Source organism: Vibrio sp. SCSIO 43097 (assembly GCF_023650755.1).
Taxonomy (GTDB): domain Bacteria; phylum Pseudomonadota; class Gammaproteobacteria; order Enterobacterales; family Vibrionaceae; genus Vibrio; species Vibrio alginolyticus.
Genome location: NZ_CP071840.1, coordinates 2076174 through 2191516, shown reverse-complemented (window position 1 = coordinate 2191516; position 115343 = coordinate 2076174). Strand labels below are relative to the sequence as shown.

Genomic DNA, 115343 nt, shown 5'->3' with positions numbered 1-115343 from the left:
GTTTCATCTCAGATCCGATTCAACCTTTAATGTGGATGGGTGTTTACCTGTTCCTTAACGTCATGATTGTGATGAAAGGGATCTCGGGTGGTATTGAGAAAGCTGGTAAGGTTCTGATGCCGCTTCTGTTCTTAATCCTAATCGTTGTTTCTGTTAAAGGCTTGATGCTGCCAGGTGCAATGGCTGGTCTTGAGTTCTTATTCATGCCGGACTTTTCTAAAGTCGACAGCAATGTGGTTCTTGCTGCTCTAGGGCAAGCGTTCTTCTCACTTAGCTTAGGTATGGGTTGTATGATGACGTACGGTTCTTACCTGAAGAAGAAAGAGAACCTAGTTCAAACAACCGGTATGGTTACAGCGATGGATACTGGTGTCGCGATTCTTGCTGGTGTTGCTATGTTCCCAGCAATGTTTGCCTTTGGTATGGAGCCTGCGGCAGGCCCTGGTCTTGTATTCGTTGTCGTTCCTCAGTTATTTGCTGAAATGGGCGGTGTGATTGGGTTGCTATTCGCGTTGCTATTTTTCATCGGTTTGACGGTGGCGGCATTAACTTCTTCAGTATCATTATTGGAAGTTGTCGTGTCTTACCTAATCGACGAGAAAGGCATGAAGCGCTCTAACGCAGTTCTGTCTGCAAGCGCAGTTATGGCGGCATTATGTATTTTTGCGTCACTATCGTTAGGTGGAATGGGACCAACGCTGTTTGGTACCGGTGCCTTTGATATTTTCGACTTGCTAACGGACAAAATCTTCCTAGCGGTTGGTGGTATGTTGGTTTGTATCTTTGCTGGATGGCGCCTAAGCCGTGCTGAGCTAGAAAAAGAGATCACTAATGACGGCGAAGTATCCTTCCCGCTATTTGGATTGTGGTACAACCTAGTTAAATACCTGATTCCTGTTGCGATTGCTATTGTTGCCTTCATGGGGATTAAGTCTGGCTTTGATAGTGGCAAAGGTGAAATCATGCTGCTGGGTATCGCAATCATTGGCCTTGCTGGCATTTTCTCTAAGAAGCTTTAGCAAAGACCTTGGGGCAAGCCTCGATAGCTTTGTCCGGTAACTTATGTATACTGCTGGCTCCAAACGTGGAGCCAGTTTTTTATGTTCGATATTCTACATACCCATCCCGATTTTCTGATCATCAATAAGCATCCCAACGTCTCTGTTCATAAAGACGATGGCGACACAATGCTGCTGCAAGAAGTGGCTAAGCAGAGTGGTGATGAGCAGCTTTATCTTATCCATCGCTTGGATAAAATGACATCGGGTATTCTGCTCCTCGGACGCAACGCCAAAGCGGCTAGTGCGTTATCGCAAGCTTTTGCTGACCGCCAAGTGGAAAAGTTCTATCTGGCGATTGGCTCTAAAAAGCCGAAAAAGAAACAAGGTTTGGTCGTTGGTGATATGGAGCGTTCGCGCCGTTCATCATGGAAGCTGGTCAACAGCAAAAATAACCCAGCCGTCACCCAGTTTTTCTCTCTTGCGGCAGAGCCCGGAGAGCGCCTATTTTTATGTAAGCCACACACTGGTAAAACGCATCAAATCCGCGTGGCATTAAAATCGGTTGGCTCAGGTATTGTTGGCGACCCGATTTACAATGCAGGCAATGAGGCTGATCGCGGTTATCTGCATGCATTTTCACTTTGCTTCCAATACCGAGATGAGCAATATCGCTTTGTTTGCGACCCACGAGAATACCAAGTGCTGGGTAACAAATGGCTCAGTGAAATAGTCTCTCAGGGTTTGGATACTTGGCTTTCCCCTTGGGAACTGAACTGGCCTACGATCAAATAACCGTCACAAAGAAAACTAATAAGAGAACTCGATGCAAGCATCACAACTTCCGCTGTTCTTTCAGCATCTAGAAACCGAGCTCGCGCAAGCTCCTAACGAAATTCGTCGACTGTTTCATGGTCGTGGCCGTCGTTTTGAGGGCCTAGAGCAAATCACCTGTGATTGGTTACAAGGTCAGGTGATTATCAACTTGTTTAAAGAAGTCGACGACGCGTTTCTCGCTGAGCTGAAAAACGGCCTCAATGCGTTGGCACAATCACCACTGTGGGCAGACAAGCAAGGTCGCACTATGGTTCTTCAGCACCGTTATGCCGATGGTGCGCCTTCAGAAGTGCTTGTCGGTGAATTAGACGCTCGCCCTGTCGTTGAAGAAAGCGGTTTGAAATACCAATTGGATATAGGCCGCAATCAAAACTTCGGTCTGTTTTTGGACATGCGCTACGGTCGTGATTGGGTACGGGAAAATGCGAAGCATAAAAACGTGCTTAACTTGTTTGCTTACACCTGTGGCTTTTCTGTCGCTGCCATTGCGGGTGGCGCAGATAAAGTGGTTAACGTCGACATGGCAAAAGCGTCGCTGTCTAAAGGTCGTGAGAACCACAAGCTAAATGGTCATAACATCAACCAGGTAAGCTTTATGGGGCACGATATCTTTAAATCGTGGGGTAAAATTAAAAAATCTGGTCAGTATGACTTGATTATCATCGATCCGCCTTCATTCCAGAAAGGCAGCTTTGCGCTGACTAAAGATTACAAAAAGATTCTACGTCGGTTGCCAGATTTGTTGGCAGAAGGCGGTCAAGTGATGGCATGTGTGAACTCGCCATCTGTGACAAGCGACTTCTTGATTGAAAGCATGAAAGAAGAAGCGCCAGAGTTGACATTCCGTGAGCGTCTGGATAACCCACCAGAGTTTATGGACGTAGACAGCGAAGCAGCATTGAAAGTGTTGTTATTTAGCTAAAAGACTTTTGTTGCAACAGAAGTAACATCAAAAAAAGCGCCGCGAAACAACAAGACAGACGTATCGCGGCGCTTTTTTGTATTTGGAAAACTAACCAATCTGCACTTCAAGATCCGCTTCGATGGTTGATGAACAGGCGAGCACATAGCCTTGTTCAATTTCTTCTGGCGTCAATGTTTCTAGGCTGGTGGAAGAGACGTTGCCTTTACGAACCTTGCATTTACACGAGCCACAAATCCCGCTTCGACAAGCGACGATTAATGGTAAACCTGCGCCTTCGAGCACATCGGCCAGTACCTGACCTTTTTGCGCATCGATGCTTTGAGCAAAATCAGGAACAGAAACGTTAACCGTCTCATCGGAGACCGATGATTCTGCGCCAGTCGCTGGCGTAAAACTCTCTTGGTAGAAGTTCGTCATGTCAAAACCAAGATCATTCAAATAGCCGTGAACATCTTGCATAAACTGGCTTGGACCACACAGGTAAACGGTGCGTTGCTTGAAATCAGGAACAAGCTCTTTAATCCAGTCGGCATTCAAACGACCTTGTGGGTGTGACGTTCCTTCGCGGTTTTTCAGCAACAGCTTTAAATGGAAGTTGGGATATACGGCGTCTAACGTTTCTAGCTGATCGTAGTAAATCGTCTCTTCTGGGCTGCGTGCGATATGAAGAAATGCGATGTCCACATCGTTGTCGTTTTCATCTTGATTACTCAGCCAGTGTTTTGCCATCGAAAATACGGGCGTGACGCCGCAACCTGCACTGATAAGCAAGGCTTTTGTTTCGCCATCACGTAACACGGGTGGATGGTCGATGCAGTTAAATTCGCCTGCTGGTGGTAATGCTTGAACGGTATCACCTAGCAGCAGCGAGTCAACGATGTAGTTCGATACTTTACCGCCAGATACTCGTTTGATGGTGAGTTGAAGGTGATCGTCTTCATTGATCGAGCTGATTGAATAGGCGCGAAACTCCATTTTTCCATCAATTTCCACGCCTAAGTTAATAAACTGGCCAGGCTTAAACTGAAACAGAAGTGACTCGGTTAGTTCAGACAATTTGATGCTGACGGTGTCGTGTGTTTCGAAGTATTTGTCGATGCAACGGAGTGTGACGGGTTGGTTACCTTGCCATTCAAAAAACATAACAATCTCTTTGGTTGTGGCTATTTTGGTTCGAAATAGATAGCGCCTCCGCGTAAGGAGGCGCGTAACAAGCAAGTTTATTAAGCTGCTAGGATGGCTTTTAGATCATCCTGAACATTGCCAATACTGCGCATATCGAACTTCTCTTGGATGATGGCGATTAGGTTTGGCGTTAGGAATGCTGGTGCAGTAGGGCCTGTGTAAATGCCTTTCACGCCCAATGCAAATAGCGTTAGCAAGATAACGATCGCTTTTTGCTCGAACCAAGAAAGCACAAGCGTGAGTGGCAGTTCATTGATGTCACAGTCAAACTCTTTCGCCAGTGCAAGTGCAAGCTGGATTGCAGAGTAAGCATCGTTACATTGGCCGACATCCAATAGGCGAGGGATGCCGTTGATATCGCCAAACGTATTCTTGTTGAAGCGGAACTTACCACACGCCAAGGTCAGGATTAGCGTGTCTTCTGGCGCTTCAGCCGTGAAATCGGTGTAGTAGCTACGTTCCGCTTTATCGCCATCACAACCGCCGACTAGGAAGAAGTGTTTGATGTTGCCTTGTTTCACTTGGTCGATAACCGCAGGGGCGGCGTTCATCAGTGCATTGCGACCAAAACCAACCGTGATGTGGTGTTCGATTTCATCGTGTTGGAAACCGTCTTGCGCTAGAGCACATTCAATCACTTGGCTAAAATCATCGCCTTCGATGTGAGCCACACCAGGCCAGCCAACAATACTACGAGTGAATAAACGGTCTGCGTATTGACCCACATTTGGATTCAACAAGCAGTTTGACGTCATTACGATTGCGCCAGGGAAGTTTGCGAATTCTTTCTGTTGGTTTTGCCATGCGCTGCCGTAGTTGCCGACAAGATGAGGATATTTCTTCAGCTCAGGGTAGCCGTGTGCAGGCAGCATTTCACCGTTGGTATAAACGTTAATGCCTTTGCCTTCAGTCTGTTGCAGGATTTTTTCTAGGTCATGCAAATCATGGCCAGAAACAAGAATACATTTGCCTTTTACTGGCTTGACGTTCACCGAGGTTGGTTCTGGATGGCCGAAGGTCATTGTTTCACCTTGGTCGAGCATTTCCATCACTTTGTAGTTCATCAGGCCAATGCGCATTGAGCAATCAAGTAGTTCACCAAGATCTTCAGGGTCTGTACCCAACCACGCCATGATTTCATGGTATTCGGCATAGATATCGTTGTTGGTTTGCTCAAGAACACGTGCGTGCTCCATGTATGCTGCGGCACCCTTAAGGCCGTATAGGCAAAGTAAGCGTAGGCCAATAACATCTTCATGTACTTGGTCCTTACCACGGTTAACCGCGACTTGAGGAGCAAAAGCTAAGATTGCTTCTGCGCTATTTGGTAGCTCAAAGTGAGCAACAACAGGGATGTCAGCAACTTCGGTATCGGCGAGTGTTGCAGCAGACATTACTTGCTCTTTTAGCAATGCTTTGTACGTTGCCGCTTGAGAAGTTAGCTCTAGGACACGTTCAGGGTCAAAGTTTACGTTCGTCAATGTAGAGAAAAATGCCTTTGGTGCCCATTGGTTGATTTCATCGTTAATGATGTTGAATTCAAGTGCTTTTGATGCCCAAAAAGAAACCCCTTGCAGTGTGTAAACCAACACGTCTTGAAGGTCAGATACTTCAGAAGTTTTACCACACATACCTTGTGCAAAAGAACAACCTTTAACAGCAGGGGTTTGAATTGTCTGTTCACATTGAATACAGAACATATTGGGTTCTCCAGTGATTGTTTTAATAGTCGTGATGTTGACCACTAGAGAGCAGAATGTGTGCCAATTATTATCTCGTTGATTTGTATTGAATTTTATCAGATTTAGGAGAGTGGTTGATGTAATTAAGACAACGCAGTTGATGTCTTAATCACATCGACTTCTTGTGGTCGGTTATTTATTGATCCCCAGCTTTTTACCCATCCGATATAAGTTCCCGCGATCCATTTGTAAAAACTCCGCTGCTTTTGCCCAAACGCCACCAGTTTGGCTCAAAGCATGTTCAATTAAATCACGTTGATAGCTTTCTATTAGCTCTCGCATTGGTTGGCTTTCTTTGGGTAAATAATGCGATGTGTTTTTTACATCACCGAGAGCCAATGAGGTGTCGAAATGGTTAAGCATGATCGTGCTTGCGCCTTGTTGAATGGCGTGCAAAGCCGCGCGAGTTAAAGTATGTTCGAGCTCGCGCACGTTTCCGTACCAAGGTGAAGATTCCAATTGAGTCAACACTTTAGGATGAACGTGCAGATTGGGTGCATTGAATTGTTGGCGTACTTTTTCCAACAAATATCCTGCTAAAACGGGAATATCCCCGTCACGGGCACGCAGTGGGGGGACTTGGATTGGGAACACGTTCAAACGGTGGAAAAGGTCTGCTCGAAACGTGCCAGATTCGACCTCTTTTTCTAATTGTCGATTGGTCGCGGCGATGATGCGCACATTGACCATCAAATGCTGATCGCTACCTACACGTTGCAGCTCGCCTTGCTGAATTACGCGCAGCAATTTTGCTTGCAAAATCAAAGGCAGTTCGCCCACTTCATCAAGGAAAATCGTTCCACCGTCTGCCAGTTCAAACTTACCGGCACGGTGGCTATTAGCACCTGTAAATGCGCCTTTGACATGGCCAAACAGTTCACTCTCAGCCAGACCTTCTGGTAAAGCCGCACAGTTGACGTAAATCATCGGCTTATCGCTACGATGAGATTGCGCGTGTACCGAGTGCGCGACCAGTTCTTTACCAGTACCGGTCTCTCCTGTGATAAGTACTGCGTAATCTGATTGAGCAACAGTCGCAATGTTGTTTCGTAACTGGTTGATCTGTGGACTCAAACCCACCATTTCGCCATGTTGAGAACGGGCTTGCTGGATAAGGGTTTGAGTGACGCTTTTTTGCTTCTGGTTTTGCGCTTTGAGCGCTTTTAACTGAGCAATGTTACGCAATGTCGCAGCGGTCAAAGCCGCAAAGGTTTCGATAGCTACAGGATCGATGCCATCAAACGCGCCCACCGTTAGTGCATCCATCGTTAGTGCGCCAACAAGTTGGCCTTCGACATACAAGCTAAAGCCCATGCAATCGTGAACATCAATGCATTGGTCTTCAGTTAATAGTGTGCCGTCGAAAGGATCCGGCAGTGAACAATCGGCATCGAAACGCACCGGTTCACGGCTATGAATAATGGCATCTAAGCGAGGGTGCGCCTTGGGGAAATAGCGACGACCTAAGACCGAGCTGGATAAGCCTTTTACCGCGACAGGAGTTAGAAACCCATCCTCATCGAAGATAAACAGGCAGCTCGCATCACATGGGAATACTTGTGCGACCCCATCAATGAGATTTTGATATTGCTGCTCGTGAGAGCGATTTGAGCTGAGGTTTAGCGCGATATTAAGGAGTACGTGGTCAACAGTCGGAGTCATAACAAGCCCAAAGTTATCTGGAATGGGCTCATGCTAGCAACTTGATGTCATTTGAACATCGAAAGGTGTGGGAGATTGATGTTCCATTGACGACGATCAAGTTTGATACGAAAAGAAACGCGCAAGTTAACAAGCCAGTGATGTAAGCTTGCGCGGGTTAGGTGTTTGAATTAAAGCAGGCCAAAGGTTTGGTTCGTCCGAATTAACGAGGAACGACTCTAGCGTCATTACCAGAAACATTGATTTGGACCGCTTGGCCTGGTTGGAAAATCATGTTTGGATTTGCTTCTTGAACAATAGAGATAATCTTTCCGTCCTCTAAACGAATGGTCAGATTCACGCCATTTCTTTTCGCGGTTGCTTCAGCCGCTTTGCTGCCTGCATAGCCACCCAATAGACCACCACCAATGGCAGCGATATCCGAGCCAGAACCGCCCCCAACTTTTGAGCCTAAGATCCCGCCCACGGCAGCACCAGCGATGGTGCCAATGGCATTGGATTGGGTAGAGGCATCAATGGTTACGGGTTCTACTTTTTCTACTGTGCCGTAGTAAACCTGCTGAACTTTGCGAGTGTCGGATGAGCCGTATGCATCTCCGTACGGGTTAGGTGAGCTACAGCCGCCAAGCACGAGCACACAAGTAATGGTGAGCAACATGCCTAAATTGATCTGTTTTTTCATATAGCCTCCGAATGGTTTCTTCATTCAAAGAGTATATACCCCAATTTAACCTGCGTTTTGGTGCTTTATAAAACAGTGGCTTAGCGGCCTGTCCCTTAAGGAAACGCGATTGTCTAAGCAGTATTAATGATCGTTAAGCGTATGAAACCCTGAATAAATACGTGTAAAAGTAGTAAACCAGCATGCCGCGCCAAAGATATACGCGATGACGGCAAAGTGTTGCGGTAGCAAACAAAATAAAACCAAGCAGCCAATGGTTTCTGTACCTTCGGTTAAGCCGCTCATGTAGTAAAGCGATTTGTTTTTATATACCGGATTATCGATGCCTTGTTTTCCTGCCATGATGGCAAAAGCCAAAAAGCTACTACCAGTGCCGATGAAGGAAAAAATCAAAAATGCGCCTGCAACGGCATTGTGTTCTGGGTTGGCAAGCACAAAGCCAAAAGGAATCAACGAATAGAACAAAAAATCTAAGCTGATATCAAGAAAGCCACCCGCATCGGTAATGCCTTGAATCCTTGCCAGTGCACCGTCTAACCCATCACAGATTCTGTTCAGCAAAATAAACAGCAACGCCAACAAGTACTGTTCGGCGATCAAAGCAGGCAGGGCAAAACAGCCAAGCACAAAACCAAATATTGTCGTCTGATTTGCGGTGATGCCACATTTATCGATATATGTCGCACTGAGTGCCAGCGGTTTGCGGATGAGCTTTATACTCAGGCTATCAAGCATGATTTGTCTCCCACGGCCAGTTTAGGCAGCGGCTGCCATCAGGAATATCATCTTCATCGTGCGTTACCATCAAAGTAGGAATGTTCGCTTGCTGCAATTGTTCGACCACCCAATTGCGAAATTGTACACGCAGGTCTTTATCCAACTTGCTATAGGGCTCATCAAGTAGCGCAACTTTCGGCTTTGCTAGCAGCATACGAGTCAATGAAATACGGGCGCGTTGCCCTCCCGAAATTTGGTCAGGAAAGGACTCTGCTAGTTTGGTCAATGAAATGTTCTTCAGCGCTTGCATAGCGTGAGCTTTACGCTCTTCACCTTTGATTGAGTTTGGTAGCGCGAAGGCAAGGTTCTCCCACACCGTTAAATGAGGGAAGAGCAAATCTTCTTGGAATAGAATACCGACCTGACGCTTATGGGCAGGGAGGGCATCCAACTTTTCGTTATCAAGCGTAATGGATCCAGAGTAGTTGAACTCGGCGGATAGGTGCCCGGCAATGGCATCCAACAAAGTGGATTTACCACAACCACTTGGTCCCATCAGAGTAACAATTTCACCTTTCTCTACGGTCATGTTGAACGCTGAAAAAAGCGCGTCACCATTGGTTTTACGGATGGCGAGGTTTTCGAGACAAAGACTCATTCAGTAGTAAACCTTTTATAGACAAGCGGCGATACTTCCTGTGCAAGTGGCTAAGCAGTATCGCAAAAGAGAAGAACAAGAATGGCAGCAGAGCTTGCCAAATGGCGTAAATAGCGGTGACACGTCGGTCAAAACCACTGGATAGCGCAACGGCTTCGGTTGTGATGGTGCTAATGCGCCCAGCCCCTAGCACCAATGTCGGTAGGTATTGCGCCAGGCTGACACTAATACCGACAGCCCACGCGAATGCAATTGCAGGCAGGAGGATTGGTAGTTTCACTTTTAACCAAGCTTGCATCGGTGATTTACCCAAGCTGAGTGCGACGCGAGTTAAGCTGTTATCGAAGCTGCGCCACGGCCCGTCTAGCGAGAGGTAAATAAATGGGAATGCGAAGAACACATGCGCCCAACATACCCAAAAGAAATACGCATTACTGTTTAAGTACAGCGTCACTACTTGCATACCGAATAGCACGGATAGCTGAGGAATCAGCATTGGGATGGCGATGATGTAACCGGGCACCTGCCAGCGATAACGGAGACGATACTCATGTGCTATTAAAGCAAGAACTAGCGCGACAGTCGCGCTGATTAGGGCGATTGACATACTTTGTTCTAGAGTCCCTAGAATACTGTGCCATTCGTATTCCCAAAAACGCAGGCTGTAACGGCTTGGGAGCAAATCTGGAAAGCGCCAACGTTGGGCAAAGCTCCACAGCACCATGAGTGGAATCATTAGAAGTGCAAGTAGCGCGACCAGTGAAAATAGGGTTTTACCGGGTAAACGAAACCCGTTTCGACCAGAGTACTGCCAGCGTTTGAAGCCTTTGGTAATACACCATTCCATTAAGCGTGCAAATCCAATCAAAAGGCTTGCGATCGCAAACAGTATTACTGCGCCAGCGGCCGCTCTTGGTAGGAGCGATAAATCTGGATCGTTAAACCATTGCCATACCAAAACCGCAAACGTCGGCGGGTTGGTGGGGCCGATAATCAGGGCGACATCGACAACGGACAAACTGTAAGCCAATACCGCCAGCATTGGAAAGCGCAGTTTTGCTATCCACTGTGGGAACACGCATTTCCACCACGCTTGCGCCGAACTGTAGCCCATCGAATGACTGACTTTTTCAATCTTATCGACTTTCAATTGCTGAAGAATTGGAATACTCATCAACAATAAAAACGGCACTTCTTTAATCGCAAGCATGATGATCAAACCGAGTGCGTGCGGATCTTTAATCAGCAATGCTAAGTCATTCACCGTTTGTGCATTCGGGTCGTAACCAAACAGTTGGTTGAGAACCCTAACGCCCATACCAGTTGGGGCAAACAAGAACGCAAAGCCAATCGCAAACGCTACGTGCGGCATGGCAAGAAGTGGCGAGAGGCTTACTTCAATTTTTCGCCAAAACTTGCTACCCCAAGAGGCTTGCAAAATCGCAAATGTGATCAAGCAAGCCAAGTAGCTACTGAAAATGGCAGAGTAGAAAGTAAGCCCGATGGATGTCCAAACACCCTCCCAATCAAAAACAGCGTTAAAGCCATCTAAAGAAAAGTGGTGCAAGCCGATAGGAGGCACATAACCGAGCGCAGAGACAACCACTCCAAGTAGTCCCGGAATGGTAGGCAAAATACAAACTGCGATAATGACTAAATACAGCGCTCTTAACATGGATTCTTACTAATTCCCGTAGCGTTTCAACCATTCTTTTTCTAACGCCGCTTGCCAACTTGGATGTGGCTCAGTGATAGATTTGAATTGTTGAGTGTTTTTGGCCGAACCAGTTAGGTATTGGTTGCTTAGTACCGAAGGGTCGCCCCAGATGTTTAGGTTACCTTTGCGAGACTGTGCTTCAGGGCTCAATAAAAAGTTTATCGCAACTTGTGCACCAGCACTGGCATTTGCGTTCCAAGGAATCGCTAAAAAGTGGATATTTGAGAGTGCTCCTGCGTCCATTGCGTACGCTTTGGTGCTCTCTGCAAGATTACCGCTCGACTGCGCAGAGAAAACCGCGTTCGGGTTAAAGGTAATCGCCAGGTCAGTCTGACCATCATCTAGTAGCTGAAGGGTTTCTGCTGTACCACCTGGAAACTGCTTACCACCGCGCCAAGCGACTTTATGGAACTCATCTAGATAAGACCACAGCGGTTGAGTGACTTGCTCAAACGTGTTATCGGTAACTGGTTGTTGCAGCTCAGGGGCGTTGTTAGACAGTTCAATGAGTAATGCTTTGATAAAGCTTGTGCCATGAAACTCTGGTGGTCGAGGGTAAGTCAGGCGATTCGGGAACGCTTTTGCATAGCTCAGCATTTCTGCGAATGATTTTGGAGGGTTATGGAGGGTTTGCTCGTCATGGATAAACACTAATTGTCCTACTCCCCAAGGTGCTTCTAGACCTTCTGTTGGCTCGGAGAAGTCCACATCAATTGGTAGAGATTTATCCACATATTGCCAGCTTGGCAAACCTTCGACAAAAGGACCAAATAGCAATTGGTTATCCTTCATTGATTTGAAGTTTTCGCCATTGATCCAAACCATATCAACACTACCACCGCTGTTTTTGCCTGCTGCTTTTTCTGCGATAAGTCGAGTAGTGGTCTCAGAAATATCAGTTACTTTAACGTGGTTTAGCGTCACGTTATAACGTGATTTTAGCTCTCTACTCGCCCACTGTATGTAGCGATTAATTTCTTGGCTCCCGCCCCAAGCATGAAAGTAGACGGATTGCCCGTCGGCTTGCTGTTCGATTTTTTGCCATTCGCTATTCACTGATGAATCGGCAAAAGAAGGTGTCGCAAAAGTCGTGGCTAAAATGCCAATGCTGCTGAGTAGCTTTTTCATATCTATTCCGTGTTATGTCTTTTGGTGCTTGCTTTCGTTTCTATTGATGTTTTCGCAAGTCGTTCCGCTCTGTTACAAGGATAGTAATTCATCTCTCTCTATTATCAATGCCAATCCCAAACGGAATCACTCATTGATTCAAAGAATTACTCTCAATGTGAAGCAAAACGAAGAAAGGACAAATTTGGTGTCATTTTAGGAGCGGACCGTTTGTTTGAGGATATTCTTTCAAGTAATTGAAAATTATTGTCCCCAGAGATATGAATAGGTTGTTTTACAGAGCAAAATTGATGTCTAAAGCATGGAATTGAGGGCGAAAAGAGAAAGAAAGTTGGCCATTTAAATGACTTTAGCATGCATGACTAACGATTCATCGATATAAAAAAGCAGCCGTCTGGCTGCTTTCAAAATACTATTTGGTTTACTTAGCTGGGATTAGTTTACCCAGTCACGTAGTGTAAACGTCAATTCGTGATCGGCACTTTTCAGAACAAGACCATCTTTAGTTAGCGTGATATCGCTCCAGTTAGATAGTGTTTGTGTCATTGCGTTTTCGATCTTCATTTGATCTTCCATACACATCTTCATGGTCATGCCCATTTTTTCGATGCGTAGTTGGTTGTTTTTCAGCTCGGCTTGACCGAAGAAGTTGTTACAACCTGCGTTGCCGTTTGCGGTTAGATTTTCACCGATTTCTAGGCGAGCAGCTTTTTGGTGTTCGTCTAGAACGATATTTTTGCCATCAACTTGAACAAGTTCCCAGTTGTGGTGCTGCAAATCTTGAGCCGTTATTTCTTTCACATCATCACCGTTGCTAGCACAAGCAGTCATAAGAACAGGGAGAGAGATTGCTGTAACTAACGTTTTTAGGCTAAGCTTCATTTTATAGACTCCGTTTTTATAAACGCGGTAAGTATAAGTAATAAAACACTGTTTTTGTCAGCATAAGGTTATGGTTTCGTATGTTTTTGACATAACGAAGTATATAGCAGATTTTGTTGCTGACTAATCTTCTCATTATTTAAACTAGGCCAATACGCCCTAATATGGAAAGAGCGGTTTTAGTATGGAGCAACTGGAGTTTTTTACTGTCCCAAGCCCTTGTGTTGGAGTATGTACCTCCGATGAAAAAGGGTATTGCAAGGGGTGTATGAGAAAGAGAGAGGAAAGGTTTAATTGGCTTAACTTAACCCCCGCTCAGCAGTTGCACGTTATTAAGTTGTGTCGTCAAAGGTACAGAAGAAAGATGTTGGCGGGGAAGACGAAGCCAGAACAGCTTCAAGATGAGTCATCGCCTCAACAAGACTTATTCTAGAACTCTTGTTCAGTCTGTGGTGTTACGCCTTCGCTTTCGGTTCTGCTTAGGCTTTGACATATTCCCGGTCCTGCAAGGTGTCCTTTAAGAACCGGGAATCTCTTATCCATTTTCCCTATAAAGCGGTAATTGGCGTTATTTCATCGACCAACGGTCGCTAACCCAGCCTCCCGCTTGTTCGTCGAAGTGATTTCCTGAAAATCGATGATTGAATTCAACATCTAATTTACTTGTTGGGCGTTCATCCATGAGTTGATGAATGTATCTCGCCATAGGATCCGTACAAGCTTCACGCTCTCTACGGGTAACTACTTCTTTGATCATTTGGAGTCTGTAGCTATTGCTGGCTCGTTTCATTTTTGACCTCCAGAACTCGATGGCAGCAGTTTGAACACATTGACGTCCAGATCGCTGCTCATTAGTGTGCGCGTGGAGGCACATCACCATCGTTTGAAGTCCAAAGACAAATTGTTTGAGAGCAGTGTTTGTAACGCCATTCACATCTTTCTCAGAATCATTGACTGTGCGATTAAAAATGTTTCGCGAAATTTAGCCGATGAACCTGCATATTTAAAAGACCTTATCAAACATAGAAGCCCAACACAGGGGCGTCAATAACACAAATGAACAATTTTTGAACATATTGTGAAGGTGGCGAGTTTTCAGTAATTTATCGAAAATAAAAAACCGAAGCACAAAGCTTCGGTTTTGAGGAAAGCCCTGACGAAATTGCTTGTAAAAGCTCTTAGTGCCAGGGGTAAGGTGTTGAGTATTAGCTACCAGATGCAGGACAGCCTTTTACTGGTTGGCCATTACTGAAGTACTTGATGTTCTCTAAGTTCTTGTTGTAGTTATCCGCAGAGATTTGTGGGTTGTTTACGAAGAACTCGCGCAAAACGTATGCATCGGTTAGCTGTGTAGATTGAACATCGATGATTGGATAGTTATCGCCACCAGCAGCACTGAAGCTGATTACAGAGAATGTGTACGTTGCGTCTAGATCGAAGCCTTTATTGTTAATATCGGTAATGGTTACTGAGCCAGCATCACAATTTACATCTAAAGTGATGTTATCTAGTTGAGCGTAAGCACCAGAGCCTGCAGATTTCGTCGCAACCACATCTAAGTATTCTTTAACTTCTTTACCTGTCATAGTTGCTTTAGTCACGAAGTTACCAAATGGCTGAACCGTTAGTACGTCACGGTAAGTGATATCACCATCTTGGATTGAATCACGCACGCCGCCAGAGTTCATCACACCAAAGTCAGCATTTACCGTTTTGTAAGTACGGTATGCCTCGCCGAGTAGGTGACCTAGGTTAGTTTGTTGAGAGCGAACTACGTTACGATCACCTTCTAACTTACCCGTCGTATTAGAAATCTTCTCATCTAATAACTCTTGACCTTGTTGTTGGTATGGCAGTAGTAACGCTTTTACCGTTGCATCTTGTTGAATTCGTTCACCGATAACTTCATCGTTTTCGTCTAGAAGGTTTACAGGAATCAGTGCGTAATTCGCTAAGTGAAGCTTGCCGTCGTAGTATTCGAAGTCTGCACGACCCACATATTTACCCCACTCATGCGCTTGCATAATCCAAGTGCCTTTTTGTTGGTCTGGGGCACAATCATCCCCAGGTTTGAAATCAGCATACTCATTGGTACCTGGTTCCATACATACAGGGTTTTGTGAGTGACCACCGATGATAGCGTTTAGCTGTCCTTCTTCAAGAGAGCGAGCGAGTTTAACGTCACCTGGTGCTTCACTACCGTTTTTGCCATCTTCGTAGTGACCCATGTGCGTCGTTGCAAATACTAGGTCTACCTTTTCGTTCTCTTCGATTTCCTTCAGTACCTTTTTGATTTCTACTTGAGGGTCTTCGAAGTGGATGTTTGATACGTTGTCTGGATTGACTAGCTTCGCAGTGTCTTGCGTTGTTAGACCAATAACAGCGATCTTAAGGCCGTTGATAGTAAATACTTTGTAAGGGTCGAAGTAACGCTCGTTTGTATCTTTTTTATAGATATTCGCAGCCAGCATAGGGAAGTCAGCTAGCTCGGCTTGCATATCGAGAATATCTAGTGAGTTATCAAATTCGTGGTTACCGACAGCCATTGCATCGTAACCAAGTAGGTTCATCCCTACGAAGTCTGGAACCGCATCTTGCATGTCTGATTCTGGTACGCCGGTATTAATATCACCGCCAGATAGCAGAATGGTTTCACCGCCTTTTGCTTCGACTTCTGCGCGGATAGATTCGATTAAAGTGTGACGCGCAGCCATGCCGTATTCGCCGTCGCTGTTATGCCAAAAGCGACCATGGTTATCGTTAGTGTGGAGAACGGTGAACTTAGTACAAGAATCTGCAGTCTCGCAGGTTACTGGAGAATTGTCGCTGTCTGAGCCGCATCCTGCTAGCGCAGCGCCTACTGCCACTACCAAAAGAGATTTGGAAAACTTCATAAGGGATCCTTTCTTTGTGATTTTGTTATTGTTACGGCGTGAAATATACGGAATTAATGTGAAACTTTAGTGATCTATCTCTTATTTATACTTCTATCGGAGAAATGAATTAATAAGCCTGCAAACTACGTCTATAAATAAACAGAATTGGTATTTAGTATTTATTTTATATAGCTAGCTCTATTTTTTGTGAGGTAGTTAATTGAATGTGTGTTGTTTGTGTGAATCAATGCGCATTTTTGCGAAGTATTACGCTGATTTTGGTGATTATTTTGCCAAGTTTATGTTTTTCCTAATAGGTATGACACAAATCGTTATAAATTTTCGCTCTGATGATGAGGGGTGGCGGTTTGTATGCATAATGAACAGCACAGAGCTTAAACTCATTTGATCATGGCTTTATTCTGCCAAACTCTATCAAAAATTGTATTTATCTCTTTACTATAATTGCGGTCGTTTAGAAACCTTATGCTTTAAGCATCGTTTATTTATCCTCATCCGATACCTTATCGTGCTTATTCCGCATTTGACACTCGAATGTTTAAACAAATAGATTCAACCTAATGAGTCAAAATGAAAAGTAAATAATGGATCGTTCTTCTTCGAATATTATGATGTGAACTATCATTTAATTAATGAAAATGAAATGGATTAATGTAAAGCGTTGCGACTGTAGCTGTTATCTTTGAGCTTTGGTTTAAAGGGTAGGGTTAAAAGAATTTGTAAGTGGTGAACGCTAATAAAGGATGCTTATGAGATACACAGTAAGGGACGCACTCAAAAAGGAAGCAGCCCAAATCGCCAAGATACACGTTGACTCTTGGCAGGTGGCGTATAAAGGATTAATGCCAAAGAGCTACATAGAGCAGTTTACGATTGAGCGTCGAGAAAGGATGTGGGCACGAGTGATGACGGAGCAACTGGCCCAATTGATCGTAGTTGAGAGGCAAGGAGAAATTGTTGGCTTTTTAAGTTACGAGTTACCTAACCACACCAGCGAAGATAAAACGGCATTAGTGACATGTTGCTACGTTACGCCGCTACATTATGGGCAAGGAGCAGGAAGTGCACTGTTAGATGAGTTAGAGACACGTTTGCTCTCTACGTCAGTTATGCAGATCAGTTTGAAAGCACTGGATACTAATCAACAGGGGCTTAACTTTTACAAGAAGTGTGGTTTTGTGCGTACTGGAGAGGAAGAGTCGGAAGTGATTGAGAGTATGACGCTGACCGATCTCACTTTAGTGAAGTATATTGCCCGTTCATAAATCAAATGCTATATGCCAAATATAGTAAAACCCCGGAGGTGGTAAGACTCCGGGGTTTTGAAATTTTGTAGATGTCTCGGTTGGTAAGTCCGATTATCTTTTATGCAAAAGGTTTGGATTTAATCCGATTAATTCCTTGGTAGGGAATTAGATACGGATGAAGTCCATGTGTTCAACTTTTGGCTTGAACGCGTGACGTTGAACGTCTTGTGGCTTAACTTTAACTTCTTTGCCATCGATAACTAGAACGATGCCTTCGTAGAATTCAGGCTTGTCCATTTGGTTTACGATGTCGTCGTGGTTAAGAACGATAGCTACTGCTGCTTCTTCACCGCCGTATACAACTGCAGGGAATTTGCCAGCGTGACGTAGGCGGCGGCTCGCACCTTTACCTAGTTCAGTACGTACTACTGCTTCGAATTTCATAGTATTTACTCTCAAATTAGTAAAAATCAAATGTTCACAATCAACAATGCGACCTTGTTGTTCGTGGTAAAGCTTGAAACAGGAACTGTTCAAGCGAGCGCGGATACTATCATTCCACTTATAAATGGGCAACCCAAATCGTATCCAAATCAACAAAAAGGTATGATTTAGCGGGGTGGAAGGCTATCCCTTTTAACGCTTTGCTTGGATTTTGTTCACATCGACTTCATTTTCATCGGTTTACTGATCATGGTCCGAAAAACAAAGTTTATGTGTTATATGCTTTATGTTCGGCTGAGATGTAAGACTAAAGATGCTTTTAATCCACCTAAAGCGCTTGTATCCAATGTTAATTGACCTCGGTAACTGTGTGCCATTTCACTGACTATGTTTAGACCAAGACCTGAGCCAGGGGTTGTTTCATCCAATCTAACTCCTCTCTTGATTACTTGACTCAGTTTCTCTTTAGGGATGCCTGGCCCATCATCTTCAATAATGATGTGTATATTTTCCTTATCCTGAGAGGAGTGCACACGAATCATGCTGTTGGCCCACTTATAGCCATTTTCTAGCAAGTTACCTAGCATTTCATCGAGATCGGTCTGCTCTACTGCTACATTCAGCTCTGAATCAAGTTCATTAATTAAGGTAATGCTTCGGCTCGCATACACTTTATCAAACGCCATTGAGATAGCATCCACACGATCTGCTGGGTTCGACTTCACTGATAATATGTTCATCGATCCGGCCATACGGGCACGACCCAAATGGTAATCGATATGGTCTTGTATTTGATTGATTGGAGCTCGGAGACGGGATTGTGCCTCAGGTTCTAACGTCTGAACTTCATTTTTTAGAACAGAAAGTGGCGTTTTAAGTGCATGAGATAGGTTACCTGCATGATTGCGAGCTCTCTCTAGTAATTCTTGGTAATGGAACAGCAGAGCGTTGAGGTCGAAGATTAGAGGAGAAATCTCTTTTGGGTAGGTTTCTTCTAGACTCTTTTTATTACCAGACTTCAGCTCGGCTAATTCTTTTTGTAGCTTTGTAAGCGGACTCAATGACCAAGCAATTTGCAGTAAAATGACGGTAAGTACGCCCGCGAATAATAAACCCAAAATAAGCCAAAGTTGGCCGATTAACGTTTGAAGGGTATTTTTAATGGGCTCTTCGTCAATACCAATAATAATGTGAATAGGACCATCGTAATCAGGAAGATACAGCGCTTTTTCTAGCGTAATTAGTTTTTCGCCTCTTGCTCCATACGCATCTTTATCCAAACCTTTGTATTCGATTTTTTTGTCCCACAACGAACGAGAACGTTCGAGGCTTGCCTCTGTAGAGGCACTCCAATACAAACCACTGTAAGGTCGGTTAAATCGAGGGTCTGATAGCTGAGCTGCGAGTGAAAGATGTCCGGTGTTATCGACTTCTAACTGTGCTGCGACTTCATCCATAAAAATGCTGAGCTGTGAGCGAGTGTCATCAACCATATAGTTGTAGACCTGCGTCGGTATCGTCACACCAGCGGCGAGGATCATTGCCGTTAACCAAACGATCGCCGCTAAAACGAGGCGACTTTTGATACTCAGTCGTTTTATTGCGTTCAACGGTAGCCTGTTTCTATTCGGCATTTAATTGGTATCCCAACCCTCGGACAGTTTTGATGATCTTTGGTGCGATTTTTTTGCGAATTCGGCCGATAAAAACTTCGATTGTGTTGGAGTCACGATCAAAGTCTTGTTTGTAAATGTGCTCGACGAGTTCGGTTCGAGAAATCACTTTTTCCGGGTTATGCATAAAGTAAGCGACCACTTTATACTCTAGCGCCGTCAAGCTTACCGCTTGCCCTCGCCACATGACTTTAGAAGTGCGTGTATCCAAGCTCAAGTCGCCAATTTGCATCACAGGAGAGGCATTACCAGAGGCTCTTCGCAGCTGTGCACGAATACGAGCGATAAGCTCAACCATTTCAAATGGTTTAGTTAGGTAATCGTCTGCACCTGCGTTTAAGCCTTCAACTCGCTGCGTTAGGGTGTCGCGAGCGCTTAGAATCACGACAGGAGTATTAATGTTTTCATCTCGGATGCCTTTTAGGACGGTAAGACCATCCAGTTTTGGCAAGCCGAGGTCAAGAACAATGGCGTCCCATTCTTCCGAAGTCGCGCGATACAGAGCGTCTATGCCATCTTGGGACAATTCTGGTACCCAGCCGGTACTTTCTAATGTTTCGATGATTTGCTCGCCTAAACGAGGATCATCTTCAACAACAAGTATTTTCATATTGATGATTCTTATTATGTTTGGATTTTTATCGAAGTAAGCTACGCATCGTGTCTGGATTACGCATTAGACAAGTTTAGTTGTTTTGCGGCTTTAACGCTTTGTTAAAGCTGCGACCTTTGATCTCAAGCATTTCCAGCGTGGCGGCGTCGTACTCAACTTTCAGGACGCTATTGTTGTACAGAATTTTCAATTCATACACCCAAGCATCATCATCTTCTTCAAGCTCGACCTTGATGATGCGGCCGTATAAGTCGTTTTCTACTGCGGCGTAAAGTTCCGAAAATGGTCGTATATATCCTTGTTGAAACCGCGCGGTAGACCTCATCTTGATCTTCATCGAATTCGATGCGTGTTCCTGGCTTTTCGACATCTTGCACGATGGCGTGGCCATTTTGTGATGTGTACTCGTTGCCATGCTTGGCAAAACTTGGTGCACACATGAATGTCGTGATAAGGCCGAAAAGTAACGCAGAATGTAGAGAAGTCGTTGCTTTATACATAGTCAAACCTTTTCTGGAGCGTTAGCCGCAGTATATCGGAGATAGATGAACAGAGAGTGAATCAGCTAATTAAGTTTTGCCATGTGTTGTCGATGTTATTTCAACTCATCTTCAAAAATTTTATCTCGCAGCTTCCAAAAGCGACCAGATTTTCTAGCAATAACAAACTGAGGCAAACGGAAACGATGTTGATTAGCGACAACGCGTGTCGGTGAAGCCTCTTCAAAAGGGCGATGCTTGTCTGCTAAGTGGGGGCGTACGAACTGATCTTTAAACGTTTGTTTTTGTTTTTTGGTACTCAATGTCCAAAACTCATGAACTAACGCATTGCCTTCGCCTTGGTATGGTTCACCAGAATACGTCACCTTTAGCTGAGATTTACCATCACTGGACTTAAATACAGATAGGTCCATTTCTGTGCATTCAAAGATTAATGCATCTTTGAGATTAAGGGCTTCTTTTAGCTTTTTATCTGGGTCTACGAGCGTCGCATCACACTCATGACAAATTCGTGCAGCGATATCGTTGTCCGCACCACATTCACCGCAGTATTTGGCACGAAAACGGTAGCCACAGTGTTCACGTTCGCCTGTGTCTTCATCTTCAAAGTAACCTTGGCAACGTCTGCCAAAATGTTCAACCAAGAAACCGTTACTATCCAACTTAACCCCAGAAGTTGTTATTGAATCCGCAAGCCGGGCAAGGAATCGTGATAATTTCACTGTCAGAGTCTGGTTTGGGATCACCGACTTCAGGTTGGTATAAATCGTAGCTGTTGCTTGCGTAATCAAGCAACTAAACATTCTGATTTTCCGTCTGATAAGCGTAATCCTCGTCCTACTATCTGTTGGTACAGACTGACTGACTCTGTTGGTCGCAAAATCGCGATTAAATCGACATGCGGCGCATCAAACCCGGTTGTCAGTACCGAAACATTGACTAAGTATTTTATTTGACGATTCTTGAACGCTTGGATGATCGCATCGCGCTCCGGCGTAGGTGTATCACCAATGACGATTTCAGTTTCGCCTTCTGGCAATAAAACTGTGTATCTCCTGTGCGTGTCGAACAGTTGCAGCGAAGATCATGACACCTTGACGCTCTTTCGCATATTGCATGATTTGCTCAACAATTTGTGGAGTCGCACGTTTGGCTTTATCGATCACCATGTCCATTTCTGCTTCTTTGTAGCGTCCGGTGTTAGCGGGCTTCAGCTGAGAGAAGTCGTAAGACAAAACGGGCGCATCCATCATGCGGGCTGGAGTGAGGAAGTTTTCGTCGAGCAAGTAACGGATCGGCAGTTCGAAAATACAATCGCGGAAGAATCGAGGCTCTTCGGTTCGCACTTGACCTCGGGTGTGATACTGATAAATCCAGCCCATTCCTAAACGATAGGGCGTTGCAGTTAGTCCTAGCACCTTAATGCCAGGGTTCAGTTCTCGTAAGTGAGTAATAACTTTTTGGTAGCTGCTGTTTTTGTCATCTGGCACACGATGGCACTCATCAATAACGAGCAGAGAAAACTGGTTTTTGAACGAATCTAAGTTACGTACGACCGATTGAACCGAAGCAAACACGACTTGCTGGTCAGTTTCTTTTCGTCCCAATCCTGCTGAGAAGATGGAACCTTTTAAACCATAACCTTCATACTTTGCGTGGTTTTGCTCGACCAGTTCTTTTACGTGGGCGAGGACTAACACTCGTCCTTTCGCAAGGCGAGCAAGTTCTGCGATCACCAAGCTTTTTCCTGCACCGGTTGGCAGCACGATCACTGCTGGTGTCGAGTGTTTACGAAAGTAATGAATAACGGCTTTTAACGAGTCGGCTTGATAAGGACGAAGTGTGTACATGAAAATATGTGAAATTGCTCAACTATTCGAACGAGGAACGCTATAATACCTGACTTTTATACCCAAGTGACCTTTAAACCAAGATTTAGAGATCACTTGGGTATAATTCAATGAGGTATTCATGCGTTTAGATAAATATTTGTGTTGACGCTCTGGGTGCAACACGCAAACAGGCAACAAAGATCATCAAAAGTGGAGACATCACTGTTGACGGTGAGGTTCAAAAAAGTGGTGCATTTAAAGTACCTAAAGGTGCGGAAGTGATGTGGGAAGACCGTGTTATTGGTGCTCCTGGTCCTCGTTACATTATGTTGTATAAGCCTGCTGACTTTGTTTGTTCACATGAAGATGGCTACAACCAAACTGCATTCGCATTGCTTGATGAGCCTAAAATTGAAAACCTTCACTTTGCGGGCCGATTAGATGTCGACACAACTGGTTTAGTGTTGATTACGGATGATGGTAAGTGGTCTCACCGTATTACCTCACCTAAGCATAAGTGTGAGAAAACGTACCGTGTTTGGCTCGTCGATGCTATTCAGCCTGATTATGCGGAAAAGCTCGAACAAGGCATCATTTTGCGCAATGAATCAGAAGCAACATTGCCTGCTCGTTTGGAAATCGTGAACGAGGCCGAGAATGAAGTATTGTTAACTATCGTGGAAGGTAAGTATCACCAAGTGAAACGTATGTTCGCGGCGTTAGGAAATAAAGTTGAGTACTTACATCGTGAGCGTATTGGTTCTATCGAACTTGATGAGGCACTAGAACCAGGTGATTATCGCTACCTCACGCAAGAAGAAATTGATTCTATTTGGAATTAATTGTCGGCATGGGAAATTCTTTAGTTCCTAATAGGAACTAGTCTTTTGGTAGGAATTGGCTCAAAATAAATTTTCCTACCAAAATTAGTGCCTAGACAATTCCGGTGTGCTTACTCATCTCAGTGATACGCCTTTGCATTTAGCTGAGGCATGCATACTCTTATTGCAAAGCCTTCGGCTACGGTGAATGGAATGATGGTGTCAACGCCATCATTTTTACTGCATTGTGTTTGTTTCCCATAAACACATTTCGCTTTCACATGCTTTTCTATGTCGAGTTCGTCAAGGTCACACCTTGGTACATATTTGCCCTTATGATTCTCGAACGTTGGATAGAACAGGTTTTTGGCTTCTACATTCAGCGATATGAGAACTGTCCGTTATTTTCACTTTGTTCTGCAAGTATTGACGGTAGGGCTCCAACAAGAGGTAAAAGAATGACAGAAAAAGCTCAAAGTGCTCCGCAATCCCAAATCAGTTTTCTATTGTTTCTGGTACTAGGAGCGATTGGTGCTTTGACGCCTTTGGCGATCGATATGTATTTGCCTGCGATGCCGACAATTGCGAAAGATTTGGGGGTCGCGCCTGGCGCGGTTCAGATTACGTTGACGGCTTATACCGCGGGTTTTGCGATCGGCCAGTTAATTCACGGGCCGCTCGCCGATAGCTTTGGTCGCAGACCTGTGTTGATTTTAGGCGTACTTTTCTTCGGCTTGGCTGCCGTTGTGAGTGCGACAACAAATGGCATTGATGCGCTGACCTATGTACGTACGGCACAAGGTTTTGCTGGCGCGGCAGCGGCGGTCATTATCCAAGCCGTCGTGCGTGACATGTTTGACCGTGAAGACTTTGCACGCGCAATGTCCTTCGTTACTCTGGTCATTACTATTGCGCCGTTGGTGGCACCGATGATCGGTGGCCATCTCGCGATTTGGTTTGGTTGGCGTTCCATTTTTTGGGTACTAGCTATTTTCGCTGTAGTTGTGATTTTTCTCGTACTTTGGAAAATCCCTGAAACGTTACAGCCTGAAAATCGTCAGCCTCTTCGTTTCCGCACGACGCTGAGAAACTACGCCAGATTATGCTCCAATCCTGAAGCGATCGGTTTGATGCTCTCAGGTGCGTTTTCATTTTCCGGAATGTTTGCATTTTTGACGGCGGGTTCGTTTGTTTATATTGATTTATATGGTGTTCGACCAGACCACTTTGGTTACCTATTTGGTTTGAACATTGTGGCGATGATCATCATGACCAGTATTAATGGTCGCTTGGTGAAGAAAGTTGGTTCCCATGCCATGCTTCGTTTTGGGTTGTTCGTGCAACTTTTGGCGGGGATTGGTTTATTCGTAAGTTGGTTAATGGACTTCGGATTATGGGGCATTGTACCTTTTGTTGTGCTGTTTATCGGTACATTGTCGACGATAGGTAGTAACGCGATGGCGCTGCTTTTAAGTGGTTACCCATCAATGGCGGGTACGGCGTCGTCTCTAGCGGGGACATTAAGATTCGGTATCGGTTCATTGGTTGGTGCGCTGGTGGCATCACTGCCCGGGAATGTTGCTTGGCCGATGATCATCGTAATGTTTGCTTGTTCTGTGCTTTCAGCACTGTTTTATTGGACTTTAGGAAGAAAGGCGTAATGTCGAATTACACCAAAGAAATTCAAAACTTGGTTAACTCAGCACTTGAAGAGTTAGATCAAGAGCATCGCTCAGGTAAGTTAGCCAATGCCCCTGTTGCGAATAACCATTATTTAGTGCGTTGGGTAACAAAGGCGCTAAAATCACAACGTTTCGGACGTACGGTAGGCGATGACTTAACGCGTTGGCAAAAAGCAGGTCGCTCAAAGGGGAACGATGCTGGTTTGTTGTTTATCTTCAAGCGTATTTCTGCTTTTTATGCGCAATTCTTCCCTGAAGGTGAAGACTCCAAAGTGTTCAAAGATTCAGATATTGAGTCTTTTCTTGATTTGATGGAGCAAGCAGGCTGGGAAGTCTCGACGTCTGAGCAACTGATTGGGTGCGGCAAAGTACAAATCTTCACTGAAGGTCAAAACTCTTTAGCGTTATGTGCAGACCAATGCGAAAGCTGTTTTGATGGCGAGTTGCTCGTAAAGCCAATGAGTTGGTTTGTACGTGGCAATCATGCTGAGTTTGTTGAGAAAGCAGCGCAAGCGGGCTTTATGGTACATAAGGTAACAGACTACAAATCGATGGTGAAATACCATGGCGAGTACCTTATTTTTCCAGCAAACGAAGGCAACCAGTTAGCCGAAATTCCACTCTCGTTCAAAGCTGACTAAAGTGACATTTTGAGTGTTTAGAAGCCCCTGTTATTGGGGCTTTTTGTTTTCTAAACGGTTTGCTTCTTTCGCGATGGCTTTGACCATGCCTTTAAATATGAAAAGATGGGCTGGCATCATTGCAAACCAATAAAGCAGCCCAAGAAACCCTTGCGGGTGCCACCAGGCGGTAATATCCAGCTCTCGTTCGTCACCGAGATCTTTGATGGTAATTTCTAAACGCCCAAGGCCTGGGCCTTTCATACCAAAAAACAGTGAAAGAAACTGATTATTATCGCAGCGAATCACTTTCCAAGAGTCAATAAAATCACCGACTTTAAGCTCTGGTCCAGGAGGAGAAACGCGAATCGGTTTTCCGCCACCAAAAAAGATATCGAGCCATTCACGTGTACGCCACAAGATGTTGGCAAAGTAATAGCCTTTTTCGCGACTCCCGATCTTTTGCGCCACTTTCCATAATGCCGCAGCGGAGGCATGAGTTTTAATGCTCGCTCCAGCTTGTTTTGGGTAATAGCCATATCCTGGTTGCCATCGACGAAGCGCTGCGGGTTCAAACCCCCAGACATTACTGCGTACAAATGTGCCTTCATCTTGAATGGTATCAGTTACCGCTTGCTCGTAGCTGATCAGCGTTTGAGGAAATCGTTCTTCAATCGCTTTGGAGTCTGCAATGTAGTCGTGCTCTAAGCCCGCAAGTAATGCTTTACCGATACTAGTTGGCACTGAGGTAACTAAACCTAGCCAGTACGATGCCATTTTCGGAGTAAGTAGCGGGGTCGACCACAGCCGATACGGCTTGTTCGTGATTCGGCAAATGACTTTGAACTGTTCGCGGTAGCTAAGTGTATCTGGCCCACCAACTTCATAAATGTGACTTTCTTCTGGAGAGGGGGCTTCTGCTAACTTCAATAAATAGTGGTTGAGATTGGGCAAGGCAATAGGGTTCGCTTTTGAGTCGACCCATTTAGGCGCGATCAAAATAGGTAAGTTGTAGACAAAGTCACGCATGATTTCGAAAGCGGCAGAGCCGGGACCGATGATAACGCCAGCACGCAATTCAGTTACTGGAACACCAGACTGTCGAATTATTTTTCCCGTGGCTTTACGAGCGGCTAAATGGCGAGAGTTTCCGGTTTGAGGTTGAATGGCACTCAAATATACAACATGCTCGACGTAGCTTTGTTCCAACGCATATTTGAAGTTCAAAGCAAGGTTTAGTTCGTACTCAACAAAGTCATCACCTTGAGCCATCCCGTGCACGAGAAAAAATACTAAATCAAAATCGTTCACTACAGCCTTCGTGGTCTCTGCGTCAGCCAAGTCGAGATACCTTAACGTTAAATTAGGATGAGGCTGAGTTCTTGACTCTAAATAATCAATATGTCGCGCCGCTGCTGTGACGGCGTAACCTTTATCTAAAAGTAACGGAAGAAGTTGAGAGCCAATGTAACCCGAGGCGCCTAGTACCAACACCTTTTTCATTATCTGTCCTTTTATCGTTGGTGGAATAAACACCACAGAGTATAATCATGAGACACTTTCCCCATTCTATCAATAAGTTGTCGTTGGAGCGCTTGTGACTTTTCTTTCTCAACTCTCAATACACGCAGATAAAGCATTCTTACGTCGTTTATTTGCAATCGCGTTACCAATTACACTGCAAAGCATGATGTTTTCAAGCCGAAGCCTCGTCGATGTTCTTATGCTTGGTCAACTTGGTGAAGCAGAAATTGCCGCAGTTGGAGTTGCTGCGCGCGCGACTTTCGTCACCACCATTATGTTAGTTGGGGTGACAACGGGTGGTGCATTGTTAACCGCTCAATATTGGGGGGCTGGCGATAAAGTTGGGGTGCGTCGCAGTACCGCTTTAACATGGATGATCGCAATGATGTTTGCTGCGATTGCTGTTGCTTTGTTTGTTGTTTTTCCACAACTCATCATGAGCTTGACTACCGATTCACAAGAAGTGATTGAGCTAGGGGCCAGCTATCTCATTATTTCGTCGGTTAGCATGTTTGCTGTTGCATGTGTGGCCAGTATGTCGGTGGGCCTAAGGGCGATGCACCAACCAGGCCTAAGCACTTTTTTTAGTGGTATAGGCATTTTATCTAATGTGTTTCTTAACTGGGTTTTAATTTTTGGTCAATTAGGCTTTCCTGCTCTGGGTATTACGGGAGCAGCGATCGCAACGGTAATCAGTGGCGCGATCGAAGTAGGTTGCTTGTTTGGTTATCTATGGTTGAAAAAGCACATAATCGCATTTGGTTGGGATGATATACGCGCAGGATTGGTCTTAGATAAAATTACGCATTTCTTGAGCCTCTCTTTGCCCACCACATTTAACTTCTTGGCGTGGGCTGGTGGGCTGTTTGCTTATCACGCCATCATGGGGCAAGCAGGTGTACAAGGTTTGGCGGCACTTTCCGTAATGACACCTGTTGAGTCGATCGCATTGGCGATGATGATTGGTTTATCGAATGCGGCTGCAGTTCTAGTCGGGAACCAGCTCGGCGCTCGTAATTTTGAACCCGTTTATTATCAAGCATGGGCTACGGTCATTTTGAATGTGCTTATCGCATTTGTGGTCGCCGTCTTGTTGATAGTGTCAAATCAATGGATCCTTAATGCGTTTAGTGCACTGACAACGGACACTCGCGAGCTAGCTGAACAGTTTATGGTGATTCTAGCGTTGGGTGTCGTGCTACGCTCGGTGCCGATGATGGCTATTGTTGGTGTATTACGTGCGGGCGGTGATGTTAAGTTTTGTTTGTATCAAGACATCTTGGCGCAGTGGGTGATCGGGATTCCACTCGCAGCATTTGCAGCGATTTATCTCAATTGGGACCCACAATGGGTTTACTTACTCTTTTTGACAGAAGAAGTTGTGAAGTGGGTGATTTGCTTGCCAAGAATGGTTAGCCGAAAATGGATGAAAAACCTGATTGGCCAGTAAGGAGGAACAGAGTTTATTTTGGCTGCAAAAATCTGCTCAAAACGTCAACAAAATTAGCAACAGAAAGTGAATCGAGTTGCATTTGTACTTCCATAGTGTGATCAAGCATTCAAAATACTTTCTACTAACAGGATTTTAGTGTAGATTCTGATCCCAATTTTTAAACACCATCCGAGCGGCATAATCAATGTTAAAACTGTCAGACCTATGTAAAGGCTATGTAGACGGGGGAGAGTTTCACCCTGTATTACAAGGGGCAGAATTAACATTGCAGCAAGGCGACCAAGTTGCTCTGATGGGAGAAAGTGGTTCGGGTAAAAGTACTCTGCTGAATTTAATCGCCGGATTAGATACTGCCGACTCTGGTGAAGTGCAGTTTCCAAATTTTGCTATGCATGAAGCACCGGAGCATTTAAGAACCCTTTATCGCCGTAACAATATTGGGAATATCTTCCAACAATTCAACCTGCTTCCTACACTTAATATTGCCGACAATATTCGTTTTTGTCGTCAGTTAAAAGGTCTGCCGGAAGATAAAGAGTTGTGGCGTCAAATTCTTTCTGCTTTGGACTTAATGCCATTGCTAGGACGTTATCCGGAAGAGGCGTCTGGTGGTCAGCAACAACGTGCGGCGATTGCTCGTGCACTCTATATGGAGCCAAAAATCCTGCTTGCTGATGAGCCAACTGGTAGCCTAGACGAGCGAAACGCAGAAGCAGTAATGCGCTTACTAACGAGCCTCGCTCGCCAACTGGAGTGTACTTTGCTGTTAGTGACGCACAGTGAAAAAGTGGCCGCCCATATGGAAGGAAAGATTCGACTTCAAGGAGGGCAGCTACATGTTATGGCCCGTAGTTAAGGCACTACTCGGTCATTACCGTCGTTACCCTCTACAAATTATTCTTGTCTGGCTGGGATTAACTTTAGGCGTGTCCCTCCTTGTTGGTGTTACTTCTATCAACCAGCATGCAAAACAAAGTTATGCCACTGGTGAAAAGCTTTTCTCCAATCCTTTGCCGTACCGAATCCGAACGAAGCACTCTGCCAATAAAATTCCTCAAGGTTTCTATATTCAGTTACGTCGAGCTGGGTTTAACCAATGTGCACCGTTTGACGTGCTTCATCTAGATGCCAAGACCGATATGAGCCTGATGTTGGTGGGGATTGATCCTGTCGCGATGATCCCACTACAACAAGGAAAATCGCTAGGTGAGATGCCTGTTTTATCTCTAATGAAGCCTCCTTATCCTATTCTCGTTAGTCAAGATTTAGCCGCTTACATGAGTTGGCAGGATGGGGACTTCATTGAGATGAATGACGGAAGCCGTCTTGGGCCTATTCAAGTAGATAAGGACAAGATGCTTTCGGGTACTCGGTTGGTTACTGATATATCGTTGTTGCGTATGCTCAAGCGGAGCTCAGGTTTGTCTGCGATTTCTTGTGGCGAAATGCCAGAGGAAAAGCTGATAGCACTGAAAAACATGTTGCCAAACGGAATGACGCTTGTTAGGAATACGCGTACTGAGCTTGAGTCGCTAACTAACGCATTCCATATGAATCTCACCGCGATGGGAATGCTCTCGTTTTTGGTTGGGTTGTTTATTTTTTATCAAGCGATGTCTCTGTCTTTCATCCAGCGACAACGTTTGGTAGGTATTTTGAGACAGACTGGTGTTAACGGAACACAGTTAGCGCAAGCCTTATTGCTAGAGTTGTCTTTGCTCGTCTTTATTGCGTGGGCGTGTGGTAACTTTTTTGGCTTGATCTTAGCAAATGAACTTATCCCAGCAGTGTCTTCGAGCCTGAGTGATTTGTATGATGCCAACGTAGGCTTAACCATAGGATGGTCATGGCAATCTAGCTTATACAGTCTAATCATGGCAGCGATGGGTGCGTTGATATCGTGTCTGTGGCCATTAATCCGTTTGTTGAAGTCACAACCAATCCGCCTTTCTTCTCGACTGTCGCTAATGCGATTTGCTGGAAGAGAGTTCTCTTGGCAGGCGCTTGCGGCATGTGCGTTTTGTGTCGCTGCAATAGCGGTATATCAGGCGCCGAAAACACAAGAAACCGGCTTTGCTATTATTGCGCTGATGTTGGTTAGTGTGGCGTTGTTTATGCCATTTATTATGTGGCATATGTTCCAAAGTTTTTCTTATACCATGCGATGGGTTCGTGTCCGTTGGTTTTTTGCTGATGCAGCAGCGAGCATGAGCTATCGCGGTGTGGCTACGATGGCGTTTATGTTAGCGCTGGCGGCAAACATTGGTGTAGAAACGATGGTCGGAAGCTTTCGAGATACAACCGATAAGTGGCTAAATCAGCGATTAGCGGCTGATGTGTACATCTATCCGACCAACAATTCAGCCGCTAGGATGAGCGCATGGCTCCAGAATCAGCCAGAGGTGAACTCGGTTTGGTGGCGCTGGGAAAAAGATATGCCGACCGAGCATGGTGCTCTGCAAGTTGTGAGTACGGGCTCTTCTGAAGGTGAGTTAGACTCACTTACCGTCAAGTTAGGTGTCCCAAATTACTGGTATCAACTGCACGCTACCAAGAGCTTAATGGTCAGTGAGTCGATGGCCTTGAAGCTGGATATCCGCCCTGGCGATTTCATTAACTTGCAAGAACCGCTTGGTGGTGACTGGCAAGTCGTAGGCGTTTACTACGATTATGGAAACCCATATAACCAGGTGATGATGTCGCACCGGAATTGGCTGTATGCATTTGCAGGTACGGGTAATGTTGGTCTTGGCGTAGTATTAAAAGATAACGTCAATGGAGAAGGGCTGAAAAATCGCTTAGAGAATGTATTCCGTCTCCCGCAAGATCGTGTGTTTGATAACGGTAATATTTATAGCCAAGCAATGAGAGTGTTTGATCATACCTTTGCGATAGCAGGAACCTTGGGCAATATCACGCTGATTATTGCAGTGTTTGGTTTATTCTTTGCGACGTTGGCAGGAGAACTTTCACGGCAGCGGCATTTTTCCTTATTAAGGTGCATGGGTGTGTCCGGAAAAGAACTTGTCGTATTAGGTGGTTTGCAGCTATTCGTCTTCGGAGCCATTTCTGCGATTATTGCAGTGCCGCTCGGCTTGGCGCTCGCACATTTGATCGTTGATATTATCATTAAGCAATCATTTGGCTGGTCTCTAGAGCTTCAAACGATTCCATGGGAGTATGCTCAAACCATTGCTTGGGCGATGCTTGCCATCATGGTTGCTGGCGCATTGCCAGTTATTAGAATGATCAAAAGTACACCGATGAAGTCATTAAGGGACGCGTTGTAATGAAAAAAATGGGCTCTAAAAAACGCTTGTTGGTTTCAACGCTCATTGTTGTTACGTTCGCTTTTCTGACTGGGGCTGCTTTTTACTCAACTTTTTGGTTAGAGGCGACAGCAACACGAGAAAGCGAACTTGATTCTATCTTAACGCGTGAAAATCAAACGATTTTCGAGCCTGTACTACCTAATGAGCATGTCTCTTTACCCTCAGACTTTCGCTTTCATCCCGAGTATCAGCATGAATGGTGGCACTACTTTGCGAAGCTAAAAGATGAGCAAGGCAAGATCTACAATGTTCAATGGAGCTATTTCAGGGTTGCGACGGACGAGCGAGAAACCAGCGGTTGGCAGAACCCTCAATTGTACATTTCACATGTTGTCGTCAGTCATGGCTCGCATGTATGGAAAGAGCAACGGGTAGCTAGAGGTGGGATAGGCCAAGCTGGTATGATCAATCGTCCTTTCAGGTTATGGATTGATAATTGGACTTGGCGATCACTCGGTGCGACGCCTTTCCCGGGCAACTTGAATGTGAATACTGATACGTTTTGGACTTGAGCTCAATACCATGACAAGCGGCCCCTTTGTGGTGAATGGAGACAAAGGCTTCCAAGTTAAACATGCGTTGCAATCTGTTGCTTCTTTTAGCTTCAGTGCTCCATTTTTAAAAGTAAAAGGCAGCTTAAGCTTAAATGGTAAGCGATTCTCAGTGACGGGTTCTGCATGGGCGCAAAAAGAATGGGGCAGCGGCTTAATTGGTGAGGGGCAACAAGGCTGGGATTGGTTTGTTTTCAATTTAGATGATGGTCGAGCATTAACTGTTAGCCGTTATCGTCACCATGGGCAAACACCGCACGTATTTGGCACGTTGTCGACACGCTCAGGTAAAGTCATCAACCTCTCAGACGATGATATCAGTATTAAACCAATGCAAGTGACCAGTTTATCCAATGGAAGAAGGTTACCTTTGCAGTGGATTATCAATATTCCGAAGCATCAAATTAATTTGACTACCCGCATTATCAAGTCAGATATGTGGCTACCCTTTGTAATACCTTACTGGGAAGGGCCTACTTTAGCTTCCGGCTCCAATGAGGCTTGGGGCTTTATGCAGCTGACAGGCTATTGAGTTGTGAAGAAAACCACCCCCTACGGGTGGTTTTTTGGTGCGCGAAGCTTCCTAGCTTTTTCTCAAAAGTACGGGGTTATCATGATGGTACAAGCCGTGTTATGCTGATTTTCTCATCATCTTGATAAATATTTGGTGCGACAAGTACAAATACGATCTCCGATCAAAATTGAGTGTCATGTTGGAAAATACGATGTATAGTAAACTTAACATCGAAAAAACCGAAGTTTATACTCTGAAGAAGCGATTATTCTAAAGTTTTCGACAGCTATACACTCTTATCACTCTTTGTTAATCGTTTATTAAGATAATAAATATAAGGACGAAACCATGAACGATGTCATTCGTGACTTTTTCAAAATGGAATCAGCAGGTGGTATTCTTCTCGTAATTGCAGCGGCAATTGCGATGACCATTGCTAACTCACCGCTGGGCGAAACTTATCAATCTGTACTGCATACTTATGTATTCGGTATGTCAGTTTCTCACTGGATTAATGACGGCCTAATGGCTGTTTTCTTCTTACTTATTGGCCTTGAAGTGAAGCGAGAGCTACTTGAAGGAGCGCTAAAATCAAAAGAAACCGCAATTTTCCCTGCGATTGCAGCGGTTGGTGGTATGTTAGCCCCTGCTCTTATTTACGTTGCGTTTAATGCTAACGACCCAGAGGCGGTTTCTGGCTGGGCCATTCCAGCTGCGACGGATATTGCATTTGCTCTAGGTATCATGGCGCTACTAGGTAAGCGTGTACCAGTAAGCCTTAAAGTATTTTTGTTAGCTCTCGCTATCATCGACGATTTAGGCGTGGTTGTTATTATTGCACTGTTTTACACAGGTGATCTTTCTAGCATGGCGCTGCTTGTTGGCTTCATCATGACTGGTGTCCTGTTCATGTTGAATGCGAAGGAAGTGACGAAACTGACGCCATACATGATAGTCGGGCGCGATCTTATGGTTTGCGGTACTTAAATCTGGTGTTCACGCAACACTTGCAGGCGTAGTGATCGGCTTTGCTATTCCTCTTAAGGGTAAACAGGGCGAACATTCCCCACTTAAGCACATGGAGCATGCACTTCATCCATACGTGGCATTTGGTATCTTACCTCTATTCGCATTTGCAAATGCGGGGATTTCGCTAGAAGGCGTATCGATGTCAGGCCTAACTTCAATGCTGCCATTAGGTATTGCTTTGGGGCTACTGGTTGGTAAGCCTCTAGGTATCTTCACCTTTAGTTGGGCAGCTGTGAAAATGGGTGTAGCTAAGCTACCGGAAGGCATTAACTTCAAGCATATCTTTGCGGTATCTGTGTTGTGTGGTATCGGTTTTACAATGTCTATATTCATTTCCTCTTTAGCGTTTGGAAATGTAAGCCCTGAGTTTGATACCTATGCTCGACTAGGTATCTTAATGGGCTCGACGACAGCCGCGTTACTTGGCTACGCGTTACTGCACTTTTCTTTGCCTAAGAAAGCGCAAGCGTAAGATACACACTGTTTAGTAAAGCCTCCCATTCGGGAGGCTTTTTTATGTCTGCAGATCGGCACATCAACCACTTCAGGCTGGTTACTTTTGTGACCAGCTAAGGTCTAGCTTATGGAGTTGGGGCAAAATCATCGAAAGAGGCGCTTGGCAAATCTATAGGCGAAAAAAAGCCCAGCCGAAAATTTGACTGGGCGGATACAAACATAGGAGTTAATAAGAAAAAAGCAGCAACGTAACAATTAGATGGAAACAAGTTTGACGGCCAGTGAAACTTCAAATGCCCTAACTGTTACGTATATTCAGACCGAGCCTTTTCCAAACAGTTCCATTTTTTTTCAAAAAATTTCTACTTAATGCTTTCTAGCTTCTTACACACCCGAAAGTAATAGAAAAATCGAGATGGATTACCAACTTGGTGAAGTGACTAACTTCGGTGTTTCTCATTTTATATCCCCTAGAACCGAAGATGTATTTCATACTCTCGTCGCTTACTCCGAGCCGTCAAGGCTATTGTTAGCGTTTCAATTGCGATGGTCTGAGAAATTTGATCGTTTTCTTCTGACAAGCTTCACTGGAGTATTCGATTGAATTTCAAAAGATTAGATCACACCTTTTACTGTCTGGTCAGACCAATTGGTTAAAGTGTGATGTTAATCATTTGTTAATCTTAAGTTTCGGGAGTATATTTTCAAACAGTTGTTTAATACGAGTGATTAAAATGGCCCCGAGAACATCAACAAAAGAAAAAAATACTCGATGTCGCAGAAGGACTCTTTGCTGAACATGGCTTTAATGATACTTCGCTAAGAACGATAACAGGTAAAGCTAACGTTAACTTAGCATCGGTAAACTATCACTTTGGCGATAAAAAAACGCTGGTTAGAGCGGTTTTAGATAGGTATTTAGAAGCACTAATGCCGAGCATTAAGACTTCATTAATTGAGTTAAACACGCGCGATAGCTACAACATGGACGATGTCTTTGAGTCATTGCGATTACCTTTACGTACATTAAACGATGTACGCCCAAATGGTACTGCCGCTATTTATGTTGTTAATTGGCCGCGGTTATACAGACGTTCAAGGTCATCTACGCTGGTTCATTACCACCAGATACGAAGAGGTACTGAACCTTTTCACTTTCTCGATAATGAAGGCGAACCCGGAACTATGTGAAGAACAGTTGTTTTGGCGACTGCACTTCACGTTAGGAACCTGTGTATTTACGATGGCTTCAAGCCAAGCTCTTTCGGAGCTGGCAGAAAGTAAGTTTGAAAAGGAAGTCGATGTGAAATCTGTCGTAGATTTACTGATTCCATATTTGTCAGCAGGAATGTCAGCAAAGCAGTTGGCATAAGACAAATAAGAAAGTTAAACCAATAATAAGATTATACCCCGAGCGGTTACGTGAACAAAAGGATCTGAACTATGAGCTCTCTACGAAGAAAATGGATTAGTGACCCGGCTTTTAAAGTGTTCAAAAAAGTATTGCCACCTCTGTCTAGCACCGAGAAAGAGGCGATGGAAGCGGGTAGTGTATGGTGGGATGCCGAACTATTCTCAGGCAAGCCAAACTTCACAACATTGCATCATTATCCAACGCCTACACTGACGGCAGAAGAGCAGTCATTTATGGATAATGAGCTTGAAACCCTGCTAGAAATGCTTGATGACCAGAAGATTGTCAAAGAAGACAGGGATTTACCGCCTGAAGTATGGGAGTACCTACGTAAAGAGCGATTTTTCTCTTTGATCATCTCGAAAGCATATGGTGGTCGTGAATTTTCCGCTTTGGCGAACTCAACCATTGTTTCTCGTATTGCGACTCGAAGTATCAGTACCGCGGTATCGGTAATGGTACCGAACTCTCTTGGCCCTGGTGAGCTGCTATCGCACTATGGTACGCAAGAGCAAAAAGATTACTGGTTGCCTCGTTTAGCTGATGGTACAGACATCCCTTGTTTCGCCCTAACTGGCCCTGAAGCGGGTTCTGATGCAGGTGGCATACCTGATCAAGGCGTGGTTTGTTACGGCACCCATGAAGGCAAAGAAGTGCTTGGCGTGCGAGTTAGTTGGAATAAACGCTACATCACGCTTGCGCCAGTTGCGACAGTGCTCGGGTTAGCATTTAAACTGCAGGATCCTGAAGGGCTACTTGGAGACAAGAAAGAGGTTGGCATTACATGTGCGTTGATTCCCGCTGACCATGAAGGTGTCGAGATAGGCGAGCGCCATGATCCTCTGGGGTCTGCGTTCATGAATGGCCCAACTCGTGGTGAAGATGTCTTCATCCCTATGGACTGGTTGATCGGTGGCGCTGATTACGCAGGTAAAGGTTGGCGTATGCTGGTTGAGTGTCTTTCTGCTGGTCGTGGTATCTCTCTTCCAGCGCTTGGCACAGCGATTGGTCACCTTACTACACGTACAACAGGTGCTTATGCTTACGTGCGTAAACAGTTTGGAATGTCGATCGGTAAGTTTGAAGGTGTTGCAGAAGCAATGGGGCGCATTGGTGGTCTTACTTACCTACTAGAAGCGACGCGTACGCTAACGACGACTTCTCTCGATATGAAAGAAAAACCTGGGATTGTAACCGCGATTGCCAAGTACCACATGACGGAAATCGCGCGTACCATTCTAAATGATTCGTTTGATATCCATGCGGGTCGTGCGATTCAAGATGGCCCAATGAACTATCTTGCTAAACATTACCTTGGTATCCCGGTTGCTATCACCGTTGAAGGCGCGAATATTCTGACTCGTAACCTGATGATTTTTGGTCAAGGTGCGACTCGATGTCACCCATATGTTCTAAAAGAAATGGAAGCAGCGGCGAATCCAGATTCTGAACAAGGTGCGAAAGAATTTGACAACTTACTCTTTAAACACATCAAGCACGCGCTCGGTAATACATTCGGTGCATTTGGTGCAGCACTAACTGGTTCTCGATTTGTTAACGCGCACATGAGTGGCCCAACGCAGCAATACTACAAAGACATTACTCGTCTCAGTCGTGCACTTGCAGTAAGTGCAGACTTTGCGATGTTAACCTTAGGTGGAGACTTGAAGCGTAAAGAAATGATCTCCGCACGTTTGGGTGATGGATTAAGCTATCTATACATGGCATCTGCTGCCTTGAAAAAAGTATGAAGATGAAGGCCGTCAACAAGGCGATCTAGACTTCGTTCATTACGCTGTTCAACACTGTTTGTATAACGCTTCTAAGTCATTAAATGAGGCTTACACCAACTTCCCTGTGAAATACGTTGGCGGTGTGCTTAAGGGGCTATTGTTCCCGCTTGGTAATCATTTCAATAAGCCAAGTGATGAGCTGTGTGTGAATTTGGCTGAAGCGATGATGACGCCAGGCGCGCAACGTGATCGCCTCACGCATCTGTGCTACATCGGAAAATCAGAGGAGAGGATGACAGCGTAGGCTTAATGGAGAATGCATTCCTTGCAATGTACGACATTAAACCTTTGGAGCGTAAACTTATGAAGGCTGCGAAGGATGGTAAAGTGGCTCGTAAAGGTCTGCTACATGATCGTTTGCAGCAAGCATTTGAAGCAGGCGTGTTAACTGAACAAGAAATTGATCAAATCATGGCTGCAGATAAATTGCGCTACAAGGCGATTCAAGTTGACCACTTTAGTCATGACTTTTCTGAAGTGCGAACTCATAGCCCAAAAAAGTCGCAGTTGAATCCGGCGGCATAATAGACAACTAATGTTAAGAAAAGCACCTCAATGAGGTGCTTTTTTGTATTCTTGGGGAGTGGATGGTGGGATAGTGCTCCAACCACTTGCCTTTTAAGAGCATTTTTACAGAAAATTAGATGCGCGAAATCCCAACGAAACTTTTATCCTAACAAGGTTTTTTAAAGGAAGTTGAATATGATCATCAAACCTAGAATTCGTGGATTTATCTGTACTACAACGCACCCTGTTGGTTGTGAAGCTAACGTAAAAGAACAAATTGCGTACACCAAAGCGCAAGGTCCAATCAAAAACGCACCTAAGCGTGTTCTTGTTGTTGGTGCATCAAGTGGCTACGGTCTATCTTCTCGTATCGCTGCGGCATTTGGTGGCGGTGCATCAACTATCGGTGTTTTCTTCGAAAAAGAAGGTACTGAGAAGAAGCCAGGTACAGCAGGTTTTTACAATGCCGCTGCTTTTGAAAAGCTAGCGCGTGAAGAAGGTCTGTACGCAAAAAGCTTAAACGGCGACGCTTTCTCAAATGAAGCGAAACAGAAAACTATCGAGCTGCTGATCAAAGAAGACTTAGGTCAAATCGATATGGTGGTTTACTCACTGGCATCTCCAGTACGTAAAATGCCAGAAACTGGTGAATTAGTTCGTTCATCTCTTAAACCTATCGGTGAAACTTACACATCAACGGCTGTTGATACCAACAAAGATGTGATCATCGAAGCTAGCGTTGAGCCTGCAACAGAAGAAGAAATCAAAGACACTGTCACTGTAATGGGCGGTGAAGATTGGGAACTTTGGATCAATGCGTTGTCTGATGCTGGTGTTCTTGCTGAAGGTTGTAAGACCGTCGCGTACAGCTACATTGGTACTGAGCTAACTTGGCCAATTTATTGGGATGGTGCACTAGGTAAAGCAAAAATGGACCTAGACCGTGCAGCGAAAGCGCTAAACGACAAGTTAGCAGCAACAGGTGGTAGTGCCAATGTTGCGGTACTTAAATCTGTTGTAACTCAGGCGAGTTCTGCAATTCCTGTTATGCCACTGTACATCGCAATGGTATTCAAGAAAATGCGCGAAGAAGGTGTACACGAAGGCTGTATGGAACAAATCTACCGTATGTTCAGCCAACGTCTATACAAAGAAGACGGTAGCGCGGCAGAAGTTGATGAGATGAACCGCCTACGTCTGGATGACTGGGAACTTCGTGACGACATTCAGCAGCACTGTCGTGAGCTATGGCCTCAAATTACGACTGAGAACCTAAAAGAGCTGACTGACTACGTTGAGTACAAAGAAGAGTTCTTGAAACTATTTGGTTTCGGCGTTGAAGGCGTAGATTACGAAGCGGATGTGAATCCAGCAGTTGAAGCAGACTTCATTCAAATCTAATCGAATCACAGACTAGATAACCAATAAACAAAAGGCGCTCATTGAGCGCCTTTTTGTATTTCATAGTCAAAGTGAGTATTAACTTAGTATTATCAGAATCGTACCAGCTAGCGTCATTAAAATATTCGCAATCGCATAGGTACCCGCATAACCAAGGGCAGGGATGGTGGACTTAGCGTAGTCGTTAACGACATCCATAGCTGGAGCGCAAGTACGGGCGCCAATAATGGCACCGAAGAGCAGAGCACGGTTCATCTTGAGTACGTGTGCGCCAACTAAGTAAGCCAGAACTACAGGCACAACACTGACAATAAATGCCAAACCAATGACTTTTGGTCCTACTTGCGTTAGGTGCTCGAACATCTTTCCACCTGCACTTAGACCAATTCCCACCATAAAGAACATTAACCCTAGATCTTTGACCATATTCAGCGCCCCTTGTGGGACATAACCGAAAGTAGGGTGATTTGCTCGTAAGAAACCAAGCGTAATACCGGACAACAGAAGACCCACCGCATTACCCAAACTGAAAGACACCTGACCGAACGTCATTGTGATGAGGCCAAACAGAATACCCAAAATAAAGAAGCTACAAAAAGCGAGCAAATCGGCCATTTGACTGTGGATCGAGATGAAACCGATTTTTTCCGCCAGTCCATGTACTCGGCTTTTCTCGCCGCTCACTTGAAGGACGTCCCCTTTAGCGAGCACAATGTCTAAGTCCATAGGCATTTCAATCTGAGCGCGAACTACGCGGTTTAAGAAACAGCCAAACTCAGACAAATTCAAATCCGATAAACGTTTACCAGCGATAGCGTCACTTTTTACGACGATTTCTTCTTCAACGATGCGTAAATCAAGCAAGTTACGGTCGAATACTTCTTTACCATTACGGAAGCTAGGGTCTAATCGAGCATGGCTGTCAGGGAAGCCAACCAGTGCAATTTCATCTCCCTCTTGCAAGATAGCATCACCATCTGGGTGGGCGAGAATACCATTGCGACGGATTCGTTCAATGTAACAGCCAGTTTGACGATAAATACCCAGTTCTCGCAAGTTTTTACCATCAGTCCAGTCAATTAGCTCTGGGCCCACTCGGTAAGCTCGAATAATGGGTAAATACACTTTTCTCTGGCTTGAATTTCCAAGGCCACGCTCTTGTGCGATTTGCTGCGCGGAGTCAGAAAGGTTTTGTTTTTGCAGTTTTGGCAACAATTTAGCAAACATGATCATGCTAATTAAGCCGACCAGATAAGCCATCGCGTAGCCTACGGATAGATTTTCTAATACCAGAGAAAATTCCATATTCCGCGGTATAGTCGCAAGGCCAGAGTTAAGAGCATCTTGTGCACCAACCAGTACTGGCGTTGCGGTCAATGCGCCTGCCATCATACCGGCGGATAAGCCAAAATCGAGGCCGAAATAGTGACTCAAACCATACGTTAAGCTGACCGCAGACACGAGAACAGTCATGCTTAAAATAAAATAATGCTTACCATCTCTGAAGAATATACCAAAAAAGTTTGGTCCAGCTTCAATGCCAACGCAGTAGATAAACAGCATAAAGCCAATGGTTAAAGCTTCTGCATTAAATGAGAAACCAAGGTGGCCCATTACCAAAGAGGTAATAAGAACGCCAATAGAGTTGCCTAATTGTAATTTGCCAAATCGAATTTTTCCGATGGCAAGGCCAATGGCTAATACGACGAAGATTAGAAGGATAGGGTTTTGCTCAAGAAGGTATACGACGTCTATGTTCACTGTGTGGCTCGGTAGAGTGTGTGCCAAAAAAGATTAAGAACTGTGAATTGTAACTAAATATAGCAAAAAGATAAGTGAATTTTTTTAGGTTTTACCATTAGTTGACTTAACGTAATAACCAGCTGAAAAATAATAAAAAAGCCGCATGAAGCGGCTTTTTTGAAAACAGTCTTTATTACTCGTCAAATAGACCTAGGTGCTCTTTCGCGTATGCTTCGAATTCGTCGCAGCCACCGATGTGCTCTTGGTCGATAAAGATCTGGGGAACGGTTTCAACTGGTTTACCAACTGTTTTCTCAAGATCTGCTTTAGAAATACCCTCAGCGTGAATATCAACGTAACGGTAGTTGAAGTCATCACGTTTTGCTTTTAGCGTTTCTGCGTGCTCTTTTGCACGAACACAGAAAGGACATGCAGGGCGACCAAAGATAACAACGAACATAATCTTATTTCTCCTAAATCTATTCTTTTTTGAAAGCGTACAAAACATAGCGGCTGAGTGCGCTTTCTTTTGTTGGAGTAACTATGCCCGATCCAGATACGGAAATAAAGCGGCAATTACCTCTTGGTTCTATAGGTGAAATCTATCGAATAAAAACTAAACGCGCGTGCTTATTTTACGGCTCTGAAGTATGTGAAGTGACGCATAAAAAACATACATTCTAAAGGGTTAATGATGGCAAGGTGGAATTGGTCAATTTTTTTTGTTTAAAAAAATAGCAATCTATTTTGGCTATACGCAAATAACTTCAACTCTTACATAAGTGTTAAATCAGAGGGCGAGAGGTTATTTGGGTATATTCTTTTGGGAGGGTGTGTATGTTTCAGTTTATGACTGCAACAAGGATTATATTTGGTGAAGGTGCACTTCAATCTTCATTGTCCGTTATTAACCAATTTGGCTACAGTGTTTTGCTGGTTACTGGGCAGGATACCCAACGAGCCGCCCCCATTATCCAATATCTTAAAGCTCAAAATATGCGTTACCAGCACGTAGCTATCGTTGGTGAACCATACATCACGATGGTAGAAGAGACCGCAGTGCTCGGTAGAAAATTCCAACCTGATATGGTGGTTGCGATAGGTGGTGGCAGCGTCATCGATATGGGCAAAGCCTTAGCTGCCATTATTCCCAATCAAGGCAATGTTTACGATTACGTAGAAGTGGTAGGAAGAAGCGTCCCTTTAAAAGCAAAGCCTCTTCATTTTATTGCAATTCCTACGACAGCAAGCACTGGTTCAGAAGTGACCAGAAATGCTGTGCTGAAATCTGGACAAGATAAAGTGAAAGTGAGTCTTCGAAGCCCTGATATGCTCGCAGACGTTGCCATTGTAGACCCGACACTTACTTACGGGACCGACCAATACACATCTGGACGTGGCGCAATGGATGCGTTCACTCATTTAATGGAAGCGTATGTGTGTGGTGAGCCAAACCCTCTTACTGATATGGTCTGCGAAGAGGGGCTACGCCGTTTAAGCCGTTCAGTGATTGCCGCTTGTAAGCAAGATAATCATAAGGCGCGCTCTGATTTATCGTTCGCTGCATTGCTTGGTGGTATGGCGATTACTAATGCCAAATTAGGTGCTGCTCATGGGTTAGCATCGGCGTTAGGAGGCAAGTTAGACGCCCCCCATAGCGTTATTACGGCTCGCCTAGCTCCGCACGTGATGCAGGAGAACATTAACGCTGCTAAACTCGCGGGTAGGAATGATGTGATAAGTCGTTATCGTAAGCTGGCCCAATTAGTCACTGAGCGAGTAAATGCTAACGAACACGATGGAATTCTTTGGGTAAATATGGTGCTAGATAAGTTAGCGTTACCGCTACTGGCTCAATTTGGAGTATGCCAAACCTCTTTTGAGCAAGTGGCGAATGATGCGCTTAAATCAATGGCAATCAAAGGGAATCCTTTACCTCTTAATCAGGAACGTTTGATACACATATTGCAGCAAGTCTGTGATTGTAGTGGAGAGTGTGTAGCAGAGAGTGCACAACATGTCAGTTCTGTTGAAGTACTGGAATCAAGAACGGACTTATCGAGTGTCAACGACTTAGGGTGATTGCTCCCTTAGCGGCATTAAAACAAAAGGGGAGCCTTGAGCTCCCCTAGATAAAGTATTGACTAAGCTTTAGTGCTTAGTACTGGCTTAGTTTGTCATAGCGACTGTCTTTCAACGCATCTTTTACGCGTTTTAGGTTCTCACGGAAACCTGTACCACGGCGAAGAGTGAAGCCAGTTGCTAGCACATCAATCACTGTCATTTGTACAACCCGGCTTGCCATTGGCATGTAAACGTCGGTATCTTCTGGAATATCGAGCGTGATGGCCAGCGAGCTTGCCTTTTCTAGAGGAGAATCCTTCGCTGTAATCGCAATAACCGTTGCGCCATTTTCACGAGCAAGGTTCGCTATTTCTACCTGACTCTTTGTTCGACCGGTATGAGAAATAAGAACCACAACATCATTATCACTGCAGTTGATACAACTCATGCGCTGCATAACAATATCTTCAAAACAAGTAATTGGAATATTAAAGCGAATAAACTTGTTTTGTGCGTCTCGGGCAACAGAAGATGATGCACCAAGGCCAAAGAATGAAATGCGCTTCGCTTGCGTTAGCAAATCGACCGCACGGTTCACTTGCATTGGATCTAGGCTATTTTTCGCGACATCTAAACAGGCCATCGTCGATTCGAAAATCTTATGGGTGTACGCGTCTGGGCCATCGTCTTCTTCCACATTACGGTTAACGTAAGGGGTGCCGTTTGCTAGGCTCTGTGCCAAGTGAAGCTTAAAATCTGGAAAGCCCTTGGTGTCCAGACGACGACAGAAGCGGTTTACAGTGGGCTCACTAACGTCAGCCATTTTAGCCAGCGTTGCAATGCTTGAATGAATTGCAGTTTGTGGAGACGCCATAATTACTTCCGCAACTTTGCGCTCTGACTTACTGAAATTCTCCAGGTTTTTTTGAATTTTTTCTAATGTATTCATAGTGTTCACGAGGGTATAGAGAACAACTCGCTGGCTCTGCTAACGAAAGGAAACACGAAGATTCCGGAGTAGAGTGGGGCGTTAACGAAAACAACCAGCGCCATAGAATCAGTATAAACCTGATCTTCAATCAGTCTAAACCAATAACGGGTACTATTTAGTGAGAATTTGACAGGCCTCAAACAAAATGTTGTAAAAACTACAGAATTGGATGTGTAAACGAAGTTTTGTTGCGCTAGTCGCACGATAATGATGTTTGAGTTACATCAAAACGAAAAAAAATTTCAAATTGATGTAACTCGATCTGGCTGTTAAGACGATTGAATATCAACAACCAGCTGTTGAATTCTTTTCATCAAATTTGGTGCTTGCTTGGCGATTTCGCGTTGTTCATCAAGCACTGAGCTCAAAATTTCTTTTGTGGTCAGTGGATTTGCCAAAACCACTCGAAACACTATCGTATTCATGCGTTGCCATTGGTCTGGGTTCAGTCTTGTACGTGAAACGAACGATTTGCCCGTTTCGCGCTGACGCTTTTGAATAAACTGTGTTAACTCATTGATCAGCTCATTCAGTTGTTCTTTTTGTGAGCCTTCTGCTTGTGCTAATGCTTCACGGATGAATGGCGGCAAATAACGGTATGTGAGCAGACAAAGCTCTGGTTCAGAAACTAACTCGAAATCATCTTGCTGTTTGATTAAATCCGCAAAGTATCGAGCTTTTTCAATGCTTTGGTCAATCAGAAGCTCGTAACCTGGGCGACTTATGATGTGCATTGCGGCGTAGACCAACATCGCCATGCCCGAACGTGAGCCTTCTAGTGTATGGCTGCCTAGGTCTTTTGAACCTTTGCGCAATATATATTGAGCGTGATGCTCTATGGATTTCATTGCGTCAGGGTCTTTGAACAGAACCATACCAGCGCCCATCGGGATATAGAGCTGCTTGTGTGCATCAATAGTTACTGAGTCTGCCATTTCCACACCTTTAAGAAGATGACGGTGATGGTTAGACATCAGTGTTGCGCCACCCCATGCGGCATCCACATGGAAGTGACAGCTGTGAGCTTGGCAGACTTCAGCGATTTCAGGCAATGGATCAACATTACCTGTCTCTGTTGTGCCAGCCACACCAATAACAGCAATAGGCTTGATGTTTTGTTTTTCGAGCTCAACAATTTTCGCTTTCAGGTCGTTGACAATAATACGGTTGTTGGCATCGGTTTTAACCGCAACCAAGCCCTCTTGGCCTAGCCCTAATACATCGGCTGCTTTCTTAAGGGAGTAGTGACCACGCTCAGACACTAGCACCGCTAAGCCATCATAGCCATAGTGCTTCATGGCTTTAAAAAGGCCTTCCTTTTCAACGCCTTTAAATGAGCCATTGGCTCTTAACGCTTTGTTACGTGCTACCCAAAGCGCAGTGATATTGGCAATGGTGCCGCCGGAACAAAATGCGCCTAATGAGTGGTTTGCACTGTGCATCCACTGATTGTAAAACGTATCATTCTGACCATATATCAAGCGATGCAGCATACCCAAAACTTGACGCTCAAGTGGCGTAAAGGCTTTGGAAGTCTCTATTTTTACCAGGTTTTGGTTTAAGGCGATCATGATCTTTGACAGTGGCATCAAGAAATAAGGCAGTGCCGATGTCATATGACCAATGAAGCTTGGTGAAGATGTGTGAACTGAGTGCGACACCAAAGTGTCGAGTAAGTGCTCTGTATGATCTGACACGAACTCTGGCTGCTCAGGAATCTGAGCAGAAGAAAAGTCTTTTTCGATTTCGCGTAAAGGCTTTTCTTCTGCCACGATGTGTTCACGAAGAAATTGATTTAGATTTCGCGAGAGGCTCTCGTCAATTTTAGTTAACGTTGAGTCCGGACCTTCTGGGACAGTGAAGATCTTTAGCAAGCTCTCAAAGCTAACATCAGCGGTTTTTTGTTCCTTAACCATAGCAAAGAATCTTTGTAGTTATTTTGGTAATGCGAGCGGCACAATCTAAACTAAAACGGGCGCAAAGTCCCGTTTTAATTGTTGAAACCCAAGTTGTAGAAATGAAAATTTTAGGTGAAGGTTACGATATTCACATTAAAAAATTCTAGATTGAGTACGTTAAAACATTCTAGTGTTTTTGAATGCTAATCAACGACTAATGCGAGCAACCTTAGTCACATTTCTGCTTTTCAATCTTTTCTATTGACTGATTGTACTTATTAAGTGCGGTATCAATTTGTTGGGGATGACTAAGCAGATCAGCGAATGCTGAACGAAGCTCGTAGTTTTTGGGGTGGTTAGTTGATTGACGGTCGCTAAATGTCTGTTTTGCAACTTCACCTAACTTATCGCTTCGGGTCGCTAACTGCTTAACGTCATGTTGCTCTAGTTTTAACCATGCTTCGATTGGCTGTTCCGTCGCAACGCGGCTAGGGTCGTTCTCTAGAAAGTAGTGAACCGCTTCGCGGTTTAATTCAAAGTGATGTTTACGTCCATCCAAGAACCATTGACTCACTTCTTTCAGATCTGGATATTGGGTAACCGTCAAATCAACAAGATCTTGATACCACTGTAGTGAGGCATCGACGTAGCCATCGTATTTGCTAGCAAGACATTGTTGATCTGCGGCAAGCGTAAAAGTTGAGCTTGTAGCGAGGAGCGCTGCAACGACAAAGCGTTTCATTCTTCTTCCTTCTGGTTGTTATCCCTTTATTAACGCAATGCACATCAGTTGATGTTTCTCCCTTCTTTCTATTTGGTCGTGACAAATCGTTGGGCTGAATGACGAAAAGAAAGAGGGGTCTTGCCAAAAAATATTGACCACTTTGACGTTAACTGGGTATTTAAATTTTTGCCGTATTGTAATGGATGTTAAAGCGAAAACCTGAGATCTAGCTAGCAAGTGATACAAAGAAAAGCATCATAACTGGTACCAATAAACTCAAAATAAAGCCGCTAACGATAGCAACAGGAACACAACGCACACCACCGGTAGTTTGAATAACGGGTAGGGTGAAGTCCATTGCTGTTGCACCGGCATAACCAATTGCGGTGCACGGATAGCTACGAATAAAGAGAGGAATGGCAACCAGTGCGACTAACTCTCTCATCAATTCAATCAAGAACGACGCGCCACCAAATACCGGACCAAAAGCGTCACCCATTAAAATACCTGCGAGTGAATACCAGCCAAAACCTGAAGCCATTGCGAGTGCTTGATAAAGAGGAAGATCCAAAAGCACCGCTGCAAGAACGCCACCAAGCATACATGTTGCGATGACAACAGCCGCAATGGCCATTCCTTGTTTATTTAATAGGATTTGACGCAGAGTAAGTCCACTATTGCGCAGCTGAATACCAATAAAAAATAGAAGTAGAAAGAGTATCCATTCGCTTGCTGTATCTACCCAACTCAAATCAATGGGTAACAGCAGGCCAACCACTAACCCTCCGCCAACGACCACGATAAGCTTAACTGACTCTAAAGCCATCGAAGATAACGGTAGCTTCTTTTGATTCTGATTGGTCTGGAGTGGAATAATTTTATCAATAATAGGCAGAGCCAACAGGTTGCAGGCACTTAGACACAAAAAAAACGTACTCGCATAGAGGAGAATACTTTGTAAGTTGCTGCTTAAATTATCGAGCGCCGCCAAACTAAGACCCATCAACGACAAAATGACGTAAATAAGGTAGGACGTTGACTGATTGATCTTCTCCAATAACGAAGATCGAGATATAGGAATTAGATACCCCACCACAAGCGGAGCGAAAATAAATAGCATCCCTGAAAACATAAAGCTCAATGATTCCTTTTTGAGATAACATCAACACGCATAAATCAAATTATCTATCGGTTGAAATTAAAGACATTTCACCACACACAGCTCAGCCTTGAGCGAATCGTTTTATCACGGATAAGGTATTATCAGAAAGCGATAAATTACAAACCGCTAGCATTGAGTACAGCACGGATTTGATCATTGAAGTCAGTATCACTCATGTTACTAAGTTCATACAAGACTTCTGCACCAGTTAAGTTGAATTCAACTTCATGTTCGTCAATGCGTTCATCGTGATTGCGGAACATCAATAAATGATGCGCAATTCTAGCGATGTCGAGATAACTCACTTCTGGTCGCGTTAACTCGTATTTTTCATTTGAGGATACTTCTCTGAAGTCGTTGTCAAACCCCCAACGCTCAAGTACCAGTTTACTTGTGGCAGAACAACGTGTTTGGAAGATCTGCAATGCAATATCTGGGTCTAAGTAATTACCCCTATCTAAGTACAAGTGGTACTCATTAATTAGGCAAAATAACCCTATATCGGCTAATAGACCGACCAATAACGCCTTTTCTTGCTCTAGATGACCATAAGTGCCTGGCTCGTGGCTACGAAACGATTGAACCAACATCACCATGACGGCACCGAGCTCACGAGATATCGCCGCACTCTTCACCAAGATGGCATTGCATTCTTTAGTGAGATTAACTGAGTGTTTAAGTTGCTCGATCGCTTGTGCGGTAACAATATCACGTACACGAAGTATTCCGAGACGAGATACCGCTGTAGTTAAGTCGTTGCAGGTGATATTTCTGCGATTGAAAATCACAGAGTTAGCGACTCGTAAAACGACCGCTGCTAATCCGGGATCTTCCAATAAACAGTTAGCAACATCGGCAATCGTGGTGTGTTCTTCGACACATAACTGCTGAATTTTAAGCACGACATCAGGAATAGGAGGTAACGAAATCTTACCCGTGGAGATGGACTGTTCTACCAGCTGAGCAAACTCGGATTCCAGTGCGTTGATAAGCTTATCTTTATTATTTGGCAGCCAAAAAAATGATAAATGTTCCATTGTGACGCTGTACTTGAGATCTTTCGTACAGTGTACCCTTACAGCGTATTCTTTATCAATTAAATGCGTATTATGTGCCCGTAATTGCCAGCGAGATCATAATGATGGCGCGTTTTAGGCATGCTATGCGTCAAAAAAATATCACCACACGAACAATAAGTGTGAAACTAATCACGTATGCAGAATTTATACTTTTTTATATGTGACCTATGTCCTAACTTATTTTTCAACGTTAAGTATGATTAAGCAAGTTGGTGAGCACAACTCACAAAAATATCGCCAACAAATCGACATTTATAATTCGCTATAAGCTGCTGTTTATCTGGTGACATCGCTAATCGGGGTAATTTATTCAGATTAAAGAGGTCAATGGACATGACAGACCAAGCTTTTTTTAAATATGTACGCACCTTCAGTGAGTACCAAAAACGTTCTATGTTCGGTGGTATTGGTTTATTCACCGATGATGCTATGTTTGCGCTTGTCAGCAATGATTGCTGCTACTTACGTGGTGGTAATGGGCTAGATGAAGTGTTTACTCAACTGAGCTGTGAGAAGTATAAGCACGTCAAAAAACAGACGACGGCAACCGTAAATTATTATGATGTAACCGATTTATTCGAATCCGGATATGTAGGGCTTGATGAACTGGTACAGAAATCAATTGAATACTCAATTAAGGAACGGAAATATCAAAAGTCCTCTGCCAGTAGACGCTTAAGAGACTTACCCAACATGCAACTAACCCTTGAACGTATGGTCAAGAAAGCCGGTGTTGATGACGTAGAAACCTTTTTAGAACTTGGACCTGTAAAAGTCTTCAACAAAGTTAAAACGGCTTACGGTAATGATGTTGATGTAAAGCTACTGTGGAAATTTGCTGGTGCAACTGATGGCGTACATTGGAAACTGATCCAAGAGCCGCGTAAAAAACAGTTATTGGCACTGTGTGACTAAGCGAAGCTGATCGCACAATGATTGACTCGTTTCGATGGAGTTAGCGGGTCGTAAAGGCAAGTGTGAAAAGCGGAAAAAGGACGTTGAAGTTTTTTACCACTTCATTGAGTTAGTCATTAAATTAGACAAAAAAACCGAGGCAGAGACCTCGGTTTTTGTTTTTTTAATTTGCTCTTTTCTTACAGCACAAATCTTAAAACTTAAAACGCGTAGTGAACATTACCTGATCACCGTAAAAATCGTTGATACGTGCTTCAGCACCCAAAGAGAAAAGCTCTGTTGAGTGGAATCGAGCGTAGGCAGAGCCAGTCCAATCGTCATCGTTATCGATAGAAACGTAGCCGACTTTGCCGCCTACTTCTAATTGAGGGCCCAACCATTGACGAACACCTAAGTTAAGCTCCATACCAACATCTGTGCTGCTCTCATTCGAAGGTTGCACAACGCGCATTAGCATTTCACCAGTAAGATCTGCCCAGTTGTTTAGCGGAGAATGGAAGCCAAAGCCTGCAGCTGAGTCAAAATCACTTTCAAACTCAGAGTCAATACGAGCAATCACATGCGCGTTCGGGTGAATTGATTTGCTGAATCCAGCACCAAATGTCACAGGACTTGCGCCAATACGTGCTTCGAAATAGTCGTAGCTAAAGTTGCTCATAGTTGCTGGCGCATTGCGATCGTTTGCAGCTAGGGCATGGCTTGATGCCACTAGTAAGGCAGCGGCTAATAGTGTTTTACGCATAACTAACGATAAACCTTGTTCATTATTTCCATGGATTCAAGCAACCACTTGAACCGTAATCTGATTTGTCCGACATCATAATAAAAAGGAAGGTCGACGACCAACAAAAATGTGTCGATGTTTTGTCAATTAACTTAATAGTTCCTTGGTTTAAGCAAAAACTACGCCATATACGTAGTGTCCGAGAATTTCACTCGGACAAGTAACGATGTTTTTCTAACCTCGTTCGACTATGCGAGGTTAGGTGGTGCAATGAGCATCGTTGAGTTCAAGTTAGAACCAAACACTTTATTACTCGCCAAAGCTTGCTCTTCTTTCTGCCATGGCGTTGAGGATTGCCTCAGAATCAAGGGTTTGAGTCCAGGATAGCAGGTTATCATCATTCTCAATCACAAACGCGGTAAGCTGAGACACGATTGCCTTTCTCAATGCTTCGCCTTTCCAAGGTTTGGCAATGTAATAATCGAGACTCGCGTTATTTACGGCTTCTACGGTGTCTTCCAAACCGGCTTGTCCTGTGAGTAAAACTTTGCGCGCTGCTTTTGTGTCACCATTTTGACTGAGTTCGATTAAGAAGCTGATCCCAGTTTGTTCCGGCATAATGTGGTCACATAAAATGAGCGCAAGCTGAACTTCTTCTTCCGCCATTTCCTCGATCACTTGCCTTGCTTCAGTGACTGATTCCGCTCCCTCGACAATAAAATGTTCCTCAAAGGGAGCGAGATCCTGGAGCACGCTATCCAAGACTTCTCGTTCGTCATCGACACATAAAATTAAATACTTGGTCATATTTCATCTCCTTTTTCGATGACTGGTAACCAGACTGTCATTCGTGTGAACTTGTCGAGCTCTGATTCGACGTCAATCCATCCCTTATGTGCTGTCACGATTTGCTGGCAGATGGACAGCCCAATGCCTAAGCCAAAATTACCTTCTTTTTTTGTGGTGAAGTTCAGCTCGAAAATGGCGTCTCTTTGCGACTCAGGAATACCATATCCATTATCTTCAAATGAGATAACGGCATAATGTGTATGCTCTTTTTCTACAAGGCGTGTTTGTATGTTTAACACACCTTTCTCAGGAAATGCGTCAATGGCGTTAGAGACCAAGTTCGTCCACACCTGTTGGAGTGCGATCGGTTGACAAAGGATGGAAGGCAAGTTTGCATAGTCGGTTGAAACTTGGTGCATTTTTAATTTGTTCTCGAAAATCACCAAGGTGTCTTCAATACCCTCATGAATATCGGCATAGTGCAGGGTTTCATCATTTGACCGAGCATATCCTTTCAGGCTTTTTACCATATCAGCAATTCGTGCTGCACAGACATTAATTGAGCGAAGTGTGGAACCTGCTTTGTGGTATTGCTCAAGTGTATTGAGGGCATGATAAGACGCTTGCTGCGTTCTCGTTAGTTGGGTAAGTAGCTCGTGATCGGATTCTAAACCAAGGCTCACCACTTTCTTAGCTAATGCTCTGTCTGGAAGTGTATGGCTAAGCGCTTTTACGCGTGATCTGAGCTCGGCGGTTGAAGCGGGTTTTGAGGTTTGCGCTTTGCTCAGTAATTCAATGCCTTTGCTTTGTATATCGGAACTGGGCGCATCGTTAAGTAATCGTTCTAGCGTATGCGTTAAATTCTCTACGCCCCTTAATATCGCGGCTACTGGATTGTTTAGTTCGTGTGCCACTCCCGCAACCAATTGACCAAGCATCGCCATTTTTTCTCTTTCAATGAGCTGCTGGTGGGCTGATTCTAAAGATTCGAGCGTTTTTTGAAGTTGCAGTTTGGTGTTGATGCTTCTTTGCAATCGGCGGTTGAAGTGGCGTAAGAGCAAGTTTGTAAAAAGAGGCAGTAAGTTTGAGTCGCTTTGCATCACTTTATTGAATACGTTGCGATCGAGTTTGATAACTTCTGTTTTGGTTAGTGTCAGAGCTGTCGAGAAAGAACATTCCCCAGTAACAAACGACATGCCTCCGACAATATTCCCTTTGTTATGGCGTACAACCTCTCGCTGCATGCCTTGCTCATCGCGCTTGTACAGAGCCACTTCACCTTCGGTGATAAACCACAAAAAGCAATTTGGCTCGCCTTCCACGGTTAATAAGTGTTCAGGTGAGTATGTACGGCACGCTCTTGTTTCGTCATTATCTTTAAAAAATTGCTGGAGAGCGGAGATCACTTGCTCGGCTAACTCGGCATCAGACATCGAGTGGTAGTCGTGTAAGAATCCGGCTTGATAATGGCTCATCTGGTTATTGATGTGCGCTCGCAACAAGCTGTGATGATCCAATATCTGACTGTAACTTAGCAGGTCTTCTTTGCCATTTCGCAAGATAAATTGGGTCAGCTCTTTTTGCACTGTGTTAAATAAGACGTGATCTGGCAAAGGTTTAGTGAGGCAGTGGTCGAGCCTGCCCTCATTAACGGCAGTGAGAATTGCCTCTATATCAGACGAGCAGCTAATAAGAATTTTTCTTGCTTGCTCGGTATGTGGCATCCGGTCTAAACCAATAAGAAAATCCACGCCGTTAAAATGAGCGTGATGGCTCGCTATAACTAAAGCAACAGTCTGTTCTCTTTCTTCTAGATACTCTAAAGCGCTTTGAGCCTCTTCTATCGATTCGACAGAAAAAATATCAAACTTACTTGAGAAGGCAGACAGCTCCAATCGAAACTGTTCAGCACTGATTGGGTTGTTGTCGAGACACAACACAGCATAACGATTCACAGATGTTTTAGCTCCGGTTAAAACTTCGCCACGCAAACTTTAACAATAAAAGGACATGATGAGTGGGAGCCAAGTATGATTCCTGATTAATGGACTAGAATAAGCATCAATAGTCTGATTTGTCTCAATGTTTTCTCCGCAGGTGGTTTGGGGTAGACTGACCGAAAATATCTAATAAGTGACGTTATGCAAAATCTTAAAAAAATCGGCGCCATTGGTGGTGCTATCTCATTAGCACTGTGTTGGCCATTGGCTGTCGGACAAATTGGTCAGTCCATCATTGAAGATGGTATTACCAATATGAATGATGAAATGATTAAAGGCGAAGTGGTCGAGTATCAGCGTGGCTATTTGTCTTCAGTCGTGCTGACTCGTTATTCAGTTGTTGATCCTGAGCTTAAAACGCAGTTAGAGCGTGATGGTATGCCAACGACGTTTGACGTAACCAGTGATGTTAGCCACGGTCTAACAAGCCTAACAGCAGATTCAAAATTGGTGGACAATGACTTTTTGCCTCTCACGATGCATAGCCAGACTCAACTAAATGGCAATACAGCATTTATCCTCGACCTAAACAGTTGGCATTATCGTAACGAAGCGCAAGGCGTTTCTGTTTCTACAAGCCCTGCAAAAGTAACAGGTGATGTTACGGTATTGGGTGATCTCAATTACCAAGTTTCCGTTCCTTCTGTTCAAGTGGATTTTGAAAACGGTGAAGAGCTTCATCTGAATGCATTGACAGGGCAAGGTAAAGGAAAGCAAGCAAAAGGCTACTGGTTAGGCGAGCAATCTTTCTCTCTAGAGAAGCTAGATGTGGTTGATGCGAACTTAACGCCTGTCTTTTTGATTGAAAATGCGAGCTACCGTGGTAACACTACGATGAGTGAGTCTGGTGATAAGCTGAACAGTCAATTAAACCTAGATGCTAAGAAACTACGTTTAACTGATGGGACGGATGTCGATAACTTTAAGTTGGATTTCTCAATTGCAGATGTGGATAGCCAGTCTTTTGATCAAATTATGTCTATCTATCAAAGCTCTCCTATGTTAGATGAGCAGGAAATTGCGAATTTATTGCCGCATTTCGATACGCTGTTTAGCAAAGGTTTTGATTTATCCGTGAACGAGCTTTCACTCGCGTTCGGTGACGGCAAGTTCCACAATGAGTGGCAACTATCCATCCCTGAAGGTACTGAGCATATTACTCAAGATCCAATGAAGTTGGTAACGGCCACTACTGGTGAACTTAGCACTTACTTCTCTGATGAATTAGTAACGCATTACCCATTTATTCAAGAAGGGATTGATGAGCTCCTTATTATGGAGTTGATCGAAAAAGTAGAGGGCGGTTATCAATTAAAAGCAGAAATTGGTGAAGGCAAATTGAAGTTCGAAAATGGGCATGAGTTCCCATTGGTGGCTCTACTTATGCCTGCTTTGATGCAACAACAGTAATTCGTGTTGTTGCGAATTTGTTCCAATTCAACGCTTAGTCTTTAAAAAGAGGTCGTAAGACCTCTTTTCTTGTTTTTATCACTGCGAAAACGTGATATTAATTTCGTAATATTTACATAGCAGGAGCAATGAGCATCATGGAACAAAATACGGACAACGTATTTAACTTCAGTGCAGGGCCAGCAGGTCTGCCTAAAGCAGTTATGCAGCAAGCACAAAAGGAACTAATCGATTGGCAAGGTCTTGGCACTTCGGTCATGGAAATCAGCCACCGAAGCAAAGAGTTCATCAAAGTTGCAGAAGAAGCCGAGCAGGATTTACGTGATCTTCTGAATATTCCGGACAACTATAAAGTGCTGTTCTGCCAAGGTGGTGCTCGTGCTCAGTTTGCTGCTGTTCCTCTAAACTTACTTGGTGATGCCGATACGGCAACTTACATCGATGGTGGTTATTGGGCTGAAAGCGCGGTAGCTGAAGCGAAAAAATACTGCGAACCAGACGTGTTTGATGCAAAAACAGAAATCAACGGGAAAGTCGCGGTTCTACCTGCAAGTGAATGGAAAATTGCTCCAGAAGCGGCTTACGTTCACTTCTGTCCAAATGAGACCATTGATGGTATTGAGATTAACGATCTTCCTATCACCGACAAACCGATTGTTGCTGACATGTCTTCGACAATTCTTTCTCGTGAGATCGATGTGTCTAAATACGGTGTGATTTACGCGGGCGCTCAGAAAAATATTGGTCCTTCCGGCATTGCTATTGCTATCGTGCGCGATGATTTATTAGGTATGGCGAAGCAGGTTCTACCAAGTATCTTGGATTACACTGTTTTGGCAGAAAAAGAATCAATGTTCAACACGCCACCAACCTTTGCATGGTACCTGTCTGGTCTTGTTTTCAAATGGCTGAAGGGACAGGGCGGAGTAAAAGCGATTGAGCAAGTGAACCGCGCTAAAGCCGCGCTACTGTATGATTACATCGATCAGTCTGATTTCTACCGTAATGGCGTGCACTCAGCGAACCGTTCTTTGATGAACGTTCCATTTCAACTTGCTAAGCCTGAACTGGATGCAACCTTCCTTGAGTTAGCAGACTCTAAAGGGCTGAAAGCGCTAAAAGGTCACCGAGCAGTTGGTGGTATGCGAGCATCCATTTATAACGCAATGCCGCTAGAAGGCGTTCAAGCGTTAGTAGACTTCATGCAAGAGTTTGAGAAAAACTACGCGTAAGCTCAAACTGATAGTTGTTCTCCAAAGCGTCGCTATTGCGGCGCTTTTGTTTATCTCAACTCACATCATTCCAGGAAGGTAAAATGACCAAGGCAAATATTGAAGCGCTGACTAAGCAGTTCCCACTCTTGGCTGCACTTATTGATCTTGAAGAGGTTTGTTGGTTCAACCCCCATATCACTTCCTTGGAGGAAGGCTTATCTCATGTCGGGTTAGATGAAAAAGATATTCAAGCGGCGAGTGAACGGCTAACACGATTTGCGCCTTATTTGATGAAAGCGTTTCCCGAAACGGAAACGTCGCGTGGCGTTATTGAGTCCGCAGTGGTGGATATTCCCAATATGAAAGTGCGTTTGGAGCAGCAATACGACACACCAATATTGGGCCATTTAATGCTCAAAAAAGACAGTCATTTGCCAATTTCTGGTTCGATCAAAGCGAGAGGTGGTATTTATGAAGTGCTCACTCATGCAGAAAAGTTGGCGTTTGAAGCCGGCTTGCTCTGTGAAAGCGATGATTACAGCAAATTGTTCAGCAATGAGTTTCGGCAGTTTTTTAAGCAGTACAGTATTGCAGTTGGCTCAACCGGCAATCTTGGTATGTCCATCGGTATCATGAGTGCGAAGCTGGGTTTTTCAGTTTCAGTCCACATGTCTGCGGATGCGCGGGAATGGAAGAAAAATAAGCTCCGGTCACATGGTGTTAATGTCGTAGAGCACCAAGAAGATTATGGTATTGCTGTCGCGCAAGGTCGTAAAGAGGCAGAAAAAGATCCCAACTGTTTCTTTATCGATGATGAAAACTCACGGACGCTGTTTCTAGGTTACTCTGTTGCGGGTGAGCGTCTTAAGCAGCAATTTGATGACTTGGGAATCGTTGTTGATGAGCATCATCCATTGTTTGTTTATCTTCCTTGTGGTGTTGGCGGCGGGCCTGGTGGCGTGGCATTTGGCTTGAAGGTAGCGTTTGGCGAGCATGTCCATTGTATTTTCGCGGAGCCAACGCACTCCCCGTGCATGCTGTTGGGCGTACATACAGGCTTGCATGACGATATTTCGGTACAAGATTTGGGTATCGATAACATCACCGCCGCTGATGGCTTGGCAGTCGGGCGTGCCTCGGGATTTGTCGGAAGAGCGATGGAAAGGCTACTTGATGGTTTTTACACCATTGATGACGCTCGTATGTATCACCACTTGGGTGAGTTAAGTGAACTGGAAGGTATTAATCTAGAGCCTTCTGCATTAGCCGGTATGATTGGGGCAGTGCACGTCTCGAATAACCATGCTTATCAGTCTCAAATGAAATTTGACGAAGAAAAACTCAAAAACGCAACACATCTTGTTTGGGCAACTGGTGGGGGCATGGTTCCGGAAGATGAAATGGCGGCTTATCTCAAAAAATCTGGTCGGTAAATCAGCACTGTATACGTGCTTAATTAGGTAACTAATTAATACAGGAATAACAAAAGGGCTCATCGTTTGATGAGCCCTTCTCGTCACTGAAAATCGAATTATAGAGATTGTAATAGCTGGTAGTAACGACCTTTTTGAGCGAGTAGCGTTGGATGGTCGCCTTGTTCGATGATCTCACCTTGTTCCATCAAACAGATGCTATCCATACTTTCTAACTCTATCAGTCGGTGTGTAATGAATACTACTGTCTTATTAGCAAAGTGTTCATTGAAAAGCGCCATCACTTTTTGTTCCGTACGCTTATCGAGGCCTTCAGTCGGTTCATCTAAGAGTAGGATTGGGGCATCACGTAGCAATGCTCGAGCAATGCCGATTCGACGTTTCTCACCGCCAGATAACTGACGACCGCCGTCGCCTAACCAAGCGTCTAACCCCGGCTCTTCAAGAAGTCCGCCAAGCTCGACTTTTTGTAAAATAGTAGACAGTTGCTCATCACTTGCATCCGGAGCGGCCATGAGTAAGTTGTCACGTAGTGTCCCGTTTAGTACATCTACGCGTTGACTGATCACAGTCATTGCTGATCGCAGGTCCGACTCGCTCCAATCTTGCAGTTTTGTACCACCGATTCGAACTTCACCTTGGTTAACATCCCAGTAGCGGCAAAGAAGCTGAATCAGTGTTGATTTACCTGAACCTGTTTGACCTACAATTGCAGTTTTAGTGCCCAACGGTAGTGAGAGTGACAAGTCTTTCAGCACCTTTTGCTGACCGTCAGGGTAAGTAAAATCTATGTTGTCGAATTCAATGTCTAACGTTGTGTCTTTATGTTTCGACTGCTCAGGGAAGACAACGTCAGGTTCAGCCAAAATTACTTCATTTAAACGACGAGCAGAGGTCAACGTTTGACCGAGATACTGGAATGCGCCCGCGATAGGCATCAGAATCTCAAAGCTCGCCATGGTTGCAAACGCAAACAGCGCAATCCAAGGATCAGGAGCACGACCACCTACGCCGTCTGCAGCAAACCAAAGCATCACAACCAGTGTAATGCCGTTCACCAGCATAAGCAGGCCTGAAGCCATGCCCGTTAAGTTCGCGTTCACAAATTGGTTAGACAGCAACTGCTTCTGCTTCTCTAGAATGAGATTACGATAACGTTCTTCTGCTCCAAAGATACTCAGTTCGCTGTAGCCTTGAAGCCAGTCCAGTGTCGCCACTCGCAATTGCGCTTTATGATGAGTGAGATTCTCGCCATTGTTTTTACCCAGTTTATAGAACAGCACTGGCCATACAAACAACATGACGGTAAGAATCGAGCCAAGCAGTAGGGCGAGATGCCAATCAAAGAACGCTAGGACAGCCGTTAAACTCAATATGCCAAAAATACCAATCACGACAGGGCTGATAAGTCGAAGGTATACGTGATCCATCGCATCTACGTCCGCTACTAGACGGTTGAGCAGATCGGCATCACGCATCGTAGAAACACGACCCGGAATCAGTGGTGCAAGTTTCTTAAAGAAGAAGATACGTAGATCGGTAAGCAGCTTGAACGTTGCATTGTGGCTAACGACACGTTCTCCCCATCGACCTGCGGTTCGAGCCATTGCAGCGCCGCGTACCCCGGCACCTGGTAACATGTAGTTGAAGGTCTCACGAGCAACCGTCAAGCCTGCCACCGCTGCGGCTGAAATAAACCAACCTGATAGCGTTAATAAGCCAATAGATGCCGCTAAGGTCAGAAATGCCAGTAGCATACCTAGCGAAAGACCAAACCAGTGTTTCTTATAGAGTTTTAGATAAGGGAGTAAATCACGCATCTAAGTTCCCCTTGTCTGTTTCACGTTGTGCGAGGTTCGCTTCCAACATGTCTTTAAATAAGCCATCTTCTGTCGACAGTGTGGCGTAATCACCACGTTGAACAATCTGGCCGTCCTGCATAACAAGAATTTGCGATACGTTTTGTAAAGGCGCAAGTTGGTGAGTAATCATCAAATTCGTTGTGGCATGCGCATACTTGTTAATGCCTTCCATCACGAGTTTTTCACTGCGAGCATCTAAGCTTGCGGTTGGTTCATCTAATAACCAAAAACGACCATTTTGTAGCATGGCGCGAGCCAGTGCTAAACGCTGCGCTTGGCCGACAGATAAACCACCAGAACGATCAGATATCGGATAATCCAACCCATGCATTTCAACAAATTCAGCAGCGTGAGAGTCATTCAACACAGAATGTACGTCTGCATCCTGAATATTGTGCTTACCTAGTGTGATGTTATCTCGAATGCTACCGTGTAATAGCATCGGGTTTTGACCAATCCAGCTTACTGCCTCTCGCCATGTGGCTAGATCCAGTTGCGACAATTCACAACCATTAATCTTCAAGCTACCTTGATAAGGCATGAAACCGAGGATGGTGTTTACCAAGCTTGTTTTACCTGCGCCACTTGGTCCAACTAAAGCCGTACTTTTGTTGGCTTCAAGAGAGAAGGATAGGGGACCTGCGAGCTGCTTACCTTCCGGACTAAAAATGGTTAACTGGTTCGCTTCAATATGGATAGGGCTGTTTTTATCTAACGCTTGGGTACCATCTTTGATTTGATCGACTTCCAAATCCAGAAACTCGACAATGCTTTCTGCTGCCCCAACCGCTTGCTGTTTCGCATGATAGAACGTGCCCAAATCACGTAATGGCTGATAAAACTCTGGAGCAAGAATCAGAATGAACAAACCAGCAAAGAGCGTAACACCTGTGCCGTAGTAGCCGAAGTCCAGCTCCCCGATATAACTAAAGCCAAAGTAGACAGCGGTAATTGCGATAGAAATGGAAGTGAAAAACTCTAACACCGCAGAAGACAGAAACGCGATTTTCAGAACGTCCATGGTACGAGTACGAAAGACTTCTGAAGCACCCTTTAGCGTCTCAGTTTCAGATTTTGTTCTATCGAATAAGCGAATGGTTGTCATTGCTTGCAAGCGGTCATAAAAGTGACCCGACAAACGCTGCATCGCTTTAAAGTTTTTACGGTTTGCTTCTGCGGCTTTCATCCCAACCAGTGCCATGAAAATAGGCACTAGTGGTGCAGTGACCAGGAAGATCAAGCCTGCTGCCCAGTTTACTGGGAATACGACAACCAAAATGATGAAAGGCACTAGTACCGATAATGACATTTGAGGCAAGTAGCGTGAGAAGAAATCTTGCATATCTTCTACCTGCTCTAAGATGAGCGTTGCCCAACTGCCAGCAGGTTTGCCTTTGATGTAAGCTGGCCCAAGCTTATGAACTTTATCTAAAATGAGTTGGCGAATATAAACTCGAATTTGCTCCCCGCAACGGTAACCGGCAAGCTCTCGACCCCAGGTACAAGCAGCTCGACCGATAACCGTGCCACCGAGCCCAACAAAATGCCAAATGAGCTCGGCTTTGTCGACTTGGTCAATGATTAACTGGTGCAGAATGGAGGCGAGCAGGGCTGCTTGAGCCAATAAAAACACGCTTGAAAGTACGCCTAGGCCTATCGCAATCATAAGCCAGCGCTTGGCTAACTTACTTTGTTGCTTCAGCCACTTATTCAAGCTGCTTTGCTTTTTCTTATCCATCGTGAAGGCTTAATGATAATTGTTTTAATGAGGCGGTAGTATACAAAAGAAAACCCAGCGGGAATACCGCTGGGCTTTAAGGATATGACACAAATGTGAAAAGTTATTTGTCACCAAGTGAGTCTAAGAAACGTTCAGCATCTAATGCAGCCATACAACCTGTACCTGCAGAGGTGATCGCTTGACGGTAGTTGTGGTCCATTACGTCGCCAGCTGCAAATACACCTTCGATACTAGTTTGTGTTGCGTTGCCTTCAAGACCTGATTGAACGATGATGTAGCCATCTTTCATGTCTACTTGGCCTTCAAAGATTTGTGTGTTTGGCTGGTGACCAATTGCGATGAATGCACCCATTACATCGATATCTTCTGTCGCACCGCTGTTCACGTCTTTAATGCGGACGCCCGTTACGCCCATATCGTCACCCAGTACTTCATCGAGAGTGCGATCGGTATGAAGAACGATATTACCGCTTTCAACTTTATCCATCAGACGTTTCACAAGGATCTTCTCTGCGCGGAATGAATCGCGGCGGTGGATCAGGTGAACTTCTGACGCAATGTTAGATAGGTATAGCGCTTCTTCAACAGCCGTGTTACCACCGCCCACAACTGCAACTTTCTGATTACGGTAGAAGAAACCGTCACAGGTTGCACAAGCAGAAACGCCGCGACCTTTAAATGCTTCTTCAGACTCAAGGCCAAGGTATTTTGCTGATGCGCCGGTAGATATGATTAAGGCATCACAAGTGTACTCACCTGAGTCGCCTTTTAAACGAAATGGGCGTTGTGATAGCTCTACTTCATTGATGTGATCAAATACGATTTCAGTTTCAAAACGCTCGGCGTGTTCTTTCATGCGATCCATCAATGCTGGACCTGTCAGTCCCTCAGCATCGCCTGGCCAGTTTTCAACTTCAGTTGTGGTGGTTAGCTGACCACCTTGTTGCATTCCCGTCACAAGCACAGGGTTTAAGTTTGCACGCGCTGCGTAGACGGCAGCTGTGTATCCTGCAGGACCAGAACCAAGAATTAATAATTTACAGTGTTTTACGTCGCTCATTATGGCTCCAAAAAGGGCGTAACATTTCCCTCGATTGTATGGAAATTCTTAGTGCTTTAAAAGCATAAACAACGATTGTGATCGAATAATTGGTTATAGATTAGAACCCACTAAATATTGATTGAGAACGTTGACTTCTAGCATAAAATTCTATTCGTAGTAGAGAAGCCTAGTTTCAAATATTGTCAAAGCGTAAAACTGAAACATGGCTCTGTTTTTGTGGTTTGGTTTGGTTTGTTATGTTGTTTTCGTCGTTTTGTTGAAGCTATCAACGTTAAAAGCTGGTAATTGCAGAATATTTGCGTAACCTAGTGTGTAAATTAAATGTTAATTAATGTGCCTCATTAAAGGAGCAAATGATGTTACATTCACGTGAGAATACTCTACATTTAACACAGCTCAGCATGGCAGCAATTGAGCAGCTTTCCCCATCGTTTGAAGAACTGCCTCGTACCGAACATGCAGATGGTCAGTATCGACTACGACGTTATTCTGTGGTTGGCTTTGATAACGGCAAAGTCATCGACTTAAATAAAAATAGCTTTGTTCAATCCTCTGATATCAACCGATTTCAAGGTGATGTAGTAAGACAATTCGAGCCAATTGAGAAGGATATTCTTACCAGCGATGGATTTCGAGAAATGTGTGAATTGTTTGTCAATGCGAATCATCTGCCAAACGGTCAAGAAATAGAAATTCACCAAATCCGTATCAGGGCACTGGAAGAAGAAACCCAAGTAGCACCTGAAGGTGTGCACCAAGACGGTTTTGATCATATTGCAATGGTTGGTGTGGGACGCCATAACATCATCGGTGGCGACATCATGCTGTACAGCAGCCATAACCAAGCCCCATTTTTCCGTAAAGTGCTAGAAACCGGAGAGGTCGCAATCTTGGCTGATAGCAAGCTGTGGCATAACGCGTGCCCAATCCGCTCTGTTATTGATGACGAAGCGGGCCATATGGATGTATTTGTACTTACTGCTACGGATAAGCGTAATGAACTTCAATCTTAATCAGATCAGAGAGCAATTTCCGGCGTTGGCTCAATACCACAACGACAAGCCCGTGACGTTTTTTGATGGTCCAGGTGGCTCACAAGTGCCTCAACCAGTACTAGACAGCATGGTTGGGTATTTAGGTCGTTTCAACGCTAACTTAGGCGGGCATTATTTTTCTAGCCAAGTGACCGTTGACGTAATGCAAAATGCGCGTGAGTCGGCTCAGGCTCTACTTAATGCCCCTTCATCTGGCAATATTGTCTTCGGTGCCAATATGACCTCACTAACCTTTCAGCTTAGTCGCGCGATTAGTCGAGATTGGCAAGCAGGAGATGAGATCATTGTCTCCGCTTTGGATCACTATTCAAATGTATCCAGCTGGCAGCAAGCGGCAGAAGATAAAGGCGTTACGGTTCATCAAGTTCGTATCAACGAAGAAGATTGTACGCTTGATATGGAGCATTTAAGCCGCCTTCTTTCTGATAAAACGCGCCTTGTCGCTGTGACTTATGCATCGAACACGACGGGCTCTATTGTGGATGTACAGCAAGTAGTCAGCATGGCGCACAATGTTGGGGCACAAGTTTATGTGGATGCCGTCCATTATGCGCCTCATCATTTGGTTGATGTTCAAGCGTTAGGTTGTGACTTTTTAGCTTGCTCAGCTTACAAGTTTTTCGGACCACACGTTGGTATTGCTTACATAGCCGATCAGTGGCTCCACAGTATTCGCCCTTACAAAGTCGAGCCTGCCACTAATATAGGCCCTGGTCGATTTGAAACAGGAACGCAAAGTTTTGAAGGTCTTGCTGGTGTCGTTTCTGCGGTTGAGTATCTGGCTCAATTTGGTGAAGTCGGTTTACCTCTTCGCCAACGATTGGAGCAAAGCTACCAACTGTATGAACAACATGAGCAGCGCTTGAGTGAGCGTTTCTTGCAGCGTTTGAATGCATTAGATGGTGTCAATCTATTCGGTATCGCAAAGGAAGATAGCCAACTCCGCACGCCAACTTTTGCGCTAACGTTTGACCGATATTCTCCAGAGTTCATCGCGAAAACACTGGGTGAACATAACATTTGTGTATGGAATGGTCACTTTTATGCGTTGGGCTTAGTTCGTCAACTTGGTTTAGAAGAATCGGGTGGTGTAGTGCGAATTGGTTGTATGCATTACAACACAATAGAAGAAGTCGATATGTTATTCGATGTGCTAGAAAGCATCCTTGACGCATAACTAACGATTTCTTCCTAATAGAAAAACAAAAGCTCGAGTCAAACTCGAGCTTTTTTCATTTTTATTTGAATCAACGCGTTCTGCAAGCGATTACTCACTAACTTCAACTTCATAGGAAGTGAATTTTCTTACATTAATAACGCCGGTATCAAAGATGAGGTATTGACCTTTGATGCCTTGCAAAGTGCCAGTAACAACCGGGTTTTTATCGAAGTTATGCGAAGTGATCTTCGTTGGGTGCTGTTGTACCGGGTAGCTAAGGTCGGTAATGCTTTCGTTTAATACTTCAATGGCATCTTCGCCGAATTGCTGTTTTATCTCGGCAACTTTCTCTTCGACTAAAGGCAATAGCTCAGCAAAACGGTCCTGCAATGCCATAGGTTCACCGTCACCTTTTAGCAGTGTGCGCCAATTGGTCTTGTCTGCGATATGTTTCGCCAGTTCAACTTCAATTAAACCGGAGATATGGCGAGTTTTTACTTTAAAAATTGGCAAGCCCTGAGTCGCGCCTTGGTCAATCCAACGAGTCGGGATTTGAGTATGACGAGTAATACCAACTTTTAAGCTGGATGTGTTGGACAGGTAGACAAAGTGATCCACCATGCAATTCTCTTCACCCCATTGTGGTTCGCGACAAGTCCCTTGATCGTAGTGGCAGGTCTCTGGCTTCATGATACACATGTCGCAGCTTGCTAGCTTTTTCATGCATACAAAACAGTGGCCTTGCGAATAACTCTTTTTCGTTTTCTTTCCACATGAGCAACAAAAAATATTGCCAGTGTGAGTCAGTGTGAGCGTTTTACCCAGAAACGGAGTTAAGTCGATTTCTTCCTCACCGACAGGAAGACGGTAGTTGACGGCACCGTCCAGAGAAGCACGCATTTTGTTTAGCGTGCCAGTTGCAATTAATGACATGACATTACTCATTATTGTGTTTTTGCACAGTATATACTGAAGTGGAGAAGAGATGCAGGGTTGACAGGAGCTTTAAAGTAAATGTCTTGCACTAAATTATTATGCATCGTGTTTTATTTTCTAAAAATTATGGCTGTGAAATGCTTCGCAAATAGAAGTTGAGCTGCACTTTTTAGAAATTTTAAAACGTGATAACGGTTCAAAATCCGTTACTATGTGTCGAAACTAAGAATTGAATGAGAAAGTGATTTTATTTCTTGATAAATCACCTTGATTTCATTTTTTGAAATTATTGAACCTCACGTATTGCATATAATCTCAGCAGGTCACTTGCCCATGAAGTGGATCCATAACTTTATCTTTGCTCTTTCTATTTGCACTATCAGTTTGGTTGCCCTTTATAGTGTGCTTGGCGATACGCGAAAGCTGACCATTACACCTGAGCATTTCAATATCTATGCAACTAAAGATGCCAGTGAAGGAGGTGTGAGTGAGGCTGATATCACATACGATCGGCAAAGCCTAGTTCTTAGCTGTGAACTAAAGCAGAGCTCGTATGCTTGGCCTTACTGCGGAATCTCGGTTTATACCGATTCAGCAACGCCAACACAGGGTATTGACCTTTCCAACTACCATACGATTCGATTGAAGGTGCGATATGAAGAGGCAGGAATAGGGGCTAACACTAGCCACGACCTACGTTTGTATCTTCGCAATTATAATTCTGAGTATTCCAAGCCGGACGACGAGTACACCATTAAATATAATGGCATGCAGTTTTCTCCGTCGGGTTCGATCGATATTGTCGAAATTCCGATTAAAAATCTTCAGGTGATGACCTGGTGGTTAGCAGATAACGGAGTCGCGATTGAACACTCTGCACCTGAATTTTCAAACATCACACGTATTGATATTGCAACTGGGTCTGGTGCGGCACTTGGTAAACATAGAATTGTGATTGATAAAATTGAGTTTGAAGGCGCTTACCTTGCGCAAGAAACATTGTTGTATGCATTATTACTCTCTTGGATGGCGCTTGGACTGGCTTTTTCACTGCATGAGTTACGAAAAAATAGAGTGGCTTATGAAAAAGCGCAAAAGCGTCACCGTCATTTGGAAAAGGTGAATGATACTTTGCGAGCTCAAAACTATGAGTTTGCAGAGTTAGCGCATCGAGATGCTTTGACGGGCGCGATGAACCGATATGCTGTGCAACACTGGCTGGAACAACAATCTCGTCAGGTTCGCTGGGGGCATAACACCTTCAGTATTCTCTATTTGGACTTGGATAAGTTTAAAAAGGTGAACGACAAATTTGGGCACCAAATGGGGGATGACATATTGCGCGAATTTGTCATGGTGGTAGCGACTTCTATTTACTCAGACGATCGACTCGTTCGTTGGGGCGGCGAAGAGTTTGTCGTATTTTGCCCTGATACCAATATTGAACAAGCGTTAGAGAAGGCAGAAATGATTCGCAAAAATGTGGAGGATCATTTGTGGGTGCACGGTGATTCATTAACTTGCAGTATTGGCGTTGCCCAAATGCAGAATGAACGCGTCTCAGAAACCATGGCGAGAGCTGACGAAGTGTTGTATCAGGCGAAGCGCAATGGCCGCAACCGAGTGGAAGCTCATTATGGTTTACTTGCTTGAGAAAAGAAGCAAGCCTGATAGCCGTTCACTGAAAGGAAAGAAAAAAGGTGGCCAACTGGCCACCAAGAGGGAAACTGCTGAACACCACTTAGGGGGGGAAGTTTGGGTTATCGATACGATTACCGTGAGCAGCAGTGTAGTGCTAATCGAACTTGCTATTTTTACCAGAACAACCAAGCGAAAAGCGTTAGTGCAGCAATACACGCAATGTTTAATACGAAACCAATTCGCATCATTTCTTTTTGCTTGATATGACCCGTACCGAACACAATCGCGTTTGGAGGTGTTGCAACTGGTAACATAAATGCACAAGATGCAGCGACGGCAATCAGTGCAGAAAGAATAACCGGAGACATGCCTAAGGCTTCTGCAATGGTCGCAAATACAGGGACAAGTAGCGCAGCACTGGCGGTGTTACTCGCAAACTCAGTCAAGAAGACAACAAAAGCAACCACTGCAAGAATCGTTAAGAGAATACCGGCTTGCTCAAGGAAGCCTGACAAGCTATGAGCCAAAAATACGCTTGTTCCGGTTGCTTTTAGGACGTTACTCAGACAGATACCACCACCAAATAGGATTAACACACCCCAGTCGGTTGTTTTCTCAATATCTTTCCACTCGACGGCGCGAGAAGCACCAAGTAGAAGGATGGCGCCAATAGCTACAAGAGTATCGAACTTCGCGAAGCCACCCAGCATAGCGTTAATAGGCTTACTGAATATCCACAACGTCACGGTCAGTAAGAAAATCGCCAACGTAATCATTTTGCCGTTTGTCCATTCGACTGGTTGATGGTCAAGGTCAAACTTGTGGCTAAGGTCAGGCTTAGTCATCGTGTACAATACGAGGATAGCGATTGGCATTAATACTAGGGAAATAGGTACACCAAACTTCATCCATTCAGTGAAGCTTAGGCCAACTTCAGCGGCTGCAATTGCGTTTGGTGGGCTACCAACCAGTGTTGCAATACCACCAATTGAAGCACTGTAAGCGATACCGAGTAGAACAAACAAAAAGGTGTTGTGGTTTTTCTTGGCGTCTAGCTTTGTCATCACACCCAGCACAAGCGGTAACATCATCGCGGCGGTGGCGGTGTTTGAAATCCACATTGACAGGCCAGCACTCACACCAAATAGCATGAATACAGCGACAGACATTTTTCCTCTTGCCAGCAATAGTACTTTATCTGCAATAGCTTGATCTAACTTTTGTTTATGTAGAGCCGCAGCTAGTGCAAAACCACCCAAAAATAGAAAAATGATGGAGTTGGAAAAGTTATTCAGTGCGGTTTGAGTGTTGAACACACCCAAAAATACCGCAAGTAGTGGTATGAGCAGCGCGGTAATGCTGACGTGAATCGCTTCGGTTAGCCACAGAATAGCAACAAAAACTAAGATGCTCAGGCCGGTTACTACTTGTGGTTCAAAGGGTAAGGTATTAAACAAGATAATGAACAATAGGATATTCGCGTTCAAAATCATGCTGTTGCGAGTGAAGAACCAATTCTTCAATGTCACAGCGAGTGCGGTCATGGGTAGTGCTCCTTTTGCATTGCCTTTTGTCGGTTTTTTATGGCAAAGTAACTGACTTGTAGTTATTTATTGATGAAATGTTACTTTGAATGCGAAAAAGAGTTTTGCCTGAATCGTAGAGCAAATTAGAAAGTGTGATGTTGAGAATTGGAAATGGGTAGAAAACTACCCATTTGTTTTATAGAAATGTTACTAGGCTTGTGAGCCACGTTATTCCTCTATTCGACGGGGACTTGAAGAGGCTCGTTAGCTGCTTTATTTGGCTCTTTTACTGCGACGATAGGTTCTTGAGGGCCAAGAAACTTAGGCTGCGTATTGATAATATACAGGTCTAAAAACGCTTTCACACGGGCTAGCAGTTCTCGAACACGCATCGATGTTTTTTGCTTGTTGGCCGTCGGCCCTGCTACCGCGAGACACTGCGCATCAATGCTGTAAGCATCAGCGATGAACAGTGCGCGTTCGCAGTGAAAGCGTTGAGTCACAATCAGAAATCGCTCCGAAGCAAAAATTTTTTTTGCTCGTACAATCGAATCTAAGGTACGAAAGCCAGCATAATCAAGGTGAATCACTTCTTCAGGCACGCCTGCTTTAAGTAAGTCGCGTTTCATTGTCCACGGTTCGTTATATGAACGGTGGGCGTTATCACCACTCAATAAAAACTGTTTTACTTTGCCTTGGTTGTAAAGCTCAATCGCCGCATTAATGCGATGAGTGTAGTAAGTGTTGAGGATCTTTCCGATGTATTTACTGGTACCAAGAACTACGGCAACCTCATGTTGAGGGATTTGCTCGTATTCAGTGAAAATGCTCTCTTTGGCTTGTAAAACCACCCACCGGTCGATGGCAATAACAGAAACAAGCAGACTAAGTGCAGAGATCGACAAAATCAAAGCAAATCGCTTCCAGGAAAATTTCAGCTTCCACTTTGATCTTATGCGAGAAAACAACAAAACGTTTTATATCCTTAACTAAAAATTTAGTTCTCATCATATCTGATAGAAACAAAAAGAGAGAAGCCCATTTATGCCAAAATCTGGTTAGGATGATAAAAAAATAAAAGCCCCTACATGGTAGGGGCTAATTATTAAACGAATTGTCTCAAGCTTAGAACGCAGTGCGTTTGTAGCGGCGGTAAACAGGTTGCCAGAACGACTGTTCAATCGCCACGTTCAATGCTTCATCAGTAATTTCTAATGCGACACCTTGTTCAATTGCCTTTTTACCAACGGCAAATGCGATTTTTTTCGATACTAAGTGGATCTCTTCCAGTGGTGGAAGTAGTGCCCCACGACCGTTGATTGCTAGAGGAGAACATGTTGCGAGCGCGCGGCTTGATTCCATTAGCATCTCGTCAGTGACACGTTTTGCATTGACAGCAAGTACACCAAGGCCAATGCCTGGGAAGATGTAGCTGTTGTTACATTGTGCAATAGGGTAAGTGCGACCTTCATGAACCACTGGCTCAAATGGGCTACCTGTTGCAACCAGTGCTTCACCATTTGTCCAACGAATGATGTCGTTCGGTGTCGCTTCCACGCGGCTTGTTGGGTTCGACAGTGGGAAGACAATCGGACGCTTACAGTGTTTATGCATTTCTTCGATGACTTCTTGGCTAAATAGGCCAGGAGCACCAGAAACACCAATTAGTACCGTTGGCTTGGCGTTACGCATAACATCGAGTAGTGAGAAGCCATTTCCTTCATTTTCCCACTCTTTCGTATTGGTATGCTTTTGCACCAAGCGTTGTTGGAAATCAAGAAGGTTAGGCATGCCTTCTTGTAACAGACCCCAACGGTCAACCATGTAAACTTGTGAGCGAGCTTGCTCGTCAGAAATTCCTTCCGATACCATTTGTGCGATGATCGCTTCTGCGATACCACAACCAGCAGACCCTGCGCCTAGGAAGGTAATACGTTGTTTAGAAAGCTGAGTTCCTGCTGCTTTACAAGCTGCAAGTAGAGAGCCAACAGTAACAGCAGCAGTACCCTGAATATCATCATTGAAGCAACACACGCGGTCTTTGTAACGCTCAAGAAGAGGCATCGCATTTTTCTGAGCAAAGTCTTCGAATTGGATCAAAGCATCAGGCCAACGGCGCTGTACCGCTTGGATAAACTCTTCTACAAATGCATCGTATTCTGCACCCGTAATACGAGGATGACGCCAACCCATGTACATCGGATCAGCTAAGCGTTGCGGGTTATTGGTACCCACATCAAGCACGATTGGTAGCGTGTAAGCAGGGCTGATACCACCACACGCGGTATATAGTGACAGTTTACCGATAGGAATACCCATGCCGCCGATACCTTGGTCACCCAAGCCAAGGATACGTTCGCCATCTGTCACAACAATCACTTTAACGTTGTGGTTTGCTGCGTTGTTCAGCAAGTCGTCAATACGGTCACGGTTCGGGTATGAAATGAACAGACCGCGACCACGACGGTAAATGTTAGAGAAGTTTTCACATGCTGCGCCAACAGTCGGTGTGTAGATGATAGGCATCATCTCAGAAATGTGATTTTGCACTAGGCGGTAATACAATGTTTCGTTGGTGTCTTGGATATTACGCAGATAAATGTGCTTATCCATATCGCTTTCGAAACTTTTGTATTGCTGGTAGGCACGTTCCACCTGCTCTTGGATAGTTTCGGTCGACTCTGGAAGCAGACCTTCTAAGTTGAATGAACTACGTTCTTCAGCAGAGAATGCACTGCCTTTGTTCAAAAGAGGGGTTGCTAAAAGAGCCGGACCCGCATATGGAATATATAGTGGGCGTTTATCGTTGTTCATTGGGTGCCTTATGTAGGGTTGAAGGATGCGCACCAAATTTTAACGGGTTCACTATTTAGTTGTAAACATGCGTTGATGCACATCAATGTAATGTCGCAAAAAAATTCAGATACCGACGAAAATATCGGCAATATTGGTTGTTTAGAGATACCTAAAGCAGGATTTTTTTACTTGGGTATAATGTTTTGCATCATCAAATCAAATCCAATTTCTATGTTTCAACTACCTATCGACAGCCTGAAAGCCGAGTTTGACCATCATGTAAGCCTTAACCATCTTGTGGTGGAAGCCGAAACCGGGTCGGGTAAATCTACCCGCTTGCCCATGTGGGCGGCAAAACACGGACGCGTTCTGGTTATTGAACCACGTCGAATTGCTTGTACCTCGCTGGCTGAATTTCTTGCGGAGCAATCTGGAGAGCCAATAGGTCGCAAAGTCGGTTACGCGATCAAGCTTCATGCCTACTTTGATGAAAAAACCGAAGTTGTATTTGTGACTCCGGGGGTTGCACTGCGTTGGTTTTCGGAAAACAAGCTAGCAGACTTTGATGTCGTGATAGTGGACGAATTTCACGAGCGACGCTGGGATATTGATCTATTAACCGCCATTTTGAAGCATGAAAATCAACATCGATTGATCGTCACTTCCGCTACCTTAGAAGGCGAAAAGCTTGCTCGTTACCTGAATGCTAAGCGTCTGCGTTCGGAGGGACGTTGCTTTCCAGTCACGGTGACACATCGTTCTACAGACAGCCGCTATTTACCGAACAAAAAGGGATGTGAACAGGAGGTTGTCGGAGCGGTAAAAGAAGCACTGGAAGATGAAGATGGCGATATTCTTGTTTTTCTCCCAGGACGTAAAGAGATCGCCCAATGCGCGCAGATGCTACAAAGCAGCAGTGATGTCATGGTGGTTAAACTTCATGCCTCGGTCAGTGATGCAGAACGACATCGTGCGCTGACGGTACAAAAGCAACGGAAAGTCGTATTGGCAACCAACGTCGCGGAAACCTCTCTGACCATTCCTAATATCCGTGTGGTAATCGATAGTGGTTTAGAGCGCAGAACTGTACAACGAAATGGACGTACAGCACTGACATTAACCAACATTTCTAAGGCCAGTGCCGCGCAGCGAATGGGGCGAGCAGGTCGCGTTACCGAAGGGGCTTGTATTCGTCTATATGGTGAGCACGCGCCTTTAGAGTTGGTGACACCTCCAGAATTACACAGAGAAGAGCTCGTCGAGCCCATGCTGGCAGCGGCTTGTTGTGGGTACCGTCTCTCAACACTCGATTTTCTCGACTCAATTCCAGAAAAGTCGCTAGAGGCATCTCATTCGACGTTGTTATCCATGGAAGCGATTGATGAGGATGGCAATGTCACGCAGCACGGGAGAAAAGTATATCCACTACCCATTGATGCACTGTTTGCCGATCTCGTTACCAGAATTCAAGCGAAGCCAGAGAAGGAAGCAATGATTGATTTGGCTGCCGCCTTATCTGTGCCTGCGCAGCTCTATCAGCGACAAAGTGGTGAAGTTGCTGAGCTTCTATCTCAAGAGGAGCCATACGGATGTGATGCCTCTTTACTGATCCGTTTGGTTCGAGGGGAGCAACTCTCAGGCATTATCATTGACGCTAGCGCGCTCGAAGAGGCACAAGGTTTAGCGAAACAAATGCGAGAAGTGTTTGAATTGCCGGAACTTGACGTTGCCTCTCGATATAAACGTGAAGCGCTCTTTTTCTCCATCGCCTCATTGCACCCTGAGCTTGTGTTTGTCCGACGAGCTCGTCGAAGGGATGCTCTAGGAAATGGCGTAGTCGAGATGCTGGTTGGGCGTAACAGCCGCTTTCCTGACAAAGAAGAAGCGGCAATCGTGCTAGATAGCCATAGCGTGCCAGGACGAGGCGTTAAGCAAACACTAAACCTCGCATCGGTTATGATGCCTATCCCGCTGACGTTGTTACGCGAACTTGAATTTGGGGAGTGGCGACAAGGTGAGACGAATTATGAAGAAGAGACGCCAAGAGCAACAATGCATTTGGTCTACGCCGGGCGAACAGTCTGTTCTGAACACCAAGCGTTACAAGGTGATGTTGCTGTTCAGTCTATTGTCGAAATGATAGAAGACGAGACACTGTTACCAGGTTTTGCTTCTCAAAGAAAACAACAAATCCAACACTGGAAACTCTACAACGCATTGGGCCTTAATGTCGAAGGAGAAGAGGTTAACGACTTGGCCTCCTTGACATTTTCTAGCTGGTTAAAGGATCAGTTGGAAACATTAGGCGTTGAAAATGTCGATGATATGGCGTTATTTGAACCGGAAGACTTAACATTTAACGGTGTTCCAGAATGGGAATACGACGATTTCACGGAGCAGTACCCTTTAGAACTTTCGCTGCCAGAACTCCAACTGGATGTTGAGTATTACGCGTCTCGCAAGCTGGTACAGGTCGTTTATCGAGAGGGAAACCGTAAGGGGGACCCGAAGCGTTGGGAGCTGCCACGTTGGGCTGGTTGGAAGATACAGTATAAAAAGGCCAGTCGAGTGATTGATGTAAAGTAGGTCGGCGGATGACGTTGTGACAAGAATTGATATTTTTTTGGTGAATCTATAATGATTTCATATTGATAGCGTTACTTGCGTGTTGTTTTTAGTTTCTTAATTGAAATATTAATCAATTGAATGCTTATATATGGCGAAGCTGTACATCAGTTGTTACAAAGCTGGTTTTAATATTTCCTTTTGTATGTAAATTAGGGCATAAAAGACGAATGTTTTATATCCCATTGCTATATCAAAACAGTTGAACGATATTTGGTATATCTCATTTTCGAGTGTCGGGGGCATAGAATGGATCAACAAGGAAAGACGTGCATTGAATTCGACTACACTAGCTTTTTAGGAGCGACAGGTAGTAAAAAATGGACCTTTTTAGAGGCATTTGCCACCATCGCGCCTATTTTCGGTTTGATGTGGAAACAGAACATTGCGGAATTGAGCAAGCCTGAAGATCGGTTGTGGGATGCCGCATTAAAATCGATGTCTTCTCGTAAAAGTGATGAATCCAATTTGGTCCGCTTAACCCAGTTAGCTAAACATGAAGGGATCAATGAATTGCGAGTCGTTATGCCATATTCGCTCGATGTTCAGCAAATCGAGTACATAGAATCTCGCAGTCAGTTGAAGGTGGATACGTCAGAACAAGATGTTCTTAACATCAAGTTTTAGGCTGAGTATTTCCACTTCATCGATGTACTACTTAACAATAGTGCAATGAAAAGCGACCTCAAAGTAGGTCGCTTTTTTATTTTGAGGTTTTTGTCACAGGTCTTGGAAGTGTGATGAATATAGAGTATTTGCACTTAAATTAACAAAAATGTAACGTTTGGAAATGCAATTGTCATAACTAGCTTCTAACTTTGTGTTTTTAGGACAAATTACCGACTAAGTGGTTGGTACTGTAAGTTCGAATTAACGTCCCTTATTGGCACACAAGGATGATTGAGTCACCACGTCATTTGGGCATAAAAACAAACACAATAAGAAAGGAAGTCAATATGTCTTTGTCTCGTCGAGACTTTATGAAAGCTGCCTCTTCAACGGCGATTGTTACCGGGCTGGTGGGCTGTGGTAGCGATGCTAGTGAATCTGTTGCGGTTACCTTTGAGCACGGAGTGGCGAGTGGAGATCCTACTCAAACACAAGTAATCATTTGGACTCGTGTTACAACCTCAGCAAGCTACGCAGATGTAAGCTGGCAAGTTTCATCTAACGAAAATTTTACTGATATCGTGCAAAGTGGCACTTTTGCCACAGACACGAGCCGAGATTTCACGGTAAAAGTCGATGTTCAAAATCTCAATGCAAATTCTCGCTACTACTATCGATTCATGGTTGGAGATGTCACTAGCGAAGTCGGGCAAACTCAAACATTACCAGAAGATGGTGTAGAAAAGGCATCCATGGCGGTTGTTTCTTGTGCAAACTATCCTGCTGGTTACTTCCATGTGTATCGAGAGATCTTAAATCAACATGAGCAAGAACCGTTTGATGTGGTGCTTCATCTCGGTGATTACATTTATGAGTATGGTGCTGGTGGCTACGCTAGTGAAGATGCTGAGGCACTAGGGCGAGAGCCAAGCAAAGGCACTGAATGTATTACCTTAGATGATTACCGAAAACGGTATGCGCAATATCGCCAAGATGCTGATTTGCAAGCGTTACATGCGAACCTACCAATGATTGCTGTCTGGGATGACCATGAGCTTGCAAATGATAGTTGGAAAAATGGTGCGGAAAACCATCAAGAAGAGGAAGGCAGTTTTAATGATCGTCGTGCAGCTGCGGCTGCCGCGTGGACAGAATGGTTGCCCGTTCGTGAAAACACTTTCTCAAACATGCTGATTTACCGTCAGTTTTCGTTTGGAAGTTTAGTCAATTTGATGATGCTCGACACGCGACTTGTGGGGCGTGATAAACCGTTGGATTATTTCTCGCTCAGCTCACCAACGATGGAAGCTATTGGCGGTTTAGTTGCTCAGTCGCGCAGTCAAGACCGAGAGCTGTTAGGCGGTGACCAACTCGCTTGGCTGATGGATGCGTTCAGTACGCACGACGCAACTTGGAATGTGCTAGGGCAACAAGTGTTAATGTCTCGTATGGAGTTGCCAAGTTCGGTTATGACCGCGATGTTTCAATTGTTTACTGCCACTGAAGAACAAAAAACAGAGGCGTTATTAGCGGTAAACTCTGCGATTACGGGTTATCTCTCTGACCCAAGTTTAGATACCATTGCTTTACCATATAACCTAGATGCATGGGATGGTTACTACGTTGAGCGAGAGAACGTTTATCAACTGGCCAAAGCCAGCAGTGGTAACTTTGTCTGTTTGGCAGGAGATACGCACAACGCATGGGCAAGTGAGCTTAAAGACGTATCTAAGCATCCTATCGGGGTAGAGTTTGCGACTAGCTCTGTGAGTTCCCCTGGGTTAGAGGCCTACCTCGCGTTAGACCCTGTTGCGATCGCTCAAATGGAATACACGCTGCCGCACTTAGTGTCAGAATTACAGTGGGCAGACATCAAACAGCGTGGCTTTATGCGCGTTACTTTTACGCCCGACAGGGCAGAGTCGACCTGGTATTTCGTATCAACGATTAAAGACAAAACATATCAGGTGACGACCAAGTCAGCCTCTACAACAGATGGCACTACGTTAAATATCGGCTAAACTGAGCCTAATACGAAAAAAGTCCGCAAGCTAGTGCGGACTTTTTATTGGAAAGCATTTAGCAATCTAGCGACAGTGCTAGTCAATCAATCCGTATTCTTTGCTCAGAACTTCGATGATTTCCGCTTTCGGATTCTCACTCAAATGAATCGGCTTGCCTGTAATCTTCTCGGCAATACCAATGTAGGTGCTCGAAATCGCCATCAAAGATTCGACGGGTAAAGCATTATCACGAGCGAGTGCTTCACGCTCTGGCATACGTTCTTTATTTAGCAAGATATCTGGGTCAGGGAAGTGGTTAAGTAGGAACTGGCGGAAACCTTCTTTTGAGTTCTCTACGATGTGACCTGCTTGGTACTCTTTAGCATCCCATATACGAGACGAGTCTGGTGTACCCACTTCATCCATGTAAATCAGCTTTTCATTGCTAGCAGCATCATGAACATAACCAAATTCGAATTTGGTATCGACAAAGATTTGGTCGATTTCTTCTAACGCTTGGCTGATAACGTTAAAGCCTTCTTTCAGCAATTTTTCGTAGAGTGCGATATCGTCAGCGCTTGAGAAGTTAAATGCTCCGTAGTTGTCTACGATGTTTTGACGAGTAATATTCACGTCATCCGCTTCTGGCACACCGGGAATGCCTTTTAGAATGCCTTTTGTGGATGGGGTCATTAGCAACTCTGGCAGTACTTTGTCTTTTCCTAACCCTTCAGGAAGTTGGATTCCACAAAACTCGCGCTCGCCATTTGCGTAAGCGCGCCACATCGAACCCGTGATGTATTTGCGGCAGATGGCTTCGATTTTTACAGGTTTGGCTTTTTGTACAATCCAAACAAAAGGGTGAGGAATGTCTAGAATATGGCTATCTGCTAAGCCATTTTCTTTGAACAGTTTGAACCAGTGATTAGAAATCGCATTAAGCGCAGCCCCTTTACCTGGGACACCATTAAGACCACCTTCAGCATGCCAAATACAATCGAATGCAGAGATTCGGTCGCTAATCACCATGATAGCCAAAGGCGCATCTGGAGCGACATTGTATCCTTTTTCTTTGATCAGTCGGGCGCTGTCTTCTTCAGTTAACCAGTAAACTGAACGAACTTTTCCACTATGAACGGGTTTATGGGTGCGAATTGGCAGGTCGTCATTGACGGCAAGTACTTGATTAGCAAGGCTCATTGCGACATTCCTATCATCTTAATCAAACGTCAGAAAGAGAAGATATTCAGCAAAATGTGGGCGCTGAATAAATCGAATGTGGGCATCATACCAGAACTATTTTAACTCGCCAGAGAAAAAGCAAACGTTTGCCTGTTTTCTTTAATACAAAAAAAGCCCCCTTAAAAAGGAGGCGAGATGCAGGATGGATAACGTCGAACTTATTAGTGGTACTTATTAACTCTGCCTTCGACGAAAAAGACTTCACACTGATAGCGCTGCGCCATGTCGCGCAACATAGATTGATTCATAAGTGCAATTTTATTGGATGCGACAACAGCACTGGCATTGCCTGATCGGATGGCTTTTATCACGATCTCGACTTCTGAAAGCTGTTGAGAGGGCTTCATTTGAATAACGTTTTTACAGCAAATATTAGAAGCAGTGAGTTGTTCAAAGTCTGGACGAGGGCAGTCTGCTGTAAACAAAATCCATTGTTTCTGCTGCGATAAAACAGCCAGCTTAGATAGAAGCTGATCCGAAACGGCCATGGGCTTAGTTGCTTGTGCCAATACGTTGTAACGAGAGTATGTATGAGATTGACTTTGTAACTGCATCTTACTGTTCCTTTATACATGCTGTATGTGTATACAGTAGTTTGTTTTGGTGACCTGATCAACCAGTTTCTCAAAAGTTATTTGTGGTTTTTTGAGAAGGAAATAAAAGGATTTTACTTTAAGTAATTGAATTTATTTGTTTATTTTTCATTTCTGATATGTCTAACATCAATTTAAAAATGTGAGGTGAGTAGAAAGTTGGACGAGAGACATACAGGGGTTTACTACTGTATATACAGGTGTTTTTCACGGACAATGGTTTGTATACAGTGGAAGAGGGCTGATAACCGATGCGACATGCTATGTAGGATAGGAGGGAATACGAGATAGAGATTGGAAATAGGCTTGGGCGATCAAAAAAGCGCCTTATAAAAGGCGCTTTTGAAAATCAGTTCCATTGATTCCGTCTTGCTTAGCTCGCTCGTTGCAAACGTTCGCGCATTTGCAATTCGCCTTGGTTAAATAGGCGCACGTCGATTTTCGCCATATCGTAACAAGCTTTACATGAGTAGTGGTGCTTGCCATCTAAATAATCGTGACGAGTTACAAGACTAGGTTTTTTACACCAATCACAGGTGCCTTCTTCAGTGAACATTGATTTTCTCCCCACCTAGATTAATTTGAGTCGTTAGGTGTTATTTTGCGCCGGGCATTATGGCATAAAAGCGCGACTTAAGTTAAATGTCTGTTAATTTCTTTGAGAGGGAGATCGATTGCGGTGCTTGATTATATGGGAATAAAAGCATGGCAGCCAAAGTATCCTGACCTATTTTTACTGTTTTGTAACATTTCGTGAGACGAGCTTAAAGGCATGATTGAGTCGCTTCATTTCTTCTTCACTGCCCCTTGTGTCAGGATGATAAAGCTTTGATAATTGTCTATAGCGTAGCTTGATTGCCTGTAAATCAGGGATGGTTTGTGGTGTGTAGCCAAACATAGCACACGCGACGCTTAGCTTATGGTTTTCTGCCTGAGTTTTGGATTTCTTAAATTCTCTGAATACTTTCTCTAACTGACGCTTCAGTTGCTTGTTCGTAAACTCTAGCTCTTTTATTTTTTCCGCCATTCGTTGATTTTGGCTTTCCTCTTTGGCTTCACGCGCTTTTCTATTCTGCTTAAGTTTTTTGATCACGAGGAAACTTAAGCCGCTGATGATGAGGATCGCCGCTAGCCAAATCAGCCATAGAAACTGCGAGTGTTTTACTTTGGGGGTTGCAACTGTGCTTTTCTCTTCTTGTGTTTGCTCTGCTTTTTTATCGAGCGACTTTATTTGCGAGACTTGTTTAGCTCGTAGTTGGTTGAAGCGCAGCTCTAACAGTTGATTATAAGCTTGTTCTGCTGCTGAATTATGCTGAGAAGCCATTTGATACAAGGCTTCAGTCAATTGAGAAGTTGTGACCTTACCTGGATTGCGCTGAATAAAATCGGCGAGAAGAAAGCCACGATCGGTTGGGTCATTGAGTGCGATAGAGGTTAGCCAATATAACGCTTGTGTTTCATTTTTTTCGCCATTTATCCCTTTAGCAAAGTCGTTCGCGAGCTGTTTTTGTGCAGGGAGGTAACCTTGGTTGGCGGATTGCTCTAGCCAGTAGCGCGTTTCTGGTGAGGCTTCAGCTTCGTTTGATGCCAATAATTGTTGTGCGTACTCGTATTGTTCGATGGGGTCATTTGGAGCTTGAGAGGCAAGCGAGTAGCCAGAAAAGCTGAGGCTAAATAAGCAGAGTAGGGCAGACGTTTTGACAGACATTAATATGTCAGGCCTAACGATAATGGTTAGGCCTGCTCCGGTAATTTTTTATTATTACCGTTATGGTGCAACCAAATTACTTCAGTGGCAAGATCTGGATTTCAACACGACGGTTGCACGCACGACCTTCAGAAGTTTGGTTTGAGCAAATTGGGTTACGTTCGCCGTAGCCGCGTGCAATTGCACGACCAGGTGCAACGTTTTGAGATACTAGGAATTGACGTACGGACTCTGCACGGCGCTCTGACAACGTTTGGTTGTATGACTCACTACCTGTGCTATCCGTGTAACCGTCAATAACGAGACTGGTATCTGGGTACTCAACTAGGATGCGAGCAACACCGCGTAGAGTATTATGGATACTAGCATCAAGCTGGTAAGAGCTTGAAGAGAAGCCGATACCGTTTTCCATACGCAGTAAAAGCTGATTTTCACCAACACGCTGAACTTGTACGCCAGAGTTTAGCAAAGCGCGACGTAATTCCGCTTCTTGTTGGTCAAAGTAGTAACCAACGCCAGCGCCAGTCGCTCCGCCTGCGGCTGCACCAATGAGTGCATGCTGACGACGTTCTTTAGCATCATCACCCGTTGCTAGGCCGATTGCTGCGCCAGCGATCGCACCAATAAGCGCGCCTTGCGTGGTGGAGTTAGTTTCGTATTCACCCGTTGTTGCATTTTGGCGTTGAGTGGCTTGACAGCCAGTAAGAGCTAGCACTAGAGCTAGTGCAATAGGCATCTTTTTCAAGGGAAAATCTCCGTATAAAACTGAGGCGAAACCATGCCTCATAATGGGATGCGAATTATGAATAAACAAGCATTAATATTTGTTATGAGAAAGTAAGATTGATAAGAGTTTCTGTAAGAAAATTCCTACCAATACTGCCAAAGCTCTCAAAGTAAGCCCCATAGACATCGAAGTCATTGCTGCTTATGTGAATCCTTTACTATTCTGGCTATTTCGATGAATCGCCCAACATTTTGCGTGCTTGTTCGCCGCCCACTCCACGGTTAACTGAAACCTTTCTACCTTTCTTTAAGCCCACTTCGTAGTCTTCAGTTAGGTTTTTCATTGCTTCTTTCAATTGCTTCTTGAACGTTTCGCGGTCAATGTTTTGGAATTCTTTATCAATATAGTCATTAATTTTATTGGCCGACTCTTCATCTGGAGAAATAATTGGCAATTTTTCAATCGCGCCTTCCACCCAGCCAGATACAAATGAGTTCACACGGCGAGTCACTTCCTGAGAAGAGGTGCCGGTGCCAGCAAAGCTGTTTCGGAATTGTCCGGTACTTTCGTTCATCTCGCGATAAACAATATCGAAAGCAAATGCAGCAAAAATAGCGCGATCTGCTTCACCGATAAATTCGACACGTTTGAGCCCTTTGTGATTCAACAATACTGCTTCGACACCGAATTTTGTGTTAATGCCGCGAATCACTCGCAATATGGTAGAACTGATGTTCGCTGGTAGCAGATGAGAAGATTGTGTTTTTCCCATTCTGATGAACTCAATATCGTCTTTATCGAGACCATATTTAAGCATGAGGCGATGTGCCATTTTGATAGCATTGGCAGCCTCATTAACATTAGCGGAATTGCCCAGTTCTAAGCACTTGGCGATTTTTTTCAGAGCTTTTTGTTTATCCATCGACAACCAGTAACGAAAGCAGAAAATTTATGAAGTCAGACATATTACCTTTTTTGACATAAAAACGAAATACAAGGTGGGACTGAAGATAATTTCTGCACATAAAAAGAAGCCTCGCATTAAGCGAGGCTGGCGTTTTAGTTCGTCGTAATCAGTATGAAGTCGTACTTGTGTCTAAGAAGCCATTCTTCATTAAGATTCGTTAGAATTACAACCCGAGCTGGTTGAGCAAGTCATCGGCATCATCGTTTGATCCCGACGATTTAGATTCTTTCTCAGCCAACTGTTTACGTGTTGCCTCTAAAATGTCGTCTGGGTTTTCGTCTTCAGCAACTTCAAACTCTTCCAGTTGGATGAACTCAGTTTTATCCATTGCTAGCTCGAGATAGAAAATATTGTTGTTTTCGGTGGAGAACGTCACTCTGCGCGCTTGAGGGCGGTCAAGGTTGGTATCAACTTGTAAGATAACTTGCTTATTCAGCGCCAGCATTTTTGGTTGGTTTTGTGTGATGTTCGTTTGCAGGTCTTTACGAATTTTATTAGTGAAGTCTCCGACCAGTTGATTCATGAGTTCACCCAGAACATCGCCTACCTCGTCAGAAGTATGAGATATTGCCAGTTCTTCTTCTGGCATGCCCATATTACGCATGTAGTTGGTGTAGATCTCCAGTGCGGCTTTTGCCGTAAAATTAATCACAACTAGCCCGGTAAATCCGCCATCAAACAGAACAAAACAGCCAAAATCTGGTTTGAGGCTAGTCTTGTGGATTTTTTGCACCATTGCTGAATAATTTACTTGAGAAGATGTCGCCGAAGTAAGTACGCCAGAAACAGACTGGCAAAGTTTGAGAAGGATATCTTCAGTGGTCACAATTTTATTTTTTTTCATTCTGAAAACTCATCTAGAAACGCGATTCGTTCCCCAATGTAAGGCATCAAGCGTGAAAAAATAAAGCATAAGTTTAATTATTGTATCGAGATTCTGATTTGCTCGTCTTTTTAAATGTTGTAAAGTGACGAAATTCAAAGAATATTACTTCACTAACTCTTTTGTGGTGTTTTTTTCGCTTAGCGCCAATTTGTATGAGAAGTGAGCAAATAATTACACAACCCGCAGCTGATCGGATCAGCGTCGTAGGGGCAGGAAGCAAATGTTACCAAGATTACACTCGCAAACTGATGTCGATCCTCTTGTTCTTAGTTTTCTGAAAGAGCTTGAGCACGCCGGATTCACTGGTGATATCGAAAGCCAATATTCAAGTCGACTAGCGGTTGCCACTGACAACAGTGTTTACCAGCAACTTCCTCAGTCTGTCGTTCATCCCAAAACGACAGAAGATGTTTCTCTCCTCGGGAAACTGAGCAATAAAGAAAAGTACGAACGAATTACCTTTTCACCTCGTGGTGGCGGCACGGGGACCAATGGTCAGTCGCTAACCAAAGGTATTGTGGTGGATATGTCTCGCCACATGAACAAAGTGCTTGAGATTAATGAGAAAGAAGGCTGGGTTCGTGTACAAACTGGTGTAGTGAAAGACCAGTTAAATGACGCAGTTCGCCCTTATGGCTACTTCTTCTCTCCAGACTTATCTACCAGTAACCGTGCAACGATTGGCGGCATGGTCAACACCGATGCTTCTGGTCAAGGTTCTCTGAAATACGGAAAAACATCCGATCATGTTTTGTCGCTACAAGCGGTGTTTGCTGATGGCTCAGTTTTAGAATCAGACCTGTCCAACGGCTACCCAAAAGAAGACGAGTTTGCTGCCAAGGCGCTACGTGTAACGGAATCCGTATGTCGTGAAAAACGCCAGCAGATCGTAGATAAGTTTCCTCCTCTTAACCGCTTTTTAACGGGCTACGATTTAAAAAATGCCTTGAATGAAGAAGGTGACCGTTTCGATATCACACGAGTACTGTGCGGCGCTGAAGGTTCATTGGCATTCATTACCGAAGCGAAGCTTAACCTGACGCCAATTCCGAAAGCGCGTACTTTGGTTAACGTTAAATACAACAGCTTTGATTCTGCACTGCGTAATGCACCGTTGATGGTCGAAGCGAAAGCGCTATCTGTAGAAACCGTTGACTCGAAAGTGCTTAATCTAGCAAAGCAAGATATCGTTTGGCACACCGTGAGCGATTTACTTACCGATGTTCCAAATAAAGAGATGCTTGGCATCAATATGGTGGAATACGCAGGTCAGGACGAAGAGGAAGTTGCTGCTCAGGTTGCAGCATTGACCGCCAAGCTCGATACCATGTTGGAAACAGAAGAAGCGGGCATTATCGGCTACCAAGTTTGTAACGATGTAGCTAGCATTGGGCGTATTTACAACATGCGTAAAAAAGCGGTGGGTTTGTTAGGCGCAGCAAAAGGTCGTGCTAAACCGGTCGCATTCGCTGAAGATACCTGTGTGCCACCAGAAAACCTGGCGGACTTCATTGTAGAGTTTCGAGAACTGTTAGACAGCAAGTCTCTGAATTACGGCATGTTTGGTCACGTCGATGCTGGGGTGCTTCACGTACGTCCTGCGTTGGATTTGTGTGACCCGCACCAAGAAGCATTGATGCACGAAGTTTCTGATGAAGTGGTCAAGCTGGTGGCGAAATACGGCGGTTTGATGTGGGGTGAACACGGCAAAGGTTTCCGTTCAGAATATGGCCCTGAGTTTTTCGGCGACGAGTTGTTTACTGAACTGAGACGTGTGAAAGCGGCATTCGATCCACACAACAAAATGAACCCGGGTAAAATCTGTACACCGCTGGATAGTGATGCAGAGCTTGTCAAAGTTACCGATACCAAACGTGGTTACTTCGATCGTCAGATTGACGTTCAAGTACGTGACAGCTTTAAACAAGCGATGGAATGTAACGGTAACGGTTTGTGTTTTAACTACGATACTAGCTCGCCAATGTGTCCATCGATGAAAGTAACAGCCGATCGTCGTCATTCACCAAAAGGTCGTGCAGGTTTGGTTCGCGAGTGGTTGCGTCAGCTTACTGAGCAAGGCATTGATATTCTTGACTTAGAAAAGCAAACACTAGAAAACAAAATATCAATCAAAACCATGATTGACCGCGTACGTCATTCTATCAATCGTCGTCACGAGTATGACTTCTCTCACGAAGTGTATGAAGCGATGAATGGTTGTTTGGCGTGTAAAGCGTGTGCGAGTCAGTGTCCGATTAAAGTCGATGTTCCGAGCTTTCGCTCACGCTTTTTAAACATCTATCACTCTCGTTATCAACGTCCTGCAAAAGACTATCTGGTTGCGAACATTGAGACTATGCTGCCGATGATGGCAAAAGCGCCAGGTGTCGTAAATGGTGTTTTGAAGCAGTCGTGGGTGAAAAGTTTAACGGCATCTACGGTCGGGTATGTCGATGCGCCGTTGTTATCAGTACCCACCTTGAAACAACGAGTAGAGTCGCTGACAACGCCTTATGATCTGCAAGCGCTCAGTGGTTTGTCTTCGTCTGAAAAGAGCAAGCATGTTTTAATTGTTCAAGACCCATTCACTAGCTACTACGACGCTGATGTCGTTGAAGACTTCGTTAAGTTATTGAAAAAGCTGGGTATGTATCCGGTACTTCTGCCGTTTAAGCCGAATGGTAAAGCACAACACATTAAAGGGTTTTTACGTCAGTTTAAGGACACAGCAGCCGACACAGCGAAGTTCTTGGCGATGGTAGCGGATTTGGATATCCCATTAGTTGGCGTCGATCCTGCTTTGGTGCTGTGTTACCGAGATGAATACGCTGAAGTGCTTGGCAGTAAGCGAGGTAATTTCGATGTACTAACAGCCCACGAATGGCTTTACCCAAGACTAGAAGCGTTTGAAAGCGGAGAGCATAAGGCGCAGGAACCTTGGTATCTGTTTGCGCACTGTACTGAAAAAACCAAAATGCCAAATGCGGAAAAAGAGTGGGGCGCTATTTTTGCTCACTTTGGTGCAGTTTTGAATACGGTACCTGTTGGTTGTTGTGGTATGGCGGGTACGTTTGGTCATGAGGTTGATAAGTTGTCGATGTCGAAAGATATTTACAATTTAAGCTGGAAGCCAAGCTTAGATAAGTTGGATAACGAGAGATGTTTGATTACAGGCTATTCTTGCCGCAGCCAAGTTAAACGCTTTGAAGGAACGAAGCCCAAGCATCCCGTTCAGGCATTGTTAACTTTGTTGTAATCGGACTAAATCAAGCCCAGTTTTACTGGGCTTTTTAGAAACCGTATTTAGACCCTTTCAAAGGATATGAATCTTGAGAAAACTTGAACTCAAAGTCCCACCTGTTGTGGTGTTTTTACTAGTCATACTTTTGATGTGCGGACTTAAAGTTTTGACGCCGAGCATGAACATTCGAGTACCCTTTGTTGAATTTGTAGTAGGTGTATTAACTTTGTTGTCTGGCTACATGGGCATTGCTGGCGTGTATGAATTTCGCAAAGTAAAAACCACAGTGAACCCAGTAAAACCTGAAGCGGCATCTTCTGTTGTAAGAACTGGTGTGTTTGCCTTTTCACGCAACCCTATGTACACGGCATTATTGCTTCTAATCATAGCAACTGGTTTGTGGTGGCAGCACTTGAGTGTGGTGCTTTGTGGCGTGATATTTGTCAGTTATATGAATCGGTTTCAAATCAAGCCTGAGGAACGCGTTTTAGAGCGATTGTTTGGTGAAGAGTATGTGGATTATAAAAACCATGTTCGTCGTTGGCTCTAAGCATTGCGTTTAGTTTTGTTTGGATGAGACATAAAAAGAAAGCCCAACGGTCGACGTTGGGCTTTCTTTTAGTAAACACGTTTTTTGTGCGCTTCTGATAGGGCAGTCGACTAGGCTGCCTTAACGAACTTTGCTAGGAATGCATCCTTACGTTCATTAAAGCGGCGTACAAGGTCGTCAACCGCTTCTTGGTCATATGGCTTCAAGCCACTTGCAACCATGCGCTTAATACCTTTGCCAACGACTTCACCGTCTTCTTTGAACGCAAAGTTTAAGGTGACTACACCTCGTTTTCCTTCTACGCCGAATGTTGCGCCAGTGAAATCCACCTCTGGATGCGTAAGGTCTAAGCGTGAAAATTCGACTTCCATACTTTCATAAATAACTAATGGACGCTGGCAGTTGATCATCATTTGCTTCTCTTCCATAAGAGGAACCATGATGTGAGGGAAGTTCATACCAGAAAATTGCACGTAATTTGTCACTACATGCTCAATAAATGCCGGATCGTGGTTAGTTTCACCTTCACGGGACATGTGTAAGTATTCTTTACCTGCCTCGTCAACAACAGCGCTTTCTTTGTCACACTTATTTTCAATATGAAGTGCTACACCATCGTTTACCATGCCAGAGAAGTTAAAACGCATCTTTTGGCTAACGCCTTCTTTACTAAGGAGCACTGCGAAAAGTAAATCCCCAGGGACACAAAAGCGTTTGTTGTCTTCATCATGAATTGGGTTGTAGTCACCTGCGACACGTTTTGCAAAGTGGCTTGCTTGTTCGCGAGTGAACTGAAACTGGTGATTAGTGTTTGAAAAATAAGGTGTTAGAAACATAATTTTTACGTAGTAACCAAAACTGTGTGGGATTATATGCGAATATCTGCGTAGCAATGGTCCATCCAGTGAAAACTTCACCGTATCCTAACAATAAGACACTATTTCGGCGGATAAACCGTTAAAAACGCATACTTTAGCAACGCTTTTATTTGTGAAAACAATAAACAACGACCTTTTCGCTCGCCTATCTTTTAAAGTATAGCCATCAAAGTAGACTGGCGTTCATAAATAGTGCCATCAACATGTTTAATCGTATGTAAAAAGGCTCCACGCTGAACGTAGAGCCTTCAAGTCATTATCTGTTTATTCGATGAAATGCCAGTTATGCTTGGTTATTGAACACTTGGTAACAAGCTCTCTGGCATGAGCGTGTTGTGGATAGCCAGCTTAAGCAGAGTATTTGCCTGTTCAATGTCTGGAGCAAAGTAGCGATCTTTATCGTAGAACGATACTTTTTCACGCAACATTTGTTTCGCAATCTCAATACGCTCAGAGGACTTGTTTGGTGCTCTAAAGTCTAGGCCTTGTGCTGCTGAGAGGTATTCTACCGCCAGAATACCGCGAGTGTTTTCGCCCATTTCTTTCAATCTGCGAGCCGCGAATGTTGCCATTGACACGTGATCTTCTTGGTTTGCAGATGTTGGCAAGCTGTCTACTGACGCTGGGTGAGCGAGCGTTTTGTTTTCACTTGCTAACGCAGCAGAGGTCACCTGAGCGATCATGAAACCAGAGTTCACACCACCATTGTCGACTAAGAACGGTGGCAGTTTTGATAGCGCGCTATCGATAAGTAATGCCATACGACGTTCAGACAAGCTGCCGATCTCGGCAATCGCAAGTGCTAGGTTGTCGGCTGCCATTGCAACAGGCTCCGCGTGGAAGTTACCGCCAGAGATGATGTCACCATCTTCAGCAAACACCAACGGATTATCTGATACGGAGTTCGCTTCTACTTGTAATACTTCCGCCGCATTGCGGATTTGCTGTAAACACGCGCCCATCACTTGAGGCTGACAGCGCAAAGAATACGGGTCTTGTACTTTTTCACAGTTAGTGTGCGAATCACCTATTTCACTCGATGTGTCTAACAAATGACGGTATGCGAGTGCTGCGTCCATTTGGCTGCGATGACCACGTACACGGTGAATGCGCGGATCGAATGGACGTCGGCTGCCGAGAGCGGCTTCAACAGACATTGCACCACAAACGGTTGCTGACGCGAAAAGGTCTTCCGCGATAAACAGGCCTTCCAATGCGAACGCTGTGGATGCCTGAGTCCCATTTAGTAGCGCTAAGCCTTCTTTTGGCGCCAGAGTGATAGGCTCTAGACCTGCGATTTTTAATGCTTCTTGCCCGGAAATGATTTTACCGTTGTGGCGAGCTTGTCCTTCTCCCAGTAATACAGTGCTCATATGGGCTAGAGGAGCTAAGTCACCTGATGCGCCAACAGAGCCCTTTTTAGGTACACAAGGGTAAACTTGTGCGTTGACTAGGTCGGTCAGCATATTAATGACTTTTAGGCGAATCCCAGAAAAGCCACGAGACAGACTATTGATTTTTAATACCATCATCAGACGAACCGTTTCATCTGACATAAACTCACCGATACCTGCCGCATGAGAAAGAACGATACTGCGTTGCAGTGTTTCTAAATCTTCTGGTGCTATTCGTGTGTTAGCCAATAGCCCAAAACCAGTGTTAATTCCGTAAACCGTTCTATCTTCCGCGATGACTCGGTCTACGACCTGTGTGCTTTCTTCAATGGCCGGAATGGCTTCAGGATCCAAAGTAAGGTTGACTGGTGAACGGCTCACTTGGCGTAGTTCGTTTAAGCTAATATGACCTGGCTTTAGCGTTAAATTTAACATCTCTTTCATCCTTACTTGAGCTTCTTCAGTTCTTCGTTGAGCATTGGCAAATCTAGCCCTTGCTCTGCTGCACATTGTTTAGCGATATCGTATCCCGCATCAGCATGACGCATGACACCAGTTGCTGGGTCGTTATGCAACACGCGGGCAATACGTTGTGAGGCATCTTCGCTGCCGTCACAGCAGATAACCATACCTGAGTGTTGCGAGAAACCCATTCCTACGCCACCACCGTGGTGCAGTGAAACCCAAGTTGCGCCGCCCGCCGTGTTGAGTAGCGCGTTTAATAATGGCCAGTCTGATACGGCGTCAGAACCGTCCATCATACCTTCGGTTTCACGGTTCGGGCTTGCTACAGAACCAGAGTCTAAGTGGTCTCGACCAATGACAACGGGCGCCTTAAGTTCGCCATTTTTCACCATTTCGTTGAATGCTTGACCAAGACGCTCACGATCTTTAAGACCAACCCAGCAAATACGCGCAGGTAAACCTTGGAACTGGATGCGCTCGCGAGCCATATCTAGCCAGTTATGTAAGTGCGGATTATCTGGAATTAGCTCTTTTACTTTTTGGTCGGTTTTATAGATGTCCTCAGGATCGCCAGAGAGAGCAGCCCAACGGAAAGGACCGATACCTTCACAGAATAGAGGACGAATGTAGGCTGGAACGAAGCCAGGAAAATCGAATGCGTTTTCTACGCCTTCTTCCAAGGCCATCTGGCGGATGTTGTTACCGTAGTCGAGTGTTGCGGCGCCGCGATTTTGCAGCTCTAACATCGCTTGAACTTGCACAGCCATGGATTTTTTCGCTGCTTTTACGACCATTGCTTCATCTTGCAAACGCATTTCCGCTGCGTGAGACATGCTCCAGCCTTGTGGTAAATAGCCATTGAGCGGGTCGTGTGCAGACGTTTGGTCTGTTACGACATCAGGCGTGATATTACGTTCTACCAGCTCAGAGAAAACGTCTGCTGCATTACCTAGTAGACCAACCGATACTGGTATGTCTGACTCTTTAATGATAGCTAGCGCTTCATCTAAAGAAGTCGCTTTCTTATCGACATAGCCTGTACGTAGGCGGTAATCGATACGTGATTCATCACACTCTACTGCAATCATGGAGAAGCCCGCCATTGTACCAGCGAGAGGTTGAGCTCCACCCATGCCACCGAGACCACCTGTTAGAATCCAACGGCCCTTTGCTTCACCGCCAAAGTGTTTTTTTGCAACAGATACGAACGTTTCGTATGTGCCTTGTACGATACCTTGCGAGCCAATGTATATCCAGCTGCCAGCGGTCATTTGGCCGTACATCATCAAGCCTTGTTTATCGAGCTCGTTGAAGTGTTCCCAGTTTGCCCAATGAGGAACGAGGTTTGAGTTTGCGATAAGCACGCGTGGGGCGTTTTTATGGGTAGGGAAAACACCAACAGGCTTGCCTGATTGAACTAAAAGCGTTTGGTCATCTTCGAGTCTTTCAAGTACTTCAACAATCTTGTCGTAACATTCCCAGTTTCGCGCTGCTCGGCCAATGCCGCCATATACAACCAGTGAATGTGGATGTTCTGCAACATCAGGATCAAGGTTGTTCATCAGCATACGAAGAGGGGCTTCGGTTAGCCAAGATTTTGCGCGCAGTTTATCTCCGTGAGGTGCACGAATTGTTCTGCTTGTATCAAGTCGTGGATCTTGTCCCTGGCGCTGTGTCATTTCAGACTCCTTTAGTTTCTCGTGATGACCAAGTACTTGCTTGGTCGTAATAATCAGTGGCATCTGGGATGCATTATGGTTTGTGCTGTTTTTCCGCCATCGCGTTGGCGATATCCCAACACAAACGGGCAGCTAATCGTGCTGTTTGACTATCGACGTCATAATTTGGGTTGTATTCGGCGATATCAGCCAGCATTAGCTTATTTTTGTAATGAAGAATTCGATCTAAAAAGGGTGCAATAGTGTCGTAACTCACTCCCCGAGCTGCTGGTGCGCTGACTCCAGGTGCGGTTGCAGCAGGGAATACATCCAGATCAATAGTCAAATAGAGGTAGTCACAGTCGTCAATAAAATGCTGAAGCTGAGTTAAGTGATAACTGTGGTTTAAGTAGCAGAGCTGATTGTCCTCTACATACCAAACATTTAACGCATCTGCTTTTTCAAATAGCGCTTTAGTGTTGCTACTGCGGCTTACACCAATACAAGCGTAATGAAAGTCCCAATCGTTACGTTGACAAAAATGGTGAATTTGGTTGAAGGGTGTACCAGAGCTCGGTCTTATGTCGGCGAGGTTACTCTCGAATGCGCGCAAATCGAAATGCGCATCGAAATTGATAATGCCGATTTTAGGCTTCTTCTCTGGATGGTGCGCTTTAAAATATTCCGCTAAGCCGGAAAACGAGGCCCACGCAATCTCATGCCCACCACCCAGCACGATGACTGGCGTATGGGGCAGTGCGCTTGAAATGGTTGCTGCACATAGAGCTTGGCTCTCTTCCAGTAAGTCGTCTTCACACACCACAGTACCTAAGTCATATAGTGGGGCGTCTTGGTGCCATGCTAAATTAGCGAGTGCTCGTCGGATTAAGTCTGGCGCTTTTTTCGCACCAATGCGTCCTTTGTTTCTCGCAACGCCAGCGTCGGTAGCAAAACCGAGTAATGAGACGCCATGCGCAACGGCACTCAACTCATCTGCTTTTTGGCGTTGAACAACGTGATGAATTCGCTGACCAAGCTTGCCGTCCTCGGCATCATGACGGCCTTGCCAATGAAATAGGGGAGAGTGTAGGTCGAATTGAGACATATTATTGGCCTCCGTGTGAAATGTATTCACCATTTACTATACGACCTACCAGACGTTTTGCTCCGACTTGATAGCTTAAATCCGCAGGGTTTTCGATATCCCAGATAGAGAAGTCCGCATCAAACCCTACTTTGATTTCGCCACGTGAGTTTTGATAACCCAGAGCTTTGGCTGCATGTTGCGTTACACCACGCAGTGCTTCTTGCGGTGTAAGGCGAAATAGCGTGCACGCCATATTCAGCATGAGTGTGAGATCAGAAAATGGTGATGTACCTGGGTTGACGTCCGTAGCAATTGCCATCGGCACGTTATGCTCTCTCAATAACTCAATCGGTGGTAACTGAGTCTCTCTTAGAAAATAAAAAGCGCCAGGCAATAGAGTGGCGACGGTGTTTGATCGAGCAAGTGCTTTAACACCTTGCTCATCTAAAAACTCGATGTGATCCGCTGACAGACCGTTGTATTGCGCAGTGAGGGCTGTACCACCGAGATTAGAAAGTTGCTCAGTATGCCCTTTAACCTTTAAGCCGTGGCGTTTTGCAGCTACAAACACTTTTTCTGTTTGTTCAAGATTGAAACCAATCGATTCACAAAAAACATCGACACTCGTAGCTAATTCTTCCTTTGCGACAACAGGGATTATGTCCTGACAAATGTGCTCAATATAATCATCTGCACGACCTTGAAACTCTGGCGGAATAGCGTGAGCGGCGAGAAGTGTAGTGGTGATTTTAACTTTGCGCTCTTGCTCTAGCATTTTGGCGGCACGGAGCATTTTTATTTCATCATTCAGTGTCAATCCATAGCCAGATTTCACCTCGACAGAAGTGACGCCACTCGCGAGTAACCCATCTAAACGTGGTAACGCTAACTCAACTAGTTGTGCTTCGGTTGCAGAGCGTGTCGCATGTACCGTTGAGAGAATCCCGCCGCCTTGTTTGGAAATTTCTTGATATGGCACGCCGTTTAAGCGCATTTCAAATTCGTTGGCACGATTGCCCGCGTAAATAAGATGAGTGTGGCAGTCGATCAAACCTGGCAGAACTAACTGGCCTTGAAGATCGATACTCTGAGGGTAATGTTGGGCAGACAACAGAGACTCGGTTTGCGGTGCGTCTTCACCAATGGCACAGGTACTGATCGCAACGATTTTTCCAGATTGAATACCAATGCGCGCTGGAGGCGTTGGAAGGTATCCGCATTCTCCCGATTGCATGGTAACTAGACGTGCGTTTTCAATCAGCAAATCCATGTTTGTGTCCCTGTGTTTATTTGTATCATTAAATGTATATACAAATAAATAGAGCAAAATAAGAACACTGACAAGGTTGATGTTGCTAAAATGTGATCAAAACGTAGATCTAGAGGACAAATCTTGTCCTTAAATGAGCACTTTTGAGCTCAGCTTATATTTGCTACCAGGGTGATAAAGTAGGGCGGTACTGACTAATTTATCTTGGCTCCACGTTCTGCGATTCAAGAGAAGGCAAGGTTCATTGGCTTGCATTTTTAAGTCTTGCTTAATACGGCTTTCAGGCACAATTGCCTCTACAGTATGTTCTATCGCGCTGAGTGGGCAATTATTTGACAGGTATTGATTTGGAGTGATTTGTGTGAAGTCTTGATTTAAATAACTCGGAGCATATTGGCTATTCACCCAGCGGAGCTCCAATTGAATCGGCGTTTGGTCTTCATAGTGAATAATTTCACTGTAAAACACTGTCGTGCCTAGCATAACGCCGAGTTTTGTCGCAATGTTGTCATCTGCTTTTATGGCAATCTGTTTGAGCACTTTACTGCCATACTTTCGCCCTCTATCGCTGACTTCTTCGGCAATGTTTCGAATGTCTAGCAGGGGAGATTCTGACTTTTCACCAGGATCACACACGAACGTGCCTAAGCGTGGGCGACGTTGTAATCGGCCCTCATTAACTAAATCCCGAATTGCTTTGTTCACTGTCATTCTACTGACACCAAATTGCTCGGTAAGCTCAATCTCGGTGGCGATGCGATGACCAACTACCCACTCTCCAGCCTCAATTTTATCCAGGATAAATTGTTTAATTTGAATGTAGAGTGGTGCAGACATAATCATTTTCCTTTATTTGACTATACAAATACTGCTTAATTTAGGTACAAATTGCAAACATTTCTCGACGAATGTACAGCTTAGTGACCGAACAATCCTATTGCAGGGCTGAATGACTCTTGCTGCTGAGCATTATTTGGATTGATGATTGAATTCAAACATTTTCTTGTGGTCTATTGCTTGCACAGCAGAAAACAATTGTGTAAACAAACGATCATTAGAAGAAAAGTCGCTAAAAAAGGAAAAATATGTTTAAAAAATTGAAAGCATCACTGGGGATCGGCTCTGCAAAAGTAGATACCATTTTGGACGAAATGAGCGTGTTTCAAGGAGCGACGCTGAAAGGGCATGTTCATATCAAAGGCGGAGACGTCGAACAACAAATTGATGCTATTACGATTAAATTGAACACGGAAATGAAAGTCGAAGTGGATGATAGCGTAAGTTACCAAACCTTCACTATTGATCAATTGAAAGCAGTTGACCCTTTTGTGATTCAACCTAATGAAGAAAAGCAGGTTCCGTTTGAGCTAAAACTGCATGATGAAACGCCAATTACTGCGGTTAGCGCACTTAAGAATCAATGTCATGTTTGGGTCGAGACGACGTTAGATATTGATTTTGCGATTGACCCGCGTGACCGTGACTATATTGAAGTGAAACCACTACCAGTAGCATCTCGGGTTATTCAAGCGATCGAGCAAGCTGGCTTCACTATGGTTAAAGCCGATGTTGAAAAAGGCTTTTTGCGCGGTGGCTCGTTTGCCTCTCGCTCTGGTATTTATCAAGAGCTAGAGTTCCGTAACAGCGGCTTTATCTCATCAAAAGAAATTGAGCTCTCTTTTATTCTGGAAGGGCAGGTCATGCATTGTTTGGCAGAGATTGACCGTTCGCTCAGCTTGGCTGGTGACCAATATCGCTCGTTTACGTTGCCGATCAATGCAACCGATGCTCAAGTCGCTGCCGCAGTTGCACCAACGCTAAATCTATAGCTCTCATCAACTTGATGAAAATATGTACCGATATCCTATTGTGAAAGCGATATCGGTACTGTTATCCATGTTTCTTGCGTTCTCTACGGCTAAAAACTCAAGCGCTGAATTTTCCATTAGATATCGATAGCCCAATACCAGTTCATTAGAGGCATCAGCAAACTCTGTGGGCCCTTCTGTTGAGCCTTGATACCAATGATATTCCAACATCAGGTGATGGTTATCTTCTAAGGCATAACGGTACCCACCCGCAATGGCAATCGTATTATGTCGATAAGGCAGATCGAGCAAGGCACGGTCATCCGAGCGAAAAGTCATGCCAATCATCGAATAAAATGCATGAGCATCACTTAAGTAGCTGTAGTTTAATTGGAAGCCTTGCTCGAAACTGCTACCTTGAAAAGTACCGTGAGCCACATCGTTAAAATACAAACTGCCGCCAATCGATAGGCCGTGATGTTCATTTTGGAACACTTGATACTGTAAGTAAGTAGATAGGTTATTGGCCAGTGTTTGTCCTTCGAAATCATCTTCAAGCACATCATATTGCGGCATTGAAATGTAAAAACGATCTCTGTCTACTTTATCCCGCCCATTTTGTCCGATACCGAAAAGTTTATGGAAGCTTTTCGTCAGTCCATCTAAATGGTTGTCAGCGGCAAAGACCCATCGATAGTTGAGCTCCCACTGCCAACGGTTGCTGACTTGCCATTTGCTGCCTAATTCGATTTGATTGTGGTAATAATCCAGTGCGTATTCATCAGTATGAGCCCAAACACTTGCCACGGTTCCCGAACCATAGGCTTCGACAAACCCAGAGGGCAGACTGTGTCCTGAACGTAGTATGTTGGTGTGACTAACCACTTGCATTGGGGATTGTGCGTAAGAACGCAGCGGGCCATATAAGTCACTTGATGCGAAGGCTTGCAAAGAACATATCGAGGTGCTTAGAAGCACCATAAAGCGCGATTTGAAATAGACCATGATGAATACCTACATACAAACTACTCTATAAAACAACTATACACCTAAATCGCACGTTGAGCTCTCGCCAAGCGTGTTAAGCTTTGTATCGGTTCACACGTAATAGGCAATATTGTAATTTGTTGTGTAAGTTCATTGAGGGGTAATTCCGTTTACAAGTTATGCGGTCTCTTAAAAAAGCATGATCAGATTGTCGTGACGGGTCTGCGGTTAAGTTCTTATGACAAAACAAAATCGCGCTTTGCATTCTAAATGTGAGCTAGGTACAATCCCATTTTCGATAACGGTCCGGTATTCGTGTTACCGAGAGGCCTTTATTGACTCTCAACTATTTTCAACAAATAGCTTCTAATTTGAATAACATGTGTTGCTTGGTGTGCAACACCACTGTAAAGGACATAGCATGCCTATTATTACTCTTCCTGACGGCAGTCAGCGTCAATTTGACAACCCAGTATCTACTATGGAAGTTGCGCAATCGATCGGTCCCGGTCTTGCCAAAGCAACTATCGCTGGTCGTGTAAACGGTAACCGCGTTGATGCGTGTGACCTAATTGAAGAAGACGCAAGCCTTGAAATCATCACAGTTAAAGATGAAGTAGACGGTCTAGAAATCGTTCGTCACTCTTGTGCTCACCTTCTTGGTCACGCTCTTAAGCAGCTTTACCCTCAAGCTAAAATGGCGATTGGTCCAACCATCGACAATGGCTTCTACTACGATATCGACCTAGACGAATCTCTAACGCAAGAAGATCTTGAAAAGATTGAAAAGCGTATGAAAGAGCTAGCGAAAACCAAGTACGAAGTGGTTAAGAAAAAAGTAAGCTGGCAGGAAGCGCGTGATACGTTTGAATCACGTGGCGAACCATACAAAGTGGAAATCCTTGACGAAAACGTATCTCGTGATGATCGTCCAGGCCTTTACCACCATGAAGAATACATCGACATGTGTCGTGGTCCTCACGTTCCTAACATGAGCTTCTGTCAACACTTCACTTTGCTGAATGTTGCAGGTGCTTACTGGCGTGGTAACAGCGACAACAAAATGCTTCAACGTATCTACGGTACGGCTTTCCACGACAAGAAAGCACTGAAAGCGCACCTAACTCGCCTAGAAGAAGCGGCGAAGCGTGATCACCGTAAGATTGGTAAGCAACTAGACCTATTCCACATGCAGCAAGAAGCACCGGGTATGGTGTTCTGGCATCACAATGGTTGGTCTATCTTCCGTGATCTAGAAGTATTCATCCGCGCTAAGCTAGATGAGTACGGTTACCAAGAAGTGAAAGGTCCACTTATGATGGACCGTGTTCTTTGGGAACGCTCTGGGCACTGGGACAAATACGCTGATGCAATGTTCACAACTTCTTCTGAGAACCGTGAATACGCGATTAAGCCAATGAACTGTCCAGGTCACGTACAGATCTTCAACCAAGGTCTAAAATCGTACCGCGACCTACCGCTACGTATGGCTGAGTTTGGCTCATGTCACCGTAACGAACCATCTGGTGCACTACACGGTATTATGCGTGTACGTGGCTTTACTCAGGATGACGCTCACATTTTCTGTACTGAGAGCCAAATTCAAGAAGAAGTAACAAACTGTATCAAGATGGTGTACGATACGTACCAAACATTTGGTTTCGACAACATCGTAGTGAAACTGTCTACTCGTCCAGAGAAACGTGTAGGTTCAGATGAAATCTGGGATCAATCTGAAGAAGCATTGAAGCAGTCTCTTGAATCGATGGATATCCCATACGAAATTCAAGAAGGCGAGGGTGCGTTCTACGGTCCTAAGATTGAATTCACACTATACGATTGTCTAGACCGTGCGTGGCAGTGTGGTACTGTCCAGCTAGACTTCAACCTACCAGGTCGCTTAGGTGCAACTTATGTAGGTGAAAACAATGAACGTCTTGTACCGGTAATGATTCACCGTGCGATTCTAGGTTCACTAGAGCGCTTCATCGGTATCCTTATCGAAGAATATGCTGGTTTCTTCCCAACTTGGTTGGCGCCAGAACAAGCAGTTCTTATGAACATTACTGATAAACAGTCAGGTTATGTTCAAGAAATAGTACAAAAACTACAAAAAAGTGGAATTAGAGCTAAAGCGGACTTGAGAAATGAGAAGATTGGCTTTAAAATCCGCGAACATACTTTGAAGCGTGTACCGTATATGCTTGTTGTTGGTGACCAAGAAATGGAAGCTGGCGAAATTGCAGTGCGTACTCGTAAAGGTAAAGATCTTGGTAAATTTAAAGTGGATGATTTTATTGCATACATCCAAGACGAGATCTCTAGCCGTAAGCTCAATCTGGAGGAATAAGCTATTAAAGGCGGAAGACGTGGCCAACAGCCGGTAAAACAAAACCCGCACCGTATCAACGGTGAAATTCGTGGTATTCGTGAAGTTCGACTAACAGGCGCTGACGGTGAATCAGTTGGTGTTGTATCGATTCAAGAAGCCATTGCAGCTGCTGAAGAAGCTGGTATGGATCTCGTTGAGATCAGTCCTAACGCCGAGCCACCTGTTTGTCGTGTGATGGACTATGGTAAGTTCCTCTTCGAGAAGAGCAAAACTGCTAAAGAGCAGAAGAAGAAGCAAAAGCAGGTCCAGATCAAGGAAGTAAAATTCCGTCCTGGAACTGATATTGGAGACTATCAGGTAAAACTACGCAACCTGACGCGTTTCCTTGAAGAAGGCAACAAAGTGAAAGTAACAATTCGCTTCCGTGGCCGAGAGATGGCACACCAAGACATCGGTGTTGACGTTCTAAATCGTCTTAAGGAAGATACTGCAGAAATTGCTGTAGTTGAATCTTTCCCTAAGAAGATTGAAGGTCGCCAGATGATCATGGTGCTAGCCCCTAAAAAGAAGTAATTAACGGCTCATCAAGTAATTAAAACCTAGCCGCTTTCCTTTATATAAAGGCATATGGCTGGGTTTTGTTCGCCCTAATTACGTTGTTTATTAAACCTACTCAATGCGGAGTTATTCATCATGCCTAAGATGAAAACCAACAAAGGTGCTGCTAAGCGTTTTAAGAAAACTGCTGGTGGTATTAAGTACAAGCACGCTACAAAACGTCACATCCTGACTAAGCGTACTACTAAGAACAAGCGTCAACTACGTCCGAATGCAATCCTTCCAAAATGTGAAGTGGCTGCAGTAATCCGTATGTTGCCATACGCTTAATTCTTTTTAGTTATCAATCGTTTAGTTTAGGAGAAGCATAATGCCTCGCGTAAAACGTGGTGTACAAGCTCGTGCACGTCATAAGAAAGTTCTAAAACAAGCTAAAGGTTACTACGGTGCGCGTTCACGTGTTTACCGCGTAGCTTTCCAAGCAGTTACTAAAGCTGGTCAATACGCTTACCGTGACCGTCGCGCTAAGAAACGTCAATTCCGTCAACTATGGATTGCACGTATCAATGCGGCATCTCGTCAAAATGGTCTATCTTACAGCCGTTTCATCAACGGTCTGAAGAAAGCATCTATCGAGATCGACCGTAAGATCCTTGCGGACATCGCAGTATTCGACAAAGCTGCATTTGCAGTTCTAGTTGAAAAAGCGAAAGCTGCTCTTTAATTAGCAGTTTAGGATTAAGAGAAGGAGAGCATTAGCTCTCCTTTTTTATTGCTAAAATTTATACCCAAATGACTTTTAGCTTGGCTATTTAGAGTATTGTTTATCAGTCTTCTCAATTTATTGGTTAGCATCTTATGTTAGTTATAAGGTAGCTTGGGTATAAATTTTTACGTTTATAAGGGATTAAAAATGATCTACACAACGACCGAAAGCATTCCTGGCAAGCAGATCTCTGAAATCAGAGGGGTTGTAACTGGTAATGTTGTTCAATCAAAGCATATTGGCCGTGACCTCATGGCGGGTATCAAGAGCATTGTTGGCGGCGAAATTCGTGGTTACACGGAAATGATGACCGACGCGCGTGATATTGCTATACAGCGCATGGTGGCGGACGCTGAATCTAAAGGTGCCGATGCAATAGTAGGGATTCGATTTACCACAAGCTCAATCGTAGATGGTTCTTCGGAAATTTTGGCATTTGGTACTGCAGTGAAACTAGCGGACTAGTCTACTTGAATAGCATTGCAAAAATGCTAATAGAGAGCGGTGAATTATTATGCATTTACCGTTCTGTTCCTTTTAGGTTAATTATTCTAGATTTTTGTAGAGAGAATAGGTTTATATTCTCAACTTTACGTTACTATTAAAATTAATCACGATGATTTAGAGTAATTGCTTCACTTTTATTTTGCATATTATTTTATATCTATAATGAAATTGAATTCATATTGAATTTTTCATTTGTTGTGTGAATTCTCCTTTCAGTATATTAATTCATGTTTTTCTTATAAAAATATGAACTTATACCTTGCCAAGCGGTTCTAAATTGTTACAAATACTATACAGCTGTAACATTGCCAAAAGGAATTGTAGATGAGAGATCTGACTCCCGAATACTTGCTAGCCGCATTACGCCAAGCGATTAAAACAAAAGGGCTAACATATCGAGAGCTATCTGAGAAAATGGGTATGCCACTATCTACCTTTAAGAGACATCTTACAAGCACGAATCTCGCTTTAGATAAGTTGCTGGAATATTGTAGAGCGGTTGATTGCACGTTAGATGAACTACAAAAGCTCGCAAATCAATTGCAAGGTGAAGACGAGGATTACTTTAGTCGCACACAGGATGAAGTATTCTTTCAATTCCCTCACCTTTACGACTTTTATCGTGAATTGAGAATGTTACGAGGTAAAGACGGCTATTCTATTTTAAAGAAAAAGTATGACTTGTCTGAGCAGAGCATGTCCGATTACTTAAAAGCATTAGAGTTGTTGGATCTCGTTTACGTTGATGAAGATAAAAATATAACGCTGCACGGACCTTTATATTATAGCTATGCAGAGAACTCCAAGCTCAACGACAAATATACCGAAATCATAAAAGAGCAGACGACTACCCACGATAAGTGTGTTCGCGTTGCTTTGGCGCGTATGAAAATTACCGAAGAACAGCTTTTGTTACTGGAAGATCAAGTCGCAAAGACCGTCATCGATTTTCATTCCAAAAATGTTGTAGCAGAGAACTTTAATGTCTCTGATTTTACTAATATTGTTCTACTTGCTGGGCCACATCAGCCAGTCACATTCTCTGACGGCATTATTGAGACAGAGGGGCGATTTATTGATGATATTCGTTATGCCATCGCATCTGCAGGTGATAAGCCAAGCCTATCTATATAGATTTTGAGCCTTTTTTGAAGAGAGTTTCTGAAAGGGCGTTGTAAAAGAAAAAGCCTAAGACAGCAAATACTTTGTAAGTAGGGCATTCAGCGGTGTTTGCTCTTAATTCAGACTTAAAGTGTTTTGGGCTTATTTCGAATAATACCTGTTCAGTATCTACTTTCGTCATTTTTAACATGCTGATTTCATTCGTTGTTCCTCCCAGAGCCTCTCTCGCTTCCTCTACAAAGAAACCATTCTCGTTGAACCAAGCATCCTGTAGCTACTTGTGTATGCATAATTGGTATCTATTTATCTTCTAATTATAAATTCATACTTGAAATGTTTGTTTTTTGATCTATTATGACGAAGTGTCATTTGTGACGGTTCGTCAACTTTAGTTGCGTTCCTGTATTAAAGAATCGTGTTACAATTATTGGGAGTGTGTTGGTATACGGATCAAAGGATTATGTTTAACTTTCGCTGTAAAAAATATAGCAAGCAAGACGGATGTCGTGTGTCTTCAGGGCTAACAAAAAAGCAACAGGCGATTGCTGATCGTGAGATAGAGCTTATTCAATTGGCTAAGTCTTTAGTTCAAGAGCAAGGCTTTGCCAACTTAACGATGGACAAGCTTACAGCGTCAAGCCCTTATTCTAAAGGGACGATCTACAATCATTTTTGCAGCAAAGAAGATGTGATTCTTGCGCTTTGTATTCATTCGCTGAAAAGCGAAGCAATATTTTTCGAACGTACCGCCAAATTTAATGGCAATACCAGAGAAAAAATCATTGCGATGCATGTAGGTTATCGTATTTACGCTCGTATGGAGCCAGTACTATCAACTTGTGCGATTGTTGCAAAGACGCCTTGGGTTCTAGAGAAGGCTTCGCCTAAACGTGTGAATGAACTGAATAACTTGGAAGAACAAGTAATAGATGGTGCTGATGCGCTGGTGAACAATGCGGTAGAATGTGGTGATCTTAAGTTTTCTCCCGCAATTGGTTCTGATGCTATTGTATTCGCCAACTGGTCTATTGCATTCGGTTCAAACGCTTTGGCGCAAAATGCATCGAACAGTCGATGTATTCAGCGAATTCAAGACCCATTCTCAGTACTGCACAACGCGAATATGTTACTTGATGGTTTAGGTTGGTCGCCTTTATCTACAGAATGGGACTACCGTAAAACCTGGCGTCGAGTGGAGCAGGAGTTATTTAGTGAAGAGCTTGCTTATTTAGAGTCAGTGAATCGCTGATAAACAGGAAAGGCCAATCTGACGTTATGGTTGGCTTTTTTATCGCACCATTGTGACGAATCGTCATTAAATCTCGAAGGTTGGCGTTCAGCCAATGATCACGAGAAGCATAGGAAGTTACTAAAAACTAACTTATGTAGCCAAATTCATTCGATCTAAAGTTTGCATGTCGAGTTTGTCTGGTTATTTACAGCATTTGCTGTTTTTTTTAGTTTTTAAATTTGACGAAACGTCACAAAAGGAGAGTGTGATGCCACATCACAACGTTCAACAATACGCCCGTTCAGGGTGGGGTAAGCTACCAACGAATTACAGTGTATTGGTGATGCTTGCTACCGTTTTATTGATTGTCATAGCAACTATTGGAGGAAAAAATCTTTACTTTAGAGGAGATTACGACATCTTCTTTGATGGAACAAATGAGCAGTTACTTGCGTTTGATGAAATTCAAACCACCTTTGCAAAATCTGACAGTCTTGCTTTGGTTATAGCGCCAAAGAGCGGCACTGTTTTTACTCCTAGCACATTATCTCTTATTCAGCAGATCACTGACGAGGCGTGGCAAGTTCCATACTCGACCCGCGTTGATTCCCTCGCCAACTACCAGCATACCGAAGCGTTTGAAGATGATCTTCTTGTCGAAGATTTACTGTATAGCGAATATGAATTGACACCTCAACGAATAGAGAAAGTCAAAAGTATTGCGTTGAGTGAGCCGGTTTTGAAAAGTTCACTGATTTCTGAAAAAGGAGATGTCACGGTCGTAAACATTACGGTCCAACTCCCTGAAATAGATAAAACTGCTGAAGTACAAGAGGTGGTTGCTTACATAAACGGAATGATTGAACGTTATCAGCAAGTGTACCCAGACACGGAATTCCACAAGGCTGGTATTATTGCAATGAACTACGCGTTTATGACCGCAGCCCAAGATGATAGCGCAACATTAGTGCCTACTATGTTACTAGTGATATTGGTGTTTCTGACCATCATGTTGCGCTCATTGCTTAGCGTCATCGCGACGCTCATCGTTATTATCGGCTCGGTTATGGTGACAATGGGCTTGTCAGGATGGGCTGGTATGTTCTTAAGCACGGCGACCGTTAATGTGCCTACCTTGGTGATGACGCTTGCCGTCGCAGACTGTGTACACATCATCGCGACAATGCGTCAGTCTATGCAAAACGGCTTTAGTAAAGCCCACTCTATTGAGCGAAGTATTGCGCTCAATTTCATTCCTATCTTGATTACCTCCATTACCACCGCGATCGGCTTTTTAATGATGAATATGTCGGATTCTCCAATCCTGAGAGATTTCGGCAACCTATCAGCCCTTGGCGTCATGGTTGCTTGTTTCCTTTCCATCACGTTACTTCCCGCCTTGCTTAATATCCTTCCGGTTACGGTGAAGTCGGATACTTCTGATGAAAGAAAGCACTTTATGGATCATTTAGGAGATTTCGTGGTGTCAAAGCGACATGCTTTATTGCCGTTGTCGGTGCTTGTTATTGTCGCGAGTGCGAGCTTGATTCCACTGAACAAAGTCAATGATGAATCCGTCGAGTACTTTGGCCATAGCAATGAATTTCGCCGAGCGGCTGATTTTATGGAAGAGCGAATCAGTGGCATGGCGAACATCAGTATCGCGATAAAAACCAACGAATCGCAGGGTATTGCGGATCCTAATTTTCTCAATACCGTGGGTAAATTTACTGACTGGCTAAGGTTGCAGCCAGAAACGGACCATGTTGCGACCTTGAGCGATGTTTATAAGCGCCTAAACAAGAACATGCATGGAGATGATCAGGCTTATTACTCGCTCCCTCAAGACAGAGAATTAGCGGCTCAATATCTGCTGCTTTACGAAATGTCACTACCGTATGGTTTAGATTTGAACAACCAAATCAATGTAGATAAGTCGTCGATCAAGATGGTTCTCACCGTGGAGAACTTGGGCAGCGTCGAGCTTGTTGATTTGGAAAATCGCATTTACCAATGGTTTAACGAAAACGCGCCTCAATATGATGTTGTTGCTTCTAGTCCTTCATTGATGTTTGCGCATATTGGTGAAACGAATATGGCCAGCATGCTGTCAACCTTGCCCATTACTCTTGTCTTAATCTCTGCATTACTGATCTTTGCCTTGCGTTCGTTCAAGCTTGGCTTAATTAGTCTTGTCCCGAATATTGCTCCTGCGCTTATTGGTTTTGGTATTTGGGCGCTGGTTTCTGGCGAGATTAACTTGGGATTGTCTGTCGTTGTGACATTAACGCTTGGTGTTGTTGTCGATGACGCCGTTCACTTTCTTTCTAAATATCAACACGCTCGTAAAGATGGCCACAGTGCGGAGCAAGCGGTTCGCTACGCCTTTCGCACCGTGGGGCGCGCGCTTTGGATTACGACTGTCGTGCTTGTTGCTGGTTTCTCTGTTCTGGCGATGTCGAGCTTCCGCTTAAATGCCGATATGGGACAGTTGAGTGCCATTGTTATCTTCATTGCTCTTGTTGTGGATTTCATCTTTCTACCGACTCTACTGATGTTGTTTGACAAAGGCGTTTACGACGAGGTGGAGCGCCGAAATAAGCTTAAATCAACTGACTCTCAAACCAAGACTGTTACTCAGTCATAACGAATTAAAGGATTGAACATGAATTTAGTAAAAAATGCCTTAAAAGTATCAGTACTTTCTGTCTCGCTTATTATGAGTCATGCGGTGTTGGCGGATGAAGCCAAAGGACTAGAAATTGCCCAAGAGCGCAAAGCCCGTGATGAAGGGTGGGGGGATTCTGTTGCTACGATGCAAATGATTCTGCGAAACGCGCAAGGAGAAAGCAGCACACGTTTAATGCGCTTACAATCACTCGAAGTTGATGGCGATGGTGACAAAGGGCTCACGATATTTGATGAACCGAGAGATGTAAAAGGCACGGCGTTTCTTAACCATTCTCATACGGTGGGTGCCGATGACCAATGGCTTTACCTTCCTGCACTGAAACGTGTGAAACGTATTTCCTCGCGTAACAAATCAGGTCCTTTTATGGGCAGTGAATTCGCGTATGAGGATCTCAGTTCCTTTGAGATTGAAAAATACCGTTTCAACTACCTAAAAGATGACAGCATAAACGGGCAAGATGTTTTCGTCGTAGAGCAAATTCCGACCGATAAGAACTCAGGTTATACCAAGCAAACGGTATGGTTAGATAAAGCGCATTATCGTCCACTTAAAGTTGAGTTTTACGACCGCAAAGGCTCTTTGTTAAAAACGCTTTCTTTTTCCGATTACAAGCAATATCTCAACCAATATTGGCGAGCGCACACTATGGCGATGACAAACCATCAAACAGGAAAAAGTACTGAGCTAACGACTAGCGAAATGCGTTTTAACACTGGATTACAAGACAATGACTTTCATAAGAATGTGTTGAAGCGAGTGAGGTAGTGGAGGAAAAATGAAGCGATTAAATGCTGGGTTGTTGCTTAGTGCAGCAGCTTTTTTTTACTCGATGCCTCTGACTGCCGTCGAGCTCGCAGGACAAGTCAATATTGAGCATCGTCAGTTTTTTGAAACGGGCTCTCAGGGTCAGAGCAAAGCGCAAACGTCATTGGTTTTGCAGCCAGAATTTTACTGGGAGATGCAAAATGGTGATGCAAACTTTACTTTCACACCTTTCTATCGTCTGGATGGTCTAGACGATGAGCGAAGTCATGGTGACATACGAGAGGCACTTTATCTGACTCATTGGGATGATTATGAGCTTCGAGTTGGGATTAGTAAGGTCTTTTGGGGAGTGACTGAATCAGCCCATTTAGTTGATGTAGTAAACCAAACAGATGCCATTGAAGCCGTCGATGGTGAAGATAAACTCGGTCAGCCGATGTTACATTTTACCTCTTTCAAAGACTGGGGCACCGTCCACGCAATGTTGTTACCTTACTTTAGGGAACGAACGTTTGCGGGTACAGATGGCCGCTTGAGAACCGACCCCGTTGTCTCTGATGATGCTATCTATGAGTCAAGCAGAGAAGAGAAGCACGTAGATGTGGCTTTTCGATATTCGAAAATGCTTGGCGATTGGGACGTAGGCCTGAGCTATTTATATGGAACAAACCGGGATCCTTACTTTCGTTTTGAGTACGGAGAATTAAAGCCTTACTACGCTCTGATGAGTCATGTCGGTCTGGATGTGCAAGGAATCGTTGGCGATTGGTTATGGAAACTGGAAAGTATTTATCGAGATAGTGCTGATAATCATGTCGGTCTTGTGACGGGCTTTGAGTATACCTTCGTCGGTGCATTTGACACGGTTTGGGATGTGGGGGTTATTGGTGAGTACCTCTATGACAGTCGTGGGAACAACGCACAAACTATCGGTCAAAATGATGTGTTTGCAGGTATTCGTTGGGCGCTCAATGATGAGGACGGAACGGAAGTATTGACGGGAATTACGAAGGATTTAGATAACGATGATGTTTACAATGCTAAGTTAGAAGCATCGAGCCGAATATCGAATCACGTTAAGTGGCAAATTGATGCTTGGTTGTTTAAAAATGAAACACCAAATGATTTGCTCTACTTCGCTAGAGATGACGATTTTATCGAGCTATCTATTCAATACTATTTCTAAAACAAAAGGGCACAACTAAACGGCAGATTAACTAAAGATGACATTTTTGACGTTTTTGTGCTCTTTTTATTCAATAACCTCTTCTTTTCGTAATTCAATTTGGCATTGGTGCCCGGTTTGGCTACTATGTACAGCTATCAAAAAACCAATCACTCCCTTATGGACACTACCTACAGGTAGATGAGGAAACGATGCAACATCTAGAAGAGATCATTGCTAGCGCGAGCACTGCAATTGAAGCTGCCGAATCGCTAGTCGCACTTGATGAAGTGCGTGTTCAGTATCTGGGTAAAAAAGGTGAGCTAACTGCTCAACTTCAAAGCCTAGGCAAACTACCACCAGAAGAACGCCGTGAAGCTGGTCAAGAGATCAACAAAGCGAAAGGCGTAGTTCAGCAAGCTATCGCAGCTCGTAAAGATGCACTACAACGTGCTGAGCTTGAAGCGAAACTAGCAGCAGAAACAATCGACGTAACACTACCAGGTCGTCGTATTGAAAACGGTGGTTTACACCCAGTAACTCGTACTGTAGAGCGTATTGAGAAGTTCTTTGGCGAACTTGGTTTTAACACCGAGGCTGGCCCAGAGATCGAAGATGCATTCCACAACTTCGATGCGCTAAACATCGCAGCTGATCACCCAGCGCGTACTGACCACGATACTTTCTTCTTCAACCCAGACTTGATGCTTCGTACTCATACGTCAGGCGTACAGATCCGTACGATGGAAAATGGTAAACCACCATTCCGTTTCATCGCACCAGGCCGTGTATACCGTAACGACTACGACCAAACGCACACGCCAATGTTCCACCAAGTGGAAGGCATGCTGGTTGATGAGAACGTAAACTTTGCTCAGCTGAAAGGCATCCTGCACGATTTCCTATGTAACTTCTTCGAAGAAGAAGTAGAAGTACGTTTCCGTCCATCTTACTTCCCATTCACTGAGCCTTCAGCTGAAGTAGACGTGAAAGGCAAAAACGGTAAATGGTTAGAAGTGCTAGGCTGCGGTATGGTTCACCCGAACGTGCTACGTAGCGTAGGTATCGATCCTGAAAAATACTCTGGTTTCGCATTCGGTATGGGTGTTGAGCGTCTAACAATGCTTCGTTACGGCGTGAACGACCTACGTGCGTTCTTCGAGAACGATCTTCGTTTCCTAAAACAGTTCAAGTAATCCAGAGGGTTCATCAACATGAAATTCAGCGAATCATGGCTTCGTGAGTGGGTAAACCCTGCGGTTACTACTGACGAGCTAACTCACCAAATTACAATGGCCGGTCTAGAGGTAGACGACGTTCTTCCTGTTGCTGGTTCTTTTACTGGCGTTAAAGTCGGTCACGTTGTTGAATGTGGTCAACATCCAGATGCAGACAAACTGCGCGTAACTAAAGTTGACGTGGGTGAAGAAGAGCTTCTAGACATTGTTTGTGGCGCACCTAACTGTCGCCAAGGTCTGAAAGTAGCAGTAGCAACAGTTGGTGCTGTTCTTCCAGGTGATTTTAAAATCAAAAAAGCGAAACTACGTGGCCAGCCATCTCACGGCATGCTTTGTTCGTTCACTGAACTAGGTATCGACGTTGAGTCAGACGGCATCATGGAACTAGCAGAAGACGCAGTAATCGGTACTGATTTCCGTGAATTCCTAGGTCTAGACGACGTAACAGTAGACGTAGACCTAACAGCAAACCGCGCTGACTGTTTCAGCATTCGTGGTCTAGCTCGTGAAGTTGGCGTACTAAACCGTGCTGACGTGACTGAGCCATCAGTAGAAGCAGTTGCCCCTTCAATCGACGATAAAGTGTCTATCGAAGTGAAAGCTCCTGCTGCGTGTCCTCGTTACCTAGGTCGTGTTATTAAGAACGTAAACGTTCAAGCTGAAACACCACTATGGATGCAAGAGAAACTGCGTCGTTGTGGTATTCGCTCTATCGACCCTGTAGTAGACATCACTAACTACGTTCTTCTAGAGCAAGGCCAACCAATGCACGCATTCGATCTAGCGAAGATCGAAGGTGGCATCGTAGTTCGTATGGCTGAGCAAGGTGAGAAGCTAACGCTTCTTGACGGCAACGAAGCAGAACTAAACGCAGATACACTAGTAGTTGCTGACCATAACAAAGCACTTGCAATCGCAGGTATCTTTGGTGGTGAAGAGTCTGGTGTAACAACTGAGACTAAAGACGTTCTACTAGAGTGTGCATTCTTTGCACCTGACCACATCCGTGGTCGCGCACGCAGCTACGGTCTGCACACTGACTCTTCAATGCGTTTTGAGCGTGGTGTGGATTACGCACTACAAGTGAGCGCAATGGAGCGTGCAACACAGCTTCTTGTTGAAATTTGTGGCGGTGAAGTAGCACCTGTTGTTGCAGTAGAGTCTGAAGCAGACTTACCTAAGCCAAACAAAGTTGCTCTACGTCGTACTAAGCTAGACAACCTGCTAGGTCACCACATTGCAGATAGCGACGTAGTAGAAATCCTAGAGCGTCTAGGTTTGACTGTTGAAGCTTCAGAAGAAGGTTGGATGGCAGTAGCGCCAACATGGCGTTTCGATATCGCTATCGAGCAAGACCTGATTGAAGAAGTTGGCCGTATCTACGGTTATGACAACATTCCTAACCAACACCCAGCAGCAGCACTTAAGATGCACAACCACGTTGAAGCGGATCTTCCACTGAAACGCGTTCGTGATCTTCTTGTTGATCGTGGTTACCACGAAGCAATTACATACAGCTTCGTTGAGCCTGAGCAACAAAAGCTAGTTGTACCTGGTGTTGAGCCTCTAGTGCTTCCAAACCCAATTTCTGCAGACATGTCAGCAATGCGTCTTGGTCTTATCCAAGGTCTGCTGAACACGGTTGTTCACAACCAGAAGCGTCAACAGCCACGCGTTCGTCTATTCGAATACGGCCTACGTTTCATCCCATGTGAAACTGCAGAAAACGGCATGCGCCAAGAGCCTATGCTTGCAGGTGTTATTGCTGGTACTCGCGGTGAAGAACATTGGGATATCGAAACTAACACGGTTGATTTCTTCGACCTTAAGGGCGATCTAGAAGCGATTCTAGAGCTATCTGCGAACGAAAAAGCGTACTCTTTCGCTGCACTGTCACCTGAAAGCAAAAAAGCTAACCCAGCTCTTCACCCAGGTCAATCTGCGGCAATCATCGTAGACGGCAAAGAAGTAGGCGTGATCGGTACCGTTCACCCTGAGCTTGAGCGTAAGTTCGGTCTAAATGGTCGCACTATCGTATTCGAAATCGAATGGTCTGCAATCAACAGCAAAGTGATCCCAGAAGCGGTAGCACTTTCTAAATTCCCTTCAAACCGTCGTGATATCGCGGTAGTAGTGGATGAAGCTGTTGCATCTGGTGACATCGTTAACGCTTGTCTAGAGCAAGGTGGCGAGTTCCTTAAAGATGCGAAACTGTTCGACGTTTACGTAGGTAAAGGCGTTGAAGATGGTAAGAAGAGCCTAGCAATCGCTCTGACTCTACAGTCACTTGAGCGTACGCTTGAAGATGCAGATATCGCTGGTGCGGTTGACGCTATCGTTGCTCACGTTTCTGAGAAGTTTGGTGCGTCTCTGCGTGACTAATCTCGCGTAACGTATCTTCTTAAGAAATGAAAACCCTGCCAGTTTGGCAGGGTTTTTTATTTTTAGGATTACCTTATCGTTGTTCAAGTTCCTTACTGCTCGCACCACCCCTCATTATTTTAAAATACTAGACCAAACTAGGGATGGCCCTTACCCGAGATTAGGAACGTATTGTTTTTCAGCTAATACACGCTAACGATAGCTTATTGGCGGTTAGGCAGCGAGTGAGAGGGTATAGCTAAGCAGAAGAGGCAGCGTAAGAATGCTGAAAAAGTTGCCAAATAGTACCATTGATGCCACCTTCATGGGTTCTATATTCAGTCTTTCCGCAAATAGGTAATTCATGACGGCTGGTGGCAGCATTGTGAAGAGCACCATCATTTGCAATTGCATCGTTGGAAGGGGAATTAACCAATAAATAAGTGCAAAAGCGACAGCACCAGTTGCCAGTGACTGCACGGTACACAACACACCAATCTTTAAACCGTCCAACCGTAAATGACACATTTGTGCCCCCAGAGATAAAAGCATCACGGGTACGGCCGCTTGCCCAAGTAGAGCAGTGGTTTCGTATAAAGGCGCCCATGCACCCACATTTGACACGTTGAGAAACAGAGCCAACGACGCTGCTAAAAAGATTGGCATCTTGACTATTTGCTTAAAAGGGTTGCCATGACTAAGCAGCATTACGCCTAAGCTGATATGCAAGCATGCTGACACGACAAATAAAAGCACTGCTGAGGACAGCGCAATTTCTCCAAACGTATAGGTAAACAAAGGAATAGCTAGATTTCCGCTATTGCGAAACATATGTGGTGGCGCCCAGGTTTTAAACGAGAGTGACGTCCATCGACATACCGGGAGCATGAGTAGTGCGGGAATTAAAACCGCGACAATTGCCGCCAAAAGAAGCGGCCCCTGATTTGAATCGAGCGGCATGCTAACGAGTGACGAAAATACCAGTGCTGGCGTAAATACCTCAATATTAATGCGGTTTATTGGGCGAAAGTCAGGCTTGATGTAACGACCGACCAAATAGCCAACTCCGACAAGAGCAAAAACAGGGAAAAGAATATTTATGATTTGATTAATCATGGTCGCCTAGAAGCAGTGTAAGAAGCTAATGAGGAAATACACGAACTTCCACATTATCAATCTTTGTATATGGCGTCATCGTTAAACAGCGAGAAGCGTGGGTTTAATCAAGCTTTTTAAGCACAGTTGCAAAGTACAGGTGGTCATACCTTTTAATCTAATTGTTACGTATCGAGTTACATACAAATCACTGAATTTACGACAAGTTCTATGTCAAGTGTCTGTTAAATAACCAATATCTGATATTTTTATTAAATAGTGTTTAATGTTGATATTTAAACTAATTTTAGTTTTATAGTCTGGATGTTTTTCCTGATAAAGATGAAACGAAAACAAAAATATCAAATTTCTGGCGTTTAACAATAATTTACGTAGTGCTATTCCTTTTGTTCGCCAAGAAAAAAGTTGGCGAAAATCATAAGCTTGTCATACACTTCCTGATGTAACCCCGATATGTTGTTGAATTGGTAGGGTAAAACTGCTCTGGCGCTACACTAACGTAGCATTGTTTAACATAGCTTTGAGGAAAGTTTTATGGCGCTCACAAAAGCCGAACTGGCAGAAAACCTGTTTGATAAATTAGGATTTAGTAAGCGGGACGCCAAGGAAACGGTGGAAGTGTTCTTTGAAGAGATTCGTAAGGCACTGGAAAGTGGCGAACAGGTAAAACTGTCAGGTTTTGGTAACTTTGATCTTCGTGACAAGAATGAACGACCTGGTCGTAACCCGAAAACTGGTGAAGATATTCCAATTACTGCTCGACGTGTAGTGACTTTTCGCCCGGGTCAGAAGTTAAAAGCTCGTGTAGAAAACCTGAAGAAAGTACAGTAAGCCGAATAAATGGATCACGCTAAGGCGTGGTCTTTTTTTGCGTAAAATTCGTGTGCATACAAATGAAAACCACCGCAATGCGGTGGTTTTTCTGTTTATGAGAGACGCTTAATGATATCGGTTACGCCGCTTCTAGATGCGTTGTTAAGTATGGTTGCCATGCTTGTTGGTACAAGTTCTTAGACTGTGTACGCATGTTGTGAATAGAGGCAAGCTCTATTTCGCTTAGCTCACGTTTTTCCAACATCGCTTGACGTTCTAGTTTCTGGATTTTTTCGTATAGGTCGTGTTCGGGACCGCTTTTTACATCTGCGATTGCTTTCAAGTGCAGTTGAACTTCGGCTACTAGGTTTGTTTTTGGTAAACGAACGAGCAAGTTCAAGTCTCTATATCCTGAAGGGCCAGGTTTTTTGAATCGATTTTTTACTTTCACAATCGTTGTTTCACGCTCTAACGTTTCATAAATGGAGACTAAGCTCGCGACGTCTTCAGCAACAATCGTTGCACGTGCTAGGTCAGTAATACGTTCAACTTTCCCATCTAACTCTAAAGCTATCTTTTCTTCTGCTCGTTGTTTGGATTTCACGCCTGCGAAGTATGGCTGAGCGTCATTAAGAAGTGCGGTACTCTTACAGATAGTTTCAAGTTCAAATTGTGCTTGGTGAGCTTTGCTGTAAAGAATGTCGAAGTCAGAATATGGCTGAGTTGGCGTGATGTCGATTGACTGAATGCCATATAAACCGCTAAGGCTGTGTTTAAAAAGTTTCGAACAAACTTCGTTTTGGCTGGTTGAACGATTTTGTTCGCCACTAGGCGCAGGGGTAATTGGAAGTGCGGCAAATGCCGGTGCACGGCTAAGTACCAAAAGCATCAATGCTGTAGTACGAAGAAATAAGCTCATTCACTCTCCTTAACTTGCTTGTACTTAGAAAATAGGGAACATAAAGGTCGCTAAGTTCGGCAAATCAGGTACTAACTTATAAATGGGGCCATTACGAAAGATTCCAAGGTTTTAGTTTTATCTTGAAGTAGAATCGTGCGTTAGATCACCATTTCTCTTTTCTTTATTCTGATTATCAGATAAAGGCGCGTCTCCTATGAGACCGATTACATCCTATCACCGCAGTATTAACCAAAGATGAACGGCATAGACAAATTGAAAAAAAACGTTAGTCTTACCTCTCAAAATGAAAACAGCCGACAAGTAGAAAGTAAAATGAGAGACCAAGAATTTTGGCATAACAAATGGGCCAGCAATCAGATCGGGTTTCACTTGGAAGATGTAAACCCGCTATTACCAGTATATTGGAAACACACTAATCCAAAGCGTGAAGATAAAGTGTTAGTTCCTTTATGTGGAAAGTCAGAAGACTTGATTTGGCTAGCGATGAAGCATGATTCGGTTGAAGGCGTTGAGCTAAGCCATATTGCTGTGCGTGCCTTTTTTGCTGAACATTTTTACACGCCAACGGTAACGCCTCTTAATGGCATGCACGAGCTTTATCAATTTGATGAGCTCTCTATTTATACTGGGGACTTTTTCACTGCACCAGTATCTCAAGCCGATATCATTTATGATCGCGCCGCGTTGGTTGCTTTACCGCAAGATATGCGAGAGGAGTATGTAGAGCGTCTCAAGCAACTTTTGAACCCAGGCGGTCGTATTTTGCTTGTTACACTCAATTATCCTCAAGAAGAGATGGCGGGGCCTCCATTTAGCGTGCCGGTCGGAGAGATTGAGCAGTTATTTTCAGGTTACAAAGTTACTTGTTTGAACGTAGATGAAGCTGACGAGAATCATCCTAAAATTGCGAAAAAAGGCTTAAGTCGCTTCTCTGAAGAAGTGTACTTAATCGAGAGTGAATAGGCTCTCTTCGGTTTGGAACACGAAATAGCGCAGCAATTTGAGCTGCGCTATTTTTGTATGAGTGGTTCGTATTTAATAAATGATATTCACTTTTGAAGCACTTTCAACAGCATCTTGAACGGCTTCTTCGGTGGTTTTTCGTCGCGTAAGGACAACACCTAAACGGCGGCGACCATCGATTTCTGGCTTACCGAATAGACGAACTTGTGTTTGAGGTTGAGCTAAAGCTTTGCTTAGGTTTTCAAAGCGAATGTTTGTGGAAGTCCCTTGTCCAAGAATAACAGCAGACGCAGATGGGCCATGTTGCACAATATTATTAATTGGCATTCCGGTAAACGCGCGCACGTGGAGAGCAAACTCAGACATTTCCTGCGAAATCATTGTAACCATACCCGTATCGTGAGGGCGAGGAGAGACCTCATTGAAAATGACTTTATCGCCTTTGACAAACAGCTCTACACCAAAGATGCCGTAGCCACCGAGCGCGTTTACCACTTTCTCAGCCGTGTATTCAGCTGCTTTTACTGCGTTTTCTGACATAGCTTGCGGTTGCCATGATTCGCGGTAGTCGCCATCTTCCTGACGATGACCAATTGGAGCACAGAAATGCACACCGTCAACGGCTCTGATGGTCAATAAAGTGATTTCGTAATCGAAGTCGATAAAACCTTCCACGATAACGCGACCTGCACCCGTACGTCCGCCTTCCTGAGCGTAATCCCATGCTTTTGTA

The 115343-nt window shown here is 44.3% G+C and carries 88 protein-coding genes and 7 pseudogenes (2 of these 95 cut by a window edge); 44 read left to right on the top strand and 51 right to left on the bottom strand.

All coding sequences use genetic code 11. The features are described 5' to 3' along the window. The 3 genes from J4N40_RS10700 to J4N40_RS10690 form a co-directional block, all read left to right on the top strand. Nucleotides 1-1019 carry the 3' portion of a sodium-dependent transporter gene (locus J4N40_RS10700; protein ID WP_042522154.1) on the top strand. It extends 352 nt beyond the left edge of the window, so 1019 of the gene's 1371 nt are visible here — the last part of the coding sequence; its start codon lies beyond the left edge, outside the window; it ends in the stop codon at nt 1017-1019. An 81-nt stretch (nt 1020-1100) separates the two neighbouring features. Continuing rightward, entirely contained in the window at nt 1101-1793 is a 693-nt protein-coding gene (locus J4N40_RS10695) for a TIGR01621 family pseudouridine synthase (protein WP_025766861.1), read from the top strand. Nucleotides 1794-1824: 31 nt separating this feature from the next. After that, nucleotides 1825-2757 carry a class I SAM-dependent methyltransferase gene (locus tag J4N40_RS10690; protein WP_250654242.1) on the top strand — a complete coding sequence of 311 codons (933 nt, stop codon included), beginning with the start codon at nt 1825-1827 and terminating at the stop codon, nt 2755-2757. A 90-nt stretch (nt 2758-2847) separates the two neighbouring features. On the opposite strand, the gene J4N40_RS10685 is transcribed toward J4N40_RS10690, so the two are convergent. From J4N40_RS10685 to J4N40_RS10645, 9 genes are all read right to left on the bottom strand, one after another. Further along, a complete protein-coding gene (locus J4N40_RS10685) occupies nt 2848-3903 on the bottom strand; it encodes an FAD-binding oxidoreductase (protein ID WP_250654241.1) in 1056 nt (351 codons plus the stop codon). Between the two features lie 80 nt (nt 3904-3983). Further along, nucleotides 3984-5645, bottom strand: coding sequence for a hydroxylamine reductase (hcp, locus tag J4N40_RS10680; RefSeq protein ID WP_042522020.1), 1662 nt, complete (start codon nt 5643-5645; stop codon nt 3984-3986). A gap of 174 nt (nt 5646-5819) precedes the next feature. Beyond that, on the bottom strand, nt 5820-7349 hold the full coding sequence (norR, locus tag J4N40_RS10675; RefSeq protein WP_213903550.1) for a nitric oxide reductase transcriptional regulator NorR: 1530 nt from the start codon (nt 7347-7349) through the stop codon (nt 5820-5822). Between the two features lie 202 nt (nt 7350-7551). Further along, the gene (locus J4N40_RS10670; protein WP_031778989.1) at nt 7552-8031 is read right to left on the bottom strand and encodes an outer membrane lipoprotein; all 480 of its coding nucleotides are present in this window, start codon (nt 8029-8031) and stop codon (nt 7552-7554) included. A gap of 123 nt (nt 8032-8154) precedes the next feature. Further along, complete coding sequence (locus tag J4N40_RS10665; RefSeq protein ID WP_005378090.1) at nt 8155-8766, bottom strand: CDP-alcohol phosphatidyltransferase family protein; 612 nt, start codon at nt 8764-8766, stop codon at nt 8155-8157. Then, nucleotides 8759-9406, bottom strand: a complete 648-nt coding sequence (locus tag J4N40_RS10660) for an ATP-binding cassette domain-containing protein (protein WP_042522013.1) — start codon at nt 9404-9406, stop codon at nt 8759-8761. Before J4N40_RS10660 ends, J4N40_RS10665 begins: the two co-directional genes overlap by 8 nt. Next, nucleotides 9372-11081 carry an ABC transporter permease gene (locus J4N40_RS10655; protein ID WP_250654240.1) on the bottom strand — a complete coding sequence of 570 codons (1710 nt, stop codon included), beginning with the start codon at nt 11079-11081 and terminating at the stop codon, nt 9372-9374. Before J4N40_RS10655 ends, J4N40_RS10660 begins: the two co-directional genes overlap by 35 nt. Before the next feature lie 9 nt (nt 11082-11090). After that, nucleotides 11091-12251, bottom strand: coding sequence for an ABC transporter substrate-binding protein (locus J4N40_RS10650; protein WP_250654239.1), 1161 nt, complete (start codon nt 12249-12251; stop codon nt 11091-11093). A gap of 435 nt (nt 12252-12686) precedes the next feature. Next, nucleotides 12687-13133 (bottom strand): META domain-containing protein, encoded by a 447-nt coding sequence (locus J4N40_RS10645; RefSeq protein WP_005378077.1) that lies wholly within the window; start codon nt 13131-13133, stop codon nt 12687-12689. Nucleotides 13134-13317: 184 nt separating this feature from the next. On the opposite strand from J4N40_RS10645, the gene J4N40_RS10640 reads away from it, so the two are divergent. Beyond that, nucleotides 13318-13566 (top strand): DUF1289 domain-containing protein, encoded by a 249-nt coding sequence (locus J4N40_RS10640; RefSeq protein WP_005378062.1) that lies wholly within the window; start codon nt 13318-13320, stop codon nt 13564-13566. A gap of 135 nt (nt 13567-13701) precedes the next feature. On the opposite strand, the gene J4N40_RS10635 is transcribed toward J4N40_RS10640, so the two are convergent. Together J4N40_RS10635 and ushA are read right to left on the bottom strand one after the other, a co-directional pair. Further along, a complete protein-coding gene (locus J4N40_RS10635) occupies nt 13702-13923 on the bottom strand; it encodes a hypothetical protein (RefSeq protein WP_005386686.1) in 222 nt (73 codons plus the stop codon). A 415-nt stretch (nt 13924-14338) separates the two neighbouring features. Continuing rightward, the gene (gene ushA, locus J4N40_RS10630) at nt 14339-16027 is read right to left on the bottom strand and encodes a bifunctional UDP-sugar hydrolase/5'-nucleotidase UshA (protein WP_017634888.1); all 1689 of its coding nucleotides are present in this window, start codon (nt 16025-16027) and stop codon (nt 14339-14341) included. Between the two features lie 752 nt (nt 16028-16779). Here ushA and J4N40_RS10625 point away from each other — a divergent pair. Continuing rightward, complete coding sequence (locus J4N40_RS10625; protein ID WP_017634886.1) at nt 16780-17295, top strand: GNAT family N-acetyltransferase; 516 nt, start codon at nt 16780-16782, stop codon at nt 17293-17295. A gap of 147 nt (nt 17296-17442) precedes the next feature. Here J4N40_RS10625 and rplY read toward each other — a convergent pair whose 3' ends face one another. The 5 genes and pseudogenes from rplY to radD form a co-directional block, all read right to left on the bottom strand. Beyond that, complete coding sequence (gene rplY, locus J4N40_RS10620) at nt 17443-17721, bottom strand: 50S ribosomal protein L25 (protein WP_005378066.1); 279 nt, start codon at nt 17719-17721, stop codon at nt 17443-17445. A 284-nt stretch (nt 17722-18005) separates the two neighbouring features. Then, a complete protein-coding gene (locus J4N40_RS10615) occupies nt 18006-19355 on the bottom strand; it encodes an ATP-binding protein (RefSeq protein WP_005378071.1) in 1350 nt (449 codons plus the stop codon). Beyond that, nucleotides 19345-20004 (bottom strand): response regulator transcription factor, encoded by a 660-nt coding sequence (locus J4N40_RS10610; protein ID WP_158156187.1) that lies wholly within the window; start codon nt 20002-20004, stop codon nt 19345-19347. The genes J4N40_RS10615 and J4N40_RS10610 overlap by 11 nt, the downstream gene beginning before the upstream one ends. Nucleotides 20005-20080: 76 nt before the next feature. Further along, nucleotides 20081-20447, bottom strand: a pseudogene (locus J4N40_RS10605) (PepSY domain-containing protein). 155 nt (nt 20448-20602) lie between these two features. Continuing rightward, a pseudogene (gene radD, locus J4N40_RS10600) lies at nt 20603-22357 on the bottom strand (DNA repair helicase RadD). Between the two features lie 121 nt (nt 22358-22478). On the opposite strand from radD, the pseudogene rsuA reads away from it, so the two are divergent. The 3 genes and pseudogenes from rsuA to J4N40_RS10585 all read left to right on the top strand — a co-directional run bounded on the left by rsuA (nt 22479) and on the right by J4N40_RS10585 (nt 25483). Next, a pseudogene (rsuA, locus tag J4N40_RS10595) lies at nt 22479-23181 on the top strand (16S rRNA pseudouridine(516) synthase RsuA). Nucleotides 23182-23618: 437 nt separating this feature from the next. Continuing rightward, nucleotides 23619-24821: a Bcr/CflA family multidrug efflux MFS transporter gene (locus J4N40_RS10590; RefSeq protein WP_017820848.1), complete on the top strand. Its 1203-nt coding sequence runs from the start codon at nt 23619-23621 to the stop codon at nt 24819-24821. After that, complete coding sequence (locus J4N40_RS10585; RefSeq protein ID WP_005378053.1) at nt 24821-25483, top strand: DUF2913 family protein; 663 nt, start codon at nt 24821-24823, stop codon at nt 25481-25483. Before J4N40_RS10590 ends, J4N40_RS10585 begins: the two co-directional genes overlap by 1 nt. A gap of 30 nt (nt 25484-25513) precedes the next feature. Here J4N40_RS10585 and J4N40_RS10580 read toward each other — a convergent pair whose 3' ends face one another. Next, nucleotides 25514-26965 carry a DUF2867 domain-containing protein gene (locus J4N40_RS10580; RefSeq protein ID WP_250654238.1) on the bottom strand — a complete coding sequence of 484 codons (1452 nt, stop codon included), beginning with the start codon at nt 26963-26965 and terminating at the stop codon, nt 25514-25516. A gap of 94 nt (nt 26966-27059) precedes the next feature. Here J4N40_RS10580 and J4N40_RS10575 point away from each other — a divergent pair, with 94 nt between their 5' ends. The 8 genes and pseudogenes from J4N40_RS10575 to fabV all read left to right on the top strand — a co-directional run bounded on the left by J4N40_RS10575 (nt 27060) and on the right by fabV (nt 39436). Continuing rightward, nucleotides 27060-28436 (top strand): MATE family efflux transporter, encoded by a 1377-nt coding sequence (locus J4N40_RS10575; protein ID WP_250654237.1) that lies wholly within the window; start codon nt 27060-27062, stop codon nt 28434-28436. A 187-nt stretch (nt 28437-28623) separates the two neighbouring features. Next, a complete protein-coding gene (locus J4N40_RS10570; protein ID WP_005378040.1) occupies nt 28624-29295 on the top strand; it encodes an ABC transporter ATP-binding protein in 672 nt (223 codons plus the stop codon). After that, complete coding sequence (locus J4N40_RS10565; RefSeq protein ID WP_005378038.1) at nt 29276-31729, top strand: ABC transporter permease; 2454 nt, start codon at nt 29276-29278, stop codon at nt 31727-31729. Before J4N40_RS10570 ends, J4N40_RS10565 begins: the two co-directional genes overlap by 20 nt. After that, nucleotides 31729-32854: pseudogene (locus J4N40_RS10560) on the top strand (lipocalin-like domain-containing protein). Before J4N40_RS10565 ends, J4N40_RS10560 begins: the two are co-directional and overlap by 1 nt. 330 nt (nt 32855-33184) lie before the next feature. Continuing rightward, nucleotides 33185-34337, top strand: a pseudogene (gene nhaA / locus J4N40_RS10555) (Na+/H+ antiporter NhaA). A 718-nt stretch (nt 34338-35055) separates the two neighbouring features. Beyond that, nucleotides 35056-35693 (top strand): annotated as a pseudogene (psrA, locus tag J4N40_RS10550) (TetR family transcriptional repressor PsrA). A 71-nt stretch (nt 35694-35764) separates the two neighbouring features. Beyond that, nucleotides 35765-38053, top strand: a pseudogene (locus J4N40_RS10545) (acyl-CoA dehydrogenase). A 177-nt stretch (nt 38054-38230) separates the two neighbouring features. Continuing rightward, the gene (gene fabV, locus J4N40_RS10540) at nt 38231-39436 is read left to right on the top strand and encodes an enoyl-ACP reductase FabV (protein ID WP_250654236.1); all 1206 of its coding nucleotides are present in this window, start codon (nt 38231-38233) and stop codon (nt 39434-39436) included. A gap of 78 nt (nt 39437-39514) precedes the next feature. Here the strand turns inward: fabV and J4N40_RS10535 are convergent, their stop codons facing one another. Together J4N40_RS10535 and J4N40_RS10530 are read right to left on the bottom strand one after the other, a co-directional pair. Then, nucleotides 39515-41197, bottom strand: coding sequence for an aspartate:alanine antiporter (locus tag J4N40_RS10535; protein ID WP_005378028.1), 1683 nt, complete (start codon nt 41195-41197; stop codon nt 39515-39517). Between the two features lie 175 nt (nt 41198-41372). Next, nucleotides 41373-41639, bottom strand: coding sequence for a GrxA family glutaredoxin (locus J4N40_RS10530; RefSeq protein WP_005378026.1), 267 nt, complete (start codon nt 41637-41639; stop codon nt 41373-41375). A gap of 377 nt (nt 41640-42016) precedes the next feature. Here J4N40_RS10530 and J4N40_RS10525 point away from each other — a divergent pair, with 377 nt between their 5' ends. Continuing rightward, complete coding sequence (locus tag J4N40_RS10525) at nt 42017-43261, top strand: iron-containing alcohol dehydrogenase (protein WP_054576427.1); 1245 nt, start codon at nt 42017-42019, stop codon at nt 43259-43261. Nucleotides 43262-43337: 76 nt separating this feature from the next. Here the strand turns inward: J4N40_RS10525 and J4N40_RS10520 are convergent, their stop codons facing one another. From J4N40_RS10520 to J4N40_RS10500, 5 genes are all read right to left on the bottom strand, one after another. Continuing rightward, nucleotides 43338-44192, bottom strand: a complete 855-nt coding sequence (locus J4N40_RS10520) for a MurR/RpiR family transcriptional regulator (protein ID WP_005378021.1) — start codon at nt 44190-44192, stop codon at nt 43338-43340. A 311-nt stretch (nt 44193-44503) separates the two neighbouring features. Beyond that, nucleotides 44504-46150: a pyridoxal-dependent aspartate 1-decarboxylase PanP gene (panP, locus tag J4N40_RS10515; protein ID WP_025766849.1), complete on the bottom strand. Its 1647-nt coding sequence runs from the start codon at nt 46148-46150 to the stop codon at nt 44504-44506. A 211-nt stretch (nt 46151-46361) separates the two neighbouring features. Continuing rightward, a complete protein-coding gene (locus J4N40_RS10510; RefSeq protein ID WP_017634875.1) occupies nt 46362-46874 on the bottom strand; it encodes a hypothetical protein in 513 nt (170 codons plus the stop codon). A gap of 208 nt (nt 46875-47082) precedes the next feature. After that, a complete protein-coding gene (locus J4N40_RS10505; protein ID WP_005378011.1) occupies nt 47083-47988 on the bottom strand; it encodes a LysO family transporter in 906 nt (301 codons plus the stop codon). A 146-nt stretch (nt 47989-48134) separates the two neighbouring features. Further along, entirely contained in the window at nt 48135-49055 is a 921-nt protein-coding gene (locus tag J4N40_RS10500; RefSeq protein WP_025766846.1) for an HDOD domain-containing protein, read from the bottom strand. Nucleotides 49056-49424: 369 nt separating this feature from the next. On the opposite strand from J4N40_RS10500, the gene J4N40_RS10495 reads away from it, so the two are divergent. Further along, the gene (locus tag J4N40_RS10495) at nt 49425-50012 is read left to right on the top strand and encodes a TfoX/Sxy family DNA transformation protein (RefSeq protein ID WP_005378007.1); all 588 of its coding nucleotides are present in this window, start codon (nt 49425-49427) and stop codon (nt 50010-50012) included. Nucleotides 50013-50205: 193 nt separating this feature from the next. On the opposite strand, the gene J4N40_RS10490 is transcribed toward J4N40_RS10495, so the two are convergent. The 3 genes from J4N40_RS10490 to J4N40_RS10480 all read right to left on the bottom strand — a co-directional run bounded on the left by J4N40_RS10490 (nt 50206) and on the right by J4N40_RS10480 (nt 53480). Further along, nucleotides 50206-50754 carry a hypothetical protein gene (locus J4N40_RS10490; protein WP_005378006.1) on the bottom strand — a complete coding sequence of 183 codons (549 nt, stop codon included), beginning with the start codon at nt 50752-50754 and terminating at the stop codon, nt 50206-50208. Between the two features lie 291 nt (nt 50755-51045). Further along, a complete protein-coding gene (locus J4N40_RS10485) occupies nt 51046-51543 on the bottom strand; it encodes a response regulator (RefSeq protein ID WP_047100727.1) in 498 nt (165 codons plus the stop codon). Continuing rightward, complete coding sequence (locus J4N40_RS10480; protein ID WP_250654235.1) at nt 51540-53480, bottom strand: ATP-binding protein; 1941 nt, start codon at nt 53478-53480, stop codon at nt 51540-51542. The genes J4N40_RS10485 and J4N40_RS10480 overlap by 4 nt, the downstream gene beginning before the upstream one ends. A 186-nt stretch (nt 53481-53666) precedes the next feature. Between J4N40_RS10480 and J4N40_RS10475 the strand changes: the two genes are divergently transcribed. The 3 genes from J4N40_RS10475 (at nt 53667) to dsdA (ending at nt 57582) form a co-directional block, all read left to right on the top strand. Continuing rightward, complete coding sequence (locus J4N40_RS10475; RefSeq protein WP_250654234.1) at nt 53667-54935, top strand: DUF945 family protein; 1269 nt, start codon at nt 53667-53669, stop codon at nt 54933-54935. Between the two features lie 137 nt (nt 54936-55072). After that, nucleotides 55073-56167: a 3-phosphoserine/phosphohydroxythreonine transaminase gene (gene serC, locus J4N40_RS10470; RefSeq protein WP_054574045.1), complete on the top strand. Its 1095-nt coding sequence runs from the start codon at nt 55073-55075 to the stop codon at nt 56165-56167. 83 nt (nt 56168-56250) lie between these two features. Then, the gene (dsdA, locus tag J4N40_RS10465) at nt 56251-57582 is read left to right on the top strand and encodes a D-serine ammonia-lyase (RefSeq protein WP_115385877.1); all 1332 of its coding nucleotides are present in this window, start codon (nt 56251-56253) and stop codon (nt 57580-57582) included. 98 nt (nt 57583-57680) lie between these two features. Here dsdA and cydC read toward each other — a convergent pair whose 3' ends face one another. From cydC to trxB, 3 genes are all read right to left on the bottom strand, one after another. Continuing rightward, nucleotides 57681-59402, bottom strand: coding sequence for a heme ABC transporter ATP-binding protein/permease CydC (cydC, locus tag J4N40_RS10460; RefSeq protein WP_054574046.1), 1722 nt, complete (start codon nt 59400-59402; stop codon nt 57681-57683). Further along, nucleotides 59395-61182, bottom strand: a complete 1788-nt coding sequence (gene cydD / locus J4N40_RS10455; protein WP_005388878.1) for a heme ABC transporter permease/ATP-binding protein CydD — start codon at nt 61180-61182, stop codon at nt 59395-59397. The genes cydC and cydD overlap by 8 nt, the downstream gene beginning before the upstream one ends. Nucleotides 61183-61285: 103 nt before the next feature. Beyond that, entirely contained in the window at nt 61286-62245 is a 960-nt protein-coding gene (gene trxB, locus J4N40_RS10450) for a thioredoxin-disulfide reductase (protein WP_005377991.1), read from the bottom strand. Nucleotides 62246-62604: 359 nt separating this feature from the next. Here trxB and J4N40_RS10445 point away from each other — a divergent pair, with 359 nt between their 5' ends. Next, a complete protein-coding gene (locus J4N40_RS10445) occupies nt 62605-63261 on the top strand; it encodes a 2OG-Fe dioxygenase family protein (protein WP_005377989.1) in 657 nt (218 codons plus the stop codon). Beyond that, entirely contained in the window at nt 63245-64480 is a 1236-nt protein-coding gene (locus J4N40_RS10440) for a cysteine desulfurase-like protein (RefSeq protein WP_005377986.1), read from the top strand. The genes J4N40_RS10445 and J4N40_RS10440 overlap by 17 nt, the downstream gene beginning before the upstream one ends. Before the next feature lie 90 nt (nt 64481-64570). On the opposite strand, the gene J4N40_RS10435 is transcribed toward J4N40_RS10440, so the two are convergent. Further along, nucleotides 64571-65395 (bottom strand): DUF2797 domain-containing protein, encoded by an 825-nt coding sequence (locus J4N40_RS10435; RefSeq protein ID WP_250654233.1) that lies wholly within the window; start codon nt 65393-65395, stop codon nt 64571-64573. Nucleotides 65396-65731: 336 nt separating this feature from the next. On the opposite strand from J4N40_RS10435, the gene J4N40_RS10430 reads away from it, so the two are divergent. Then, entirely contained in the window at nt 65732-67051 is a 1320-nt protein-coding gene (locus J4N40_RS10430) for a GGDEF domain-containing protein (protein WP_054574049.1), read from the top strand. A 161-nt stretch (nt 67052-67212) separates the two neighbouring features. Here J4N40_RS10430 and J4N40_RS10425 read toward each other — a convergent pair whose 3' ends face one another. The 3 genes from J4N40_RS10425 to J4N40_RS10415 form a co-directional block, all read right to left on the bottom strand. After that, nucleotides 67213-68583 carry an SLC13 family permease gene (locus J4N40_RS10425; RefSeq protein WP_005377981.1) on the bottom strand — a complete coding sequence of 457 codons (1371 nt, stop codon included), beginning with the start codon at nt 68581-68583 and terminating at the stop codon, nt 67213-67215. Between the two features lie 218 nt (nt 68584-68801). Further along, nucleotides 68802-69536, bottom strand: a complete 735-nt coding sequence (locus tag J4N40_RS10420) for a SanA/YdcF family protein (protein WP_005388862.1) — start codon at nt 69534-69536, stop codon at nt 68802-68804. 154 nt (nt 69537-69690) lie between these two features. Continuing rightward, nucleotides 69691-71379 (bottom strand): NAD-dependent malic enzyme, encoded by a 1689-nt coding sequence (locus tag J4N40_RS10415; protein WP_005377977.1) that lies wholly within the window; start codon nt 71377-71379, stop codon nt 69691-69693. 213 nt (nt 71380-71592) lie between these two features. On the opposite strand from J4N40_RS10415, the gene J4N40_RS10410 reads away from it, so the two are divergent. The 3 genes from J4N40_RS10410 (at nt 71593) to J4N40_RS10400 (ending at nt 76616) form a co-directional block, all read left to right on the top strand. Next, on the top strand, nt 71593-73947 hold the full coding sequence (locus tag J4N40_RS10410) for a helicase-related protein (protein WP_115386397.1): 2355 nt from the start codon (nt 71593-71595) through the stop codon (nt 73945-73947). 288 nt (nt 73948-74235) lie between these two features. Continuing rightward, the gene (locus J4N40_RS10405; protein WP_005377965.1) at nt 74236-74613 is read left to right on the top strand and encodes a hypothetical protein; all 378 of its coding nucleotides are present in this window, start codon (nt 74236-74238) and stop codon (nt 74611-74613) included. Between the two features lie 329 nt (nt 74614-74942). After that, nucleotides 74943-76616 carry an alkaline phosphatase D family protein gene (locus J4N40_RS10400; protein WP_115385880.1) on the top strand — a complete coding sequence of 558 codons (1674 nt, stop codon included), beginning with the start codon at nt 74943-74945 and terminating at the stop codon, nt 76614-76616. Between the two features lie 78 nt (nt 76617-76694). Here J4N40_RS10400 and J4N40_RS10395 read toward each other — a convergent pair whose 3' ends face one another. The 7 genes from J4N40_RS10395 to J4N40_RS10365 all read right to left on the bottom strand — a co-directional run bounded on the left by J4N40_RS10395 (nt 76695) and on the right by J4N40_RS10365 (nt 82679). After that, a complete protein-coding gene (locus J4N40_RS10395; protein WP_115385881.1) occupies nt 76695-77798 on the bottom strand; it encodes a phosphoribosylaminoimidazolesuccinocarboxamide synthase in 1104 nt (367 codons plus the stop codon). 203 nt (nt 77799-78001) lie between these two features. Further along, nucleotides 78002-78394, bottom strand: a complete 393-nt coding sequence (locus J4N40_RS10390; RefSeq protein ID WP_005377962.1) for a SulA-like leucine-rich domain-containing protein — start codon at nt 78392-78394, stop codon at nt 78002-78004. Nucleotides 78395-78806: 412 nt separating this feature from the next. Next, nucleotides 78807-78989, bottom strand: coding sequence for a hypothetical protein (locus tag J4N40_RS10385; protein WP_005377960.1), 183 nt, complete (start codon nt 78987-78989; stop codon nt 78807-78809). Nucleotides 78990-79166: 177 nt separating this feature from the next. Continuing rightward, nucleotides 79167-80141 carry a J domain-containing protein gene (locus J4N40_RS10380; RefSeq protein ID WP_115385882.1) on the bottom strand — a complete coding sequence of 325 codons (975 nt, stop codon included), beginning with the start codon at nt 80139-80141 and terminating at the stop codon, nt 79167-79169. Nucleotides 80142-80217: 76 nt separating this feature from the next. Further along, the gene (locus J4N40_RS10375) at nt 80218-80886 is read right to left on the bottom strand and encodes a YiaD family glycine zipper/OmpA-like lipoprotein (protein WP_005395877.1); all 669 of its coding nucleotides are present in this window, start codon (nt 80884-80886) and stop codon (nt 80218-80220) included. A gap of 208 nt (nt 80887-81094) precedes the next feature. Next, nucleotides 81095-81790: a DUF2786 domain-containing protein gene (locus J4N40_RS10370; protein WP_005377954.1), complete on the bottom strand. Its 696-nt coding sequence runs from the start codon at nt 81788-81790 to the stop codon at nt 81095-81097. 208 nt (nt 81791-81998) lie between these two features. Beyond that, nucleotides 81999-82679 carry a DUF3334 family protein gene (locus J4N40_RS10365; protein WP_005388843.1) on the bottom strand — a complete coding sequence of 227 codons (681 nt, stop codon included), beginning with the start codon at nt 82677-82679 and terminating at the stop codon, nt 81999-82001. Between the two features lie 262 nt (nt 82680-82941). On the opposite strand from J4N40_RS10365, the gene ydiJ reads away from it, so the two are divergent. Both ydiJ and J4N40_RS10355 read left to right on the top strand, forming a co-directional pair. Further along, complete coding sequence (gene ydiJ / locus J4N40_RS10360; RefSeq protein ID WP_115385883.1) at nt 82942-85977, top strand: D-2-hydroxyglutarate dehydrogenase YdiJ; 3036 nt, start codon at nt 82942-82944, stop codon at nt 85975-85977. Nucleotides 85978-86050: 73 nt separating this feature from the next. After that, nucleotides 86051-86512, top strand: coding sequence for a methyltransferase family protein (locus tag J4N40_RS10355; protein WP_115385884.1), 462 nt, complete (start codon nt 86051-86053; stop codon nt 86510-86512). A gap of 110 nt (nt 86513-86622) precedes the next feature. Here the strand turns inward: J4N40_RS10355 and J4N40_RS10350 are convergent, their stop codons facing one another. The 6 genes from J4N40_RS10350 to hutC all read right to left on the bottom strand — a co-directional run bounded on the left by J4N40_RS10350 (nt 86623) and on the right by hutC (nt 94101). Further along, complete coding sequence (locus J4N40_RS10350; RefSeq protein ID WP_115385885.1) at nt 86623-87348, bottom strand: DUF3581 domain-containing protein; 726 nt, start codon at nt 87346-87348, stop codon at nt 86623-86625. 335 nt (nt 87349-87683) lie between these two features. Then, nucleotides 87684-89219, bottom strand: coding sequence for a histidine ammonia-lyase (gene hutH, locus J4N40_RS10345; RefSeq protein WP_017821814.1), 1536 nt, complete (start codon nt 89217-89219; stop codon nt 87684-87686). Between the two features lie 11 nt (nt 89220-89230). Next, nucleotides 89231-90928 carry a urocanate hydratase gene (gene hutU, locus J4N40_RS10340; RefSeq protein ID WP_115386398.1) on the bottom strand — a complete coding sequence of 566 codons (1698 nt, stop codon included), beginning with the start codon at nt 90926-90928 and terminating at the stop codon, nt 89231-89233. 73 nt (nt 90929-91001) lie between these two features. Further along, nucleotides 91002-92012, bottom strand: coding sequence for a formimidoylglutamase (gene hutG / locus J4N40_RS10335; RefSeq protein ID WP_033905138.1), 1011 nt, complete (start codon nt 92010-92012; stop codon nt 91002-91004). Between the two features lies 1 nt (nt 92013). After that, nucleotides 92014-93264 carry an imidazolonepropionase gene (gene hutI, locus J4N40_RS10330; RefSeq protein ID WP_115385886.1) on the bottom strand — a complete coding sequence of 417 codons (1251 nt, stop codon included), beginning with the start codon at nt 93262-93264 and terminating at the stop codon, nt 92014-92016. 129 nt (nt 93265-93393) lie between these two features. After that, nucleotides 93394-94101 (bottom strand): histidine utilization transcriptional repressor HutC, encoded by a 708-nt coding sequence (hutC, locus tag J4N40_RS10325; protein WP_115385887.1) that lies wholly within the window; start codon nt 94099-94101, stop codon nt 93394-93396. A 248-nt stretch (nt 94102-94349) separates the two neighbouring features. Here hutC and J4N40_RS10320 point away from each other — a divergent pair, with 248 nt between their 5' ends. After that, on the top strand, nt 94350-95093 hold the full coding sequence (locus J4N40_RS10320) for a sporulation protein (RefSeq protein ID WP_017821818.1): 744 nt from the start codon (nt 94350-94352) through the stop codon (nt 95091-95093). 6 nt (nt 95094-95099) lie between these two features. Here J4N40_RS10320 and J4N40_RS10315 read toward each other — a convergent pair whose 3' ends face one another. Further along, a complete protein-coding gene (locus tag J4N40_RS10315; RefSeq protein ID WP_054576442.1) occupies nt 95100-96077 on the bottom strand; it encodes a DUF3187 family protein in 978 nt (325 codons plus the stop codon). A gap of 403 nt (nt 96078-96480) precedes the next feature. On the opposite strand from J4N40_RS10315, the gene thrS reads away from it, so the two are divergent. The 12 genes from thrS to pheT all read left to right on the top strand — a co-directional run bounded on the left by thrS (nt 96481) and on the right by pheT (nt 110817). Beyond that, complete coding sequence (gene thrS / locus J4N40_RS10310) at nt 96481-98409, top strand: threonine--tRNA ligase (protein WP_005395892.1); 1929 nt, start codon at nt 96481-96483, stop codon at nt 98407-98409. Nucleotides 98410-98412: 3 nt separating this feature from the next. Further along, the gene (infC, locus tag J4N40_RS10305; protein ID WP_080276913.1) at nt 98413-98964 is read left to right on the top strand and encodes a translation initiation factor IF-3; all 552 of its coding nucleotides are present in this window, start codon (nt 98413-98415) and stop codon (nt 98962-98964) included. A gap of 120 nt (nt 98965-99084) precedes the next feature. Beyond that, the gene (gene rpmI / locus J4N40_RS10300) at nt 99085-99279 is read left to right on the top strand and encodes a 50S ribosomal protein L35 (RefSeq protein ID WP_005377932.1); all 195 of its coding nucleotides are present in this window, start codon (nt 99085-99087) and stop codon (nt 99277-99279) included. A 40-nt stretch (nt 99280-99319) separates the two neighbouring features. Beyond that, a complete protein-coding gene (gene rplT / locus J4N40_RS10295) occupies nt 99320-99673 on the top strand; it encodes a 50S ribosomal protein L20 (protein ID WP_004727974.1) in 354 nt (117 codons plus the stop codon). A gap of 189 nt (nt 99674-99862) precedes the next feature. Further along, a complete protein-coding gene (locus J4N40_RS10290) occupies nt 99863-100180 on the top strand; it encodes a heavy metal-binding domain-containing protein (RefSeq protein ID WP_005377919.1) in 318 nt (105 codons plus the stop codon). Nucleotides 100181-100546: 366 nt separating this feature from the next. After that, complete coding sequence (locus tag J4N40_RS10285; protein WP_005377917.1) at nt 100547-101356, top strand: helix-turn-helix domain-containing protein; 810 nt, start codon at nt 100547-100549, stop codon at nt 101354-101356. A 448-nt stretch (nt 101357-101804) separates the two neighbouring features. Beyond that, nucleotides 101805-102593 carry a TetR/AcrR family transcriptional regulator gene (locus J4N40_RS10280; protein WP_005377913.1) on the top strand — a complete coding sequence of 263 codons (789 nt, stop codon included), beginning with the start codon at nt 101805-101807 and terminating at the stop codon, nt 102591-102593. Between the two features lie 250 nt (nt 102594-102843). Continuing rightward, a complete protein-coding gene (locus tag J4N40_RS10275) occupies nt 102844-105222 on the top strand; it encodes an efflux RND transporter permease subunit (RefSeq protein ID WP_165401693.1) in 2379 nt (792 codons plus the stop codon). 18 nt (nt 105223-105240) lie between these two features. Further along, complete coding sequence (locus J4N40_RS10270) at nt 105241-106032, top strand: outer membrane lipoprotein-sorting protein (protein ID WP_025766823.1); 792 nt, start codon at nt 105241-105243, stop codon at nt 106030-106032. A 10-nt stretch (nt 106033-106042) separates the two neighbouring features. Next, the gene (locus J4N40_RS10265; RefSeq protein WP_373921029.1) at nt 106043-107218 is read left to right on the top strand and encodes a hypothetical protein; all 1176 of its coding nucleotides are present in this window, start codon (nt 106043-106045) and stop codon (nt 107216-107218) included. A 191-nt stretch (nt 107219-107409) separates the two neighbouring features. Further along, complete coding sequence (gene pheS, locus J4N40_RS10260; protein WP_005385470.1) at nt 107410-108393, top strand: phenylalanine--tRNA ligase subunit alpha; 984 nt, start codon at nt 107410-107412, stop codon at nt 108391-108393. Between the two features lie 18 nt (nt 108394-108411). Beyond that, a complete protein-coding gene (pheT, locus tag J4N40_RS10255) occupies nt 108412-110817 on the top strand; it encodes a phenylalanine--tRNA ligase subunit beta (RefSeq protein ID WP_149191888.1) in 2406 nt (801 codons plus the stop codon). A 213-nt stretch (nt 110818-111030) separates the two neighbouring features. Here pheT and J4N40_RS10250 read toward each other — a convergent pair whose 3' ends face one another. Next, on the bottom strand, nt 111031-111912 hold the full coding sequence (locus J4N40_RS10250) for an AEC family transporter (RefSeq protein ID WP_149191887.1): 882 nt from the start codon (nt 111910-111912) through the stop codon (nt 111031-111033). A 534-nt stretch (nt 111913-112446) separates the two neighbouring features. Between J4N40_RS10250 and ihfA the strand changes: the two genes are divergently transcribed. Next, nucleotides 112447-112743 (top strand): integration host factor subunit alpha, encoded by a 297-nt coding sequence (gene ihfA / locus J4N40_RS10245; RefSeq protein ID WP_005377899.1) that lies wholly within the window; start codon nt 112447-112449, stop codon nt 112741-112743. Nucleotides 112744-112864: 121 nt separating this feature from the next. On the opposite strand, the gene J4N40_RS10240 is transcribed toward ihfA, so the two are convergent. Beyond that, nucleotides 112865-113644: a nucleotidyltransferase family protein gene (locus J4N40_RS10240; RefSeq protein ID WP_213972298.1), complete on the bottom strand. Its 780-nt coding sequence runs from the start codon at nt 113642-113644 to the stop codon at nt 112865-112867. Between the two features lie 315 nt (nt 113645-113959). On the opposite strand from J4N40_RS10240, the gene J4N40_RS10235 reads away from it, so the two are divergent. Continuing rightward, entirely contained in the window at nt 113960-114610 is a 651-nt protein-coding gene (locus tag J4N40_RS10235) for a thiopurine S-methyltransferase (protein WP_213972299.1), read from the top strand. A 72-nt stretch (nt 114611-114682) separates the two neighbouring features. On the opposite strand, the gene purT is transcribed toward J4N40_RS10235, so the two are convergent. Next, a protein-coding gene (gene purT / locus J4N40_RS10230; RefSeq protein WP_250654232.1) for a formate-dependent phosphoribosylglycinamide formyltransferase crosses the window boundary here: on the bottom strand, nt 114683-115343 show its 3' portion. 515 nt of this gene lie beyond the right edge of the window; 661 of the gene's 1176 nt are visible here — the last part of the coding sequence; its start codon lies off the right edge, out of view — the gene reads right to left on this strand; its stop codon occupies nt 114683-114685.

What these genes read in the sequence shown, in the direction of transcription:
- rplT (WP_004727974.1), top strand. Translation starts at nt 99,320, where the DNA reads ATGCCTCGCGTAAAACGTGGTGTACAAGCTCGTGCACGTCATAAGAAA.
- J4N40_RS10280 (WP_005377913.1), top strand. Translation starts at nt 101,805, where the DNA reads ATGTTTAACTTTCGCTGTAAAAAATATAGCAAGCAAGACGGATGTCGT.
- rplY (WP_005378066.1), bottom strand. Translation starts at nt 17,721, where the DNA reads ATGAAATTCGAAGCAGTAGTACGTACTGAACTAGGTAAAGGTGCGAGC.
- ihfA (WP_005377899.1), top strand. Translation starts at nt 112,447, where the DNA reads ATGGCGCTCACAAAAGCCGAACTGGCAGAAAACCTGTTTGATAAATTA.
- J4N40_RS10640 (WP_005378062.1), top strand. Translation starts at nt 13,318, where the DNA reads ATGGAGCAACTGGAGTTTTTTACTGTCCCAAGCCCTTGTGTTGGAGTA.
- J4N40_RS10400 (WP_115385880.1), top strand. Translation starts at nt 74,943, where the DNA reads ATGTCTTTGTCTCGTCGAGACTTTATGAAAGCTGCCTCTTCAACGGCG.
- J4N40_RS10525 (WP_054576427.1), top strand. Translation starts at nt 42,017, where the DNA reads ATGTTTCAGTTTATGACTGCAACAAGGATTATATTTGGTGAAGGTGCA.
- J4N40_RS10435 (WP_250654233.1), bottom strand. Translation starts at nt 65,395, where the DNA reads ATGTCATTAATTGCAACTGGCACGCTAAACAAAATGCGTGCTTCTCTG.
- J4N40_RS10660 (WP_042522013.1), bottom strand. Translation starts at nt 9,406, where the DNA reads ATGAGTCTTTGTCTCGAAAACCTCGCCATCCGTAAAACCAATGGTGAC.
- J4N40_RS10650 (WP_250654239.1), bottom strand. Translation starts at nt 12,251, where the DNA reads ATGAAAAAGCTACTCAGCAGCATTGGCATTTTAGCCACGACTTTTGCG.
- hutH (WP_017821814.1), bottom strand. Translation starts at nt 89,219, where the DNA reads ATGTTAAATTTAACGCTAAAGCCAGGTCATATTAGCTTAAACGAACTA.
- hcp (WP_042522020.1), bottom strand. Translation starts at nt 5,645, where the DNA reads ATGTTCTGTATTCAATGTGAACAGACAATTCAAACCCCTGCTGTTAAA.
- J4N40_RS10320 (WP_017821818.1), top strand. Translation starts at nt 94,350, where the DNA reads ATGTTTAAAAAATTGAAAGCATCACTGGGGATCGGCTCTGCAAAAGTA.
- J4N40_RS10430 (WP_054574049.1), top strand. Translation starts at nt 65,732, where the DNA reads ATGAAGTGGATCCATAACTTTATCTTTGCTCTTTCTATTTGCACTATC.
- J4N40_RS10275 (WP_165401693.1), top strand. Translation starts at nt 102,844, where the DNA reads ATGCCACATCACAACGTTCAACAATACGCCCGTTCAGGGTGGGGTAAG.
- J4N40_RS10615 (WP_005378071.1), bottom strand. Translation starts at nt 19,355, where the DNA reads ATGCCGAATAGAAACAGGCTACCGTTGAACGCAATAAAACGACTGAGT.
- J4N40_RS10350 (WP_115385885.1), bottom strand. Translation starts at nt 87,348, where the DNA reads ATGTTTCTAACACCTTATTTTTCAAACACTAATCACCAGTTTCAGTTC.
- J4N40_RS10510 (WP_017634875.1), bottom strand. Translation starts at nt 46,874, where the DNA reads ATGAAACGCTTTGTCGTTGCAGCGCTCCTCGCTACAAGCTCAACTTTT.
- J4N40_RS10445 (WP_005377989.1), top strand. Translation starts at nt 62,605, where the DNA reads ATGTTACATTCACGTGAGAATACTCTACATTTAACACAGCTCAGCATG.
- J4N40_RS10635 (WP_005386686.1), bottom strand. Translation starts at nt 13,923, where the DNA reads ATGAAACGAGCCAGCAATAGCTACAGACTCCAAATGATCAAAGAAGTA.
- J4N40_RS10370 (WP_005377954.1), bottom strand. Translation starts at nt 81,790, where the DNA reads ATGGATAAACAAAAAGCTCTGAAAAAAATCGCCAAGTGCTTAGAACTG.
- J4N40_RS10670 (WP_031778989.1), bottom strand. Translation starts at nt 8,031, where the DNA reads ATGAAAAAACAGATCAATTTAGGCATGTTGCTCACCATTACTTGTGTG.
- rpmI (WP_005377932.1), top strand. Translation starts at nt 99,085, where the DNA reads ATGCCTAAGATGAAAACCAACAAAGGTGCTGCTAAGCGTTTTAAGAAA.
- hutG (WP_033905138.1), bottom strand. Translation starts at nt 92,012, where the DNA reads ATGTCTCAATTCGACCTACACTCTCCCCTATTTCATTGGCAAGGCCGT.
- J4N40_RS10290 (WP_005377919.1), top strand. Translation starts at nt 99,863, where the DNA reads ATGATCTACACAACGACCGAAAGCATTCCTGGCAAGCAGATCTCTGAA.
- J4N40_RS10475 (WP_250654234.1), top strand. Translation starts at nt 53,667, where the DNA reads ATGCAAAATCTTAAAAAAATCGGCGCCATTGGTGGTGCTATCTCATTA.
- norR (WP_213903550.1), bottom strand. Translation starts at nt 7,349, where the DNA reads ATGACTCCGACTGTTGACCACGTACTCCTTAATATCGCGCTAAACCTC.
- ydiJ (WP_115385883.1), top strand. Translation starts at nt 82,942, where the DNA reads ATGTTACCAAGATTACACTCGCAAACTGATGTCGATCCTCTTGTTCTT.
- J4N40_RS10695 (WP_025766861.1), top strand. Translation starts at nt 1,101, where the DNA reads ATGTTCGATATTCTACATACCCATCCCGATTTTCTGATCATCAATAAG.
- J4N40_RS10410 (WP_115386397.1), top strand. Translation starts at nt 71,593, where the DNA reads ATGTTTCAACTACCTATCGACAGCCTGAAAGCCGAGTTTGACCATCAT.
- J4N40_RS10665 (WP_005378090.1), bottom strand. Translation starts at nt 8,766, where the DNA reads ATGCTTGATAGCCTGAGTATAAAGCTCATCCGCAAACCGCTGGCACTC.
- hutI (WP_115385886.1), bottom strand. Translation starts at nt 93,264, where the DNA reads ATGGATTTGCTGATTGAAAACGCACGTCTAGTTACCATGCAATCGGGA.
- J4N40_RS10495 (WP_005378007.1), top strand. Translation starts at nt 49,425, where the DNA reads ATGGACATGACAGACCAAGCTTTTTTTAAATATGTACGCACCTTCAGT.
- J4N40_RS10285 (WP_005377917.1), top strand. Translation starts at nt 100,547, where the DNA reads ATGAGAGATCTGACTCCCGAATACTTGCTAGCCGCATTACGCCAAGCG.
- J4N40_RS10385 (WP_005377960.1), bottom strand. Translation starts at nt 78,989, where the DNA reads ATGTTCACTGAAGAAGGCACCTGTGATTGGTGTAAAAAACCTAGTCTT.
- J4N40_RS10405 (WP_005377965.1), top strand. Translation starts at nt 74,236, where the DNA reads ATGGATCAACAAGGAAAGACGTGCATTGAATTCGACTACACTAGCTTT.
- J4N40_RS10590 (WP_017820848.1), top strand. Translation starts at nt 23,619, where the DNA reads ATGACAGAAAAAGCTCAAAGTGCTCCGCAATCCCAAATCAGTTTTCTA.
- J4N40_RS10530 (WP_005378026.1), bottom strand. Translation starts at nt 41,639, where the DNA reads ATGTTCGTTGTTATCTTTGGTCGCCCTGCATGTCCTTTCTGTGTTCGT.
- J4N40_RS10265 (WP_373921029.1), top strand. Translation starts at nt 106,043, where the DNA reads ATGAAGCGATTAAATGCTGGGTTGTTGCTTAGTGCAGCAGCTTTTTTT.
- J4N40_RS10655 (WP_250654240.1), bottom strand. Translation starts at nt 11,081, where the DNA reads ATGTTAAGAGCGCTGTATTTAGTCATTATCGCAGTTTGTATTTTGCCT.
- J4N40_RS10610 (WP_158156187.1), bottom strand. Translation starts at nt 20,004, where the DNA reads ATGAAAATACTTGTTGTTGAAGATGATCCTCGTTTAGGCGAGCAAATC.
- J4N40_RS10235 (WP_213972299.1), top strand. Translation starts at nt 113,960, where the DNA reads ATGAGAGACCAAGAATTTTGGCATAACAAATGGGCCAGCAATCAGATC.
- hutC (WP_115385887.1), bottom strand. Translation starts at nt 94,101, where the DNA reads ATGTCTGCACCACTCTACATTCAAATTAAACAATTTATCCTGGATAAA.
- J4N40_RS10565 (WP_005378038.1), top strand. Translation starts at nt 29,276, where the DNA reads ATGTTATGGCCCGTAGTTAAGGCACTACTCGGTCATTACCGTCGTTAC.
- ushA (WP_017634888.1), bottom strand. Translation starts at nt 16,027, where the DNA reads ATGAAGTTTTCCAAATCTCTTTTGGTAGTGGCAGTAGGCGCTGCGCTA.
- J4N40_RS10315 (WP_054576442.1), bottom strand. Translation starts at nt 96,077, where the DNA reads ATGGTCTATTTCAAATCGCGCTTTATGGTGCTTCTAAGCACCTCGATA.
- J4N40_RS10425 (WP_005377981.1), bottom strand. Translation starts at nt 68,583, where the DNA reads ATGACCGCACTCGCTGTGACATTGAAGAATTGGTTCTTCACTCGCAAC.
- fabV (WP_250654236.1), top strand. Translation starts at nt 38,231, where the DNA reads ATGATCATCAAACCTAGAATTCGTGGATTTATCTGTACTACAACGCAC.
- J4N40_RS10685 (WP_250654241.1), bottom strand. Translation starts at nt 3,903, where the DNA reads ATGTTTTTTGAATGGCAAGGTAACCAACCCGTCACACTCCGTTGCATC.
- J4N40_RS10505 (WP_005378011.1), bottom strand. Translation starts at nt 47,988, where the DNA reads ATGTTTTCAGGGATGCTATTTATTTTCGCTCCGCTTGTGGTGGGGTAT.
- dsdA (WP_115385877.1), top strand. Translation starts at nt 56,251, where the DNA reads ATGACCAAGGCAAATATTGAAGCGCTGACTAAGCAGTTCCCACTCTTG.
- J4N40_RS10270 (WP_025766823.1), top strand. Translation starts at nt 105,241, where the DNA reads ATGAATTTAGTAAAAAATGCCTTAAAAGTATCAGTACTTTCTGTCTCG.
- pheS (WP_005385470.1), top strand. Translation starts at nt 107,410, where the DNA reads ATGCAACATCTAGAAGAGATCATTGCTAGCGCGAGCACTGCAATTGAA.
- J4N40_RS10585 (WP_005378053.1), top strand. Translation starts at nt 24,821, where the DNA reads ATGTCGAATTACACCAAAGAAATTCAAAACTTGGTTAACTCAGCACTT.
- cydD (WP_005388878.1), bottom strand. Translation starts at nt 61,182, where the DNA reads ATGGATAAGAAAAAGCAAAGCAGCTTGAATAAGTGGCTGAAGCAACAA.
- J4N40_RS10520 (WP_005378021.1), bottom strand. Translation starts at nt 44,192, where the DNA reads ATGAATACATTAGAAAAAATTCAAAAAAACCTGGAGAATTTCAGTAAG.
- J4N40_RS10440 (WP_005377986.1), top strand. Translation starts at nt 63,245, where the DNA reads ATGAACTTCAATCTTAATCAGATCAGAGAGCAATTTCCGGCGTTGGCT.
- hutU (WP_115386398.1), bottom strand. Translation starts at nt 90,928, where the DNA reads ATGACACAGCGCCAGGGACAAGATCCACGACTTGATACAAGCAGAACA.
- thrS (WP_005395892.1), top strand. Translation starts at nt 96,481, where the DNA reads ATGCCTATTATTACTCTTCCTGACGGCAGTCAGCGTCAATTTGACAAC.
- J4N40_RS10390 (WP_005377962.1), bottom strand. Translation starts at nt 78,394, where the DNA reads ATGCAGTTACAAAGTCAATCTCATACATACTCTCGTTACAACGTATTG.
- J4N40_RS10645 (WP_005378077.1), bottom strand. Translation starts at nt 13,133, where the DNA reads ATGAAGCTTAGCCTAAAAACGTTAGTTACAGCAATCTCTCTCCCTGTT.
- J4N40_RS10365 (WP_005388843.1), bottom strand. Translation starts at nt 82,679, where the DNA reads ATGAAAAAAAATAAAATTGTGACCACTGAAGATATCCTTCTCAAACTT.
- J4N40_RS10395 (WP_115385881.1), bottom strand. Translation starts at nt 77,798, where the DNA reads ATGAGCCTTGCTAATCAAGTACTTGCCGTCAATGACGACCTGCCAATT.
- J4N40_RS10415 (WP_005377977.1), bottom strand. Translation starts at nt 71,379, where the DNA reads ATGAACAACGATAAACGCCCACTATATATTCCATATGCGGGTCCGGCT.
- J4N40_RS10580 (WP_250654238.1), bottom strand. Translation starts at nt 26,965, where the DNA reads ATGAAAAAGGTGTTGGTACTAGGCGCCTCGGGTTACATTGGCTCTCAA.
- J4N40_RS10485 (WP_047100727.1), bottom strand. Translation starts at nt 51,543, where the DNA reads ATGACCAAGTATTTAATTTTATGTGTCGATGACGAACGAGAAGTCTTG.
- J4N40_RS10500 (WP_025766846.1), bottom strand. Translation starts at nt 49,055, where the DNA reads ATGGAACATTTATCATTTTTTTGGCTGCCAAATAATAAAGATAAGCTT.
- J4N40_RS10625 (WP_017634886.1), top strand. Translation starts at nt 16,780, where the DNA reads ATGAGATACACAGTAAGGGACGCACTCAAAAAGGAAGCAGCCCAAATC.
- J4N40_RS10690 (WP_250654242.1), top strand. Translation starts at nt 1,825, where the DNA reads ATGCAAGCATCACAACTTCCGCTGTTCTTTCAGCATCTAGAAACCGAG.
- J4N40_RS10570 (WP_005378040.1), top strand. Translation starts at nt 28,624, where the DNA reads ATGTTAAAACTGTCAGACCTATGTAAAGGCTATGTAGACGGGGGAGAG.
- pheT (WP_149191888.1), top strand. Translation starts at nt 108,412, where the DNA reads ATGAAATTCAGCGAATCATGGCTTCGTGAGTGGGTAAACCCTGCGGTT.
- J4N40_RS10250 (WP_149191887.1), bottom strand. Translation starts at nt 111,912, where the DNA reads ATGATTAATCAAATCATAAATATTCTTTTCCCTGTTTTTGCTCTTGTC.
- panP (WP_025766849.1), bottom strand. Translation starts at nt 46,150, where the DNA reads ATGGTTAAGGAACAAAAAACCGCTGATGTTAGCTTTGAGAGCTTGCTA.
- serC (WP_054574045.1), top strand. Translation starts at nt 55,073, where the DNA reads ATGGAACAAAATACGGACAACGTATTTAACTTCAGTGCAGGGCCAGCA.
- trxB (WP_005377991.1), bottom strand. Translation starts at nt 62,245, where the DNA reads ATGAGCGACGTAAAACACTGTAAATTATTAATTCTTGGTTCTGGTCCT.
- J4N40_RS10380 (WP_115385882.1), bottom strand. Translation starts at nt 80,141, where the DNA reads ATGTCTGTCAAAACGTCTGCCCTACTCTGCTTATTTAGCCTCAGCTTT.
- cydC (WP_054574046.1), bottom strand. Translation starts at nt 59,402, where the DNA reads ATGCGTGATTTACTCCCTTATCTAAAACTCTATAAGAAACACTGGTTT.
- J4N40_RS10490 (WP_005378006.1), bottom strand. Translation starts at nt 50,754, where the DNA reads ATGCGTAAAACACTATTAGCCGCTGCCTTACTAGTGGCATCAAGCCAT.
- J4N40_RS10240 (WP_213972298.1), bottom strand. Translation starts at nt 113,644, where the DNA reads ATGAGCTTATTTCTTCGTACTACAGCATTGATGCTTTTGGTACTTAGC.